The following is a 115343-nucleotide window of genomic DNA, read 5'->3' as shown; positions in this document are numbered from 1 at the left end:
AGATTGAGGAGTTTGAGGTGGCAGGTCGACCTGCTATTCATTATTTGATTCCCAGCGTCTATGAAAAAAAACGAGTCTGGCTGGACATCTATTATGTAGTAACAGATTCAAACCTTGTCAGTTTTCAGTATTACCGGCCAAAGGACAACAGTGCGAACAAACAGCAGGCAGTAATCCGCCAATCTGTTGAATCGCTGGAGCTGACCTATCTGGGAACTGCTTCAGCAAAAGACAAAACTGAAGAGGAAGCTGCTGTCCAGTTCACTGGTTATAAAATAGAAGAGGATCAGCTGATTATTCGTTATGTACTGACGAATAAGGGGACAGAGGTAATTATCCCCTCAGAAAAATGGGAGAGCCTAGTTACATTGGAACAAGGGGACCGTATGCTATTACAGGAAGAAAAAGCAGTTCGGGATAATCCGGATATTGCATTTTTGCAGCAGACGGGGAATCAGCCGTTGTCCAATAATCAGTCAGCAGAAAGCGCAGCAGTCTATCAGCTGATAGGAAAAGAGGCAGTCATGCTTACATTTGATTCAGCTGTTTTTAATGGAAAAGAACCGCTGATTATTCCAGTATCAGAGTAAGGAGCTGAACGTATGTATGTAAAAAAAATAATAAGAGCTTGTCTAACAGCCGCCGCAGGGTTGGTTATATCAGGTTGTTCACAGACTCCAGTATCAACAGCAGATAAATCATTGCCGGAGAATGAAACAGCTTTTACCTGGTGGGCAGACCGCTCCGAGCCATTTGGTAATTACGAATATGCAGTGACGAATGAGTCCGAAGCGCTGACAGCTCTTGCTGACAAGTTTGAACTGGAACTGCTCCCGTCTTTTGACAAGGCAAGAGAGATAATGATAGAAGATTTTCTAATCGAAGGTACAGAGCAGGAAGCAGAAGAATTTAGTTTTAATGCCTATAATTCAACACTGACTTTTTCCAGTAAAATTAAATTTAAAAATGAAGAAAAATATACTTCTTATGGAACTGTAGCAGCAAAATATCAGTATATTGAAACGCTGGGAAAAGTGAAGCTGGCCAGCCAGAAAATTGATATTTATAATGATTTGTCAGATGAAAAATTTTATGGAGCAGATTTGAATCATACACTGAGGCAACTGGGTGAGCTTATGGAGCTGAAAGAGTTAGATAGGCTGTTGGAAGAATTCGCAATTCAAACAGCAGATACAGGTACTTTAAAGGGAAAAGATATTGTTATTTACGAAGATTATCAGGAAGGGCAGAAGACCCGTTTGTTCGGAAAAAGCTTTGGTGTGAAATATGATATTGAAGGAACACTTGAAAAAATCTATGCATATACGATGGATTACAGGCTATAAATAGCGTGTAGTATAAGTAATTAAAAGTGACCAGCTCCGAGAATTAAGAAGGAATATCCGAAAATTGTCAAAGAACACTATTCATTCTATGAATAGCGTTCCTTGATACCTTCCTGGAGGTCCTCATATTTTCAGTATCGTTCGACTTAATTCCGAAGGAGCTGCTCCTTCGGTTACTCGTCGCAAAAAGAATTTTTGCTTTTGTACCGCCATGTATTCGAGTTTAGAGCATGAAGAGAGTTTGAAATTTTATTTCTGTCCCAAACTCTTTAGTTTTCTTTTTAGAGTCATGGATAATCAAAAAATTATTTTGAAGAGTAGGTGAATAATATGGAAGACTTTATTTAAAAAATTAAACGGTTCCCAGAATATATTCAAATTCCCCGAATGCTACTTCATCAATTCCGCCATTCATCTGCAGCAGTATTAGCTTCTCTTCATTTACAGCAGTCCAGGATTTATACTGAGGGTCCTCTGCTGACAGATTATCGTAGAAAGCTTTCACTTCCTGCAAATCAGCTAAATTAGTGTAAACAGTTACCCGTCCATTTAGGTACGAAGCAGTATATTCAGAATAATATACGCCAAAGATAGCACCAGAAGCGGCTTTCATAGGAGCCAATCCATAATCCTCCGGGGTCATATCTCTTTCTTCGTTAACCCCCAGTCCCGCTTCTTTAAACTTTTGAACAACCTCCATAGCAGTGATGGCTGCCTGAGGCTGGACTTCTGGAGCTTGAGCTTCCGGAGTTTCAATGGAAGCAGTTGTATTGTCAGTAAGAGCAGCTTCAGAGCTGGAGCTGTTTGCTGAGGTATCTTTTTGATCATCCGGCTTGCTGCAGGCACTCAGACTAAGAAAACCAATACTAAGCAATCCGAAAATAATTCTTTTATTCATACGATCTCTCCCTTTATCTAATATTCTTGTGATTTTTATTTTAATAGTGAGCCTAATTTCTTTAATTTTTATCAATGTAACAGGAGCAGGGTAAACTATTTATGCTGACCTGCCAGTTCTATTTTGTCAGTTTCACTTGTGTAGGAATATCTAGTGAAATTGCCAGTTTCGCTAAGAGAAATAAACTAGTGAGATGGTGTGCAAAGCTCTGATTAGGAATAAAGGGGTTAAAATTTATTTCCTTAATTAGGAGTTTGCAATGCAAAGCCTCGATAAGTATTCCTTCAGCAAAGGTTAGTTTATCTGAGGGTATTAACGACAATTCTATGAACTCGCAAAATTCATTCATTGTAACCATAGGCAGCATAGCGTCACGTTCCTACAGGCAAAAAGAATGTGCATCTACAGTTCTCGCTGCGTTGCGATCCTCGATGCATGAAAATAGCAGTGCATCTACGATTCTCACTGCGTTGCGATCCTCGATGCATAGCGTCACGTTCCTACATGCTATTCTACCATTTTTCATGAAACCAAATCCATAAGATTGTTTAAAAATCTCTCAGTGTTTTTTTGCGGGGCAAGATAGTTTGTCATATTTGATTTAAATGGTAAGGATAAGTAGAATTTACTTTAAGAAGAGTTCTTACTATTTTACTTTTTTAGTGCTTTTGCAGGAAAAAATTCGTGTGTTAAAATGAAAGTAGACTTTTTTACGTAGATTAGAATGAGAAGAGGAAAATTATGAAGGCAGAGATTATTGCTGTTGGCACAGAACTGCTGCTTGGTCAGGTAGTGAATACAAACGCTACATTTCTTTCAGAAGAGTTGGCGGACTTAGGGATTGAAGTTTATTTTCATACAGTTGTGGGAGACAATTTTCAACGGTTGACGGAGATTCTGGATCTGGCAGACAGTCGAAGTGATCTAGTCGTTTTGTGCGGCGGATTAGGACCTACTGACGATGATTTGACAAAAGATGCAGTTGCTGCTCATATTCAGCATCCGCTGATTCAGGATAAGGACGGAATGAAAAAGCTGCACTCATTTTTTGAATTTTCCCGTCGTCAGATGACTGAAAACAATTTGAAGCAAGCACTGATTATTGACGGAGGGACAGGAATTCCAAACCCAACTGGTCTTGCTGTCGGTTCCCTTGTGACAAAAAATGATACAAGCTATCTGCTGATGCCCGGACCTCCGGGTGAGTTAAAGCCGATGTTTGTTCAGTATGTTCGCCCGTTGCTGCAGAAATTGTTTCCAGCAAAAGAACAGCTGGTTTCGAGAGTTCTCCGTTTTTATGGTATTGGAGAATCTCAGCTGGTTACTGACCTGAAGGAGTTAATTGATAATCAAACCAATCCAACTTTGGCGCCTTATGCGAAACCAAATGAAGTAACTTTGCGACTGACTGCCAATGTATCCTTGGATGAAAACGGCGAAGCACTGCTTTCTGCAATGGAAAAGCAGATTATGGAAAAAGTTGGTGACTATTTTTATGGCTATGGAGATGAAAATACATTGGAAGAAACGACAGTCAAATTGCTGGCTGCTCACGGCAAAACAGTGGCGGCGGCAGAAAGTTTGACGGCAGGACTCTTTCAAAGCATGATAGGGAATGTTTCAGGAGCTTCCAATGTGCTTATAGGAGGATTTGTGACCTATTCTCCAACAATGAAAAGAGAGCTGCTGGGTATTCCTCAGGAGCTTCTTGACGAATATGGAGTGGTCAGCGAAGCATGTGCGAAGGCAATGGCTGAAAGTACTCTGAAACTGACAGATGCCGATTTGGCAGTTTCATTTACAGGAGTTGCAGGACCGGATGAGCTGGAGGGGCAGCCGGCCGGAACGGTCTGGATTGGGCTGGCAGGGAAGGACCGTGAGACAACTGCCGCTGTATATCATTTTAATCGGGATCGCCAATATATACGCTGCAGTGCGGCAATGAAGGGATTGGACCTGATTCGACGGGCAGTCTTAAATAAAAATTAGAAATACGAATGTTTGTTCGCTTTCTTCTTGATTTTTAAGAAAAAAGAAGTTAAGATAGTATTATCGAAAATAAATCATTTATTATATATAAGGAGGATTATCAATTGGCTGATGATCGCAAAGTGGCACTGGATGCTGCGTTAAAGAAAATAGAAAAGAACTTTGGTAAGGGTTCTATTATGAAGCTTGGGGAAAAAATTGATCAACAGATTTCAACAATCCCAAGCGGATCACTTGCATTGGATGTTGCTTTGGGAGTCGGCGGCTATCCCCGCGGACGAATTATTGAAGTTTATGGACCTGAAAGTTCAGGTAAAACAACAGTAGCATTGCATGCAATTGCTGAGGTACAGAAACAGGGTGGAACAGCTGCTTTTATCGATGCTGAGCATGCGCTGGATCCTCAATACGCACAAAAACTGGGTGTTAATATTGATGAACTGCTTCTTTCTCAACCAGATACGGGGGAGCAAGGTCTGGAGATTGCTGATGCTTTGGTTTCCAGCGGTGCTATTGATATTGTTGTTATTGACTCTGTGGCAGCATTGGTGCCTCGTGCAGAAATTGACGGCGAAATGGGTGCCAGCCACGTAGGTTTGCAGGCACGTTTGATGTCACAGGCGCTGCGTAAATTATCCGGTTCTATTAACAAAACAAAGACAATCGCTATTTTCATTAACCAGATTCGTGAAAAAGTTGGTGTCATGTTTGGTAATCCTGAAACAACTCCCGGCGGACGTGCCTTGAAGTTCTATGCAACAGTCCGTCTGGAAGTCCGTCGTGCAGAACAATTAAAACAGGGAACGGACATTATCGGAAACCGTACTAAAATCAAAGTTGTTAAAAATAAAGTTGCTCCTCCATTCAAAGTGGCAGAGGTAGATATCATGTATGGTCAGGGAATTTCTCAGGAAGGTGAACTTCTTGATATGGCTGTAGAAAAGGAGCTAGTCGAAAAAAGCGGTGCTTGGTATAGCTACAAGGGAGAGCGGATCGGACAAGGACGTGAAAACGTGAAAGTCTATATGATTGAACATCCTGGAATGATCGAAGAACTTTCCCCAATTGTCCGAACAGCATATGGAATTGGAGATGGCTCAATCGTAATAGAAGAGGTGGAAGGTCAGGAAAAGCTTCCCTTAGATGATGAATAGAAAGCTCCGGTTCATTAACAAAAGCAAATGATGCTAGTGAAGAGAATTCAATAAAGTAATGTCGGGTCTAGAGGGGAAAAATCCCTCTAGACTTTTTTTGTTCGGTTAAAATAACGGTGTACCGAAATAAAAGCTGATTCTTAGTTTGAAGTTATAGAAACTGTGATGGCTGCTGTATCATTTTCATGTCGTAGATTTTTTAAAGTTCTCTAATCCGGTATCGTTGTATTTCCGAATCTAACCCATCATAACCATTGTGAGAAAAAAAGTTCCTTTTGATGTTAATGCTTACACTATGACAGATGTCAATAACTTTTGAAATAATCATGTATTTTTTTCTGCAGAATAATTATATTTTTTAAACATACAAAACTCTCTGTAAAATAGATTTGGAATTTTTGTTTTTTCCTTGTCTGCTTTAATAGAAAGCGTATCAATATATGACAACGTGCTCTTTTTTTTTACAGAAATAATAGGTTTTTCTGATTGGTGCAAGCTGTAGAAGAATGGTTATTTTAAGTTGACACACTCAGAGACAAACATTAGAATAAACTTATGTGCATTTAGCAATTTATGCACGTGAAACAGAGTATTAAAAATGGCATTCATATGTCAATAAAGTTGTATGATATTTTGAAAAAATAACAGGATAGTATGGAGGTGGAAACAATGGGTTTAACAATTCCCCTCGCTATCGTCGGATTGATTGTCGGTCTTGGAATAGGCTTTTATATTGCAAAATCTCGTCATGAAAAGGCAGTAGATGGAGCAAAAAGCTCTGCTGCCGGAATTCTTGAAGAGGCACGTAAAGAAGCTGAGACTCTGAGAAAAGAAACTTTGTTGGAAGCAAAGGAAGAAAACCAAAAGTATCGATCAGAAATTGAAAGTGAGTTGAAAGAAAGCAAATTAGAGTTAAAAACACAGGAAAATCGTTTGTTACAAAGAGAACAAACATTAGACCGTAAAGATGATACTCTTGAAAAACGCGAAAGCTCACTGGAAGAAAAAGAAGATAAACTAGGTGCTAGACAGCAATTAATTGATGAGCGGGAAAAAGAAGTAGAACAACTGATAGAAAAACAACATCAAGAGATAGAACGTATTGCTTCCCTGTCTAAGGATGAAGCCAAGAGCATCATCATGAAATCAACAGAAGAGGAACTGAGTCATGAACTGGCTGTGCTGGTTAAAGAATCAGAACAGCGTGCGAAAGAAGAAGCAGATCGTAAAGCAAAGAATCTGCTGTCTCTGGCCATTCAGCGTTGTGCAGCAGATTCTATCTCAGAAACAACGGTTTCAGTGGTGAGCCTGCCTAACGATGAAATGAAGGGACGAATCATCGGTCGTGAAGGTCGAAATATTCGAACACTGGAAACATTAACCGGAATTGATTTAATCATTGATGATACTCCGGAAGCAGTGGTCCTTTCAGGTTTTGATCCTATCAGAAGAGAGATTGCTCGGATGACCCTTGAACGTCTGATTCAGGATGGACGAATTCACCCGGCAAGAATCGAAGAAACGGTTGAGAAATCCCGTAAAGAGATGGATGAACGTATTCGTGAGTATGGGGAACAAGCTGCTTTTGAAGTTGGGGCTCATACCTTGCATCCCGATTTGATTAAGATTTTAGGTCGTCTGCGTTTCCGTACCAGCTATGGTCAGAATGTATTGAATCATTCTATCGAAGTGGCGAAGTTGACAGGTGTACTGGCAGCTGAGCTTGGTGAAGATGTTCAACTGGCAAAACGGGCAGGACTGCTTCATGATATCGGTAAAGCACTGGATCATGAAATTGAAGGTTCGCACGTGGAAATCGGAGCAGAACTGGCAGCGAAGTATAAAGAAAATTCAGTGGTAATCAATGCAATCGCCTCTCACCATGGAGATATCGAAGCAACATCCGTTATTTCTGTCTTGGTGGCAGCTGCAGATGCTTTATCAGCAGCAAGACCGGGTGCCCGCAGCGAGTCACTGGAAAACTATATTCGCCGACTGGAAAATCTGGAAAATATCTCCAACGGATTTGCCGGAGTGGACTCAAGTTTTGCTGTACAGGCTGGACGGGAAGTTCGTGTAATGGTTAAACCGGAAGAAATTTCTGATTTGGAAGCCGTTCGATTAGTTCGAGACATTCGTAAGAAAATTGAAGATGATCTGGATTATCCGGGTCACATCAAAGTAACAGTTGTCCGTGAGACACGGGCAGTAGATTATGCAAAATAATTTTAAAATTTATGGAGAACAGACAGTGCCGGTTAAACCGCCTGTCTGTTTTTTTATTTATGTACACAGCAATTAAAAATGAATATTTTTAAAAATAAAAAAACTATTCTGAAGAAAATGAGAGGAGGAAAAGAGCGCAGGGTCTCTATTTTACAGGCTAGTTATTTTTCGAGGAATTTTTTTTGTATGTTTTGTTCTATAAAAATGAATTTTTCCTCATTTCTTTCTATTTAAAAATTTACTGATTGCTTACGGAAACACAGGGGTATTTCATTGCTAGGACAGCGTATATTTGATATATTCTGAGTAGCTTTGAATAATGAGGAGGTATTTTATGGGATTCAAGAAAAAAGCTGTTTTGGGTTTTGCTGCAGCAGCTTTAGTGTTTGCATTTGCAGCATGTACAACTACTGGAAATAATACAAGTGACAGCGATGCTGCCGGAAGCGGCAACAATGCTTCGACTGGAGAACAGGTTTACACTTATGTTGAAAGACAGGAAATACCAAGCGCAGATCCGTCACTTGCAACGGACGAAGTTAGTTTTGTAGCTTTGAATAATGTTTATGAGGGTATTTATCGTTTGGATAAAGACAATCATCCTCAACCTGCCGGCGCAACAGAAGAAGCAGAAGTCAGTGAAGATGGATTGATTTATAGAATTAAACTGCGTGAAGATGCAGTCTGGACAGACGGCGAACCTGTAACAGCAGAAAATTATGTTTATGGATGGCAAAGAACTGTTGATCCGGATACAGGATCAGAATATGCGCATATGTTTGCACCTGTGAAAAATGCAGAAAAAATTAGTGCAGGTGAAATGGATAAGAAAGAACTGGGAATCAAGGCAGTCAGCGATTATGAGCTGGAAATCACTTTGGAAAAAGCAACACCTTATTTTGATTATCTCTTGGCTTTCCCTTCATTCCTGCCTCAACGTCAGGATATTGTTGAAAAATATGGGAAAGACTACACAACAAATAGTGAAAATGCTGTTTATAACGGGCCGTTTACACTAACTGATTTTGATGGACCGGGAACAGATACAAACTGGTCTTATACTAAAAATGATATGTATTGGGATAAAGATACAGTGAAATTAGATAAAATCGTTGTAGATGTAATAAAAGAAGCACCGACATCTTTGAATCTATATCAAGATGGACAGGCTGATTCTGTTCCGCTGTCTGGAGAGCTGGCAATGCAGATGAAAGAAGATCCTGATTATCTAGTACTTGAAGGAGCATCTACTTTTTATCTGGAGCTGAATCAAATCGATACAGATTCACCATATAAAAATGCAAACTTGCGTAAAGCATTATCTTACGCAATTAATCGTGATGCACTCGTTACACAAATTTTGGCCAATGGCTCAACAGCTGCTGAAGGACTTGTACCTAAAGGTCTGACAACAAATCCAGATACAAACGAAGATTTTTCTAAAGAAGCTGGAAACAGTGTCGTTTATGATGAGAAGAAAGCAAAGGACTACTGGACAAAAGCTAAAAAAGAATTGAAGATTGATTCTTTGGATATCGACCTGCTGGTAGACGATTCAGATGGTGGTAAGAAAATGGCTGAATATCTGCAAGGTTCTCTTGGTGAGGTGCTGGAGGGAATTAACATTACAGTTAGTCCAGTACCATTTTCTGTTCGGCTGGATCGTATGAGCAAAAGTGATTTTGACGTTGCGGTCAGCGGCTGGGGAGCAGATTATGCAGATCCAAGCAGCTTCCTGGATCTGTTTGTAACAGACAATTCTTACAACCGCGGACAATATTCAAATAAAAAATATGATGAGCTGGTTGACAAAGCAGCAACAACAGATTTGAGTACTGCTGAAGCACGCTGGCAAGATTATCTGGATGCAGAAAAAATAATTATGGATGATATGGGCGTTATCCCTATTTATCAAAAAGCAGAAGTATTTTTACGTACACCTAAAATTAAAGATTTGTATTACCACTCTACCGGAGCGAAATACGACTTTAAATGGGCATACATGGAAGAATAGAGGACTGTGACATTAGTATGTTCCATCTCTCTGCCGAGTAAACAGTGTTTCAGGTATTTCCCAGAGCGGAATGCCTCCCTGCGATTAATCACTTCTCTTTCTAAAATGGATTGTCGCTAATTTATTTGATTATCGGACGTACATCATTCCGCTGAAAAGTCTGATAAAAGTATGACTGACAACTTGAGACAAGCAAAAACTGTCATAAGTTCATCGAATATAGAAGCAACTGTGAGACCGGGAAACCAAAATCCCGGTCTGTTTGGTTTGCAGCAAGGTTTGTAGAAGCAGTTTCTAAATGCTGACTTATAGAAAATATCAAATTTGTTTAGAAGCAACAGCTTTTCCCAGTCTGCATATAAAGGTTTCAAAGAGAGAAACTTTCCATTCTGAAAAAAAACCTCTATAATAAGACAGTAAGAATAAAAGAGAAGAGGTAAAGGGTTTGCGTATATTATTTATAGGAGATGTTGTAGGTTCTCTTGGGAGAGAGACGCTTACAGAAGTTCTTCCTAAATTAAAAAAGAAATATCAGCCTCAAGTAACGATCGCTAATGGAGAAAATGCTGCTGCAGGCAGAGGAATCACCGGCAAAATATATAAAAAATTTTTACAGGATGGCGTGGATGTTGTTACGTTAGGCAATCACAGCTGGGATAATCGTGACATCTTTGAATTTATCAATGATGCCAAGAAAATGATTCGCCCTGCAAATTTTCCAGAAGGAACCCCTGGTCAGGGGATTGTCTATGTGAAAGTAAACCAGATTGAACTTGCTGTTATTAATTTACAAGCCCGTTCGTTTATGGTTGATTTGGATGATCCATTTAGAAAAGCAGAACAGCTGATTGAGGAAGCTCAAAAACGAACGCCTCTGATTTTTGTGGATTTCCATGGTGAAACAACCAGTGAAAAGCAGGCAATGGGCTGGTTTTTAGACGGAAGAGTCAGTGCTGTAATCGGAACACATACTCATGTCCAGACGAATGATGCGCGCATTTTACCAAAAGGAACAGCTTATTTGAGTGATGTCGGCATGACAGGCCCATATGATGGAATTTTGGGAATGAAGCGGGACAATATACTTGAAAAATTTTTGACGGCATTGCCTCAACGGTTTGAGGTAATTGATAAAGGTCGGAGTATTTTATCCGCCTGCTTTATTGAGCTGGATGATCAGACAGGTTTGGCTAAGGACATACAGCTGATTCAGGTCAGCGAAGATCGTCCATTCAGAGAGTAGAAAACAAGGGCGGGGGAAGATATATTCCCGCTCTTTTTCTTTCAAATCTGCTTTAGAATAGAGCGAACGTCAATAGCAAAACTTTTTATAAGCAAACCATTTGATTTGAGATCAATAATTAGAGTACTGAAGTTTTTTTGCACAAAAAAACTGGATGAGTCATTATAATGAAACTAGAGAAAAATAGATAAGCTGTCCTTTTATATAGAAAACAGATTTTGGCAAAAGAACAGAATGTGTTAAAATAAACATACATATTTTGATAAAGTCAAATTGATAAAGGTGGATAATATGGACTACTCCATTGGAGACGAAAACATAGATGCAGAACTGGAAAAGTTACTGGAGCTGCTTGAACAGAATGAAACAATTCAACAATATAAACGGATTGAACAGAGAGTGAAAAACAATGAAAAACTGGCTCAGCTGGTGGAAGAAATTAAACGAGCACAGAAAGATGCAGTTCAGTTTGCCCATTATGGCAAGCCCGTTGCAGAGCAGGAAGCATTGAAGCGTGCGGATGAACTAACTGCTCAGTTCGATGAACATCCGCTGGTAGTTGCCTACAGAGAACAGCTGAAAGAAGCGAATGATCTTCTACAGCACATCACAGCAATGATTCAGCGTGGGATAAATGATCAATTAGAGAAAGAAGGATAAATACATTGCCGCAAAAAACAAAAAATACACCAATGATGGACCAATATCTGACGATTAAAGGGCAATATCCGGATGCCTTTCTTTTTTACCGTCTTGGAGATTTCTATGAGATGTTTTATGAAGATGCAGAAAAGGCTACTCAACTGCTGGAACTGACTCTGACAAGCAGAAACCGGAATGCAGATGATCCAATACCAATGTGCGGGGTCCCTCATCATGCGGCGCAAGGCTATATTGATACACTGGTGGAAATGGGTTATAAAGTAGCAATCTGTGAACAGGTAGAAGATCCTAAAACAACCAAGGGAATGGTGAAGCGAGAAGTCGTACAGCTGGTTACACCGGGAACTGTAATGGAAAGTAAAGGGCTGGAAGCAAAAGATAACAACTACTTGACTGCAATTGTTTCTGAAGGCGGGAAATATGGTCTGGCTTATGTGGACCTGTCAACAGGCGAATTAAAAAGTGCAACGCTAACCGATGAAGAACAGGTGATTAATGAAGCAGCGGCCTTGCAGACAAAAGAGATTGTGCTGGGAAGTGAAATTCCTGATTCACTTGCGCATGCTTTGAGGGAGCGTTTAACAATCATTTTTTCCGAACAGTTGGAAAGTCAGGAGAATGCAGAGTTCAGCTTTTTGACCAGTACGTTGTCTGAACCGTTGGAAATTAATGTTACATTAAAGCTGCTGACTTATCTGGCTATTACTCAGAAACGCAGTCTGTCGCATATTCAGCAGGCGGTTGAGTATCAGCCAAATCATTTCTTGAAAATGGATTATTACTCAAAATTCAATTTAGAGCTGACCCGCTCGATTCGGTCAGGGAAAAAACAGGGTACTCTTTTATGGCTGCTGGATGAGACGAAAACAGCGATGGGCGGTCGTTTGCTGAAGCAATGGCTGGATCGTCCGCTGATTCAGGAAAAGCAGATTGTTAAACGTCAGGAAATGGTTCAGGCCTTACTGACTGCTTATTTTGAACGGATAGATCTTCAGGCTGCATTGACAAAAGTCTATGATCTTGAGCGTTTAGCCGGACGAGTGGCGTTTGGGAGTATCAACGGACGGGATCTGATTCAGCTGAAAACATCATTGGAACAGGTACCGATGATTCGAGAGCTGATTGTCGGCATTAATCAGGGCGAGTGGAACGATCTTTTAGTGGAGCTGAATCCGGTGGAGGATCTTGTTGAACTGATTGATACATCAATCATGGAAGAAGCACCGTTGCAGATTACCGAAGGAAATGTGATCAAAGACGGTTACAATGAAAAACTAGATGAATATCGTGATGCAATGAAGCACGGTAAACAATGGCTGGCTGAACTGGAAGCCAAAGAGCGCAAAGAGACTGGAATTAAAACGCTGAAAGTCGGCTTTAACCGAGTATTTGGATATTACATTGAAGTAACCAGAGCCAATCTAGGCAATCTGGAAGAGGGAAAATATGAGCGGAAACAGACATTGGCAAATGCAGAACGCTTTATCACTCCGGAATTAAAGGAAATGGAAAAACTGATTTTGGAAGCAGAAGAGAAGTCAGTTGATTTAGAGTATCAGCTGTTTCTGGAAGTGCGGGAGAAGGTAAAAGGCAGTATTGATCGGCTGCAGCGTTTGGCAAAATCTCTCAGTACAGTAGATGTTCTTCAAGCTTTTGCTGCAGTCAGCGAGCGTTATCAGTATATCCGTCCGATATTGAAATCAGGAAATGGAAAACTGAATATTAAAGACGGCCGCCATCCCGTTGTTGAAAAGGTGTTGGGACATCAGGAATACATTCCAAACAGCATTCAGATGAATTCTGAAGACCTGATTCTGCTGATTACTGGTCCGAATATGTCCGGTAAAAGCACGTATATGCGTCAGCTTGCGTTAACTGTGGTTATGGCACAAATCGGCTGCTTTATTCCTGCTGAATCTGCGGAGCTGCCGATCTTTGATCAGATTTTCACTCGTATCGGTGCATCGGATGATTTGATTGCCGGACAAAGTACGTTTATGGTAGAAATGATGGAAGCAAATCAAGCGTTACGCCATGCAACACCAGACAGCCTGATTCTATTTGATGAATTGGGACGAGGAACAGCAACCTATGATGGAATGGCCCTGGCACAGGCGATTATTGAGTATATTCATAAAAAAGTAAAAGCTAAGACACTTTTTTCGACTCATTACCATGAGTTAACTGCGCTGGATGATTCTCTGGACAGTTTAAAAAATATTCATGTAGGAGCAGTGGAAAAAAATGGAGAAGTCGTTTTTCTCCATAAAATGATGGAGGGGCCGGCAGACAAAAGCTATGGAATTCACGTGGCAAAAATTGCCGGATTGCCAATTGACCTCTTGGAAAGAGCTGCAACAATTCTTTCTGCACTTGAATCTCAGGAAGCCGGTAGTCCTACGGAAGCCAAGATTTCTGCAGTAGATGAAGAAACAGAACAGCTCTCCTTGTTTAAGGAAGTGTCCACGGATGAATTGAGTGTTATTGATACCTTGAAGAGAATGAATTTGTTGGAAATGACACCAATGGATGCATTAAACATTCTCTATGATTTACAGAAAAGAATTTAAATCTCCACAAAAAGGAGGCAACACAACAAATGGGAAAAATCAAAGAGCTATCGGAACAACTGGCCAATCAAATTGCTGCTGGTGAAGTGGTGGAACGTCCTGCTTCGGTTGTGAAAGAGCTGGTTGAAAATGCTATAGATGCCGGCAGCACACAGATTGATATTTTTATTGAAGAAGCTGGACTGAAGACTATCCAGGTGATTGATAACGGTGATGGTATTGCAAAAGATGACGTGATAAATGCGTTTAAACGCCATGCAACAAGTAAGATTCACACAAGAGATGATCTGTTTAGGATTCGAAGCCTTGGGTTTCGAGGGGAAGCCCTGCCGAGTATTGCCTCTGTTTCCGAGCTGACAATTGAAACAGCAGTCAGTGAGGAAGAAGAGGGAAGCTTCGCCAAATTTGTTGGTGGTAAACTGGAAGAGCATCGTCCGGGAGCCTTACGCAAAGGGACAAAGATTACAGTGGAAAACCTCTTTTTCAATACACCTGCCCGATTGAAATATGTAAAAACTATCCAGACAGAATTAGCTACGGTCGGTGACATTGTCAATCGTCTGGCATTAAGCCATCCTGATATCGCATTTCGCGTGGTTCATGACGGCAACAAAATGATGAGTACTGCTGGAACAGGAGATCTAAAACAAACGATTGCCGGAATTTACGGAATCGGTACAGCTAAAAAAATGCTGAAAATTCAGGGGAAAGACTTGGACTTTGAAGTAAATGGCTATATTTCACTGCCGGAAGTTACAAGAGCCGGCAGGAATTACCTTTCAACGATTATTAATGGCCGCTATATCAAAAATTTTATGCTGAATAAGGCAATTATTAATGGCTATGGCTCAAAGCTGATGGTCGGCCGCTTTCCGATCGCTGTTTTGGAAGTAACCATGGACCCGCTTCTGGTAGATGTAAATGTTCATCCGACAAAGCAGGAAGTTCGATTGAGTAAAGAGAAAGAATTAATGGCATTGATTAGTGAAGCAATAGGAGAAGCACTGAGTCAGGAACAGCTGATTCCAAATGCTGCTGCAAATCTTAATTTTAAGAAAAAAGCAGAGCAGCAGGAGCGAGTCGAACAAATGGAAATCCCTTTGGTGGAAGAAACAGCTGATGTGAAGACAACACCTGAAGCTGTTCGCAAACCTGGAAGCCTGCAATATGATTCTGTAGAAGGTCGTTTTTTTGTAGAGGGCAAAAGCGAAGAGACGAGTCAGGCAGCACCGTCAGATTCAAATAATTCCTATCAAGAGCAAAAGCCTGTGCGCTGTGAACAGCCAGAATCAATCATTGAAGAAAAACAAGCTGATTATTCAACTAATCAACCTGCAGGAGGAGAATTTCTTGAACGTGAGCAGCATGAAACAGCACTGCCAGCCGAATCTTCAAATGGGCTGTCACAAGAGCCTGTAATAGATTTTTCTGCTCTTGAAGAGGAGGCTCGAAATCACCCTGATTTTGAGATGTCCAGCAAAGAGAATCTAAAAGAGCTGAATCGAACTGTTGAACGGCTTGAGCAGGAAAAGAAGACGGAGCGTTTTCCCGAGCTGGAGTATTTTGGACAGATGCATGGAACCTACCTCTTTGCGCAGAGCAAAGAAGGGCTGTATATCGTTGATCAGCACGCTGCTCAGGAACGAATTAAATACGAATACTTTCGGGAAAAAATCGGGGAAGTATCTGATGATCTTCAGGAACTTTTGGTGCCTATTGTGTTGGATTATCCCAACAGTGATGCAATTAAGATTAGTGAGCAAAAGGAAAAACTGGAGAGTGTCGGGATTTTTCTGGAAGAATTTGGACAAAACAGTTTTATTGTCAGAGCGCATCCTACCTGGTACCCAGGTGGAGAAGAGGAAGTGATTATTCGTGAAATGATCGATATGCTTCTGATTACCGGTCAGGTCAGTGTAAAAAAATTCCGTGAGGCTACTGCTATTATGATGAGCTGCAAACGTTCAATTAAAGCTAATCATTATCTAAACGATCAGCAGGCTCGGATTTTATTGGAGGATTTGGCGGAGTGTGCCAATCCCTTCAACTGCCCTCACGGACGTCCGGTGTTAATCCACTTTACTAATTCAGATATGGAAAAAATGTTTAAACGAATTCAAGATCCGCACTGATCTGGAAAGAAGGAAATACATGAAGATTATTTTAGCTTCCCAGTCTCCGCGCAGACAGGAACTGCTTAAGCGAATTGTAGATGAGTTCACTGTGCTGGCTGCTGATATCAATGAAGAAGTACCAAAAGGGATGACACCCGTTCAATATGTGGAAACAATGGCAGAAAAAAAAGCTCGGTATATTACTCAAGAGAATCCGGAAACGCTGGTTATCGGCTGCGATACAATTGTGACCATTGATGATGAAATTATTGGAAAACCAGTCTCTCGGGAGCATGGGTTCCAAGTATTGAGAAAGCTGAGCGGCAGAAAGCATCTTGTTTACACTTCTGTCTTTATCATGGCAGACAACCATGTTTCTTCACTTCTTGTACCTGCGGAAGTGGTGTTTTATGATTTATCAGATGAAGAAATTAATCGTTACCTAGATACAGATGAATATAAGGATAAAGCAGGAGCGTACGGAATTCAGGAGCAGGGAGCATTGTTTGTCAAAGAAATAAAAGGAGATTACTATTCAATCATGGGACTGCCGATTGCGGGTCTGGCTAGACTGCTGGAAACAGAGTTTAATTATCGTAAAGAGTGAAAGCTGGAATTGTCCAAGCTGATATCTATCCATGATTGAGCTTTTACAGAATGTTCATTAAGATGTAATGGCTTCTTACCATTATTTATTCAGTAAAAATTGAACAGGTCTCTGAGAAAGAATGGTTTATCTTGCAGCAGCTTTCAATAAAGTTTGGAAGTGAGTGTGTCAAAACAGTTAAGTGAAAAAGAAGTTGCACTTCCTGTGTTTATATATGACATTAGGAAATTCATTTTATAAGCCTTCTTATTTTTTCAATCAAGGCAGGAGTGATACTATAAAAACAAAGAGAGGAGCAATCTGTATGAAACCATCTAAAGACGAACTTAGAGAGAAACTGACTGATATGCAGTATGCAGTGACACAGGAAAATGCGACTGAACGTCCGTTCAGCGGTGAATATGATGATTTCTACAAAGAAGGAATTTATGTGGATGTAGTCAGCGGGGAACCTCTATTCAGCTCCAAAGATAAATACGATGCCGGGTGCGGGTGGCCTGCGTTTACTCAACCGATAAAAAAGAGAGGCGTAAAAGAGAATGCCGATTTTTCACATGAAATGCATCGGGTGGAAGTGAGGAGTACAGAGGCTGATTCTCATTTAGGTCATGTATTTACTGATGGACCATTGGACAAAGGCGGTTTGCGCTACTGTATTAATTCAGCAGCTATGAAATTTATCCCTGTAGAAGATCTGGAAAAAGAAGGATATGGGGAATATAAGGATTTGTTCGTTTGACCATTCATTTAGAAAGATATGTGTATTATGTGCATTCCAAATAGAAAAGACACGTTTGTTCATTTTAGGATGATCACGTGTCTTTTCTCAGTTTTCATCCATAAATTGGGCTAAAAAGATTGCTTTGGCTTCCCTTTTTTAGTATTATATGAATATTCTAAAAATTATAAATTGGTAATAAAAATATGGTGCATTGGGGAGAAAACGATGAAAAAAAGCGGCGCAAAGAAAATAACAAGCATTCTTCTTTTATCTACACTGGTTTTAGCGGCCTGTGGTTCAAATAGCGGGGGAACAGATACAAGCGGAGGAAGTTCCAGTTCAGGAACTGCTTCCGGAGAACAACTGTTTAGAGTCGTTGTACAGCAGGAAATGCCAAGCGCAGATTTATCTGCAGCAACGGATACGATTAGCTTTTCTGCATTGAACAATGTTTATGAAGGGCTATATCGCTTAGATGAAAACAGCAAACCACAGCCGGCAGGAGCAGTGGAATTTGCAGAAATTAGTGATGATAATTTAACTTATACGTTAAATTTGCGTGAAGATGCAAAATGGTCAGACGGTGAGCCAGTTGTTGCAGCAGATTATGTTTTTGCTTGGCAAAGAACAGTAAATCCTGAAACAGCTTCAGAATACGCATATCTGTTTGAAGTAGTAAAAAATGGAGCGGCGATCAGTGCCGGAGAAAAAGAGCTGGATGAGTTAGGAATTAAGGCAACCAGCGATTATGAATTGGAAATTACATTGGAAAAACCAACAGCTTATTTTGATTATCTGCTGGCCTTCCCATCATTTTTCCCGCAAAGGCAATCTGTGGTTGAAGAGTTTGGTAAAGAATATGCATCAGACAGTGATAAAGCAGTTTACAACGGACCGTTTACCTTGACTGATTTTGACGGACCGGGAACAGATACAAATTGGTCTTATACAAAAAATGAAGAATATTGGGATAAAGATACTGTTCAATTGGATAAAATCAATGTGGATGTTGTAAAAGAAGCACCGACTTCATTGAATCTGTTTCAGGACGGTCAGGCAGATGACGTTATTTTGAATGGCGAGCTTGCACAGCAAATGTCCAATGACCCAGAGTTTGTCAGTCAAAAGGACGGACGCACAACTTATATGGAGCTGAATCAGCGTGATGCAGACTCTCCTTATCATAATGAAAATCTGCGTAAAGCAATTTCTTATGCTATTGACAGAGATGCTTTAGTGAATAAAATTCTAGGTGATGGCTCAGTAATTTCTAAAGGTCTGGTACCGGCAGAATTGTCATTCTCACCATCTGACAATAAAGACTTTGCAGAGGAAAATGAAAATGTTCTTACTCATGATGCAGATAAAGCCAAAGAGTACTGGGAAAAAGCGAAAAAAGAATTAGGTATTGAAACACTTGATATGGATATTGTGCATGACGATACTGACTCTACGAAGAAATTAACTGAATACATTCAAGGTGCTTTAAATGATACATTGGACGGCTTGAATGTAACAGTTACGCCTGTACCCTTCTCTGTTCGTTTGGACAGAGGGAACAATGGCGAATTTGAAGCAATCATGGGCGGCTGGGGTGCTGACTATGCAGACCCAAGTAGTTTCTTGGATCTGTTCGTAACAGGTAATTCTTACAACAGAGGACATTACTCTAATAAAGAATATGACAAGCTGATTGAAGCTGCCAGTGTGACGCATGCAGCAGATACTGAAGCGCGTTGGGATGATATGGTTGATGCTGAAAAAGTTCTGATGGAACACATGGGTGTGATTCCACTTTATCAAAAGGCAGAAGCACATATGCGCAGTGCGAAAGTCAAAGGTGTGGTCGCTCACGCAGCCGGTGCACAATATGACTACAAGTGGACATATATCGAAGAATAAGAAATAACCAAAGAACGAACATTCTCAAAAGCCGCTGGGGTTTAATACCAAATCCCAACGGCTTTTTTGTTTAAAACAATGTATGTTTTGATCAGCAGGGTTCTCTTTTTAAGTAGGTCGGATGATCTGTTTTACAGTTTGCGTAATGAATGATTAAAATGCAATGGTCAACAGGAAAGTATTTTTTAAGAAGAAACCTTATTTTTTTGAGATATGGTATAGTCAAAGTACGTTCAGTTTAAGTAACTGACCAGCTTTGTTCCCTTAATTATTTAAAGATTTTTATTATGATATGATTATTATTAAATAAAAGAGTGAGATACATCAAAAGAAGAGTCAATATAAGTGTTTCCCTGCCTTTAGCATAAGAAAACTACTGATTTTGCTCACTTTATGATAAACTAAAGGCAATTCCAATCAATTAGAAAAGGTGAAAACATGTACGAATATATTAGCGGAACTGTTACATATGTCAGTCCCTACTACATTGTTGTGGAAATAAACGGGATCGGCTATCAGATTTCTGTGGGAAATCCTTATCGGTATTCTGGCAAGGAAGAACCAGTAAAAATTTATCTTCATCAAGTTATTCGAGAGGATGCACATACCCTTTATGGCTTTGCAGATTTAGAGGAAAAGCAGCTGTTTTTGAAGCTGATTAGTGTTTCGGGGATCGGACCAAAAAGCGGGCTTGCGATTATGGCATCGGAAGATCATGGCGGATTAATTAACGCGATCGAAAGTGATGATGCAGCGTACCTGACAAAATTTCCGGGGGTTGGGAAGAAGACTGCTCAACAAATGATACTGGATTTGAAAGGTAAGCTGGGGGACCTTGAACGGTCGGAGGCGGCAGTAGAAGCGATGGCAACATCAGCCTTTGCCGGAAGCGGTAATCAGCCGTTGGAAGAAGCATTGGAGGCTCTTGGTGCGCTTGGCTACAGTGAAAAAGAGATCAAACGTATCACTCCTAAACTGGAGGAGCTGGAACAGGGTCAGACAGATGAATATCTGAGAAATGCGTTGAAATTGATGATGAAGCGATAGAGGAGGACAGGCGAATGAATGAAGAGGAACGACTTCTTTCAGCGGAAAGCAGTGAAGAAGAGAATAATCTGGAAGTTTCTCTGCGTCCCAGATTGCTCCAGCAATTTATTGGTCAGCATAAAGTAAAACAGGAGCTGCAAATATATATCAATGCAGCTAAAAAAAGAGAAGAGTCTTTGGATCATACTCTTTTATATGGGCCTCCTGGACTTGGTAAAACGACGATGGCAATGGTTATTGCTAACGAAATGTCTGTGAATATTCGGACGACAAGCGGACCGGCGATCGAACGCCCGGGTGATCTGGTAGCTATTTTGAATGAGCTGGAACCAGGGGACGTTTTGTTTATTGATGAGATTCATCGGCTGCCTCGTGTTGTGGAAGAAATGCTGTATTCTGCAATGGAAGATTTTTTTGTGGATATTATGGTTGGACAGGGTACTACCGCACACCCTGTTCATTTTCCCCTACCTCCTTTCACACTCATTGGAGCGACAACAAGGGCTGGACTGCTTTCTGCACCTTTGAGAGATCGCTTTGGTATTGTTTCTCATATGGAATATTATGAAGAAAATGATTTAAAGGAAATTATTATTCGTTCGGCAGATATTTTTCTGACTGAAATTGTGGAAGAAGGAGCTTTTGAAATTGCACGACGTTCACGAGGTACGCCGAGAATTGCCAACCGTCTGCTAAAACGGGTGCGCGACTTTGCTCAGGTTCAGTCAGATGGAATCATTAACCAGTCAATCGCAGATCAAGCCTTGACGCTGCTTCAAGTAGATACTCAGGGATTGGACTATGTGGATCAGAAGCTGTTGCGTACGCTAATCGAGCTGTATGGCGGTGGTCCTGTTGGTTTAAGCACATTATCTGTCAACATCGGCGAGGAGACTGAGACGGTGGCGGATATGTATGAACCTTATCTTATTCAAAAGGGATTTATTAAGCGAACTCCCCGAGGAAGAATTGCTACTGCGCGGGCGTATGAACATTTCAATTATCCAGATTATACTCAGGAGTAAAAAAGCAGTACTGCAGTAAATAATAAGTTTTAGAAGTCAAATCAGCAAAGAAAAATCATCAAAAATAACTATCGTAATTTGATCTTTTTTATTACCATTCTGTTTGTTTTATGTGTCAAAAAAGCAATCAATAATGACGGGTTTGCGATTTAGTATTGATTATTATTTTTGATTCGATATACAATATAAGTGAGGTAAGGAGGGATTACCGTGGACGTAAAAATTGAACTGGGTAAGAAGATTCGATTACTTAGAGAAAAGAATGGGCTTACCAGAGAAGCATTCTGTGATGATGAATTGGAACTGACTGTTCGTCAGTTGACTAGAATTGAGGCTGGCCAATCACTTCCAACCTTACCCAAAATAACATTTATCGCTCAACGTCTATTAATCCCGATTCATCATTTGATTGATGAAGAACATATTGAACTACCTAAAAGATATTTACAATTGAAATTTGGATTATATAAGCTTCCTACTTACAGAGAAGATGATCGAGTTGCTAAAAAGGAAAATTACTTTGAAGAAATCTATGAAGAATATTATGAAAATCTTCCGGAAGAAGAGCAGCTGGCAATTGATGTACAGCAAGCTTCTATGGATGTTCATTTAACTGAGAATGCAGATTTTGGTGAAGGACTTCTCAGTGATTACTTTTCTCAGATTCTCCAAAAGAAAGAATACTCAATCAATGACTTACTAATTATTAAGTTGTATTTTCAATGTATTTATTACAAGCACTATGATGAAAAGACATTTTTCTTTTTATTAGACAGGGTAATGGAACAAGTAGACTATTCAGTAGATGTTGAATTGTCGTTACTAAACAGAATCTTGGTAACGGCAGCATCTATAATAATCAAGTATGAAAAATATTCTAAATTAATTGATGTAGTAAAAGTTTCTAAAATTATCATGCAGACCAGTCAAGATTTTCAGAAAAAACCTATTATTGATATGGTAGAAGGTAAGTACTATTTATATTTTTTAGGAGATCGTGAACTAGCTGAACAGAAATACAAAGATGGGGCTCAATGTGCCAGACTGTTTGATGATCCAATGCTGGGAGAGAAAATCCTTCAGGAGTTGGAAGATGATTTGGCAATTGTGAATATTAATAAAAATTGAATGTATAAAGATATCTAAGGCTGAATTTATTTTTAGTCTTTTTTTGTTCAACAGGACATGTGTGTCCTGTTGGGAAAGCCGACAATTACCTATACTAAACGCATAAGAAACGACAAAGAAAATTAGATAAGGAGGAACTGAACTGTGTTGAGATTTTTTATGTTATTAAGTAATTGGTGGGTAGACTAAAGATTAGGGGGATAAGATTTGAGCAAAGTGGGATATTCTATAGAAACTGAGCAAGTTACTGTTCAAAATCTTATCATCTTTAATGAGGAAGAAAATGAAAAGCTCTTGAAAGTCACTTTAAACGATGAGTTATTTAAAATTGTTGTTTTAAAACAATGGGAAAAGAAAAAAATTTCTTTAAATAGCAACATGATCGATAAAGTGGAGATTTCAGAAATTGTGTGATGTGGTACTTTGGAGATGATAGATTACAAGGGTGTTTCAGACACCTCTTTTCTTATCGGTGGATAGCCGTTCTGAACTAATCACCGATAAGAAAAGAGTTTAGGGCAGTGTAAACATTGTTCTTAATTGGGTCTGGTTAAATAATAGAGAAAGGAAGTCACTTCTAGCTAAAGTGTCTTTTTTTCTGCAGTCAATTTGAGTAAGATCATCGGAAATCAGTTCAGCAGTGTTTTCCAATAATCATTTTTCTATTAACGTATCTTTTTTAATTAAGAAATAATTTTTCAGCAGAAGGAGAAAATTTAGAAAATTTATGCATTAGGACATTTGTGTCCTGTTGGAAAATGAAATGATTTACTATACTTTATCCTATATTAAGAAACAAAAAATTCTGAGGTATTGAGCAGGTTGGATAAAACTGAATGCTTATGTGCTTTGGACCTTGAAATGATTGATTGTGGTGTGTGACACCACTTTTCTTATTGATGACTGGAAGTAATGGGTTGATCATCAATAAGAAAAGGTTTAGAGCAATGAATGAATTGTTCTTAATGGATCTGGTTAAATAATAGAGAAGAGAGGTCACTTCTAGCTAAAGTGACTTTTTTTCTGTCCAAAAAAGAAGAGTTAAGTTATTAATCAATAAGTTATGTGATAGTGAGCGACTTGCTATTTGAACGGTGTTTGCTAGAATAAAAATACATGGAGAATGGCAGAATCGGGAGGGAAAACAGATGAGCGAATCACTGGTCACAAAAAAGGCAATTGCTCGTAGCTTAATTGAGCTGTGCGAAACAAAATTATTCAGTAAAATAAGTGTTCAGGATATTACGAAGCAGGCAGGGCTGAATCGACAAACTTTTTACTATCATTTCACAGATAAATATGATTTGCTGCGTTGGATTTATCAGGAAGAAGCCTTTATTTACCTGGATACAAAAGATGTCAATATAGGTAACTGGGAAGAGCAGTCATTGAAAATGCTCAGAGCCATTCAGTCGAATAAGGATTTCTATTATAATACAGTCAGTTCATATTCAGAGGTGATGATGACGGATTTTTCAGAAATCACAAAGAAACTGTTTATTAGTCTGTTTGAACAAATGGATACAGAGGGAGAGCTTTCAAAAGAAGACAAGCAGTTCTATGCGCGCTTTTTATCCTATGGCTGCAGCGGAGTATTGTCAAACTGGATTCTGGAAGGTTATAAAGAACCCCCTTTAACTATTGCTACACAATTGTTTCGTCTGGCCAAAGATATTGAATTTTTCTCTTACCGTCTGTATCAGAAAGAAGTGAATGATTTTTCCTGACAAATGGGCAGGTCTGTCTAAAAAGCTGACAATTCTGAGCAGCTGGTATGAGACTTTTTTGCATAATCAGTGTATGTAAAATTCAGTAAAATGAATCTGAGTGATTTTTGTGAAAAAGAAGAATATCGGAATACTATCAGCCAGTACGTTCGGCGGATTCTATTTGGCAGGAAATTTGACAGAGGAAAAGAAGCAGGCTGAGTAATTAAGACTGAAGAAGAGCTGAGCAGCTGTTATTATGGGAAGCATCAAGTGTATCTGATTGCTGGAGAGATAGGTATGCTGACAGCTGCAGTCTGCTATTTGATTATCAACACTCAGAAAAAAAGTTGCATAATGCATGCAAACAGATAAATAATCTGGCATACTTAAATGAAAAACAGGAGACTACTTATGGAAAAAATACTTTTTGTCTGTCTGGGCAACATCTGCCGATCTCCAATGGCGGAGGCAGTAATGAGAAATAAAATACAAGAAATCGGACTTGAAAAAGAACTGCTGACAGCATCGGCTGCAACGAGCAGCTGGGAAGCAGGGAATCGACCTCATATAGGCACACAAAAACTGCTAAAACAGAATGGCATCACGTTTGACGGCATTCGTTCAACTAAGATACAGCCAGAAGATTTTTACAATTATGGCTATATTATCGGAATGGATGAGAATAATCTGGAAGATTTACGAAGAATGGCACCGACTAACTGGGATGGAGAACTGCATTTATTTATGTCTGTTGTTGAAGGGCAGGAAACAGAAGAAGTACCAGACCCTTACTATACTGGAGATTTCCAGATGACCTACAAAATGATTGATAGTGGAACCGATGCTTGGCTGAATCTGATTAAAAACAACCGCAATAAGTGAATTTCAGACTTTTCCCTTAGATAATTCAGACCTAAGAAGGATGGATTTCGAAAGAGGAGCCTGTATAATAGAAGAGTAGGTTCGCAGGAGAAACAGTTTTAGAAGATAAAATCGTAAGAAATGGAGGGATAGAATATGCAGTCATATCAATCAATTGTATTTGAACTGACACTTTACTATTTGATCGCAGTTATCAGTCTGCCGTTAGTGTATGCTGTAACCTATCACTTGCCGTTTACAGGGATTTTTTCAGCAGAATGGCTGGGTGTGAGTATCATGTTGTATCCGATTGTATTCCTGCTTTCAGGTCTTCGATACAGCCTTCAGCGAATTCGAAGCAGGCAGAAAAACAGTCATTAAGAAATATATTAAAAAGGGGAGAATCAACTGTCTATATCGGACTAATGAGTTCTCCCCTTTTTTATTCAGTTTATTTCAGGCTTTAAGCGGTGCGCTGTTCCATTTGGAAAGCATTCAGCATTTCATCTGATGCTTCATCAATCGGCGTTATTGATTCGAGATCTCCCTGCACAGCGATCCGAGTGATTGCCTGAATATCACCGCATGTGATCAGTGTAATCATTTTTCTGTCGTCTACATCATCAATTAGTTCGATCCGATTTGGAGCGACTTTTTCTTTGAAATTAATTTTATAAGTGTAAATATTTGTCAAATCCGTTGTATAGATTAGTTGGCCGATTTCCACAAACTCCAGTGGAGAAAAAAGCGATACACCATCCAAAGTTCTGTGACTGGCTAGAGCATAATTGTTTTTTCCGCCCATTACCTGATCCGGCTTCATTGTTCCTGCGCCGGTTAAAAGCTCCACATTACCCAATCCTTTAAAAATAGGCAAGTTAATCTCCACGCTGGGAATAGCAATCCCACCGATAACTGGCAGGTTTTTATTTTCAAACTGTGCTTTAATTACTGCTTCTGTACTAATAGATTCAACAGCATCAAAGTCAAAAGAAGTATTGGCCTGCATGTTTGAGGCTACATCATCTTTGGTAAAGCTTTCGACATTGTAGGCTTTTCCATTTAACTGAATGATGAAGTTTCTGATTTGTGTATTAAAAATTAAGGCCAGCCCCACTACAAGAAGCAGGAACAATAAAATATTGATTAGCCAGTTTGTTTTCTTCTTTTTTCGTTTTTGAGGTCTTGAACCCCGCCCTTTTTTTGAACTCATAAGTCACTCTCCTGTTTTTTCTGGTGAATATCTGAAAGTTATGCAGGGCTATCTGTCGGTTCCGCCAATACAAGTAAACTAGCTGAATGACAGATGCAGCATTGTTAAGTATAATTTGGATTGGAAATGGGAAATAATGTATTTGTTTATGTAATAATAATGAAACTATTTAAGGACAAACTCTTCAGACATGTCTTAGTATAGCATGCTTTATTTGGAAACTATAGATTTTTAATCAAAACTTTAATAAAAAAGGTGCTTAAAATGAAAATCAGCAGAAATTGGTATAATCGCAAATGAAGGCAAATATGTCTGATTATATTAATTTTGTCATTGAATTTTAAACAAAAAGAAATAAGCATTTTCATGCCAAATCATGTAAAATGAAATAAGTAGAAATCTGTGAAGGGGTGAGATTGGTAAATGCTGGATTTAATTTATGTACATGTGGATGTTACAAGTAATGCTGTTTTGTCAAAAGGGATTACACATCATGATTTTGTCAGTTCAGTCGTACATAAGCCGAAGAATCTCCTTTTGCTGAACCCTTATGAAGAAGACGGCGAGTATGAACGGCATAGCGGATTGAAAATTATCAGAGAAGAAGCGGGTGTGGAACAGTTTTTTTCCAGTGCCAACCGCAGAAGAAATAATGGTGAAGTCAAATGGATGGATTTCACAGATGTCGCTATGTTGAAAGAACTGACACCTTTGGAGATTTCAGAATTACTGTATTTTGGTCATACAAAAACGAGTTTACATTCTCCATTCTTTTATAAATTGCAGAATAATTTTGTTTTTTTTGAATATGCAGATCAAATGACTCGAGTGTATTATCGCTATATTGATGAATTTTATCGGATTCTGGCTAATAAAATCAGTGCTGCTGTGTTGGAAAAGGTGAATGATAAGAAAAGCTTTTTCCGCAGAGGAGTTTCCATAGACAAAATGAGCAGCGATCTGTTAAAAGAGATGAAGCCTATCCTTCAAGAAGGAATTGTTTTTTGTTTTGAAGATATTGAGCAAAAAGGGAAAGACTATCGAATTCCGATTTATATGATAGAAGATTCATTGTGGAAGACCAAAAATTTGGTATATAAGGAAGATCCGCTGATTGCCTCACTGATCTATAATTCAGGGAAGCGTACATGGCATTTTGAGAATAATGAAGAAAGCTTCAATATACAGCTGCCGAAGCATGCATAAAAAGATGAGAAGAGGCATATTATCAGCCTGTCTCATCTTTTTTTATTTGATCATCTTTTATGGCATCTTCTATTTCTTTATGCAGGAAATAGGAAATGACCGTACGGATGACAACAAGGGAAGCCAGTTTGAAAAGATCCTGGAATGTAGGCTTGATAATAGACTCAATAATATCTGCAGCAATTAAAATTTCCAGACTTAGCAGAATATAGCTGCCTAAAAAATTCTTGATTAAATTGTTGTTTGTTGTAATCATCAGACGATCCTGCTTTTGAAACTCACTCTTGAAAAAATCTGCTGCTGCTAGTGCCACGCCCCAGATCAATACAATAATGGACAGAATATTCAGGCAAAGCACAAAGACTTCAAAAAAAGGAATCAGTCCATCCATCATGTTTTCAGCTAAATGTGTCATAGTTTACTCCTTTTCAGCCGTTCACTCACCAAGCTTACATTTTTTTGATTATGGCAAAAATTTCATAGGGTAATATTTTTGCTGAATTGGCAAGGTAATGTGTAAAATGAATTTAGATAAAAAAATGCCCGGCTTGTTTTAATACAGTCAACGTGTTCTCTTTGTCTGCATTTTTAATTAACAGATAATCTGTATTGTATGTAGACAAGGTAAAGATAGAGATGCCATTTTCAGCCAGAGGATTTGCCAGCTGCGTCAGGATGCCGATCAAAGTAAAGTCAAGTTCACCGACAATCTGAATGATAAACCAGTTTGAGTCAGCAGCAATGGCTCGTCTGGTATCTATTGAATTGGTTGGAACAATGACTGAGCACTCATCGGCAGTATAGGTGATGCTTTTGAAGCCGGTCAGCTGACTGAATTCTTTTGGTATCAGGTGGTCAGCCGGAAATTTTATGACGGAGTAATCTACCGTATCATGAAGCTTTAAATCCATTGATTCTACTCCTTATTTATAGTGAACCATTCAATCATTGCGACTGCGCTGTTTATTGGAAGGGTTCGCTCTTTTCTTTCTATAGTTTAGTCTATCACAGATGAAATCGGGAGAACAGAAAACAGAGTTATTTACAACCTATTTTCTTTGTGCTAAACTAAGCCTGTCTTGTAAGGACATCAAAATTTAATAGAACACCATCACATAGGGGAGCTTCGTAGCTGAGAATGAGATTACTCTAAACCCTTGAACCTGTTGCGTTAGTACGTGCGTAGGAAGTTGTGATGGAGTAGATAGATAATTACTCCTCCTTTGTTGATTGGTTTGTTCTAAAACAAGGAGGATTTTTTATGTCAAAAAAAATGGATTTACGAGTTTGGATTGAAGGGACTGTGATTGCTGCTATGGCAATGGCTTTATCTTTTATTCCGCTGGAATCAGCCAATGCAGCATTTGATTTATCTCTGGGGATGATTCCTCTGGTACTTTATTCGTATCGTAGAGGGGCTTTGCCGGGGATTACAGCTGGGTTCATCTGGGGGCTGCTCAGTATTGTTCTGGGCTCTGCCATGAAAAACTTCATTTCGGTTCCGCAGATTATTTTTGAGTACCCATTTGCGTTTGCTTTTGGGGGAATGGGCGGCTTGTTTTCTTCCAAAATTCAAAAAGCAATATCTGACAGTCAGTCGAATAAGGCGGTCAGTTATATCTTAATTGGGAGCCTAACTGCAGTCGTCTCCCGCTGGTTTTGGCACTACTGGGCGGGGGTCTTTGTTTGGGGAGTCTATGCTCCGGAAGGGATGAGCCCCTACTGGTATTCATTGCTGTTTAATGGAGGCAGTGCCATTGCAAATACAGTACTGGTCAGTGTAGTTTTAGTTATTATAGTCAAAGTGGCACCGAAGCTGTTTATTCCAAAAATGGCTCATTATATCAACAATTCAGCCAAAAATAAATAAATCAAAAAAGCCGAATACCCTGCTGTAAAACAGCGAGGTATTCGGCTTTGATAGTCATAATAATTTATTTTATTTGGCGTTTATCGGATATTCCCAATCTGCTGATTCGTTTAATATGGTCAACAGGAATCATGCGGATTTGCTGAGTGTCCTCCTGAGAACGAAGCATAATGGAGTCAGTAATATTTTTAGAAACAATCCAACCGGAGGCAGCTTCAAATTTTTGATCTGTCGGGCTTTCTTTGATTTGCAAGACAACAAGACTCTTCTGTGCTGCGGCTAACTGCAATTCTTTTAAAATTTCTTCCCGCTCTTTTGATTTTTCATTTTTAACCTTACTGTCATCTAAAAAGGCAGAGAAGAAACTATGGGAAGATTGTGTGATCAGTCTGGAAATACTTTTCATCGTTGATTTATGATCGTTATCCATTTTTCTACCCCCTTCAATATTAAGACAATCCGAATAATCATTATTTATCGTAGTTATTATCATTCTACCTAATTTTTAGTCAAAATTCAAGAAGATATGTTCCCATTTTTAATCAAAATGAGGTTGCTTTTTTTATTTGTTTGAGTAAGATTAGAGTATATAATTAATTAGTATTGTTGCAAATGGAACTGGTATTGAAGAAAAGAAAGAGTGATAGTATTGGCACAAAAGCAGAGACTGAAACTGAAGAAATGGATTATTGGATTGTTGGCAGCCGCTGCTTTAGGAGGAGCACTATTAGGGAAAATAGCACCTATGGAAGCTGGTTTTTCCAATTTATTTAAAAAGGAAAAAGAGGCTGTATTAGGAGAAGATTCTACAAATAAAACGTCAGAGAATGTTGGGAAAATTGTAACTTCTGAAACAGAAGAAGTACAGTTGAGTTATGCAGAGCAGGTAACTCAGGAGATTCAGCAGGATAAATTTAATGGACGGATAAATGTTCCACTGTTATTGCAGACAGAGGATTACTGGAAGACAATTCCTTACGGTACGGGAGAAAATAATACACTGGAAAAAAATGGCTGTGCGATTGTTTCACTGGCAATGGTTGCGTCCTATCTGGACAATGCGGAAGTTCTGCCTCAGGAAATTCTTGACTGGTCTAAAAATGATTATTTTATTGAAGGACAGGGAACAGGCTGGGGAATTTTTGCAGAGTTTGCTGCAGTAAAAGGATATGTCTATGAGAACTTGCCGAGTCTGAGTGCAGTGGAAGAGCAGCTGATACAAGGCCATCCGGTTATTATTTCTGTAAAGCCAGGGGCATTTACTCAAACGGGTCATATCATGGTTTTAACTGGCTATTCAGATGGTAAATTCTGGCTGAATGATCCGAACGACAACGAAGAAAAAGGGCATTCGAGAATGGCCTATACTCCTGAACAGCTGGAAACAGATGCCATGAATTACTGGGCGATCTATAAATAGAAGAATTAACGGACTGACAGATTCGAGGGCTCTTTGCTGAAGCAGAGCTTCACTCGACTCTGTTTTTTTAGATGCAGATTTAGTTAAAGGATTTCAGGAAATAAGGCGGATTAGTTTATTGTCAGGACTATCATTTATTTATACAATGAAAAGATGGGCTTCCAGAAGAATTCGATGAAACAGACAGATGATTTAAGTTAAAAATATCAAGTAAAAGAAAAGGAGCAGTTGATAGGAGAAAAATACTTAGCCTATTGCTGCTGCAATTTGGAGCAGTTTCTGTAGGTACGAAATGGTTTTAGAAAATCTTTTAGGCAGAGGAGCTCCTCAATTTGTTGAGCAGGTTCAAGATAAACTGATAAAGGGAAATATTTAATTAGCAGATTTAAAGTATGATGAATTATGAGAAAAGAATCAGAAAGTCAATCACTTAAAACTGAAGTATCTGACACTCATAGCAATATGTGAAAATAAAGACATTTTTCTACGTAGCTGAAAGAGCGATAAATTAGTTATGCGGCAATTTATTTTGATTTAGATGTATTATTGCCAGAAAGCTTTCGATCTATTTATCCCGGAGAACCGCTTTTGAAAAGCTTTGATTCTGGCATAGGGGAGTTTTCTTTTAAGAGCATTGGTCAAATCTTTGGAGGTATTTCTGATGAGAAAGAGATTGTCGGACTCAGTATTACTGAACATCTGCCTTGGAATGCGACTAACTTGCGACAAAGCGCTCAATTTTTCATGTTTGACTCTAAAGATAAGAGGCTTCAGCAGTAATGGATTTAGGTCTAATATGCAGTTTACGAACATTCGTTCTTGTGGTATGCTGATTAAAATATATTATGAGGGGGAAAAAGATGGAACGAGTAAGATGTGACTGGGCTAACAGTAATGAACTGGATAAGGTTTACCATGATGAAGAGTGGGGACAGCCTGTTCATGACGATCAGAAGTTATTTGAATATTTGCTTTTGGAAAGTATGCAGGCAGGTCTCAGCTGGTCAACAATTCTAAAGAAAAGAGAAACATTAACTGAAGCTTATGATCAGTTTGACTATAAAAAAATTGCTGAGTATACAGAGGATAAAAAAGAGAAGCTTTTGCAGAATCCAGGTATTATCCGGAATAAACTGAAAGTTGCAGCAGCTGTTACCAATGCTGTACAATTTATGGAGATTCAAAAAGAATTTGGGAGCTTTGATCAGTATATTTGGGCGTTTGTTGACCACAAGCCGCTTGTAAATCACTGGTCGTCTGTGAAAGAGGTACCGGCTTCCACAGAACTGTCAGATCAAATCAGCAAGGATCTAAAAAGAAGAGGGTTTAAGTTTTTAGGCACAACAACTATCTACGCATTTATGCAGGCCATGGGGCTGGTAGATGACCATTTGGTTCATTGTTTTAGAAGAATAGAAAAATAGTTTTTATTTCTTTCGCAGTAAATCTGGTTATATATTAAGAAAGTGATGTTTGGACTGAAAGCAAACATGTTCTGTTGATCAGAGCGGAACAGTACGGTAGTGATGCAGCTTTGGATCAGACGATTTTAATCAAAGAAGACACTACGGGTATCTTTAATCTTTGGATATACTATTGTTATTGAAGTATTGTTATTATTTTGATTGCTTCCGGTATTAAACGGTTTCTTGAGGAGGCGAGATCTGGATAATGAGTAATGGCTGGAAGGATTTTTAGCAATAACTGTTTTGTCCGGAAACTTTTAAGTTATCGAATTTTTAGTGATAAATCTGTTGACTCTCTCCTCAACGTCATGGTTTATACTGAGCTTATGCAAGGAATTGATTGAGTAATTAAAGAAACAGGGACGGGGGAATTGGTAATGAAATACGAATGGCGAAAAGAGGAAAAGGAACAGTATTTGCCCAAGAAGCAACCAATGGAACTGAATATACCAGCGCAAAAGTTCTATACAATTTCAGGCAAAGGAGATCCGAACAAGGAGCAGTTTGCAGAAGATACAGCAGCACTTTATGCAATGTCCTATGGGATTCGGATGATGCATAAAAACGGACCTGTTCCTGATGGATTTTTTGAATATACTGTCTATCCTTTGGAAGGAATCTGGACTTTGGAGGTAGAGGATATTCGACCGGACGGCAGTTTTGAAAAAGCTGATTTGATCTATAAACTGATGATCCGACAGCCTGAATTTGTTACAAAAGAAATTGCTTTAGCAAATATTGACAAAGTAAGTCAAAAGAAACCCAACAGCAGTAACAGTAAAATATTGTTTGAAGAGCTGACTGACGGCAGGAGTCTCCAAATGCTCCATATAGGACCGTATGATGATGAGCATATAACATTTGATGTGATGAAGAAATACTGTGAAGAAAATGGATTAGTTCGACGAACAATGGCGCATAAGGAAATTTACTTATCAGATCCAAGAAAAAGTGATCCGGAAAAGATGAAGACAGTATTGAGGTATTTTTTGAAGTAAAAAAAGAAGAGGTTGGGACAAACACTCATGAGGGCTATCGCCCACACCCAACAGAATGAAAAGAAAAAAACGATCGACCCACACGCTATTTCCCTGTCATACTAAAGAGGACAGAAGAGCTTGTAGATCGATCGCTTATTGAGGTTCTTCTCCAAGTTGATCTTGAGGGGCAAACTAGATCGTTCTGCTTATCTGCTCCTGCGGTTACTCGTCGCATGAAGACCTCTGCTTCTGCGGTTACTCGTCGCATGAAGACATTTGCTTCTGCGAAATCATTAGGTCATAGAACCTGCGTATAAAAATAAATCGTTTTTATATTCATAGTAATAAACTGTTTGATCTCTATGACTGCTGCAATTGACTGCTCAGCTATTGCGGCAGGATAATTATAAACGTAGAGCCTTCGCTTATTTTGGATTTAACAATAATTTTTCCATTATGTAAAGTCACGATTCTTTTTGCGATGGGCAGTCCCAATCCGTTTCCCTGGGATTGATGAGAACTGTCTCCCTGGTAAAATTTATTGAAAATATGTCGACGTACCTTGTCTGACATACCAGCACCAGTATCTTTAATAGTCACTTTGACTTCTTTGCCCAACGTATAACAGTTTATTTCTATGGTATCTCCAATATCTGTAAAATTTATCGCATTTCCCAAAATATTCAGCCAGACCTGCATAAGCAAATCTGAATCAGCAGTAACAGTAACCGGCTGCAGGGTCAGATTAATTGCAAGGTCTTTTGTTTCCCAGTCCTTTTGCAGTAAGATCAGAGCCTGACGAAGCTGTTCGTCTAAGGAGTAGGGTGTCCTTTTTAACGTGATGCTTTCCTGATTCTCCACCTTTGAAAGTAAAAGAATATTTGAAGAAAGGGAACTGAGCCTCTCAGTTTCCTCTGTAATTATCTTTAAATATCGGACTCTGTCAGCTTCTGATATATCCGGATTCTGCAGCTGTTTGGCAAACCCGTTGATTGAAACCAGCGGTGTTTTCATTTCATGGGAAAAGTCATTAATAAAATCTTTATGGACCAGCTCTACATTTTTTAGTTCACGGGCCATCAAATTGAAGTTTTGTATCAGATCTTCCAGATCGTTATTCATTTTAGTTGACTCAATTTGTACATCAAAGTTGCCGCCTGCGATTTCCCGTGTCCCTTCAACCACCTGATTTAAAGGGCGTAAAATTCGTTTACTGAAACCTGCTGCGATAATCGTTCCAACGACTGTGCAGGAAAGCAGTGTAATAATCAGTCGAATCAGCGGATAACCGAATAAGGTACTGATCAGTCCCAGTTTTAAAAGAAAAAATAAAAGGATTCCTGATATGATCGATGAAACCAGTAAAATACAAGCGATAATTAGTGAAAAATGAACATAGATGGACCGTCTATCTTGTCTCATTGGCAACTCCTTTATATCCGAGACCTCGAATCGTCGTAATGGAAAAATCTTTAGAGCCGGAAAATTTTTCTCTTAGACGTTTAATATGTACATCTACAGTCCGTTCATCTGTGAGTGAATCAATACCCCAAATGTCATCCAACAGCTGATCACGTGTAAAAATTTTATTTTGAAAAGAAAGCAGTTTATACAAAAGTAAAAATTCTTTTTTGGGAAGCTCTGTACACTCTGCTCCCTGATAAACACAGAAACTGTTGAGATCCAGCAATGTATGTCCGACTGTCAGACGGCCTTCCAAATTAATCTGGGCTCTGCGAAGAATTGCTTTAATTCTAAGCAGGAATTCATCAAAGTCAATGGGCTTAACCAGATAGTCGTCAACACCGGTGAGAAAACCATATTTTTTATCCTCTGCAGCTTCTTTTGCAGTAACCATGATGATCGGCAGCCGAGTATTTTCTTTTCGAATGGCTGAAACGACCTGATAGCCATCCAGCTCAGGCATCATAATATCAATAACAAGCAGATCGATCAGCTGTTCTTCCAATAGAATCAGAGCTTCTTTTCCATTTCCTGCTTCCAACACCTGATAGCCATCCTGTTTTAATACTGCAGCCATTAATGCTCGAATATTTTTATCATCTTCTGCAACAAGAACCGTAATCATGTCTTTCCTCCATTCTTTTATTCACTATATTATAAACTAAAAACCTGTTGAAGAGAATGTGAATGGAGTTGTCAAAATTATAAAAACAGGTTCTCTTTACTAAATTGCAGCGACTCTCCGGCAGAAACTGTTGATCGGTTGAAAGCAGTGATAGCTGCCTTTTCATTTATCTGTTTGTATCAAGAAGCAGCCTGTTATCGCGACTACAAACAATTCTTGATAACCAGCTTGTTAATGAACTGTTTAGCGTGGCAGAAACGTTATAACTGCCAAAAATCCCGATTAATTCTTAAGAAATGTATAAGAAAAATAACTGAAATCGTTTTCTGTATTTTGTTATCATTTCGTTCATATTCAGTACATATTCGAGTGATAATCTGACAATGAATAATTAAATGAACCAAATTGATTTTATTTTTAATGATACTGTTTGGTTAAATGAAGAAGGGGAGAAAAAGATGCTTCAGGTAAAAGATATAAAAAAGAGTTATACAACAGGTGAGTTCACCCAAGTAGCGCTGAATGGTGTCAATATTAATTTCCGTGAAAATGAATTTGTTGCCATCCTTGGTCAGAGCGGATCAGGTAAAACAACTTTACTGAATATTATTGGCGGGCTGGATCAATATGACAGCGGAGATTTAATCATTAATGGGAAATCTACCAAAAACTTTAAGCAGGGGGAGTGGGATGCCTACCGTAATAACAGTGTCGGTTTCATTTTTCAAAGCTATAATCTGATTACACATTTAAGTATTTTGGATAATGTGGAAATGGGAATGACGTTGAGTGGGGTTTCTGCTTCTGAAAAGAAAAAGCGTGCCTTGGAAGTTCTGGAAAAGGTAGGATTGAAAGAGCATACGCATAAAAAACCGAATCAGTTATCCGGAGGTCAGATGCAGCGTGTGGCAATTGCCAGAGCATTAGCCAATGATCCTGATATTATTTTGGCGGACGAACCAACAGGGGCTCTGGATACAGAGACAAGTACTCAAATTATGGATTTGGTGAAAGAAATTGCGGATGATAAGCTGGTTATTATGGTGACTCATAATCCGGAATTGGCTGAGGAATATGCAGATCGGATTATTAATTTCCGTGACGGGCATGTGGTCAATGATTCTAATCCCTATGAGGAGTATGAAGAAGATCACAATTATCAGCTGAAAAAGACCAGTATGAGCTACTGGACCGCACTGAAGCTTTCCGGCAAGAATATCGCAACAAAAAAATGGCGGACAGGACTGACAGCATTTGCTGCAAGTATCGGGATTATTGGGATTGCTTTAATTTTGAGTCTGTCGAATGGATTCCAAAAGCAAATTGACTTATTCCAGAACGATGCATTGTCGGAATATCCTATCATTGTATCCAAACAAGCGATGAATATGGATGAAGAAGCGTTAAAGGAGATGCGGAGCAATTCTCCGACCAGCAGCAAAGAATATGCTGACACGGATGAAGTAGTGCTCTATAATCCAGAGGAATCAAATATTCGCCATACGAATAATATTACTCAGGACTATATTGATTATTTGAACAAAATTGATAAAGATCTGGCAAGCGGTATCGGCTATACCAGAGTTGTCGGAATGAACCTGTTAAGAGATGTTGACGGCAAAGTCCAGCTGGTTAACTTTAATGCAGATTCTTCCAGCAGCAGCGGAGCGATGGCAGGAGGGCTCTCAAGTATGAGCAATGCCGGGCTGTCTTCTTATCCTGTTTCAACAAGCGGGTCAATCAATGAATACTTGAAAAAGAATTATGATGTTTTATCTGGAAGTTATCCTGAAAGTACAGACGAACTTGTACTGGTAATCGATAATAAGAATCGTGTCGATCAAAGCATTTTGAAAAATCTTGGTTTTGATATTGCTGACAAAGATGGTATAGACTTTGATGAAATTGTCGGAACAGAATTAAAAATAATTGGCAATAATGATTACTATTCAGAAACAGAATTTGGGAATTTTGTTCCTAATAATGACTACGATGAAATGATCGGCAAAGCAGCGAGAACATTGAAAATCAGCGGAATTATTCGTCAAAAGGAAGACACTCAAGTGGCTACTCTAAGCAGCGGGATTGCATACAGTGACAAGCTGGTAGAGGAAATTATTGATCTGGAACAGGGTTCTGACATTGTCAAAGCACAAAAAGATTCTGATGTGAATGTGATGACGATGGAAAAACTGGATGATACTACAAAACAATCTGTTCTTTCTTATATTGGCGGAGACAGTATGCCTCAAATGATTTTTATCTATCCGACAAGCTTTGAATCGAAGGAGAAGATTGTTACGTATTTAGATGAATACAACGATGGAAAAGAAACAGCTGATAAAATTGTTTATACTGATCTAGCTCAAACTATGACAGATATGACAGGTGGGATTATGGACGGTATTACCATTGTTCTGGTTGCTTTTGCATCAATTTCGCTAGTGGTTTCTCTAATTATGGTAGGAATTATCACATATATTTCTGTGTTGGAAAGAACAAAAGAAATTGGTGTTCTGCGTGCATTGGGTGCCCGTAAGAAGGATATCACTCGCGTGTTTAATGCTGAAACACTGATTATTGGTATGTGTTCAGGACTTCTGGGAATTGGGATTGCCTACCTGTTGACACTTCCAACGAATATCATTTTGAAAGATATGACCGGCTTAAGCAATGTAGCACAGTTGAATCCGATTCACGCATTGGCTCTGATTACGATCAGTGTTGTACTGACGCTATTGGGCGGCGCACTGCCTGCGAAATGGGCGGCAAAGAAAGATCCGGTAGAAGCATTAAGAACTGAATAATAAAGTGAACCCCGCTCTTCTTACAAACAGGAAAAGAAGAGCGGGGTTTTTACGTAAAAAAGTATCGGCCGTTATGCAATTGCGGCTGATACTCTTTTATTTTCATTCTGTTTGGTGAGGGCGACAGCCCTCATGAGTGTTTGTCCCCACCTCAATGTATCTGTTTTCAAGAGAAAGAGTCCTCTGTTCTTCGTGTGTTTCCAAATGTTTTAGCTTTTTGACTGCGCCGGTAAAGGAATAGATCAAAACTACAGTTGAACCGATCCAAGCCAGCGGCGCAGCTGAAACAGCACCTATGAAGCCGAAGGAAGCAGTTAATACAATTGCGGCGAATGAGCGCATGACCAGTTCCATAATCCCGGCAATTGTTGGAATTACTGATTTCCCGAGGCCCTGTAATGTATAACGTACAATCAACAGGATAGCCAGTACCCAGTAAAGACTTCCGTTAATGTTAAAGTAAATTTGAGACAGGCGGATCACCTCTGTCTCGCCGGCGCTTACGAATAGAGTCACCAGCTGTCTGCCAAACAGAATAACGATTGCTCCTGCGGCAAGACTGAACCCCAAACTGAGCAGCAACGCACTTTTAGCGCCCTCTAAAATACGTCCATATTTTTTTGCTCCATAATTTTGAGCAGTGAAGGTAGCCATTGTAATACCAAATGACATCATCGGCTGAATAGCAAACTGATCAATTTTTCCGGCTGCTGCCTGAGCAGCCACGACATCTGTTCCCAGACTATTTATGGCACCCTGCAGAACAATCGCGCCGATCGCAATAATGGATGTTTGAAAGGCCATGGGCAACGCTGCATTTAAATGCTCGCGAATCTCTTTTTTTTCGAAAGAAAAATCTTTTTTGCGTACTTGAAGATTAGGTATTCTTTTTTGGATATAAATCAGGCAGAGAAGGCTGGCAACCATCTGTGCGATTACTGTTGCCACCCCGGCTCCCGCAACACCCATGTTAAAATTGATGATGAGAACCAGATCAAGAACAACATTGACAACACTGGCAACAACAAGAAAGATTAGAGGTGTACGGCTGTCACCTAATGCTCGAATGACATTGGATAATAAATTAAATGCCATTGCAGAAAAAATCCCAATTAAAATAATTGAAATAAAAGTTTGAGCATCAGCCATAATTTCTGCTGGCGTCTGCATTACCAACAATAAAGGTCGAATAAAGAGCAAACTTATAATGGTTAAAATAACGGTTACAACAAAACTGATGAAAATACTTGCAGCAAAGCTTTTTTTAACTCCCCGATAATCTCTGGCTCCGAAACGCTGAGCAGTAATAATGGATAGACCGGAAGTGAGTCCTTGAGCGAAACCGATAATTAAAAAGATAATACTGCCTGTAGCACCAACTGCGGCTAATGCATTTTTTCCAAGTGTCTGACCAACAATAATCATATCTGCCATACTATAAAACTGCTGGAAAATATTTCCTATCAGTAATGGGATAGTAAATAGAAAAATCAGTTTTAGTGGTTTGTCTTCTGTTAATTCTCTCATGGTTCTCCTTCTTTTCAGATCAATAGTTTTTACTTTAGACTATGATACTCATTTTTCTGAAAAAGTCTATCCTTTTTTTGAAAATAAATTAGTTTTTTTCCTTTTTTTAATGTAGTCTAGTTTTCTGACAACAGAATCAGACGAAATGTGTGATTCATCACTTTTTTAGAATGCTATAGTTAGAGTTGTTGAACAGATAAAAAGTTTCTTGAAGTTTTTATAAGCGAATTCTTAATGGCGTTTATTTTTGTTATAATAGATTAAATGCTTAGTGCAGACTAAACTGAAATGTTGAGAATCGGGAGGGAAAATTATGTATAAGACAACAATAACTGAAATAGGGGAGCTGGTTTCCGCGTTTGAAGAAGAACAACTGGTGATCTTGTTTGGACCACAAGCCACTTCAGAATTACGCTCTATTTGTATCATCCATGAAGCTTCTGAAGAAGAAAAAAATGTTCTTGAAATAGGTAAGAAAGTGCGCTTTGGCACACAGCAATACGAAATCATTGAGGTAGGATCGGCAGCTAATGACAATTTTAATGAATTGGGACATGTGTCTATCTACTTTAGAGAAGGCGTTAATGAAGTATTACCGGGGGCCATTATTGTCAGCCCGGGGAATTTTCCGAAGCTTGCAATCGGTGATACGATAGAAATAAAATGAGAGAATCGCTGAGCAGCAAAAGAGGGAGACCAAATTATGTCATATCCCCTAAAAACCGAATAAATATGTATTTCGAGGATTGGAGCTGTGCAGGAACTGTAGATGCAGAAAAACGGATATGGTGTAATATTTTGTCTTGAGAATCGTTAGAATCGTAGGGACAGCGCTATGTAAGTAATTTTATATAGGCTTTGCCTGTTTTTTTCAATTTTCTTTTATTACTACCTCTTTAAATTCGTACAGCATGATTAAATCAGCACAAAACAAAGTGAAACTGTTGTTATTCCATAAACTTTGTTAAAATAGGTGAAATAAGGCAATAAGAGATGGTGTGAAGCAGCAGGTTTGTTATGTGTTCAAGCCTGAGAAAATCGGCGGGATACGAATAAAAAATGAATAAGGAGTACACATATGATTGAGGAATTGGTCAAGCCTTCGAAAGAGGAATTGAAAGAGCTGTCAGCTATATGGTTATCAGTAAACTTGGAAGCGCATCCTTTTATTCCAGAAGCTTACTGGCAGTCTAATTTGGAAATGGTAAAGTCGCAACTGGAAGAAGCAGGAATCTATGTTTATAGAATACAAGATCAGATTGTTGCATTTGCAGGGCTGCAGGGTGACTATATTGCTGGTATTTTTGTATGCCCCGACTATCGAGGGCAGGGAATCGGCAAATCACTGCTGGAAGAAATCAAGCGCGAGTACCAGCAACTGGAATTAGCAGTCTATTCCAAAAATACAAAGGCTGTTGCATTTTATAAACGTGAAAATTTCTTTGTAGCTTCTGAGGAAGTGGATAAAGCTACAGGTGAATGGGAATATCATATGAAATGGCAAAAATAGACAGAAAATTCGAATAATGAGTGAGACAATCAAGCCTGTTGGGAAGAGAAGAATTACGAGCTCTTCTATAAATCAAAAATATAAATAGGAAAGAGTTGATGAGTGAATCAAGTTACACAGATGTTCACTCATCGGCTCTTTTTGCTATCAGTAAGGTATTTCAATGATGGTTTCCTGTCTTGATAAGTTAATTTCTTCATCACTGAGATATATTCATAACTGCAGCCCGAGAATTTCCTGCCAATCTGTCTATTTTCTTCAAATATTTTCAAAGAGGGTGTTGTCAGTCCATCACAGGTTCCTTCGTAAAGTGTGGATAAAGCTTTATAGGAAGGAAGAACACAGGAAGAAAATTATCTGTGTTCGGGAACCAGCCGATCAAGGGAAAGTCTGATCTCCATCTCAATGTGACCTTCATCAATCTGTCCGGTCTCATCTATATTTTCAATGGGTAACCTCATTCTCCATTTTCTTTATCATATAAAAGATCGAAGAAGATGAGAATAAAAGGTTGTTACTGGCTGATTTAGCTGCTGAAAGCTCATTGGAAATTATTAGCTGGTTGTTAGGACAAAGAATAAACTGGGAACAGTATAAGTGAGCGTGTCTGTGTATTCATGGAATTTTCTCTACTCATTTGATCGAAAGAAAAGATGCAGTTAGGAAGCATAAAAAAGGACTAGGCAGAACACTTCCAAGCTAGGAGGTGTTCTGCCTAGTCTAATTTGCTTTTCTATTTAATCCATTGACCGATTATGACTGCGAATGGCATAGGCATCCAGTAAAATTCGGGCAATGACAGACAAAGGCAGCCGGGAACGAACTTCATAATCAGGAAAGTAAGAACCCTCTGATTTAAAGCCGATGAATGCGAGCTCCGAAAGATCAACCAGTGTGCTGGTACGGTTGGCGGAAATGGTCAGAGTACTGATTTCTTTGTCATAGCAGTTTTGAGCAGCAACCACCAGCTCAGGGGTTTCGCCGTTTAGTGAAACAAAAATGGCAAAATCATCGTGAGTCAGAGTTTTGCTGATGCTTTTTATGATGTTTGGATCTGTGTGCATTTGTGAGTATTTTCCAGCCAATTGAAACTTCACCATCATCTCTTCTGCGATCAATTCAGAAAAGCCTCTGGCAAAAATCACAATGCGTTTGGCTGAATATATCTTCTGTACAGCATCCTCGATAACACCGCTGTCAATCATATTAATGGAGCGAATCACCTCTTGTTCATTTTTCAAAATTGCTTTTTTGATTTCATTGTCAACCTTTTCAACTACGGAAAAGTTGATGGTTGTATTGGTTTGATCCTTTAGAGAATGTTTGAAAGAGGTAAACCCTTCATAGCCTTTTTTCTTCATGGTTCTGACAATTGTTGCAGTTGAAACATTCGCTTCTTCGCTCAATTTAACAATGGAATAGTGCGGGATTTCTTCAATATTTTCCTGAATAAACTGCCAGAGATATTTCTCTGCTTCACTTAACTGACTGCTCATGGGATTCAGCTCCTTTAAATAAAAATAAATCTAGGACAACTTTGCTGCAGGTCATTTTATATCTGCGGTGAGTATTTATTTTCTTTTGTTCGCTATTCGGATCTTTATGCATCGTAAATCAAGGAGCAGCTGGTTTCTTTACACAGGTATTGTACCTTCTTTTTTTATTTTGTAAAAGTTTTCACCGTCAGGTCTTTCTTTAGAAAACATTTACAGGAATTTCTGTTGCATAATAAAGACAGAAAAAGAATAGGAGGTAGGTGATGGAATGGCAGCAATTTACACCTGCACAATGAATCTTGCAATTGATCTTTTTATTGAAACAGATGAATTAAAGCCGAATACTGTAAATCGCAGTATTGATGATGACATACAGGCAAATGGTAAGGGCGTAAATGTTTCTTTGATTTTGAAACAGTTAGGAGTAACGAGTACAGCACTTGGATTTAGCGGAGGCTTTACCGGCAGTTATATTGACGAATTTTTAGTGGATAAAAAGATTCAGACAGACTTTATTCATGTAAATGGAATGACACGTATCAATGTATTTACTCAAGTAAATCACCCGAAAAGCGAGTATAAACTGGTGAATAAAGGTCCGGTTATTTCTCAGGACCAAATCAGCCAATTACTGCAACAAATCAGCGATATCCCCGAGGGCAGTTATTTATGTATTTCCGGCAGCTTGCCTCAGGGAGTGACACCGCAGATTTTTGAACAAATCAGTGAAATTGCTGAACGGAATCAAGTTCATTTGATTCTTGACACAAGCTACAAGGAAGTGCTGGATTGTTTGAAATACAAACCATTTTTGTTGAAGCCGAATGAGGATGAGCTGGCAGAATGGTTTGATAAAGAGGCACTTTCTGTTCAGGAATGTATTGTGTACGGACAGGAGTTAGTCAGACAGGGCGCTGAGCATGTGCTGGTTTCGCTGGGAGGAGAAGGCGGCTTGTATATTACAGCTGATAGTGTACTATATGGAAATGCTCCAAAAGGAGAGGTTGTAAATACAGCTTGTGCCGGGGATACTTTGCTGGGCAGTTTTGTTGGCAATCAATTGCAGGGGAAACAATCGGAAGATAATTTGAAGTACAGTTTGGCTGCGGCAAGCTCTACTGCTTTTCGCAAAGGACTAACAGATTTTTCAGATGTAGAAGAACTAAGTCGGCAAATAGATATTCAACGATTATAAGGAGGAAACAACATGACGAAGTACCAAATTATTGCTGCAACAGGATGTCCGACGGGAATTGCGCACACGTATATGGCACAGGAGGCTTTGGAACAGGCGGCAAAAAATCACGGTGTTTCAATTAAAGTGGAAACACATGGACAGGTGGGTATTGAAAATGCACTGACAAATAAGGAAATAGCCGATGCAGATGCAGTAATTATTGCAGCAGATAAAGATGTACAGGCAGAGCGCTTTGCAGGAAAACGTGTCATCGAAGTCTCTGTAAGTAAAGGAATTAAAGATGCGGATCAGCTCATTGAAGATGTTTTGGCAGGAGAAGGCTCTATTCGAAAAGGTGAGAATGTTAAGGCGGAAGCAGGTAATGAGAAAACATCCAGCGGGATTGGGCACAATATTTACAAAAATCTGATGAACGGAGTCTCACATATGCTGCCGTTTGTTGTCAGCGGCGGTGTACTTGTAGCCATTTCTTTCTTGTTTGGGATTTACTCAGCTGATCCAAGTAGTGACCAGTACAATGAATTTGCTGCTCAGCTGATGAATGTCGGTGGCCTGGCAATGGGGATGATGGTTCCGATTTTGTCTGCCTTTATTGCTGAAGGGATTGCTAAGAGACCCGGACTGGTTGTTGGTTTTGTCGGCGGTTTAGTTGCATCAAATGGCGGAACCGGATTTCTGGGTGGAATCATCTCTGGATTTCTAGCAGGATATATTGTATTAGGACTGATGAAATTATTCAGCTCATTGCCAAAATCACTGGATGGACTAAAAGCAATTTTCTTATATCCGGTTTTGGGCGTATTTATCACCGGGATAATTATGACGCTGGTTTCTGAACCGATGTCGGCAGTCAATCAGGCAATGATGGATTTTCTGTCAGGCTTCCAAGATTCAAACCCGCTGATTCTAGGTATTATTGTCGGCTGTATGAGTGCCTTTGATATGGGTGGTCCAGTAAATAAAGCAGCTTATGTGACAGGAACAGCCCTGCTGGCAGAAGGAAATACCACATTTATGGCAGGGGTATCAGCTGCGTGTATTGCACCACCGCTGATTACGGGTGTTGCTGTGATTCTGTTTAGAAAGTACTTTGACAGCAGTGACCGCAATGCCGGACTGGTAAATATTATTCTGGGAAGCACACATATCACAGAAGGAGCGATTCCTTTTGCTGCAAAAGATCCTCTGCGTGTTTTACCTACAATGATGCTGGGTTCTTCGATTGCAGCGGTGCTGACCTATATGTTCAAAGTACAGGTTCCTGCCCCACATGGCGGATTTCTTGTTCTGCCGGTAGTTACTCATGGACTGCTATGGGTAGTGGCTATCTTGATTGGTTCGATTGTCGGCGGAGTCATTTTAGGAATGATTCAAAAACGCAGAGTTGAAAAAGCAGCAGCCTAGGGGGCGAAACAAGCAATGATTAGTAAAGATCATATATTCTTGGAAAGAACGTTTGCAGATCAAGAAGAAGTCTTTCAATTTTTAGCGGATAAAACAGAAGAATTGGCGATTACCGATTCTTCAGCCGCTGTTCTGGAAGCATTAAAGATAAGGGAGTCAGAGGGAACAACCGGAATGATGGACGGTTTTGCTATTCCTCATGCAAAAAGTGCAGCAATTACAAAGCCGAGTATCATAATTACAACCTTTACAGAAGGAATCTATTGGGATAGTTTGGATGGAGAGCTGATATTTTATGCGATTGCACTGTTTATTCCTGATGGAGAAGCGGGCACCACTCACTTGCAGTTATTATCAAAAATTGCACGGATGCTGATGAAGCAGGAGTTTAAAGAAGCCTTTAAAGCTGCAAAAACGCCGGAAGACTTAAACGAACTATTAACGAATTATTTGGATGGAGAGTAGAGCATGAGAACAATTAGTCAGGAAAAATATAAAAAATTAAAGAACACAGGAAATGGTCAAGGTGTTATTGGCGCGTTGGCAATTGATCAGCGCGGTGCATTGAAGAAAATGTTTCAGGCACTGGGAAAAGAAGCAGGCCGGCAGGATATTGAAGTGTTTAAAGAATTAGTCTCAAAAGAACTGACACCATTTGCAACATCTATACTTTTAGATCCTGAATACGGCTTGCCGGCAGCACAGGCTCGTGCTGAAAACAGCGGCTTGCTGCTGGCCTATGAGAAAACCGGCTATGATACGACTGTTCCGGGACGTTTACCTGACAGTCTGAATGTCTGGTCTGTGAAACGGATGAAGGAAGCCGGAGCGGATGCCTGCAAGTTCTTACTGTATTATGACATTGATGAACCAGAAGAAATTAATAAACAAAAGCATGCGTACATGGAGCGGATTGGCTCAGAATGTGTTGCGGAAGGGCTGCCGTTTTTCCTGGAGTTAGTTTCGTATGATTCGACAATTTCAGACAGCAGCAGTTTGACATACGCAAAGGTTAAGCCTAAGAAGGTTATTCAAATGATGAAAGAATTTTCTGATCCACGCTATAATGTGGATGTTTTGAAAGTGGAGGTCCCTGTGAATATGAATTTTGTGGAAGGTTATGGAACAGAAAGCTGTTACACAAAAGAAGAAGCAATGGGATACTTTAAAGAACAAAGCAAAGCAACAGACCTGCCGTTTATTTTTCTAAGTGCCGGGGTCAGCTCACAGCTATTCCAGGAAACTCTGCGCTTTGCAAAAGAAGCTGGTTCAATGTTTAATGGAGTTCTTTGCGGTCGGGCAACCTGGGCAAAAGGTGTGGAGCAGTTTGCAACAGCCGATGAAGCAGAGACAATTGCATGGTTGAAAAAGGAAGGTCGGCAAAATATTGAAGAGCTGAATGAAGTCTTGGCAGAAACAGCCTCTTCGTGGTTTGATAAATTGGCGTGCAAATAAGAAGAGTGCTTGAGAAGGACAGACAGGAAAGTGAGGGCAAGCTTTTTTCAGATACTCCACATTCATAGCAGGACCGCCTTTTCTTTTCACAGAAGAGTTATTTAGGCGGTATATAAAAGAAAAAGCCGAGAATTCAGCTTTTTCTTTTATGTACCGGTTATGGGGATAAGTCTGTTATTGCTTTTCGTTTTCCAGTGATTGTTTAATAATAAATTTTTTTCCACTACCCGGATTATTTTCTGCATCAGAAAAATCAAAGAGCAGCTGTTCACCGTTCTCAGGATCTTCAACAATAACAAGACGACCTTTCATTTTTCGATTATCATGTTCAATCTGTGCCGTTCTAATTAGTTCCTTTTCATCTTTGCTTGAAGCGATAGCATTTCCCAAATTAAAAAAGATTGTTTCTTCCATGATGAATCCCTCCTATGCATATCTTGTATCTTTATTTTACCACGTCAGCTCAAAAGTACCAGGAAATTGGCGGAGAAAGGTCGAAGATGTTAGAATGTGATTTTATTTTAAGCTTGATTCAAATAATAGAATGAATTGTTTGTAAAGTAACTGGAAAAATGAGCGTCATGGATAAACATTCGAGCAAGGTTCATTATTAGACTATTTCCCAATGCAGTGATTCCTCCCCAAAAAGTAAAAAAGGAAACAAATCAACGATGAATTTCCAAATCATCGTTATTATTTTGTTAAATGTGGGAAGCTTCTATCAGTTATTCGTTGAATATTGATAATAAACTCCTATTTCCTCAAGTGATTTATTAAAATATTAACTTCTGGGGAATGAATCATATCCGTTAAACTTGAGAGCTTCTTGAAATCATTTTTAAGATAGAAGGCTTGGCAGGGACTTTTTTTGTATTCAATATCAGACTACATATTCCAAGAAGCTTTTCACCAGCATTCAAAAAAGGTACTTCCTAAACCAGCTCCCTATCATTCTGTAGAAATACACTACTCATAAATGTAGTATTCAAATCTTTTGATCCAAGACTTTTTTATTCCAAAACAGAGGTCGATAACCCTGTCATTTTCAAGTGCGATAAAACTGGATAGGCAACGATCCTTCGAAGCAGATAGGAGTAAGATCTTACATAAGCATAAGACAGGGGCCGACCATGCGACGAGTATTCGAAGAAGCGTAGGAGCAAGCTTTTAACACAGGAATGAGTTGCTAACTAATCTGATCGTCGGACACATACCGTCTCATTAGAGATTCTTACACAAATAGGACTGGCAGATACGAAGCTGCTCGTTCTTATCATTGAAGCATACAAGTTAAAATTCTCTATCATTGACTATCATTTACAGGCTATCTTTTAATATAAATTATAATTTGGTCAGAGTGCTGGGAAGTAATGATACGTTAAAATAAACGGGAACTAAAATCACTCATGGGAATCTATTCATGGGTGATTTTTTTTATGGTGAAACAACAAATTTTAGGAGGAAATGCAATGAAGAAATCCAAAGGTAAATAGTTCAGTAGTAAACTTGTGAATGTCTTTATGTTGATAACGACTATGATGAATTCAGTGAGTATTCTAATTTCTGCGACGGTGGAATCGTTGATATTTTTTATTTCTGATTATTTACAAGTAGATTGTATATCTAATTTATAAAACGAGACGATCATAAATAACATGGTGCAATGCACTTTTTGAGCTTGAAGAATGTTTTTTTTTCATAGATTATTGTTATATAAGATAATAATAATTAGAAAGTAGGGAGTCTATTGACATTAGGTATTTCAATTTATCCAGAAAAAACAACCCAAGAAAAGGATCAGGCATATATTGATTTGGCGTACCAGTTAGGTTATCGCAGGATTTTTACTAGCTTGTTGGAATTAGCAGGAGATGAAGAGCAAGTAATTAATAACTTTAAGGAAACAGTTCAATATGCTAGTAATTTAGGTATGGAGGTTATGGTTGATATTAATCCTAAAATTTTTAGCCAAATTGGAGTAAGCTATGAAGATTTGTCCTTCTTCTCAGAGCTAGGGGCGTATGGTATTCGTTTAGATATGGGTTTTACTGGAAGAGAAGAAGCAGAAATGACTCGTAATGCATATAATTTAAAAATTGAAGTAAATATGAGTATTGGCACAAAATATATTGACAATATTATGTCATTTTCACCAAATAAGAAGAATTTAGTTGGTTCGCACAATTTTTATCCAATGGAATATTCAGGGTTGGATGAAGGATTCTATAAAGCCTGTTGTCAACAATTTAAAAACTATAGTCTTGAAACAGCTGCTTTTATCACAAGTAAGAATGCAATACTAGGACCATGGCCTTTACAAGACGGGTTATGTACATTGGAACAACACCGAAATCAGACGATCAGAAATCAAGCTCAATATTATGTATTAGATGAAGCGATTGATACAATCATCATTGGCGATGCATATGCGAGTGAACAAGAGCTTGCCGAGGTTTCGGAAGTATATTTTGCCACACATCCTCAATTGCAAGTAGTACTGGAAAATAATATTCAGCCAATTGAAAAGAAAATAGTGTTGGAGGAAAAACATAGTTATCGTGGGGATCGTTCAGCATTTTTATTGCGTTCAAGTTTGCCGCGTTTTAAATATAGGGAAGAATCAATTGCCGCAACAAATTGTCCGCCGTTAAAAAGAGGTGATATTGTGATTGGAAATAATAATTTTGGACAATACAAAGCGGAACTGCATATTGTTTTACAAGATATTCCTAATAATAAGCAAAGATGTAACCTAGTTGGTCATTTGACAGAGGAATCGTTAGACTTGCTGCCCAAATTAAAAGCCTGGTCAAAATTTAAATTAGTACAGTAAGGAGAACAGTCATGAATAATAAAGAATTAGCTCAAAAAATTTTAGAAGGAGTTGGAGGAAAAGAGAATATTAATGACGTCTTTCATTGTGCGACAAGACTACGCTTTCGTTTGAAAAATGAAGATGTGGCCTCTACTTCAGAATTAAAAAAAATATCTGAAATAATTCAAATTGTTCGAAGCGGCGGACAATATCAGGTTGTAATCGGGAACGAGGTAAGTACTGTTTATGAAAGTTTATTAGATGTGATGGGCGGGAATGTTGCAGGCGATGAGACAACTGGTGAGAAACATGGGCTGGTTGCCAAATTTATTGATATTGTTTCTTCTATTTTTACTCCCTTTTTAACAGTATTAGCTGGTACTGGGGTATTAAAAGGATTATTAAGTCTGGCGGTGTTTTTATCACCTGAATTTGCTGAAACAGGAACTTATACATTATTAAACGCTGCTGGGGATGCTTTCTTTCGTTTCCTACCTATTGCAATTGCTTTTACAGCCGCTAAAAAGTTTAAAACAAATCAGTATATAGCAATGGCGTTAGCTATGGCTATGGTTTACCCAATTGAAAATACTGCCGATCTTACTTTTATAAGCTTACCGGTTATTTATGGCGCAGGCTATACATCAACGGTTTTTCCAATTATTTTAGCAGTTCTTGTTCAGCGTTATGTAGAAGGGCTCTTTAAAAAAATAGTACCGAAATTTTTAATTTTTGGTGTTACGTTATTGACGCTAATAATCATGGTTCCGCTTACGTATCTATTAATTGGTCCTTTAGGCACAGTAATTGGTTCTATTTTAAGTAAGGGGGTAAATGGTCTTTATGAATTTAGTCCGTTAATTACTGGGGGAATATTGGGAGGCTTCTGGCAAATATTAGTTGTATTCGGTATGCATTGGGGCTTTGTTCCATTAACGCTGCTTAATTTTTCAACATTAGGCTATGATAGTTTATTGCCAATGTCAATTGCCGGAGTAATTGCCCAATCAGGTGCAGCGTTCGGTGTCTTCTTAAAATCAAAAGATAAAAACATGAGAAGTCTTGCTGCATCAAGCTCATTAACTGCTTTGTTTGGGATTACGGAGCCTGCGGTATATGGTGTCACATTACCGTTGAAAAAACCGTTCATTGCTGCTTCAATTGGTGGAGCAATTGGAGGGGGAGTCATTGCATTTTTTGGAGTTAAATCATTTGCATTCAATGCTAGTATTCTTGCTATACCAAATATGATTGGACGAGACGGTATTGAATCAAGTGCTATGATGGGCATCATTGGTTTATCAGCTGCCTTCGTAATAGCTGCTATATTAGCATTTATTTTAGGCTTCGATGAAGGTCAAGAGGATAAACGTATTAAGAAAGAGATAGCTGCCAATGAAGAAAAGCCGTCAGTGGTTAGCGAAAAAATTACTGTTTTTTCTCCAATGAGTGGTAAACTGCTTTCTTTAGAAAAGGTAGATGACCCTGTATTTTCTTCTGGTTCTATGGGACAAGGGGTAGCCATTTTGCCGAGTGAAGGAAGAGTAATAGCACCGGTAAGCGGTACAGTAACTCTTCTATTTCCTACAAATCATGCTATTGGTATTGTCTCAGAAGAAGGAGCCGAAATTTTAATTCATATTGGAATGGATACGGTTGAATTAAATGGTGAAGGGTTTACACCCTTGGTTAAACAGGGCGACAAGGTAGTGCTTGGACAAGAATTACTTTTATTTGATGAACAGTTTATCAAAGCACATAAAAAAAGTACAGTTACACCAATAGTGATAACTAATTCTACAGACTATCACAATATTGAAATTGTTGTTAACGGAGAGGTTCTAGCTGGTCAAAAATTACTTGAGAACTAAGAAAGTAGTTAATCCTGAAAAGGGTTTGGGGTATAAATAATTTCCAGACCAATACTATTTGGAAAATCCGAATAAATGGTGGAACAGAAGCAAAAAGCTCTTTTGTTTCCTGCTGTTATTGGTACGTAAGTGCTCTATGATAAATGGGACTTATGAAATTAGAAATAATTTCTCAGTCCCATTCTCATTTTATTATGAAATAACCTATCACTCTCTATTAAGATTAAGTCACTACTTGTTATTTTCGTGAATTCCTTCTTATTGTCAGAGTAGATGATGCATGATATCTATTTGGTGTTTGAAACTGAGCGCTTATGCCCCAGTCTCTTTTTCCATAGTGATTTTTCTTATCTGATTGTTTAAGTCGTACCAATTGCGATCACTAAAATAATCAGAAAAACAAATAACATTTTTTATAGTTTTTGGTGTAGCAGCTACAGAGGTAACTAAAATTGCTGTATCAGGGATGGTAATTGGCTCATCATCCATCATTAAATGGCATTTAATATTGTAGCGACAATGATTTTCTAATTCTTTTTTTATGAACAATGCATGTTCTAAGTCAGTATCAACAAAAATGTAAATATCGATACAGTGTTCAATTTTATGGAGACGATTGTAGAGCTCATACCAATGGGTAATTAGGATGTAGATTAATTCATTGACTTCAGATTGTGATGCATCAGGAGCCATAAGATTGACGACATAAGAAGAAAGATAATCTTTTATATGAGGGTACTTAGTTGATAAATGCTCTAGAAAAATCTCTCTGCGATTATAGAGAATGAAGGTTCGTGAGTTTCTAAATTGCAAGATATTCATGAAATCCAGTGTTAACATTTGTTTGGTAGAGTCTGGTAAATCAATTCTTAAATCAATTGATATATTATGTAAATTTGTTTTAATCGTTTGTACTTGGTGTTTTAATTCGCTTGATTGCGCTAACATTTTTTCTATCTGATTATAGGAATGGTAATAGTAATAATTATTTAGTTGATAAAACATGTCATTGATTATTTCTAAGGTTAGCGGAATACCAAATAGAGAGTGGAAGCTGTTTACAAATACTTCATCCGACAATAGTTTACTTGAGCTGAAGCGATAATTTTTAAGAGAAATTCGATGATTGTATTTAATACGTATGGAATTGAGATATATCCAGCGAATATATTTGTTCACTTGATTTTTATAAATTTTTATCCCTCTTTGATGAAATAAGTCATGAACTAATATATGTAAGTAGTGTTCTTGTTCCTTAGTCAAAAATTCCAGATTAAAATATTTTTCATCATAAAAATAATTTAAAAATTGTCTAATCTTCTCTTCGTCTCCTGTAATTGAGAGATTAGATCCGGAAATGATAATACCTTCCTTCTTTAAAACAGGTTTGATTCTTGAAATAGCTCGTTTAACTGTCGAAGTGCTGACAAAATTCTTTTCAGCTAATTCATCCAGAGACATGTTTTCAGCTAAAAATATTTGTTGAAGTACAGATAGTTCTAAACTATTTTTAAAAATTACGCTGTAGATATATCGAAAAGAATGTTCTTTTGGAATTATTAGGCGTACTCCTCGGTTATCAGAAGAAATGTATATGGGGAGATTATACCCATTAAATTCTTGAATATATGTTGAGATAGTACGGATAGGAATTGTTAGAGAGCTGCTGAGTTTCTTCAACGAATTCTTACCGCGATTTTTATTCAATTTTTCTAATAAGGTTAATAATTTTAAATCATGGTTAGACAGTAGCTGTCTCAAGGTCATCACTTCTTTTTTTACTTTATTGTTAGTACTCTAATTGAGTAAATTCAAATAGATAGGGAGATTATATCACACTATCTGATAACAAAAAAATATTGTTAATTGGAGGTAAACTTTTTGTGCTCTTACCAGCTGCATAATATTTTATTTGTCAAATTAAGTTGAGCAAACATCTTTATATACGTAATTCAAAAATACTCTTATTGGAATTTTTGAGTTCAATGATTTTTTCAGAGTATGTTTTTTTAAGACAACAGAATGAGTAAAGGATTCAACCTCAGTAATAAAATTTATGGATTTTGCAAGTTCACCTTGTAATAATATTTAGTTGGAGATAACGAAGTTATTAATCAAATAAAAGAAGATGTTTTACAGCAATTACCAACTCCGAATCCGAGAGCTAGACTTTCATGCAGAACTGTTATGATAGCTGTTGGGGTAATACATTCAGGTTCGTATTCTGTAGTTGCGTGGCTATCGGGAGTCACGGGCACTGCTGCTTTTGTTGTTTCATTATTAGTTTCTATAGCACACTACTTAGCATCACTATTGTCCTGGAAAAATGAATAGTTTGGGATTACTTAAGAACAATAATTATTTTCTTATCAACTTAAGTGTTAGTTTTTTGTTTGTACTCACTGTTTTTAAAGGCCAAAGTAATATATTGTTAACGGTTTTGTTTTATATTATTGTTAATTTGACCGGCTGGATTAATAGCTACCTTTCTTGTAAGTATTGTGAGAATACGCATAAACAGTTTAAACAAAAAATTTATGCTTTACTTCCAATTATTAGTTGTCTATACATTATTACTATTTTCTATATTTGAAGTTTGTATAGCTAATGTTTGAAAAAGGTCACCTTAATTGAATGACCTTTTTAGTATATGAAATTTATTAGAATTATAATAGTAGCTGTTAATAAAGCTATTAATAGACTGACAATTTTTTGATGTGATTATTTTTTATTTTGTAATTTGTTAATCACTTCATCAGTAGAATAGATCTTCAGTAATCGCTTTATTTCATTTTCAATATTAAGAGAGACTGTGACAAAAGTATGTCTGAGATCCCTAAAACCGAATAAACGGTGTTCCAGAAGTTGTCTCTTCGGAAATAAGTCGAACTATACTGAAAATATGAGTAGCTATTTTCGTATATTCCGACTTATTTCTTGAGACAGAACACTTCTGTCACAACCTCACTTCCTAAGTTTTTTAAAGCAAGTGTTAAATAATTAAAAAAATCTTGTTCTGACATAAAAATCTCTCCTGTCATTATTTTCATTTTTTGTAGTTAATTATTTTTATCAATAATTCATATGTTTCTATATCTAAAGTGTAAGCAATTTTTTTTATGTTGTCGATTGAAATGTTTCTTTTTCTCGTTCAATATCTGAAATGCATATACGATGTAAACTGCAAGCGAAAGTCAATTCTTCTTGTTCTTATGGTTTTTAGAAAAAAAAGTTGACAAATATTGAAAAAACGACAACTGAATGGCTACAAAATAGTCCTCGAAACTTGTTTAAATCCATTACCTTTGACTGTGGAAAGGAATTTTCAAACTGGAAAAGCATAAGTAATTCCAACGATATTTCTATTTATTTTGCAGACTCTGGGACACTGTCACAACGTAGGCTAAACGAGCATTCTAATGGACTACTATGTAAAGATGGGTTACCTAAAACGATGGATTTTAATCAAGTTGACCAAGCTTTTGTTGCGGCTGTTGTTTCCAAATGAAATCACATACCAAGAAAATCCTTAAATTACCGAACACCATTAGAAGTATTTTTGAGTTACGTAAATGAGAAACAATTATCCAGCTTAATTTAACAAATTAAATAAAAATTCAAAGCCGTTTAGAATTATGACTGGAAATAAGCTAGAAATACAAAACTTATGTCAACCTCTAGATGCGTTAGAGGCAAGATTATGTGATGAGAGGAGGTATTAATTTTACCTTGTCCCATGAATTATTTATCGGTATACTAAAATCTCAAAGATGGTAGAAAAGGAATGCTAACATGCAAATGAAACGGGTTATACAAAATGCGGTCATAGAACTGGTAAAAGAAAAGCAGATTGATAAGATCAGTACGACAGAGATTGCTAAGCGAGCTTTTATTAGTCGGATTACATTCTATAATTATTACGCAAACAAATATGAAGTGATTGAATCGTTATTAGAAGAAATTATCGAAGGATTTAAACAAATTCAAAAGAAGAATGCTACTTTTTTACTGACGATAGATATGGAATCAAAGTCAGAAATAACTGAGCGCTTATTGCCTAATGTATTAGAAATCACTGGTTATTTTTATGAACGGAAAGAGGTAATAGAAATGTTGATGAATAAAAATAGCGATGTGGAGTTAATGGATGAACTGTATGCTGTGTATTTTGATCATTTTATCCGAGTGTTACCGACTATTTTTTATGTAAAATTTTCTAAGCGAGATTTGGATTACTACGCTTCATATATGACAAAAGGAGTAGCCATAATTATAGAGAAGTGGTTTCAAGAAGGATTCCAACAATCTGTAACATTCATTTCGGAGAGCATCCTAAAAATGTTGAGTGATTCTTTAAATAGCTTGTACAAAAATTCAAAACAGATTTAGGATACTCACTAATTTGTGAGAATTAATCATAGTGTTTCTTGATAACAATAGACAAATGAGTGTTAAGTGTAAATGAATTTCACCTGCCAATAAAGTATCATTAATCTATAAAATAGTTGTTATTTATCAAGGTTAATCCAGCCTGTGAATAGCATCTTCATAATAGATAATGAATTAATCTGATGAAAAAGGGGAAATTAAAGTGAAGAAAAAATTATTTGTAGGATTTTTGTTAACACTGTTGACTATCGGAATGGTAGGTTGCGGAGCAAGTAATGATGTGAGTAAAGATGAAAGCAGCATGGCAGGTAGTGGTGAAACAAAAAAAGCATCAGCAGAAGATTTTGTTGCACTTACTGAGGTATATTTCGAGAAGCAACAGGCATTGATGATGAAGCAGTCAGAAGGGCAATCGGATGATTTTGAAGTGGTAAGTCAGCATGCCAAGGATGTTATTAATTCTGACGAGTACAAAGCTTGGGAAGCGGAAGCTAAAAAAATGGATGAGCTTCAATTGGACGCAGATGAAGAAAAAGTAAAAGAGCTTACTGAACTACAGGATGCGTTGAAAGAATATAATGAAATTCAAGCAGATTATTTTAACAAGTTAGCAGAGGCTGCGGATAAAGAGGCCTATAATCAAGTGAATACGGATTTAGCAGATAAATTAGATGCCTCACAAAATAAATTAATTGATTTGATGAATACGATTGATTTATAAGGGTTTTGCACCATTGAATTATTTCGGAAGAATACATTTACACAAATTTGGTTCTTTGCGTAACCACGTTTATAAGCATGAGGGCAGTTGCCTTTTTGAGTAATCTCGTACTTCAAATATAGAGGTGCTTGCCTGCAAGTTCTTTCTCTTTTGCCGTATTAGTGATGACCATTCTAGACAATGTTACTTTAAAATCAGAAGCGGTACTTTCGTAATTGTAAATCCTGATTATATACTCCTGTTCATCAAACCATGGCTCTGGATCGATTTTGGGGTTTGAACTATCATAAGGGCGAGGTAAAAAATAGAACTTTTTTTGATCCAGAGTACTAAATGGTAAGATATCCAAGAGCTTGCCTAATCACACAATATATAATGCTGATACTAGATAATGGGCAAAATGGGATTCCGGTGTATAAAAATGTATCAGGAATTATAAAGTAGGAGCTATACATTCTATAGTCAATTAAATTCTTGCCGTTTATCAACTAATTATGACCCTCCTTGAAATGTTGACATCTCAAGAGTTACAGGCAATATTAATAGTATGTTTTCAAAAAGTTACCTTGGCATTTGCCAGGCTTCCCGGACGTGAAGTCACGTTATAGGAGACTCACTATCTAATAAATTCACCACTAGTTAAACTTCTTGTTCGATAGTCTAACTGATATTAGCATAAAATTAGGACAAGGTGAGCTGCCTCATCTTTTTCAGTTCATAGAATTGTTTCATTACGCGATAAACTGAAGAAACCGAGACATTTTTCTGTCGCGCAATCTCTGTCATTGCCGTTTCTTCTGTTCGAATTGTTCACGTACGTTTGAAACTCGGATACTTTATTCATTAGAATGAGTGCAGGTTTTGATGTAAATCTCCAGCGGATAATCACAGAAGCCATAGAACATAAGCAATGCGGACAATTGCGAGGGGCGTCATCGAGGACACCAGAAAAAAACATACACACCTGTTCCTTGATTAGTTCTTTAGAAAAACAATTTTCTTCGAAATGAAGAGTTAAGTCTAGAGTATCGAGCATATCTTTGATAGAATCTGAATAGGACATCGTGCATTTTCCTTTAAAGTGGTTTTTGACGACTTTATTTTAAAGGATTGTAGGGTGCCTTTTCCATATATTTTTACTAAAAAAGATGCCAGTGATTTCTCACCAACATCATAAAGTATAGAGCCGTTTTATTATTCAGCAGTTTTATTTTTTCTCATTACTTTCATCACATCACTAGGAACTGAATCATCTATTATAAATGTTATTTTGTATACATAGCTTCCTTTATAATGAACCTTAACATAATTATGATCTTCTGGAGCTTGCCCACCTTTAAATGTTAATTTTTCAATTTTCATAGTAGTTAAATTTATTACTTCAATATTCTTATAATCATCTGGTATTTGACGCTTTCCATCATCAGCGTATTCTTTTCCACCATTGTATGTCACCTTTTCAGGTACAATTGCGTATCCAATTTGCATTTTTACTAGAGGATTAAATCTATTTAGCGAATCAAATCGTGATGTTACATAAAAAAAGGAAGAAATAACACCAACTACCAAAAGAATCAAAATCAATAGTTTCTTAAGTGTTTTTATTTCGTAATTTTATTTATAATCCTTTATTTTTAGATACCCAGTCTAATAATACGATGACAACTTTCAGCCACTTTATTATCATGTGTAACCATGATAATAGTTTTCCCATTCTTGTTTAACTGGTTCAATATTGCTAAAATTTCATCTCTATTTTTAGGGTCTAGTGATCCAGTTGGTTCATCCGCAAGAATTAATTTACTTGGTTTTAAGATGCTTCTAGCAACAGCTACTCTTTGTTGTTCACCACCAGAAATTTCAAATACTTTAAGATCTTGATATCCTTCAAGATTGACTTGCTGTAATGTATCGTGAATTAATTTCTCTTTCTCCGATTTTGATAACTTCACATATTTCAACGCCATTAGTAAATTATCACGAACAGTAAAACTATCTACTAAAGCAAAATTTTGAAATAAATACGAAATATTCTCTCTAATCAATTTATTCGCTTTTTTTGAGTTAATTTTAGGTGCGGATTCATTAAAAATTTGATAGGTTCCCTGTTCAATAGACTCAATTAATCCAATAGTATTGAGCAAAGTTGTTTTTCCACAACCACTAGGTCCGGTAATTGCAACCATATCTCCTTCGTCAACTTGCAAGCTAAAGTCATCAAAAATAATTTTAGGACCGAATTTTTTATGAAAGTTTTTCATCTCCACCATACTCATCCTGCTTCTCCACCTTTCAGAGCTGTGTTGAGAGCTCCTTTTTCATGTTTTTTGACCATTAAGAAAATAATTAAACTATCTGCAACGACAAGTAACAAGTACCCTGTTAATGATAGTATTTGTCTATTCAAAACGAGGATTTCGGCAAAACCAAATAGATAAATTGCAACGAAATAAAAAATTTCATTACGATAACGTTCGTAGAAGGTGTACCCTAAGAGTCGCTCGACAATCATTTCTTTTTTCTTAGAAGTTAAGATAATCAATATAATATAATAGGAAGCTAATATACTAACAGCAATTGATAAGCATAAAATGGTTACCCAAACAATCACGCTAGATTGCGAAATAAGTAGTTCTTGTGCGAATCCAGTTGAAAGGACGTTAGCAAATTGTAGATCATTTTTTTCAAGTTCATTATTTCTAATAGCTTTAGTAATAGCTTCTCTATTTTCTTTGGTGTCCTTAATTCGAAGTGGATTAGATATTGGAGAATTTTTTAAGAATGGACCAAAACTATCTTCTATATTTTTATTGTTTATGCAGAATATAATAGGATTTTTTATAAATATTTTGTCTTCACCAATCATGTCTATATTTTCAGAAAAAATCTCGGTATCATTGTTAGGATAAAAAATAAATTTGATAGGAATATTCTCTATTTGATTAAATGATTTGTCAGGGAAATATGCTGACGCCATAAATCGCATAATATATTCTGATTTGTCAAAATTATCTTTCAAGTATTCAGGTACCAAATAGGTGGGCTCTTTCCCAGAAAAAATTTCATTTAAAGAACTGGGTAAATTAATATTGATATTTTCTAGATAATTTTGATTGGCATACATTATGAAATAATGATCATTACTCTCATATCTGGTATTTTTGAATTTGATTGTGTTTAGTTTATCATCATTAAAGTCAACACCTTTATAACTGCTTACAGAAATATATTGTGCTTTTGCGGTCTTGTCTAATTCGTTAAATAAATTAGCTAATTTAGGTCCGACTATATCATTACCATTAAGTTCTGATTGAAACTCGTCTCCTATATAGGAAAATTTTGATAATGTTAGATACTCTTTTTGTTGTTCGTACATTTCTTTTGCTTGTAAATCTCTTTGTAGCGTATTCAATTCTTTCGTTAACAATGGAAGGACTGAAATAACTGATACAAAAACTAAAGACTTTAACAGGTAACTGAAGTAAAGAGAGAATTTAAAATTGAAAAAATTTTTTAACATATCTGAAAATTTATATCGTTGAATCACAACGAGCATTATCAGAGAAAACAGAAAAGCAAGAACTAGAATAACAAATTGAAATAGTGTAAGTTCTATAAAATAAGGAACTGTGCTATCTTTTATAAGAAAAAATTGAATTGGAAGTGTTAAAAAATAAAAAATGGTAGGGAGCAATAATACCTGATTATTCAGTGATTTCCATATATCAAAATTTTTAAATCCTAATAATTTCATCACACCAATTTCTTTTAATTTTGATATAGGATAGAAAGCGCTCATCAAACAAAAGATGGCCATTACAATGAGTGAAACGATTAAAGCTAACAAATAGATTGTACCTTGACCATAACCTTTTCCGTAGTTAGCGGTTAGCATATCTTCTTTAGAACTATTAAAGAATGATGCTAATTGGCTCATAATATCTTCAGTATCTTTTGTATCTGAGATAAGTGTATAGTTTCCATTAACACTCATCTCATTTTTTTTGTAAAAGTCCTCTAATGAGCCGAAAATTAATGATTTATCAGCAAATAAATTTAAAATACGCCCACTTTGTTTTTTATCCCCTGTATTAAAACTTGCTAGAAACTCGCTAGCTTTGGTTGGAACCTGTCCGTTAGCTAGCTTTAGGTCTAATTGTTTGAAATAATTCGTAGCGTATATACCAGACTTATAGAGAACTATGTTTCCATCCTCAGATATGCTATCAGAACGGATAAAAGTTGCTTCATATTTTTTAGACAACTCTGTAAATTTTGCTAATTCATCTTCATTAGATACATCAGAATCCTTAATAAAAAAATGTGTTGCATTACTACTCATTTCAATATTATCAAAATATTTGTCTTGCTCTGATTTTTTGTTTAAAGCAAAAGCGACACTAATTAAAATTGATATAACACATAAAAATGAAATCATCGTTTTTTTCAAAATTAATCCTCCTTATGATAAAAATATAAAAAACGTAACGTAAGTAGGTTACGTTACGTTTTAAACTATATCTCAGGTATAAGCTAGTTAAGATTACCAATAATTGTAATAGAAATTACATCCTGAATATATTGTAAGTCTTGCTTTAGCCCATTCACGAGGACCTTTTTGACTATGTGATTTTTCATTTCCTTTAGAAACTGTAGCGGTGTGGGTTTTGGTGTTGTGCAGATAATCGGAATAAGAACCTGTAGCCCCAACGCCATAATTCCATGTACCACCATCGGGGTATTCTGTTGCTGCTTGAACAACACTCGCTCCTCCTGAAGCTAAAACAATTAAAGACAATGCGCAAACAACTATTTTTTTCATAAATATCCTCCTCCTCATATTTAATATTGTCAAAAATATATTTAATAATAATTTTAAAATCGATGTAGTGTCCGAATGTTTATCCTCCTTCTGATTTTAAAATTAATAGTTCACTAGTATAATTACATAGAAAGTTTATCAAACAGAAATTCAGCAATAACAACAATTTTGAAACTAACTAAAATTGTCTAATTCGCATCAAGTGTATATTAGTAAACCTTTTGAACAGTTAAGGTTTGTGTCATTGGACTCATTTCAAGTAAGATTACTATCAACTTTAATTTCATTTTAAATGTCATTCAGCATGATTTAAATAGGTATTCTGTGCAAAGTCACTATTAATTATTAGAATATAAATAGTGACGGAAAAATGTGCCTAATTTACATTTTCCATCACTTTTTTTATGAAAGCCGATAGTAAAATTAAGCTAGACAACTAAATAAGTCATTTGTGCTACACTCAAAATAGTTCCGTCGAAAGAATTATAAGGAGTGAAGACAAATGACCTATACTCATCTTACTACAGACGAACTAGTTTTAATAGAATCTTATTTCAATACCCAGCAACCTGTTGCACAAGTTGCTAAACGCTTAGGACATGCTCGTCAAACCATCTATAAGGTGTATCATTTTCTAGCAGCTGGACATACTGCGCTCGAATACTACCAACAATACAAGGCGCACAAATCCCGTTGTGGTCGTCGGTCCATTGTTTTACCTGATGAACAAAAAGACTATATTCAGACAAAAGTAACTCAAGGGGACGCCAGATGTTCTGATTGGTCGTGGTGAGTTTCCGATTGACTGCTCGATTCGAACCCTCTATCGGATGTTTAGAAAAGGTCTCTTTGATTGTTCCTTCCTACCGTTGAAAGGAAAACGAAAGCCTAATGGTCAGAAGGAAAAACGTGGAAAACAAGCCTTTAGACGGACGATTGACGAAAGAGAACAGGAATAGCCTCATTTTTGTGAAGAATTTGGCCATTTAGAAGGCGATACGATTGTGGGTGCTCATCATAAAAGTGCTGTCATTACGCTAGTTGAACGCCAATCAAAAGCCATCGTCACACTCAAACCTAATGGACATAAAGCCAAAGATATCGAAACAACTTTGAACGAATAGTTTAGCACATTTCCTAAAAATCTCTTCAAATCAATTACGTTTGATTGTGGAAAAGAGTTTTCGAATTGGAAGAGTATTTCTAATAAGCAAGACATCAATATCTATTTTGCGGATCCAGGAACTCCTCTCAACGCGGCCTGAATGAGCACTCAAATGGGCTGCTTCGAAAGGATGGACTTCCTAAGCAAATGGATTTCAATGAAGTTGATGAGGCATTTGTCCAATCGGTTGCCTCAAAAAGGAATCATATTCCAAGGAAATCACTGAACTATCGAACCCCCATGGAAGTATTTTTGAGTTATATGGATGATGAGATGGTGTCTAGCTTAATTTGACAAATGAAAGAATTAAAAATTTTAGTTAATTATAGAGATAATGCCTAATTTTACTCCTTTGATTATGGCTTCTGAAGTTGAAGACACGTTAAATTTATCATGAATCGATTGAACATGTGTGTTTACTGTCCTTCTGCTAATTAGTAACTCCTTGGCTATTGTTGATTGTGTCCTCCCTTCACTCAAATAATTTAATATTTTTTTTTCCTTTTTAGTCAAAATTGATTCTTCTTGTTCAATAAAATTGGCGCCTTTTTCAACAATTTGATATAGATTACTCACTAACTCTTCGGGAGATATATTTTTACTGAAAAAGCCGCTAGCATTTAGTAATTCTGCTTGAAATCGATATTCCTCAAAATCAAAACCTGTCAAAAAAACTAGTGGAATAGTGGGGAATTGCTTTTTTATTTCTTTTCCAATAAGTAATCCATTATCTTTACCAAGATTTATATCCAACAAAATTAAATCAACCATATCTTTCAGTAGATAATCATTAATTAAGTGAGGCTTATCTAATGTAATGACATTCTCCACCACATCAAATTTTTCCATCACCAATTTTAAGCTTGAGGAAAATAATTGATGATCATCAATCAATAAAAGCTTCATATCTTCATTCCTCTCATTACTGGTATCTTAACTTCAATGTCTGTGCCAATTTCTTTCCCACTATAAATAACAAATTTTCCATTCTTGTAATCGACTTCTTGCTTGATTGAGAGTAACCCCAAATGATCATAATAAAATTCATTATCATTTAGTTGATTCCTGTTTATTCCCGTCCCATTATCAATTACGCGTAATATATTTTCGCTATCTCGCTGGGTTAACTCAACGTCTATTTTGTTTGCTTTCGAGTGTTTGTATGCATTTATTAATAGTTCTTTAAAAATTCGATAAAAAAATACTTTTTCTGTTTCAGTTAATAGCAAATTATTTTTAAAATGCCAGTCTATATCGATGCTTAATTGATAAATCATTTCTAAATTCTCAGCTACTTTTTTAAAGCTATTTTCTAATGGTAGCACACTCAAAAATGACGGATAAATCTGAGTCATGTGGTCCCTCATTGAGAGTGAAAGAGATTTTAGAGTTTGATCAATTAACTCAATTGTCTTTCGGTCGTTGGATTCAATTGATAAATTCAAATTTTTAACAGCTAAAATAGTTTGAAGAACATCATCATGTAAATAATTGGCTAATTTCTTTTTGTCTTCCTGTGCTAAATCGTGCTTTTTAATATACGCAGCACGCTCAAATTCTGAATAGTGTTGAGTAATTAGTATTTTTTCAAGTTTTAAACGTTGCTCCGTTGTATGCAAAAACAAGGTAATTTCTTCAGCAGATTTTGAAAGTTCATTCAATTCGTTTTTTGAGAAACGCTCACTTTTTTCTTTAGAAACCAAAATCAGACCTCTAACTTGATTCATTTTCAACATAGGAATTACTAACATTTGCTCGTTCTTGTAACTAACTAATTGTTTCTCTTCATCAGAAAACAGATGGTGATCATCAATAAATTTACGATCAATGTTTACCAAGTTCTTGTTCTTAAATAAAAAATATGGAGAGTTATCGTTTTCAGACCATACAAATGCCACACCAGAAAATTCATAAGCGCGTAATAATACCTCGCTAATAATTTTCGCTATTGACTCAAATTGTTCATTAGATAACAGTTGATACGATACATTTGTTTTTTGTTCATGAAATAAAGATATATCCTTTGCTAGCCTGTGTTCCCTTGTTTCAAATTTCCATTTAATAATATGATAAGTTAAATACACTAAAATTAAAGTGCAGTTGTTCAACCGTAACAAGTCAGTAAGTTTTTGGGAGACAATGATATATATTACAGTATCCATTACAACAAAAAAAGATAAGAAAATACCAATGTTAGAGAAGATGGTGTATACTAAATAATTTCTTGATGTTACCTCTAACTTTCTTAATAATACTAATACTGCGATAGGAAAAATTAATAAAAAGTATATAGTCCAGTAAAAATGATCAAAAATTTTTAAACCTAGAAGATTCAATGGAATTATATGAAATAACAGAAATGGACCAAAACCGCCAATAAAGCTTAATAGTAACAATCTTCCTGTCTTTCTGAATTTTAAATCTTTAAAGTTTTGATGATAAATAGTAGAACAAATAAGAAAACAGCAAATATAACATGAAAGAAAAGAGAGTGTATAATACTCAGTAATGGGAAGAAAAAAATAAATAAAAATATTATTTATGCTCATACAGATTTGTAGAAGAAAGAAAATTCGATATTTTGATAGATATTTTTGCTCAAATAGGCTAAGAAAGAAAAATATGATGAATAGTGGAAATATTGACATCAATATCGTGGAAACAACGAGTCCAATTTGTTCTTTGGCTAATAACAGCATCAGAATCCATGCAATAATATAAATACTAATTGAAAAATACAATAATGAAATATTTCCATTAGCAACAATACTGCCATATGTCGCTATCGCCTGCAATGCAAAAACAAAAAACAGCATAACTAAAATTTCATTAGAAATATCCATCATTTGACTGAAAAAAAAATTCATATAAAAGGTGTAGCATAATAAATTTAGTAGCACAGAAAAGCTAGTTATATATTGTGTCATATGTCCCTCCTTAACCTGAGATATTGGAACAAGGCATTTATTTCTTTATGTGAATTAGGAAAACAATTAAACAAGCTATCATATGCCTTTTGGTAATGTTTTCTTACTAAGAAATTAGAGTATTCTAAACTGCCAGACTCAATTATTAGTAGTCTGATTTCTTCATACAGATTATCATTTTTTTCAAAAAAATAGGCATTTATTTTATTGTTGTTTTCTTTGTTTTTATACTTTGTATAAGCCTCAATACCTTTTATAATTGGCAGAGTTGCCTTTCGATTAATTAAGTCATAGGAATCATCTTTCATTACATCTTTGATATCATTGCTTATTTGACTAGCTATAGCAAAATATTTTGAGAAAGTTTTGATTGATAATTCCTCTTCTTGAAAAGCCAATTGTTCCACAGCATTCACCAAATAAATTGATTTTTTTACACTTAAATTGAAGTAAGCCTCTTCATTTTGTCCGAAGCAAACGGTATTGCTCATATCAGAATACTGATGAAACAAACTTTCTTTTATATTGTTAATAAATGTTTTCTTTACATCTTCTCCTTTTATCTCGTGAGTTAGAGTAAAAAGTGTTTCAAAGATCATTGTTATTCCAAAATGAACTGGTTCATTCAGTCTATTAAAATTGAAATTATCCTTATCCATTAAATCATCAATTATATCGGAAGCTATCATAAATAGTTCTAAATTAGATGCAAGTACATGTTCTTGTTCTATGTTTCTTTGTTTTGAGGAAATCTGAGATAAAAATAGATACAGCTTACCCCAAAGAAATTCCGATTTCGCTTTTTCATTTAAACTACTAATCAAGTAGTCTGAATGACTATTGGAAATATCTAGCTCTTTTATGCTTCTCAATGTACCCTCAAGTACTTCCATCACGAATTCCAAACAATAGGGTTGTCATCAAGGATAAAACTTTTTTCAAGTCCATTGTATGCTTCTCTAGGTAATTGCTTTTTCAATTCCTCAAAAGAAATCTCGTCATTTTTTAAAGCCAAAATATACTCCCATACTTGCTTTTCTGATAATGCAGTATCCATTAATACGACTTCCTTTCTAGTTTACCCTCTAAATATCATTAATTTTTGATTTTAATCTAATAGATTATGTCTTATTTTATTATACTTTGAGTATAGATTTGTTACTAACGTAAATAAAGAAAATATATACTGCTCATTCAAGAATATACATGATAAATTTTATCTATTTATATCATGTACATTGATAAAATCTATATCTAATACCCTTAGTGCCAGTTAAAATAGTTTAAACATGCAAAAAAAGAAAGTTCTTGCTACACTAGCCTCAAATCGGCTAAGAAACGAGGTAAGAAAGCATGCAAGAACCTTCCAACTTCATTTTACTATAACTTTCGAAAATTTACTGCTTCGAGTATCACGGTTGTATGAAGAATATACTCCTGATACAGTCAAAAACCGAAAAAACAAACAGTTAGCGAAACAATCGGATGTCGTTATTCTAACTTGTTATCTTTTTGGCATTCTTCATTCATGTACAACGCTCATTGGCATTTATCGTTTAGCTTGCTCTATTTATGGAAATGATTTTCCTAGCAGAACTCATTTTATTCGAACCCGCAATAATCTTCAACCGACTCTCGCATTAATCAATCAAGCATTTATGAAAGGGAATTCAAGTGAAGTGGATGCAGTTGGGCTAGTATAGTCTCCCAATGCCTTTGTGTCAGCCAATTCGTAATAGAAGAGCCCATTCTGCTCAACCACTTGCCAATATTGGTTATAATGCAACGAAGAAACGCTGGTTTTACGGGCTAAAATTTCATGCGATTGTCAGTAGAAACGATCTGATTTTAAACTTTTTACTGAGTTCTGCTACGTTACATGATGCGAAAGTAGTAGAAGATTTAACAGAATCCTTTTTCATTCCAACTATTCTAGGTGATGCAGGGTATGTTGGAAAGGAACGAGCAAATCGTCTATCTAAACAAGGGATTACCTTGCTTGCGATTCCTAGAAAATCTATGAAAGAAGCGAATAAAATAGATTATTCTCCCTTCAAAAAACAAAGAAAAGCAATTGAAACCGTCTTTTCTTCTTTAGAAATCCTTGGAATAGAGGGGATTCACGCACATTGTATTCAACGTATTATGACAAGAGTACAACTAACGGTTCTGCTTTATAATCTTTTGTTGGCTGAAGCACATAAAGAAGATAGTGAAACATTAAAATTTTCAATTGGACTTGAGAAATTAAGTGCTTAATTAACCAGCACTGTGGGTATCTAATATAAAAATCTTGTTTTTGATATGGTGAATTTAATCCCCTCTAAAAATAACAGATATTAACTATATTTAAAATACGTACATTGTGCACTATACGTTTTGAATTATCATTTAACTAATAAAATAAGATAATTTAAATAAATGAACATTTTGAAAATAGAAAACTTTATTCAAAAGAATTGGACGATGTCAAAATTGAAAATTGTCTAGACAAAAGATTACCTAATATCAAATCTAACATGAATGATTCTTTGTAATAATCATAACGCTTTGAGTATGGTTAGGATAGTTGATATACTAATAAAAGGATAGAATATTTATGGTGACTATATAAATTAGTGTTTAATTAGAGGGGGACGTTAAAATGGGGAAAAAGATTTTTATAAAAAAATACATCCCAATGCATTCTCGGATTCAAAAGTTGTAAAAAAAGGTAAACTATCAAAAGACTATTTTTCTTATTTTCTTGAATCGCTAACAAGTCAAAGTAAAGAAAAAGAATTTGTAGACTATTGCTGGGAAATAATTGGAGTAACTATTTGCCCTAATTTATTGCCACAAACTGGTCCGACTGGTGGTGGAGACAGCAAGGTTGATTCAGAGATCTTCTCTGTTTCTGAAAGCTTTGCAGAATCATTGCTGAGCGGCTACGGAGATTTAGCTCATAGTGAAAGATGGGCGTTTGTATTAGTGCAAAAAAGATTGGAAACCAAGATTTAAGTCTGGTGTAAAGAAAATAGTTGGAACGAATACAGATCATGATCGGAACTATACAAATTTTTTTTTATCACCAACCAATTTGTATCCGATAAAAAATAGTTTAGGAGAATATATGGATTATCCTGATGAGGTTATTCGAGCGATTGCAGAGCATCAAGGCGAGAATCCAATCATTTATGAGTTGTATGAGGGCTTAACGGACGAGGAAAAACTAGGCTATTTGCTAGTTGACGAAGGGTTGATAATGGTTCCAGAACACTTGCGTAATTATGTTGACTATGAAGCTATTGGTCGAGATCATGTACTTAACAAGAATGGTGATTTTGCTGAAGAATATTTTATTGAGTTTTTATAAGAGATATAGGGCTGACTTAAGAGTCGGCTCTTTTTTATGTATTTCCCTGCTATTTTGTTCTCACTAAATGTCTTATAATATGATTAAGAGTATTAAAGAGTAAAGGTGGTGACAGAATGCTAAATTACAATGCTTATTTGAAAAAAAGCGACTCTATGGCTTTTGAAGAAGCGGTCGATATTTACAATTCGATTTTTAAAATGTTGGAATGCAAGGATGACTATTTACATGAATTATGGAAAGAAGTTATAGATTCTGCTTTAGTTTATGCGAATATGAGAATTAACTGGAATTACTTTTCTCACGAAGAAAAACATGAAAAAGATAATTTAAGAACTAGCTATCATAATACCTTTATGATTAATTTAAAGGCATTTCATAAGTTAGGCGAACAACTAGAATTAGACACTAATTGGATAGAAAAGCTCGGTTCATCAGAAGATAGAAAACGTTGGGGCGATTTTGCTGGATATCTCTTGTGTCTTGAAAATATTAGAGCGAGATAAAGTGTAAAAAGTAGATATAGCAACAACTCTGATGGTTAAGACAGTTTTAGATGAAATATAAAATGAAAAGATTTTTTGTTGATGATATATTAAATAGTATTAAAGTATCTAAAAAATATTGAGTAACTGGTTTGGAGGGAATGAAACAAAAATGAAAGATTATAGTAGCTTTTCTGAGAATATAGAAGTTGATATAGATGATGAAATGCTTGCGTCTCTTTTTGAAAAACTATCATCTAATCCTTTAGAGGAAATTAAAGCCGCAGACAATATTAAAATTCAAGGAATAGTCGAGGACATAAGTAAGTATGATAAAAGAGAATTGTTACAAAGACTTGCTGCACTGAGACTTTCATTTGAAAATAGAGATAAAGCTGTATTGTTAGATGCGATAACCACTGCAACTCTGAATTGGTTATCAGAGAATAATTGGAATTTTGAAGGTTTTTCAATGAGTTATGGTAAGTTCAAAAAAGTTATACAACAAATTAATCAATTAGACTCTAAAAGTGCTATCGATCCATTGGATAATCCGTACATAGATGATATTCAATTCTATGGGAATCATAAAGTAATGCCTGGTATAAATTTAACAAGCTCGTATAATTTGAATATGGTAATTCGTTCCATATTTTTATCAAGCCGGATGGAACTATCTGAAGAAGAAAAAAGTTATATTTCTATTTTATTGGATGATAATCTTACCATATCTACTAATATTTGTGAAAAATGTCAGACTCCAAAAGAGTTGTCATCAATTACTAGAGAAATATTTATTCCTAATAAAATACAACTTGATAAATATATGGAGGAAATTTGTCTAGATAAAGCTCTTATTGGTGTAAGTGAAATATCAATAAAGAAAGAAGATGCTGATTTAGTAAAACAAAAACCGTTTTCTCAGAATCAACATCTTTTTTTAACACATCCTTATTTAGATACAGGAAAAGGAGTACTCATACTAGATGTCACATCTATTGCAAACGCATTATATACTAAAGTAATGAGCTTAATACCAGAAGAATATGTGTTTGAAGAAATTTGGAATGATGTCAGAAAGTCATTTAAAGCTCTGAAACATGAGAAAATTGCTGATGCTAGTTTTGATTTAGATTTATTGAATGAGAAAAGTTATAAGGAGAGGATTTTCAATGTTACAAATGATAAATTGCTTATAGCTTTTGGTGTTTTTAGTGGCGTAAATGAAAACGTAGATCATTCAGAAAAAATAACAAGTAGGTTAGAATCAATAGTAAAAAAATTAAATGAACATGATATTAAGAATGATCAATTATTTATAGTTATGGTGGTTCATACTTTAGGTGGGAGTCTATCTGCTTCGATAAAATCTAATAATCTATATAAAAATATTCCAGTTGCTCAATTTAGAGCGATGGAGCTTAAAGCAATCTCAAAAGTGGAAACAGATGATATATTTTTACCTAGATTTATGCGAGCTAAGATGCAATTGCTTGAACCGCAATTGATAGGAGCATTTGGGGAAGGAGATTTTATACCTGCCATCATGTTTTCCGAAAACAATTTATCATTTTATGTAAGTGATGATATAGATTACAAAAAAATGAGTATTCACATGGGGATAGAAGAAACCTCAGACTACTATTTAAAGGCTCAACAAAAATCTAAGGAACGATTGTTTTATTCTATGTTTGACGGAAATTGTTATACTGCTATAAAAGAAGAATTTAGTAATAGGTATTTATATAATAGTTCAGTAGAACAAGGTTTTGGATGTTTTATTGAAACAAAAAATAGAAAAGTTATTGAAATTGTTACTGAGAAATTCGATTCTGGTGAAGAAGTAGATATATTATTTAATAGTTTTGATTCGGTTTCATATTGGTTAGAGCAATACTATTCAATAAATGAACTTCCAGAAAATCATGTGATATATTTGCGCATAGAAGAAGATTTAGAAAAATATTATTTAGCGGATGAAGTTAATAATGAAGAACAAGAACCTGTAATAAATGTAAGAAAGACAGAAAATGTTATTATATGGAATATTACTTCACAAATTTATCAAAAAATGGGAATGGCAAAAACAAGTAGCTATGAACGAAAGCTCATTAGTGAACTCATTGATACTCTCGAAACTTCTGATTTGGATGTTTTAGATCGAATATTTTATCCTGAATATAAGAAAAAAATGACTGGGTTGCTTCTTGATGATAATGGAAAACTTAGAGTTCCTACTCATGGATTTCAACTTTTAAAAATTAGTGAGTACGAGACGAATCAGTTGTTGGATGAATTGGGAGAATACTTGAAGGAACAAGGCTATTCTTATGGTGCGATTCCTAAAAAGGACAATCCACAATTTTGTAATAAAATAGTTGGTTTTTTGTATTCTATTTTAGAAAAAGAAGCAAATATATTCAATAAAAATCAATTGTTAAAATTTTTGATAGCTCAAATTGAAACACTTCTTCCTGTACAATTAAGAGGAGAATCCTCCTACAATAACGATATAGCTCTTTCAGTTCAAGAAAAAGATCGTTTTTTTGAGCAATTAAATGAAAATAATAGAAATTCAATAGCAACAAAATTTTTGTTAGAATATGTAGTTGCATCACCAATTACTGGAAAGAAAAATATAGGAATGTGGGAGATTGAGCGACTTTTAGCAATATGCTCATTAATAATCGAATGGGCACATCGGAGCGACTATTTTAAATATAACTTTGTAGATACAACAATAAATTTTCTACAATCAAATAGGATCGGTATTAAGAAGAAAGACTTTAAAAATGTAAATTCAGCAATGTTAGCTTCTAGAAATCTTCAGTTGGAAAACTCTAATCTATCTATTTCGGAGAACAGAAGATATGTTGAAAGAGTGGAGCAGCTTTTTGAGTCTAAGCTAGATGGTGCATTTATTGAAGCATTTGGATATTCTTATGAAGAGTTCAATTTGGTGATAGGAGGTTTAATAGATACACATAATAATCTAGAGAAAATAGTATGGATTGAAGAGGAAGATGAGTTAGTTCACAAAATATTTAACGATTTAGACAAAAAAATTAGTGAGATTAAAATAGTGTCAGTATTAGATTCTATTACTCTTTTAGAAAGAGAAAAATATTTAACTCCACCAAAAGGATTTGAAAAACTGGATATTTTTCCTTGGAGATTTAATCGACGACTATCATTTATTAGGCGACCTTTGATAAAATATAGTAATAGGTATATATTCGGGGTTAGGAATGTCATATATGCTCAAAAATATTTAATGCGGCTAATTTGGGGCGGGCGTTTAAAAACCAATAGTCAAAAAATGAAAGATGTTATGTCTAAGTTACGAAATATACTAGGAGATGAATTTAATGATCAAGTAAAAAATATACTCGGAACTTACTCTGATTTACAAGTAATAAAAGGTGTATCTAAGATTGGGAAGCAACGTATTTCTGATGAAAAGAACAATACTTTGGGTGATATAGATGTTCTTGCTATTAATCAAAATCATAAAAAACTATTTGTTATTGAAACAAAAGACTTCAGTTTTTCAAGAAATCCATATGAACTAGCAATGGAACAAGAAAAAGTTTTTACAGGAGATAAGGCATTCTTAACTAAGCATTTAAAAAGAAGCGACTGGATTCGTAAAAATTTAGGATGTGTGATTGATAGCTATGGATTAGAAGCTGGGGATTGGAAAGTTGTTACTATATTTGTTGTTTCCGAGCAATTGATGACAAAAGATTTGCTAGATACCAAAGGAGTCAAATTCATTTCATTAAAAGAATTAAATTGTAACTTGTTTAAATAAATACTGATTTTGGTTCATATATTTTTTAGTATTTTAGCTTTAAAAGTTTCAAACACTTTCAAAATGACTGTTTTGAAATGAAGTCAAGAAAAATAAGAACAAAAAAATTCCCTGCCAAGTATTATCTTAGCAGGGTTTTATTTTGGTAGGGAAAATGGTAGGGAACCATATCATTTTTAATGAAAATCAAGCATTTCATAAGTTGAAAAACGTTGATTTATCGGCATTCCCCATCCTTATTATGTTGGCTCTTTATTCCCACTCAAAAATAAACAAGTTTCGCATAGTAGGAAATAGCTGATTTAACAGCATTTCAAACAGTTTGAAGCATTTTAAAGTGAGTACGTTTTTCTAGGACTGTTATCAAAGTGTTATCACAGATTTAAAGTTTTTTTCGTTTGTTAACTATGAGTGAGATTATCGTTAATAATAATAGACTGGCGATAGAAAAATAGAGAACGGCATTACTCCATAATATATGTTCTGATTGCCAACGATTACTTTCTAGTAGTACATCTTGAATATTAAAATACCCGACTGGCAAGTATTGAATTATACTGTCTGGAATAGCAGACCCTAACATATTGTAGTCTGAAAAGGCTAACAAGACACCAAAAATGAGAATGATAAAGATAAAATTTGTTGAAAATAGATTAACTAAGTATATTGTTAATGAGATAAAGAAGGTTAGCAATAACATTAAGATAAAGAATTTCATTAAAAATTCTATTGCTGGCATATGGGTATAAATATTTTGAAAGCTAGTATAAAAAATAGGATATTCTAGATTTCCTAACGTATTAATTGTAGTTACCACACCTATTGATATTGCTAAAGATACTATTAGCGAAACAATTACGTAACTTGAATTTGCGAAAATAGAGTTGAAACTAACTTTCCAAACTTTTATGGGTAGGATATTCAGTATATCAATAGAACCTTTCTTTTTATTGCTTGTATAGATATATGCAAAGATTATCACAATAAAAATTAGGAATATTGTTGATGGAATAATTTCTATTAATCTCAAAAATCGATTAACAGCTGGGATAGTCGATTGGAAACTATCAATTCTGGTAATATTTTGAGTCTGAAAAGTTTCTAGCTGATATATCCGTTTTGTTTGTTCACCGATATCAAGACCGGATAGCGTTCCACTCAAAATGCGATCTTTCATCAATTGTTCATATTCTAATTCGGATTCTATTAATAAAGAATACGAGTTCTTATCGTAGGCATTCAGAATATTTTCTAAAGCTTTGTTACTTCTTAGTACAGCTTCATAAGTATGGTTTGCTTCGGGGATATCTTTCAAATCTAATGCTGAATTTTCCCCAGCAATCAACTGATTTTTCAATTCTTGATACATATGTTCCTTACTAAAAGAGTTGCTAGGAGAAATCATGGTAGGAAAGATAAATAATATGAAGAACCCGATAAGTACTATTAATAATCGAGGATTATTAAATAAACGCTTAAATTCAAATTTCATAAGAGCCTCCGTTGAATAGAGTATGGTATGTTTCTGAAATGTCTGAGTCAGCTGTTGAGATACATAGTTCTTTTTTTTCGTGGAGAAACACCACTTTATTACATATAGCTTCAATGTTAAACAGGTTATGAGAAGAAAAAAATATGATCTTTCCTTTTTTACTTTGCTCAATGAAAAAAGTATTTATGATAGAAATACTTGTAGGGTCTAGCCCGTTTAAAGGTTCATCTAAAAGAAGAATGTCACAATTACTAATCAAGTACATTGAAAGAATGACATGTTGCTTCATACCCAAGGAAAGTTCATTTATCTTTTTGTCTAAATAATTTTCTGTTTCGAATAATTTGACTGCTTCGTTCAAAGTGATGGGAGATTTCCAGTACTCTTTTATTAAGAGTAAATGATCTTTTACAGTTAAGTCATCAAATAAATTTGAGGTACTTTCTACATAGAAAATTTTTTTTAGAAACTGCTCTCTATTATCCAAAATAGAGTTTTTTTCTATTTCTATAGTTCCACTACGTAAAGGTTTAAGTCCTGCTATAGCCCTCAAAAGAGTAGTTTTTCCAGAACCATTAGGAGCAACAAAACCAACAATATCTCCAGCAAATAATTGAAGATTAAAGTTGTTAATAACAATTTTTTTTGAGTAATTTATCGATACATTATTTAGATTTATCATATTTTATCTTCTTTCTGTTTACATAATAAGTTTTATAATATAATATTATATACTAGGAAGTTAAAAAAATGAATAAGGAGTTGGTTTTTTTGAAGAAAATTTTAGCAATGAGTTTCATTTTGGTATCTTTATTTATAGGTAATTCAAGTGTTGAAGCTTCAGAAACTGAAGGTTTTGGTTCTGAACAAAAAGCTATTGAGTCTAGTGTAGTTGATAATCCATATCTAAATCAATATGATAAGGAGATGTTATCTCAAGGAGCGATTCTAAATAGAGCGAGAGCTATTAGCGTTAGAGTGGAGGACTTCTTTTTTCAGGACAATGCAATTTTTGGTGGATGGAGTCCACTATACGGGTTCACTTATAGAAGTTTGATTTGTAGAAATGGATATAGCTATAGTCATTGGTATGTATACAATTCATGGTGGACTTGGTCTGGTGGCGGAAAAGATGTGTATCAATTCAAAAAAGTATATAACGTTTGGTAATAAATTATCTCTTTAAGACTTCCTAAACAGAAAAGTGGCCTTTACTAATAAAGTAGGGTGACTTTTCTATTTTTATAGAATTTTATTGCTTTTTCTCAATATATTTCAAGTCTTGAACAAGTTTGTGGATTTCACTAATCTTTTCACTAGAAGGAAGAATACTCTCAATTTTTGGTGCATAAGTAATATAAGGTAATTTATCCTCATAAATGTCTTCTTGGTCTATATATCCCTTACTATAATCTTCCTCGAATTTCTTTTGATCCAATACCTTTGTTTCAGTAAAAATAGTTTCCAAGTATTTAAGAGAAGAGGCTAGAGTATTGAGTTCATCCCTCATTTGAGGGGGAGGTAGTACAGACGAAAGATTCGAATATACTTCATTTTCATCAAGTTCAAATACCCACTCTAATCTTTTTACACTATTTGACAGGGGAATGATTTCTTCAAATGACTCATTAGGATTTCCGTACGAATCGTGCAAGTCAGTAAAGAAGATAAAAAGCTTGCATATGAACTATTGATAAATAAAAACTATTATTATCAGTATGATTATGTAATTATTTCTAATATGATCCATCATTTCTCTTTAAAGGAGGCTGATTTGATTATATTGAAATCATTCCCATTAAAAGATGAGATAAATAGAGATGAAAAAAACTAAAAAGTTTGCTTACAATGTAATGATAAACATCATTACAAAACGAATTTATGACAATAATTTAGATTATGCGGAAAAATATTTAGAATTAGCGAAAAAACAGGATGGCTTTTCTAACAACTATAGTTATAGGCTAGATATTGAATAGTTGACGAACTTATTAAAACTCGTTGTAACTGGCGAACCTGAATATTATAATAGTGTACTGAAATTTATAGAGATTTTTAAATTGATTGGCGATCATAAATATGCAGAACGATTGAACAAAGAATTGAAATCATTAACTTATGATAAGGGAAGTTTGAATGAAGGTTTTCCTGTAGGTTTGATAAAAGAGAGATAGAGAGGAGGAAATATTATTCAGTTATTAGAAATTAAGCCGTTACTATCTGACATGAGAAAAAATGGAGAAACACTTGATAAATTCCGATTTGTCTATAACAAAGTAACTTTTGAGGTTATTTTCTTTATTGATAGTACCCCGTTTGAATTATTGTTTGGAGTAATTGACGAAAACTATAGTTTTATTTTGGAGTTGAAACCTGGCTTTCAATTAGAATCACTTCCTGATGACGTATTTTACAAATTATGTGATATTTTGAAATTAAGACCAAGTAAGGAAGGATTAACTTCTTACAAATTTTTGCAATATTTTGCGAAAAAAATACCATCTAGTTATAGTGGAGCAAGAGTACAACCTCATGAAGTAGCCCAATATAAAAAAAGTGATGTGCCAGAAGCGGACAAAAAATATTTTTGTGGATGGAAAATATTTAGAAGTAGTAGTCCAAAGAATGCTAGAAATTTTGAGAAAACTAGAGAGCATTTAGGAGAATCAATTTATAAGTTTTGTAAAGAACATAGTATAAGTTCTTGTTGGACTAATCTTCCAGAAAAAAGAAAAGATTACTATTCTCCCCAAAGTTATTTAGCGAAAAAAGTGAATCACTAGTAATCGTTTTGTAGACCATTTGGTAGCACGGTAGTTTGTAGTTATTAATATAAAAAAGTTACTTAAATAAATCTTTTCTCAAAACATCTATCATTAAACTGAAGGATGTTTCATCTTTTTGTTCAATAAAGATCATCGTTTGTTTGATAACTTTGGGATTATTAGTAATGAGCTGTAATTTTGGAATAGACATCTTTAAGTCGTTCACTGCGTTCTTAATACGTTCTTGTTCTGAAAGTTCTGCTATATTGTATCTTGCTACACCTAAAGAAAATTTAGCTTCTTTTGGATAAAGTGCAATCTGAGCGAAAGTAATAATTGATTCATAAACCCTCTGTTTTTCTTCAAATATATATTTTTTTCTATCTTTGAAGGGGTCAAAAAATAAAGTTGATAAAATAAGGGTAAATATAGATGAACTCAAAATGCTAATTAATATAGTGAATATGCTAGTACTGTCCAAATTGAGTACCTCCTTTTTGAGTTTATAAAATATGTTTTAAAAGTACACGATTACATTATACCAGAATAGTGAACAATAAATTGTATAAATTCGGCAAGCTAATTATTCATAAGTACCCTCTGGAAAATCCTTTTATCATTATAGTATAATGGTATTTAATTTATATTTTTTAATGGGAGTTAAAATAATGGATGAGAGAACAAATAATGAAAAAATAGCAACGCAGGAAACTGTAAATATTAAGTTGAGTTTTTCAAAGGATACAAAAATAATCAATCAAAGATGGTATAAAAAAATGGATATTAGAAAATTTTTAAAATCAATTTTCTCACGATTACTTACAATTATTTTGACTTTAGTATTTGCAGTACCTGCTACATATCATATTCAAGAGTTGTTAAAAATAAACAAAGAAGAGATTACTTATAAAGTAGACTTTGATGCAAAACATATATCTGAGAATGAAATTGAACTTGAAAGAGGGTATGGAGAAGAGTATAAATATTCGTTTGGTACGACATTAAATTTAAATATTAGTTCTGGATCATTACAATATGCGTATTTAGTTTATACAAAACACGATAATGAAGAAATATCTAGGACAGATTTCCATAAACTAGATTTTGATCTTCAATCAAATTTGAATGCATGTTCTCTTCTGGATATAACGATTAGGGGAGTTAGTGACGAAAAGATATTAGCAAATGCTGAAATATCTACAGAGCTTTCCTATGGTTCAATGGAACAAAATAAAGTAAAAGATATCTATTTACTTACTATAGACAATCAAAATAATTCTAGTGTTGTATTATTTACTGTGCAAGGTACCCATGTTTCACAGCAGCTATCAGGAAATGGACATAGCATTTTAAGCACAATTAATCCAACTCCTTGTCAATCTCCTGTAAAATTTGAACAAATAAACTCTTTTGATTTCTTAGATGTGGAAGTTCCAAATAATATTTCAGAATCTTTTGTTAAAAATAAAAAACAGATAGTATCTATTTGTTCTGATTTTACATCTTTTAAGTAATTGATATTTAGTTTTGAGTATTATGAAGTCCGATAAGAATAATATAAACTGTTATCAAAGTGTTATCACAAGAAAAGAAAAAGCCCTGAGAATCCCTATAAATAAGGACTTTCAAGGCTTTTTGTCTCACTCCCACTCCACCGTTGCCGGCGGTTTGCTCGTAATATCATACACGATTCGGTTTACGTGGTCGACTTCGTTTACGATACGTACAGAGATCTTTTGCAGTACATCCCATGGAATACGGGCAAAGTCTGCGGTCATTCCATCGATTGAGGTTACTGCACGAATACCGACTGTGTAATCGTAGGTTCTTCCGTCACCCATTACACCGACGCTGCGGATGCCCGGCAGAACAGTAAAGTATTGCCAAATGTCTCGGTCTAAGCCGGCACTGGCGATTTCTTCACGAAGGATTGCATCCGATTCGCGAATAATTTCCAGTTTTTCTTCAGTAATTTCCCCCAGCACACGGATACCAAGTCCTGGTCCTGGGAATGGCTGCCGCCAAACGATATTGTCAGGCATTCCAAGCTCTGTTCCAAGTGCGCGTACTTCATCTTTAAATAATGTATTTAATGGTTCAATTAATTCAAATTGCATGTCTTCTGGCAGACCGCCCACATTGTGGTGGGATTTAATGGTTTGAGCTGTTTCAGTGCCGCTTTCAATCACATCTGTATAAAGTGTTCCTTGTGCAAGGAAGTCAATGCCTTTCAGTTTGGTTGCTTCATCATCAAAGACATAGACAAATTCGTTTCCGATAATTTTACGTTTTTCTTCCGGATCGGCAACGCCTGCCAGCTTATCCAGAAAGCGTTTCTGTGCGTTAACACGGATGATGTTTAAGCCGAATTTTCCTCCCAGCATATCCATGACCTGATCACCTTCGCCTTTACGAAGCAGTCCGTGATCTACAAAGATACAAGTTAGCTGATCACCGATTGCTTTTTGCAGAAGCACGCCGACAACGCTTGAATCCACGCCTCCGGAAAGTGCTAGCAATACTTTGCGGTTACCGACTTTTTCACGAACCTTTGCAATCTCCATTTCAATGAAGTTTTCCATTGACCAGTCGCCCGAACAGTGACATACATCAAATGCAAAGCGGCGAAGCAGATCATTTCCATATTCAGAATGACGGACTTCCGGGTGAAACTGTACACCGTAAAAATTCCGGCTTGTATCCTGAATGGAAGCAATTGGACAGTCTTTACTTGTGGCAACCAGTTCAAAACCAGTTGGCAGCTCAGTCACTAAATCGCCATGACTCATCCAAACCGTCTGTGGTGAAGGCAGGCCGTTAAATAATACAGCGTCTTTTGCAGTCACTTCTAATTCAGCTTTTCCGTACTCACGATTTTTTGCTGATTCAACTTTTCCGTCCAGACAATAAGTCATCAGCTGCATGCCGTAACAAATTCCTAAAACGGGAATGCCCAGTTCAAGAATTTCCGGATCAATGCGGAATGCATCCTCATCATACACACTGTTGGGACCGCCTGATAGAATAATTCCTTTTGGTGCAATTTCTTTAACCTCTGCAGCAGTTACACGATGGCTCAATAATTCTGAAAACACACCGAATTCACGGATTCGGCGGGTGATTAACTGATTATACTGGCTGCCATAGTCCAATACAATAATTTTTTCAACGTCTGTCATTTCGGCAACGTTTGTCACATTTATTACCCCTATCTATTAGAATTTTATATAAAGAGAAGTGATATAGAGGAAGCCGGCAATTCTGCTGCTAAACTGCCAGCGAAGAGCCTGCACCAGTAAATCAGGAAGTCTGAGGCCTATAGTTGCCGCAGTTGCTTCATTCTCTCTAAATGCAAAGTGTTGTTCATTGTTCTAGAAGAAAACTGGAGTGTTACATCCTCAGTATTTTCTCAAATAGATCTCATCAATGATATGCTTCTCTTTTTTATGGAGTATGATATCAGCTCTTCCTCTGGTAGGCAAGATGTATTCTTCAAGGTTTTTCAAGTTGACACTTTTCCAGACACCTCGAGCCATCTCAAAAGCATCTTTTCGATCGCCGATTGCATACTGATAGTAATAGTTGTTCGGATCTAGAAAAGCTGTATCCAGCAAGGCGCCAAAGCGTTCCAGATACCATTGCTCAATCAGTCTGGGTTCTGCATCCACAAAAACAGAAAAGTCAAAAAAGTCACTGACATAGATCTGTTGGTTCGCGGGAAGCTGCAAGGTATTGATTCCTTCCACAATCAAAATATCCGGCTGACAGATGATTTCATATTCCCCTTCGATAATATCATAAACACTGTGAGAATAGATAGGAACATGAATATCGTCTTCGCCATTTTTTATTTGATTTAGAAATGTAATTAGTTTTTCCATGTCATAGCTCTCAGGAAATCCTTTTCGATCCATGATTCCGCGTTCTTCCAATACCCTGTTTGGATAAAGAAAACCGTCAGTTGTAATCAGCTGAACATTTCGCCGCTTAAAAATACGTGTTAAAATCGTCTGCAGCAGCCGGGCAGTTGTGCTTTTTCCAACAGCGACACTTCCTGCAATTCCAATAATAAAAGGAGGCACAGGAACATATCTATGCAAAAATAATCCCTTACTCAGCGTCAGAGATTCAAATTCTTTCATGTGAAGGTGGATCAGATGGGTTAGAGGGACGTAAATATCTTCAACATCTTTTAATGAAATCTGATCATTAAACCCTTTAATGTTATCCAATTCTTCTTCAGTCAGCGGGGCTTCTCCATTTCGGTAGAATCCCTGCCATTCCTCGCGGGGAATACGATAGTAATTCATTTTTTCATCCATTAGATCCTCCAACGATAGTGACATGCTTTACTTTGCCTATTTTAACATAATTCTATAGCTGCTACACAGTAATTACGGAAAAGAAATGTTTGTTGGGCAAAAGTTTTTTCAAATGGTATGATTAAGGAACGGACAGGAAAAAGCAAAGAAATGAAAGAGCTTTTGAAAGCTACTTTTTCGCAATGCCTAAATAAGGAAATCAGCAAGAAAACCATCGAGTTTCAATCCTCGAAAACGATTGAAAAAAATCCGACAGATACAGAAGAGGTGGACATTTTATGGCAAAACTTGTATTGTTTGGTGACAGTATCACAGCTGGCTTCTTTGATGAACCCGCTTCGCCGATCTTGACTAATTTGGTGAAAGAAGGACTGGAGGCCCAGAAGATTACGGATATAGCAATTATTAACGCCGGGATTCCGGGAGATACGACAAGCGGCGGCTTGAAACGCATGGAAAAAGATGTGCTCAGTAAAGAGCCGGATATGGTTACTATTTTCTTCGGAGCAAATGATTGTTCTGATAGTCGTCCGATTGATGTACAGGAGTATGGCGAAAATTTGTCTCAGATGATCAACAGTATTGGAAAGGAAAAAGTGGTTTTATTTACACCGCCATTTGTTGATTCAGCAAGACAGCCGGACAGACAGGCTGAGGAAATTCGCCGGTTTGTGGCGAAAGCAAAGGAAATTGGTGAGCAGCAGGAAGTACCTGTAGTTGATATATACCATGCGATGACGGTTTATCCCGGAACAGATGAATTTTTACAACCGGATGGATTGCACTTTTCAGAGGTGGGCTATGAATTTCTGGCTGCTTTAATTGTTCGTGAAATAAAAGGAAAACGGGTAAAATAATTTAGAGAAATCAGCGCCATTTTCTATCTTACTTATGCAGATTGCATTTTAAGGGAGAAGATTGCTTCAGATTAAATAATATCAGGCGGGACGGTAGTTGTTGTCTCGACTTTTCAGTAAAGGAACGAAGTGAAATGACAAATCATTATTATACAGAAAATCCAGATAGTGCACATGAATTAGACGAATGGTCTTTTGAGCTGGCAGGACGAAATTTTCATTTTATCACTGACAGCGGTGTATTTTCCCGCAAAGGTGTGGATTATGGTTCACGAGTACTGATTGACTCTTTTAACTGGCAGGAACTCCCGGAAGGGAAAATCTTGGATGTTGGCTGCGGCTATGGTCCGATTGGTCTGGCTTTAGCTTATGCCTCGGGGCGATTTGTTGAAATGGTTGATATCAATCAGCGTGCGGTTTCGCTGGCTGTTGAAAATGCAGCAAAGAATCAGATTGAGACAGTTGATATTCATCCTTCAAATATTTATGAAACGCTTCATGACAAGCAGTATGCAGCGATTGTCAGCAATCCCCCCATCCGAGCCGGAAAGCAGGTGGTTCATACAATCTTAAGTGAAGCAGAGCCATTATTGACTCCAGGCGGTACATTAACTGTGGTGATTCAAAAGAAACAAGGAGCACCGAGTGCTCAGAAGAAAATGAATGAAATTTTTGGTAATGTAGAGATCGTTTCGAAGGATAAAGGGTATTACATTTTAAAGAGTGTGAAGGAACAGTAAAACTGGGGCAGCAGGGGGTGTGACATATTTATTTTACACTCCCTAAAATTGAATAAACGGAGCTTCAGTCTTTATATGCTCTGAGATTAGCTATCTCCTGCTAGGTTCTGAATACTTCCACATTCATCCAGCAACCTCTTAGCGATGAACACAATTGTTTGCCCCTGTATTTCCCTCAGAGCGTTGCATATCATCCTGTCAGCTTGTTTTCTACTATAGAAAAGTCTTGTATCTACGAGTCTCACTACACAACACCACACTACACAACACTACACTTCGTTTCGATCTCATCAATTTCTAAATAGCAAAGCCATTAAGAATTGAAGGACTTCGTTTCGATCGCATCAATTTCTAAATGGCAGAGCCACTAAGAATTGAAGGACCTTGTTTGATTCTCGATACAAACACGTCTATTTGAAAAAGCATTGCCAACCTGAGACAAGTAATAACCTTCTATTTCCTCCGATTAGTCAAGGAGAAAATAATAAATACTTGAAAAAACTTGGCAGTTCCATTATGTCACTCGTCTATCAAATAAAGGACACCTCAAATAAGCCAGATATAAGACTCATTTTTTTATCTGGTCTGTGGTATAATCTAGCTATAAGGATTCGTCCTTATTGGTCGTTGGAGGCCGTATACGCATAAGCGTATCTTGTATGATTCCTAGTCATGGAATGCATACATTTCAGAAGCTTGTTCATGCAGGCAACTGTGGCAACCTTTTCCTTTTTAGGAATAGGTTGCTTTTTTAGTTTGTAATAATAATCAACGAAGTGGTTGAAGGCAGCGTGTTGTTGGCGAATTATATTTCAAATGGTAAAATAGAGGATTTTCCACCCCTTTGGATTCCCTCTTTTACTTATGTGATCTATATATGCTGAAAACCATTGGAAATAAATGCTAAGTTAAAATTTATTATTCTTTTCTCACAAAAGTATTCATTTAGAAAAAAATTCGAGATATTCCTATATTTCAACTATGCTATACTTTTTAAAGGAAGAAGGTGTAAAAAGACGATCAAATTTTTTTATTGTTGGTGGAATATTTGAGGGTTTACCTTTTTTCAAAAAAATAAAAAAGGAAAGATGTAGAATGAAAAAAATTATTTTGGCACTCTTGTTGTCTGCTGTTGTTTTAGGGGCATGCGACAATGGGAAAAAAGAAACGAAAGAGTCGTCCTCGCAGGCGTCAACTGAAGAGGTGTCCAATTCAAGTTCAATTGAAGAATCAACGACAGAATCAAGCAGCATTAAAAAGAATAGTTCAAGTACATCTAAATTGTCAGAACGGGCAGAAATGATGGAGGAATATTTGGGAGCAGATACTGCCGAGTTATTGTATTCTCAGACCAAGCCTGTGACAGTTGAGATAGAAGACTTGACTCTTTCCATTGATGAATATGATTTGGTTGAATTTACTGATTTTGATTCGGACTTTGAAATTCCATTTGGAGGTCAGACAGTAAGAGGAGCAGTTATGCTGGCGACGATATCTATTACAAATAACAGTGATAAAACATTATATTATCCAACTGTACCAGATCTGACATTTACAGGTGCAACAAAAGCTTATACTAATAATCGGACAGTTGTCGAAGATTCTGATGATAACTATGGCGCAATGTCTGTGAAAAGTAAAGGAGAGGTTGGTGCCGGCGAAACAGTGACCGCCACATTAAACTACATTTTTGATGAAAACGCTTTGGACACTATTAGTGATTTAGGTATAGTCACAATGAATGTGCCAAGAGGTTTTACAAAGGCCGAGTCATTCTCTGCTGAGGATAGTGTCGGAACGAATCAGAAAATTCAATTAACAGTAACTGCAGATGGAGAAGATACAGCTAGTGCGAATGCATCTTTCTTGCAGGATAAAGCAAGTACAGATGACATGGGAACAAAAACTTTGGATAAAGAGAAGAAAGCTATCGGTAAAACTGAAAGTGTTGACGGGATTGATGCAACGCTGTCAGAATACCAGTTTACATTCTTTGAGCCAAATGAAATGGAAGCGGCTCGTTTCAGTAATTTTGAAAATGGAGTTGTACTGCTGACAGTGAAATTTGATGTAGACAATCAGGGAGAGAAGCCTATTTCTATGAGCAGCACTTCAGCTGTACTGACAGTGAATAACGGTTCTCAGAGAATTCTCAGTGAAGGCATGCTGCTAAGCTATACTACTCAAACAATAGAACCAGGAAAGCAAAAAGAACTTTTACAGGTGTTTGCCATGGACCAGGAGCAGTATGAAAAGATTTGGCGTGAGAAGGATTTTGGTCTTAAACTAAATCTGGTGAACAGTGAAGATTTCAAACGATCCTCTGTTGAGTTTGATCTTCCAAAATAAGCAATAAATTTTTAAAAATCAAATACAAAAAGAAATGACTGAGTTTTAGTAAAAGTTAGGATGAGTAAGTGATCATCTGCTTTTCAGAAATTCAGTTGTTTTTTTGTTTAAATCTCCAACTTTCCTTTGGTAAAAGCAGAAGCAATCCCTCTAACATAAATATCATAAATCTGTCCGCTATTCTGAGTAATCAATGTTCTAATTTCAGAAGACATTCTCATTGAGCAGCCCTGCTCAAAAATTATATTTTTCGATGAATGGCTGTTCAGGGAGTCAAATAGTATTACAAATAACAAACTAATGCAACATTTCCAGTAACACTCTTCCCGGGAATATTGAACAGTGGCACACAGTTTCGACAATGAACGGTAGAAGATTATAGGGAAAACACATGATAACTCGTAGCCTGATACTTTCTACTTATCTCAGCAACTTTATCACAATCTGGATTAAACGGGTCTAAATCCACCAATGTTTTGACAGGAAGACCAACGTCCCTCGAGTTTGTAGACTGGAAGATACGGCGAGAAAATGTTGGAAGATGCATTTTTTGCAATTCAGAGTGTCTAAAAAAGCTGAGAAGGAAAAGGAATAAAAAAAGCAGTTAGAGGAGTGTATATTCTTTTATCGAATAGTAAATATACTTAGATCTTGAATGTCTGGATTCTGTTTTCAGAACTTGATGAAATAACTGGTTAACGTTCTACTATATAATAGAAGGAAAAAATACGAACCTTAGCTAGTGAATTAGGCATAAATTTTTTCAGTAATACTGGCAGCAGCAGGAACTTAAAGAAGAAAAAATAGTTTAGAAGAAAAAATATAAAGAATGGTCTTATATTTATATCGTTTATTTGTTATATTTATATAATAAATGAATGAAAAACATGAAGTGAGTAGAAAAAGGAAAAGAATATTCGAGATAATTTATCTTTACTATTTCAAAAACATGTGAAAAAGAGACATCGATTGATGTCTTGGTAGGCTTGCTTATTGTTGATATAAATAACTGTTAGAAAGGAACCGGATTTTTCGTCATTTTATAGAAATGAGGAATTTTATCTTAAAAATCTAAAAATTATTTCGTTTTTTTTGCTTCTTTACATATTCTAGCGGAGTGAATCGTTAGAGTCAATATTTTATCTATCGTTTTTTTATCATTTTTTTCTGTTTTTTTAACAAAAGACGTAGAGATAAAAAAAGAACGGAATTTAATTTCAGGAATGAACCAAATGATGGTGTAAAAAAGTATGGAAATAACAAAATACATACGTTTAAGACGTTCATTCTTTAGCCGTCAAAAAATCCGTCAAAAAAGGAATAGCGAAGGAGAAATTTAGATGCCTAAAAAAGGTGAAAATATTTATAAAAGAAAAGATGGTCGTTGGGAGGGACGTTATATTAAGGCTCGTGTTGATAATAAGGCTAAGTATGGCTATGTTTACGGAAGAAAATACTCTGATGTTAAGGAAAAGTTAACCATACTAAAGGCAAATCACTTGCATGTTAGAAAAAGTTTCAACCTTTATTATGTGACTTTTGGTGATTGGATCTGCCAGTGGATGAATGAGGAAGTAAAGAAGAGCGTAAAACCGACGACCTATTCCAAATATCTTCATTTAGTTCATCGCTTTATCTTGCCTGAATTAGGTGATTTACGACTACACAAAATAGATAAAAATACGCTGCAAAATTTTATTTATGTTCTCCAAAGCAAACCACTTGCGGCGAGTTCTATCAAAAATATTTTTATTCTTGTCAAAAAAGCACTAATACAAGCAGAAGCAGCAGGAAATATTTCTAAAAATCCTGCAACTGCAGTTGTCTTGCCAAAGGGTCAAGCTAAGCGTGTACGGTCTTTATCTGTAAAAGAGCAACGGGCATTGGAAATGCAGGCTTTTCAAGAGAAAGGGTGTTCAGCAGTAATACTGGCTCTTTATACAGGAATGCGGATTGGTGAAATCAGTGGATTGACATGGTCAGACATTGATTTTGAAGAAAATTTAGTTTACGTGAATCGAACAATTTCTCGAATTACGGATATGGATTCAAGTGAGAAAAGAACTAAATTATTTGTCGGAACCCCCAAGACAAGCCAGTCTTCAAGAATAATTCCTCTTCCAGCGAATTTAAGAAGATATCTTTTAGAAAAAAGAATGGAAGAGCAGGGTGAGTATTTAATTTCTTGTCGAGGAAAACTGGCAGAACCGAGAGTCATTGGTTATCGCTTCAGTAAGCTTTTGAAAGAAGCGAAATTACCTGCCATTCCGTTTCATGCACTTAGGCATACCTTTGCAACAAGGTGTTTGGAGCAGGGAGTTGATATTGCTAGTTTAAGTCGTCTTTTAGGGCATGCCTCAATAAAAATGACCCTGGATACTTACACAGATTCTATGATGGAAAAGCGCATTTCAGCTATGGATGAACTGGATCGTACCTTACACTATCAATGTAAATAAATGCTTATAAAAAAGAGGGGATAACAAAAGTGTTTATCGCTGAGAACCAAGTAGATAACATGAATCATCTGCTCCTGCGGTTACTCGTCGCAATTAAGTTCGTACAAGTGCTCCTGCGGTTACTCGTCGCAATTAAGTTCGTACAAGTGCTCCTGCGGTTACTCGTCGCATATCTTAGGTGGGCATAAAAGACATGTCAACCCTTTTTCAAATAGACGCATTTGTATTGAGAATCGAACAAAGTTCTTCAATTCTTAGTGGCTTTGCCATTTAGAAATTGATGAGATCAAAACGAAGTCCTTCAATTCTTAATGGCTTTGCCGTTTAGAAATTGATGAGATCGAAACGAAGTGTAGTGTTGTGTTGTGAGACTCGTAGATACAAGACTTTTCTGTATTAGAAAATAATCTTAAAGAATGTTATACAATGCTCTGAAGGGAATAAGTTTGTCAGAATTTATTTCATGTACAAAGAGATAGCCATATATGAAATGATGTTCTCATGAATACTTTTAAATAGGAGAGAGCTAACCACAGAAGTATACAAGGACTGGGACACCGTTTATCCGGTTTTAGGAGGCTGCGACATACTAATGTCACGCCCTCTTTTTTTATTCTTTATACGCCGTCAGTGCTTTAGTACAGGTTCTGCCGAAAGAGAGACACAGCAATAAAAAAAGACCTTCTTTCGTCATTTCTATAAAATGACGAAAACAAATGGACACTCTATCAGATGTTTCATTGAATTATTTTTTAATACTATGCAAAAAGAAGAATCTATAAAAAATTAGAAAGGAGTACGAATTGATACTATGACTACAATCGGAATAATGAGCGAGACATATGAGACAAACAGCAAATACATAGAAAAACTGGAAGAGCAGAATTTTCAAATCATTTACCTGAATGAGAGCAATTATAAAAAATACATGAATTCTTTGGGGATCGTTCTTATGGAAGAAAAGGGGTACGATACGATCGGCAAAGTCTGCGAATGGATCGTGACCTTTCGTGATTTTTCTACAGCTATGATTTATGTCATGTCGAATCAGGAGTCGGATATTGGAAAAATGATTTATATGCAATTAGGTATCAATGCATATGTTGACAAAAACTGCTCTGTAGAAGAATTTTCGTTAATGATTAAAAATGCACTTCAAAGACGAGACTGCTGTATAAAAAGCTTACAAAACAATCATGAAAAGCAAGCTAAAATGATTGAACTTTACCCACAAAATTTTAGCATATCTATAGAAAATGGAGAAGAAATAACCCTTACCAGACTGGAATTTGCAGCAGTGAATTTGCTGAAATCGAAATCTGGAACGACGTTGACTTATGATGAGATTTATAGACAGATTTGGGGAGAAGAAGATGGAAATAAAAAATACAAGGTAACGAACTTGTTTTTCCATCTGAGAAAAAAAATTGAGAGGGATGTTAAAAATCCTCAGTACATTAAAACAGTGCGTTCAAAGGGGTACCGCCTTGATGAGTGGGCACTGGCTAAATAATGGTTTCACTTTCTATTTCCTTTAATAGATGAGCTGAACTATTTCAGTTCATTTTAGTTTAGGGGAAATAGGAGTTGAAATAAACGTGTCATAAGCGACATACCAATTTTGTGGAAAGGAGGAAACTAATGCATAGCAAAAAACTAAAGGTTTTGTTACTCGTTGCAGGCTTACTTGGTCTGGGAGGGATTGTCGGGAGTATAAATGGAGCAACATCCATCTCTGCAAAAGAGCAGTCAAAAACAGCTCTTGAGGTCACACTTCCTGAAAATAACAAATATGAAGTAAATAGTATCTTTGAAATAACTATTTATGATTTAGATACACACTCATTATCTGTAGAAACGTATAAAAAAGTGCAGAACGAAGCGGAGATAACTGAAAACAGTGTTTCCTATCTATTGGTTCATATTCCCAAAGGACTGCATCTGGTTGGAGAAGAGATTGGGATAAGAAATAAACGCGGGGTGTTTTCTGTCAGCAATACAATGTCAGAAAATATCTATCGTATCCAGTGGAACGGTAAAGCATCAAAAGAAGAGAAGCTGGTTTTGCCGATTATGGCAGAAAAAGCCGGAGAGTATAAGATTACTGCTTCAAAAAATGTGAACAACTTTTCGGTTACTGAGTTGACGCAAAACATCACTGTTCTACAAGGTACGGTATCTGCTGCAGTAGAGGCAAATGCTGAAATTCAGCTAATGGCTGCGCCAATTGGTGAACCAATCAATAACATTGATGATTGGAATGCTGCTATGACCAATACGACAGATATTGAGTACTATTTGGCTGCTGATCTTACGTTGACAACAACAGCTACTGTATCGACAAACAAGAATCTTGATTTGAATGGTCACACGCTGACGTTTTCTGGAAATGCAGGAAAGCTTCTATTGAAAGGTTATGAGGACTTTACAGATTTTACTATCTATAACTCAATAATCGGTCAAGGCGGAATTGCTTCAACCGGGCATACAACGGGCAACTATAGAGGTCCGATCTATGACGGTCGTGCAGATAATAGGATAGCATCAAATGTCGGACCAAGTAACCAGAATGCTGAATTGACAGTGACATTTAAAGATATAGACGTTAATTCAGCCGATGAATTTGCCTATCTATATTATGCAAAACAAGTGATGCTTAAAGGGAATGTAACAATCCGCACTGAAGGAAAAGGGATCGTTGCAACAAACATTACCGTTTACGGTAATGAGACAAATCCTGATGATCCTGAAAATGCCTATGTTATTTCGACAACCGGAACTGCAAATAGCAATCCGACATACTATGGTGATTTGTATGGCCCATTAAACTTCGTTTTGGGAACAAATTATGGAGCAACTGGTGGCTGGAATAATCGACCGACCGAGTTAAAGTTCTGGGTACAGAGAAATGCTGCTGTATATGGGCAAAATAATGGAACATCAGGACAAGCTTATCAGAATGTCATTGCCAATTATCAGGTGGTTCAAAATGACGGAACATTGCGTGCGATCGCTCAAAATAATGGATCTGCATTGAGAACAATAACCAGTAATGGAAGTGATGCTCAGTCACCTCATGCTCAGATTATTATCAATTCAGGTTCAGTGACTGAAATATCAACACTGGGAACAGGGGCAACTAACGGTGCTATTTATAGTTACAAGATGAATTTAATTGTAGATACCCCGGAAATCTTCGATATTCGCTATTTCGGAAGAAATCAGTTCTTCTATGCCTATAATTCAGGTTCTAGAAGTAGTATCAGCGTGAAGAATATGAATCATGCAGTTTGGTCAACAACACAAGCAGGTATAGGAAACCCGATTGAGATTTGGCCGAATGTCGCAACCTTTGATATTACGGGACTTTATACAAATGTTAGAGGAACCATTACTTCATCAGAACCAGCTATGGCTGAAATCTTTAATTTCAATAATTACAGTCGCTGGTCAAATGATATCCTGCTGCCAAGCATTAATCTGGAAGAGGAACAAGCGACGTTAGTTGATGATATATATGAAATTCCCAATAATCAAGTTGGATTATCGGGATCAACTGATTACGTTGTGCCTGACGGATCAAATGTTGCTAAGTCGGCGGATGCTGCAACTCTGACAATGACATTGGGAGCTAAGACCTTTACAACTACAACTGATGTGGATGGAAACTGGAGTTTTGATGATGCTGATTTCGCCCAGTTTGCTGGAGGAACAACGGGAACAATTAAGCTAGTTGATAAGGATCAGAGAACGCATGAAATTTCCATTAAAATACTTGATAAACAAGCACCAAAAGTAACAACAAAACTGATTTCTGTACAACAGAATCAGGCGGCTGCAATTCCTACAGATCCGAAACAGGCACTTTCTTCTTATACAGATGAAACTACACCAACTGCTAATTTGACAGTTGGTTGGGTGACAACACAAGAAGAAAGGGATGCTTTGGTTGAAACTGTAGGGCTGAAAATTGCTAAAGTCAATGTGAAAGATGCAGCTGGAAACGAAACAATTGCTGAAGTACAAATTTATGTCAGTGATGACGAAACTGTGACAACCAGTGACGGTTCTGTACGGGGAATTGATAGTTCTATAAGTCTGACTTCCTGGAAAAATGCTTCTGATGAAGAAAAGCGTGTAATTATCACAACAGCTGGAAAAGCAAAAGGATATACAATATCTGGAACAATCATGACTGATGTGACAGAAGATCCCGACTTATTCTTAATTGATTACAGTAGTGTCGGTGAAGATACAGCACAATCTTATCCAGTCATACTATCTGTAGGAACGGCGAAAAAGACAATTTACGTTACCTTTGAAGATGACGGTACACTGTTTATTTATTCAGCGCCGTCAACAATTGGCTTTGGTGTACAAAATGCTGGAGTATTCGGTGTTCGGGTAGAACAGCCTGAATATGATAAAGAGCTGGTTATTTGGGATAGTCGTACAATGATGACTGAGTGGACATTAAAAGCCAGACTGGAAACGTCTCTGACGAGCAGTGGAGGCAGCGGCAGCAATGTTCTTCCGGATGCCATCCGCTATCGTACGGGTGACGGGAAAGATTCAGAGATTGTTCTGAATAATTCTGACCAGCCAATTGTGGTAGATACGCACTCAGAAAATGGTCAGTATAATGTCAGTGACAGGTGGGCGAATGGGGAAAGAGGATTTAAGCTGGATATTCCTGCCGGAAAAGTCCGTGAACTTGGAAAATACAGTGCAACGATTGTCTGGACCGTAGGAGAAACACCATAAAGCAATGGAGGAAAAATAAATGAAACAGATTAGAAATATTTCATCGCTCTGTGTTTCTGCTTTATTTGTAGTACTCTTTCTTTTCTATTTACCAATTAGTGGAAACGCAGTTGAAAATGGTGGGGCGGTACAAACAAAAGGCGTTATTTCTTTTTATGATGAAGTAACAAGTCCCAGCAGTTCAACTGTTCCATCTGGGTCAGAACCAATAAGCAGCTCAGAGCCAGCTAGTTCTGAATCCGGTACGGTCAAGCCAACGGGAAAATATCCGTCTACAGGCGAAATGGTGAAAGTAAGTTTGGGAATCAGTGGAGCTGTAATGGTTTTAATTGCTCTTATCCTTTTCTACTTCAAACGAAAAAAAGATCAGGAATCAAATGGAGGAAAGGGTGCGTAACAGAGTGAAAAGAAGCAAAAGCTTTCTTTCTGGTAATGTTGCCTGCAACCTCAATTTTGTTCCTGAATGCTGAATCAGTTCAGGCGGAAAGTATTGTAACTGGTGAAGAGCATATTCAGTTTGAAGGGAAATATGAGCAGCAGATAAAAGATCCTGAAAATTCGGGAATTCAGCTGATCCTGATGACAGCCCTCAATAAGCGGGAATTTGGGTATCAATTTTGTACCGCAATTTAATTTTGGGTCAAATGTACGTATGTCCGATAAGACAAGAAATGCGTTTTAAAAATGACTCAACTGAAAACAAAGAACTAGATGGAGCAGTGATCTCTTTGGGCAATTTCTGGGTGAATTCACCCAGAAATTTTCAAAAGCACCCGTTATTCAAAAAGATGTGATTTGGATTGAAAATATTAGACATATCTATTAATAAATCCAGATTCTAACGGTAGGCCCATCTATCAAAATGAAGCACTTAGCTTAACAATACCGGCAGCTGCACAAAAAGATCCGGTAGCATATGAAACGGTGATAACTCGGATAGTATCTGAGTTGCCATAAATAAAAACATGTAATATATAGGAGGAAATACACACATGAAAACTTCACACAAATTAGTAGGCGCTGCTTTATTGGCAGCAGTAGGAGCAGGGCTTGCGATCCCTTCAGCAACAAAAGCAGATTTTGACGGAACAGATGCATCTGGGAAAGGTACAGTTGAATTTACAACTGATACATCGACTAACCCAACAAACCTGCCTCCAGGTGAATCAACTGGTGACCCATTGACGGCACCTTCTCAAAACCCAAATCCAGGGACTTTGAAAGTTGTTTCTGTAACTGACATTGATTTTGATTCACATGCGATTGTTGCAAATGATTCAGAAAAGACTTACGATGCATTGCCATTTACTGACGGTAACCAGACAACTGCACACTTTGTACGGTTCCAGGATGTTCGATCTGATGTAGCCAGCAACTACTATACAGTTAAAGCAGCGTTGACTTCTCAATTCACTAATACGGCAATGAGTTCTACATTAGATGGAGCTACACTGACTTACAAAAATATTTCATTGGTAACAGGTACAAACGCTGCAACACTTCCAACAGATGCTGTACAAGAGGTAACTTCATTAGAGTTTGCAGATGACGGATCAAAAGCACAAGTATTTGTTGAAAGCAATGAAGATGGAAAAGGCTTTGGTGTATTTGAAATTATGTTCGATACAACTGCGAATGCACAAGCCGATACGTACGATGGTGTTACATTGACTGTACCTGGGGATAACGTATTGAAAGCAGGTCAGTACCAAGCTGAAATCACTTGGACAATTGCTGATGCAAACTAATTAAACCTATTGTTCGAAAAGATCACCGATTCTTCGGAATCGGTGTCTTATTTTCAGGATAAGAAAGGACCAGGACCCTAACATGAAAAAAAATATTTTTAGAATACTTACTTTTTTATACATAACAACTGTTGCATTTCTATTTTCTATACCTGTAGAAGCAGAGGAAGCGGGTGGAACTCAGGAAGAGCTGAAAGGCTTTTTTTATAAGGTGATTCTGCCAGAAAACCAACATAATCCAGAAGTCGGCTATTTTGATCTTAGAATGACTCCCGGACAGCAGCAAACAATCCAAATTCAATTAAATAATTCATCAGACAAGGAAATAACTATTGTAGTTGAATTGAATGGCGCGAAAACCAACAGTAATGGTGTAATCGAGTATGGACCCAATCAGATTGAGAAGGATGCATCTTTAAAATATGATTTCGCTGATATTGTAAAAGGTCCGGAAGAAGTTGTTCTGCCTCCGAACAGTCAGGAAATATTGAATCTGGATATTGCTATGCCGGAAGCCTCTTTTGAAGGCTATATTTCTGGAGCTGTCGGATTGAGAGAAAAAGATACAGAAGGTCTGGATACTGAAACAGACGGAGGAATGATCAAAAATAAATTTGTCTATCAAACAGGGATTCTACTGAGTGAGGCAGATACAGAGGCTATAGAGCCGGAATTAAAACTGAATAAAGTCTATCCTGAATTGAATAATTTTCGAAATTCTGTGTATATTAATTTTTCCAACATTCAACCGGTTTATGTTAATGATATGACTGTAAATGTCCAGATTATGAAAAAGAATTCAGATGAAGTACTTTATGATATGGAAAAAATGAATATGCGAATGGCCCCTAACTCTTTAATTAATTTCCCTGTCTCAATGAATGGGGAAAGGATGGTTGGAGGAGATTATCTTGCAAAAATACTGGTTACTACTCAAGCCGGAGGACGTTGGCAGTGGGAACAGGAGTTTACTATTTCTAACGAAGAAGCGAAAAAATTTAACGAACAGGACTTGACACTGGTTCAGGAGGCAGGTATCAACTGGATGCTGATTCTGATTGTTGCGGGAATTCTGCTGGTTGTCATCATTCTTATTTTTTTGATTGTACGGAAAATAAATAAGAAACCTAAGAGAAATCAGAAACCTAGGAAAAAGCAGCCTCCAAAAAGAAATAGAGAAATGGAGAAACCAAGGTACAGGAACAGATAACTGCTGATTCTATAAATTGAACGATTCTGCCAAACGTATGAATATACTTCAGTGTTTTTTCTCCCCTCTGTTAATCTGCACGATCTCTTTATTTACATTTACTCTGTCGAAAGTTAGCAGGGGGGATGTCACTGGAGCTGGAAGAGGGGGATTGGGTCTTTGTCAGTAAAGTAAGTAAAATCAATCGCTTCCCACTGATATATTTTAAGGTACCGAATCATAAGGAAGCAATTTCTATAAGCAGTGTAATTGGTCTTCCAGAAGAAAGAAACAGTTTCGTTCAGAGTGAACTGCTGGGGAATAGTAAATTAAAACCAGAATGATTTTTGACTGAATCATTGGTGGAAGCAAGAGATGGGAACTGTCATCTGACTGAAAACATTTCAATGAAAGGTATTCCGGGCAGCAGCTCAAATAGAATACCAGAAGAAAAATATTTTGTTTTAGGGAATAATTGATTTTTTGGGGCAGACAGCTGTTACTGCAGATTGGTAGATGCGAAAGATATTATTGGAGTGGGGAAGATGAAGCTATTTCTTCTTCATGAGATGAGAGGACTATAAATTAAGGAGTTTTTTATGGAGACATCACAAAGAAAAAAAGCTGGGGCTTCTGATCGATTTCATAGAAAACGGGTAAAAAAAGAGATATCTGTAAAAAATCAGCTGATTAGAAAAAAACGTAAAATGAGGACTCAAAAAGAAACTGCAAAGCAAAAAGAATATCGAATATGGAGACAGTGGTTAAGTAAGGGGTATGGCATACTTGAAAATATTCTTTTTATTTTGTTTGTATGTCTGTGTCTCTATTCTCTGATGAATTTTCGTTCTCATTTTGTCAGCGGACAATCTATGGAGCCGACGCTTCAAAATGGCGACAGGCTTCTGACACATAAAGGGAAAGCAATACACCGTTATGATATTGTCACTTTTGATCAGGAGACAGAAGACAGCTCTTATGTGAAACGAGTAATCGGTATGCCGGGAGATAAAGTCTGCTTGAATAAGGGCCGTTTATATCTGGTCGAAAACCTGTTTTCTGCTGTAGATCTGGAAGAATTAATACATAGCGGTCAATTGCCGGACAGCACAATTGTACTGCAGATAGATTCAGAAGCACTGTGCGAGCAACTGAAGGAAATAAAAGAAATTCCTCAGGATCATTATTTTGTTTTAGGGGATAATCGGAACCGTTCAACAGATAGCCGGACGCTTGGTTTTATAAAAGCAGAGCAGATTGAGGGAGTAGTGGATATTCGCTACTTTCCATTTAATAAGGCTGGCTTTATTCATTAATAAAAGAAATGAGGCTGAAGATGAAAAAAAATATACATACATTTTTTAAAAATGAAGGGTGCTTTTTTTCGTTAAGTATTGTGCTCCCAATTCTTGTTATGATCATTGTCTACGCGAAAATCGGTGTTTATCCCGGCAGTGAGCATCGAACCATTCTTGCCAGTGATTCATTTTCGCAATATGCCAATTTTTTTGCCAGCTTAAATAATACGTTAAGAGGCGAGCAAAGTATCTTTTACACGTGGAACAGCTCGTTGGGTCTGAATTACTGGTCTTTTATCTCCTATTATCTGGGAGGGATATTTAGTCCGCTGGTCATCTTTTTTAATAATTTACAGATGCCGGATTTTTTGTATTATCTAACTCTGTTAAAAATCGGCTGTATCGGCGGTGCTTTCTGGCTTTATGCTTATCGTACATTTAAGATTCCTCGCTGGGGACAACTGATAATGAGTTTTTCCTATGCACTGATGTCTTTTACTGTTGCATATTCGGAAATAGTTATGTGGCAGGATTCCCTGATGTATCTTCCGCTGATTATTTTAGGCATTAATCGACTGATGGATCGAAAACAACCGATTCTTTTATTTATCAGTTATTTTCTACTGTTTGTTTCTAATTTTTACATGGCTTTTATTGTAGGCGTTTTTTCTTTCCTCTATTATTGGGTACGTCTTTTTACAGAAAAAAAACAATATTTATCAAGTATTCCAATGTATTTGATTACCTCATTGCTGGCTGGCGGAGCTTCAATGATTATCATTTTGCCTACCATTGCAGATTTAAGCAATAATGGAGAATCATTTAGTGAAATCGCTCAATTAAAAACAAAATATACTGGATTATTTGATGTGGTTATTAAGAATATGGTAGGGGTTTATGACAGTACGAAACTAGTTTCCACTCCCTATATTTACGTCGGCTTGATTGCATTGGTGTTCAGTTTGTTCTTCTTTCTGACAAAAAAAATAAACTGGCAAAAGAAGCTGAGCTATGGTCTGCTTCTACTGTTTATTTTCACTAGTTTCTATCTTGAACCACTTAATTTGATGTGGCAGGGAATGCATACGCCGAATATGTTTAATTTCCGATTCAGCTTTGTTTTCTCTTTTTTATTGCTGACATTGGCAGGCTATGGCTGGGAAAAGTTTGAAAAGGAAGAGTTTGATCTGCTGGCAACTATTGTTGTCGGGCTGATTACTGCGTATATAATAACAAAGCTTGTAACAGATCGAGGGGACTACGATTATATCAATCCTTGGAGTCTCCTTTTTACTTTAGGATTATTGCTGATTTATTTATTCTTGTTCTTCTTTATGAAAAAGCAAAGCAAAGTAAAAAAGTGGTTAAGTATTTTATTTGTCCTTTTTGCTTGCAGTGAAGCCATGTTTAACAGCTATGTGCTGATCAGCGGTATTCTTTACGAATGGCATTACCCCAGCAGAAAATATTATGCGGAACCTTACGAAGATATTAAAACACTGGTAGATAAGACAAAAGAAGAAGCAGAAGGCTTTTATCGTATGGAAAACCTTAATCCTGTTTCTGCGAATGATGCCTTTAACTATGGATACAGTGGTGTGAATATGTTTTCTTCTATTAGAAACAGACATTCTTCTTATTTTCTGAATGCATTGGGCTACCGGTCAACTGGTACCAATTTGAACATAAGGTATGCAAATAACACGCTGATTATGGATGCACTGGTTGGCATTAAGTATAATTTAGCTCAAGAAGATAATTTGAAGTTTGGTTACTCAAAGATTGCGGAACAAGGTGAATTTAGTTTATATGAAAATAATTATGCATTGCCTTTGGGGATGTTGACGGATGCAGGGATTTACGAAAAAGGAGCTGTTGAAACCCAGGTATCCTTATTGAATCATTTGGCAGCTTTAGATGAAGTCTATTTTTCCTTTGATGAAATAAACTTGACAGATTCAGAAAATGTTACGATTGAAACAAACAAAATCAACAAAACGGATATAGTGACCTATACTCCGAACGATATTGAAGAGCCTGTAGTATTGGAATGGGAAGTGGACGTACCGGCGGGAAAACAGGGCTACGTAAGTATTTATCCAGTAGATTATAAGACGTTTGCCGCACCGGTTATTGAGTTTGATGTTGAGGGAACAGCTTATCAAAGTTCTGTAGTTGAAACCGGACAATACTATTCTCTGGGCTATTATGAAGAAGCAAAAACGGTTAAAGTAAAAATGACTATTACAAATTTGGAAAAAAATGAAGTCTATGTAAATGACAGCAAATTTACTATTGTTAAGCCAGAGGCGGCGTTTTTAGATGTAAATAAGTTTGTAAGTGCTGTTGAAAATATTCAGAAAAAAGCTGTCGATTTTGAAGTTTCCGGCAGAAAAGCAACAGCTGAAGTTGACTTATCGGAAAATCAGGTGATTTTTACTACTATTCCCTATGATAAAGGCTGGAAAGCATATATCGATGGTGAGGAGGCTGAAATTCCAATTTTCAAACAGGCATTGCTGACTTTACCGGTAGAGGCAGGAAAGCATACAATTGAATTTGTCTTCCTTCCGCAGGGATTTGTAGCAGGTACTGTGTTGTTTATTCTGTGTACGGGGAGCTTCATTTTTTATATCTGGCTGCTTCGAAAAAATTCTAATGATCCTTTTTACACTATGACAAAATAATGAAGCAGAAAAAACAGGGTGTATCTGAAAATTATGGAGGAAACCGAATTTTTCAGATACGCCCTAGTAGTTGGTAAACGGTTAAGGTTTGATAGTTACCAGTTAGAAAAAATGAGGTTGTGATAGAAGTGTTCTGTCTCAAGAACCAAGTAGGTAACATCGTCAACTTAAGAGAAACTCCGAAAAAAAGTTGGAGTTTCTCTTTTCTTTTCTCCCAAAATCTTTTACAGTAAAAGAAAAGGGGTGATTTGCATGGCTGTTCCCTATCACAAGCGATTTGATCTGACTGCCCGCTTACTCGGTTTTTCTCAGTTCCATTCCATTGTACTATTCCCTGATTCGCCGAACAGTTTTACCGGAATCGAAAATTCCCTTTAAAAGAGGTCATTTATTCATTTCTTTTCAAACGTGACCTTACCGCAACGATGGAAGTTTACCACTATTTAAAACGAAAGGGGGCCTCTGACATGACACTATCTAAACAAGCCTTTCTTTCACAACGAAAGAAAGTGAATCCCGAAGCATTTCCATTCCAGATAAACCAGACCATTCTTGTGGAGAATCTTCAGTAGCTAGAACCGTCCCCCTGGTAACAAAGCTGCTAAAATTGTTGTTAAACTCACCAACCCAATTGTCTTCCTAAAAAACTTGTTCATAATAACACCCTACCTTTCAAATTATTGAATTTACAATACTACATAACTGTTGTTTCGCAAACGTTTTCTTTTGTTTTTTTACTTAAGTCTGTAAAGTCCTTTTTTTAGTCTTGAATATACATGTTAAGTGCAACAGTTGATCATAAAAAAAGCCCCATAGCTAAAATCCAGTTAAAATAGGCTTGTCTAGAACACTTTCAGAATCAGTTTTAAGTATGTTGGGACTTCGAGTCCGTGTAAAGGGAAGTAGAATCGAACTGTTTTAGTGAAGGTCTTTCAATAAAAATAGAATATTCGTCTTTTGACTTAAATATGTTTCCAGGATTCTGAAAATTTTCAGTAAATTTCACAAATGTTGAGAGGTATCTAACGGTCGATTACTAAGGTGTTGTTTGCTTTTTTTCAGAAAATGAAATGAAAAAATGCTGTTATTTTTATTATGATAAATTTTTTATTTTTCTGTATTTATCCGAACATTTTTGGTAAAATGACTTTGTTCAATTCAGTATTTTTGAAAATGTATGGGATTTTATAGGGAGCTAATCGAGGATGAAATTAACCATTAGGGAAGTAGCTGAACTGGCAGGTGTTTCAGTCACCACAGTTTCTCAGATACTTAATAATAAAGGCAGCCGATTTAGCAAAGAAACAAGAGAAAAAGTCCTGGAAATTGTTGAAAAGCATCAATACAAACCAGATTTTTTTGCATCGAACATCATTACACGCCATTCCAAAACAATCGGAATGATTGTACCTGATGTGACTGATTTTTTCTTTTCGAAAATTATTGAAGGAGTTGAAACCTATCTCAACTCACTTGGTTATATGATTCTTCTTTGTAACTCCAAGCACAGTGAGGAAGAGGAAACGAAATATGTAAGCGAACTGCTTCATCGGTCGGTAGATGGTATTATTTTGGCAACACCAAATATTTTACCGGAAGACCATGTTCTGCATCGTCACCTGCAGTCTTCATTTCCGGTGGTGCTTATAGATAGGGGAATCAACACACGGGATCAGGGGCAGCTTCTGATTGAGGAGTACGAAGGTGCCTGCCAGGCAATGGAATCATTAATAGCAAAAGGGCACCGTCATATTGGGATGCTGAAGGAAAGCCAGGGCTACTACAAGCTGACAGAACGAGTGACAGCATATAGAGACACCTTGGAAAAGCATGAGATTGCAATCACGGAGGCCTACATTCAAAGCGGGGAACTCACCTTGAAGGGCGGCTATCAGGCAGCTAAAGAAGTGTTAAAAAACAAAGAGATTACAGCAATTTTTTGTGGTAACGATGAGATGGCTATCGGTGCGTATCAGGCTGTATTTGAAAAGGGACTGCGAATTCCGGAAGATATTTCGATCATTGGATTTGACGGACTGGAAATATCCAAATATCTGACACCGACTTTGACAACTGTCTATCAGCCCGCATTTGATATTGGTTATTTTGCTGCGAAATTTTTGGTTGATGCCATCCATGGCGAAGGGGAAAAGATGCCCAATAAGATATTTGAAGCCACCTTTATTGAAAGAAACAGTACAAAAGAAATTGACAATGCGTAGAAAAAAAGGTAAAGTTCGTTTTAGAAGCGCTTTCTTTTTCTGCTGATTGGATTTAGTAAACTGGTTTACCAAACATCCATCAGCAGAGTTTTTTAGTGCATAATACAACATTGGGGATTCGGAGGAAATAATCATGAGAATGGTCGATTTGATCGAAAAGAAGCGTGATGGAGGAAAGCTGAATAAAGAAGAAATTCAGTTTATTATTGACGGATATACAAAAGGAGATATTCCCGATTATCAGATCAGTGCATTTTTGATGACGGTTTTTTATCAGGACATGACAGATGAAGAAATAACAGAGATGACTCTGGCAATGGCGCATTCAGGTGAAACCATTGATCTGTCCGGCATAAAGGGAATTAAAGTGGATAAGCATTCAACAGGCGGTGTGGGAGATACCACCACACTGATTTTAGCTCCTTTAGTAGCAAGTGTCGGTGTCAGTGTAGCTAAAATGTCCGGCAGAGGACTGGGCTATACCGGCGGAACGATCGATAAGCTGGAAGCTATACCGGGGTTTCAGGTGGAATTACCGGATGAACGTTTTATTCAGCTGGTGAATGAAAGTCATGTAGCAGTAATTGGTCAATCAGGAGAATTGGCTCCGGCGGATAAAAAGCTCTATGCTTTACGTGATGTGACTGCCACAGTCAGCTCCATTCCATTGATTGCCAGCTCCATTATGAGCAAGAAAATTGCTGCGGGGGCAGATGCTATTGTGCTGGATGTCACGACTGGTGAGGGCGCATTCATGAAAAATCTGGATGAAGCGCGTCGTCTTGCTGAAACAATGGTTCGCATTGGCAAACTGGCCAACAGAAATACGATGGCAGTGATTTCAGATATGTCTCAGCCATTAGGCGAAGCGATTGGAAACAGTCTGGAAATTGTTGAAGCGATTGAAACACTGCAAGGGAACGGTCCGGAAGATTTAGTGGAAATGTGCTATGCATTAGGCAGTCAAATGGTCGTACTTGCTGAAAAAGCAGCGACATTGGAAGAAGCACGCGGGCTTTTGGAAGAAGCCTTGAAATCTGGTGCTGCGTTGGCTAAATTCAAAGAAATGATTCGCAATCAGGGCGGCGACGAGACAATCGTTGATGATCCTGAATGCTTGCTTACAGCAAAATACCAGATTGATTTACCTGCAAAAAAAACAGGCGTTGTCCAGCGAATTGTTGCAAATGAGATCGGGATTGCGGCCATGCTTTTGGGTGCAGGAAGGGCAACAAAGGAAGATGCGATTGATTATGCAGTAGGAATTAAGCTGCATAAGAAAGTTGGTATGCCGGTTTCTGAAGGAGAATCCTTACTGACGATTTATTCAAATAAAGAAGAAATCGGGAATATCAAAGAAATGCTTTATAAAAATATTGAAATCGGGGATTCAGGCGAGGAACCTGTTCTGATTCATGATATAATTACTCTGTAAAATATTAAAGAAAAGGGAAGTGTCAAATGTGGGAATAAATCGAATGATCGATCACACAATCTTGAAAGCCAATGCTTCAGAAGAAGATGTGTTGAGAATAATTGAAGAAGCAAAAAAATATGAGTTTTTCTCTGTCTGTGTGAATCCTTTCTGGGCAGCTTTGGCGAATGAAAAGCTGGCAGGGACAAACGTTTCTACTTGTACAGTGATCGGATTTCCTTTAGGAGCTAATACTTCGGAAGTGAAAGCATATGAAACAAGAGATGCGATTGCCAATGGTGCAGATGAAGTGGATATGGTGATAAATGTTGGTGCACTGAAATCGAAGCATTATAAAAAAGTGTTGAAGGATATTCAGGCAGTTGTTCAGGCGGCAGCCGATAAAGCACTGGTAAAAGTAATTATCGAAACAGCACTGCTTACAGATGAAGAAAAAGTAAAGGCCTGTGAGCTGGCAAAAGAAGCAGGTGCAGATTTTGTTAAAACATCTACAGGATTTTCAACAGGCGGAGCAACAGTAGAAGATGTGAAGCTGATGCGGGAAACTGTGGGACCGGACATGGGAGTGAAAGCGTCAGGCGGTATCCACAATAAAGAAGAAGCTCAGGCAATGATTGATGCAGGTGCAACAAGAATCGGAACGAGTGCCGGCGTATCTATTATGGAAGGTGCTACAGGGACTGGTTACTGATATATTGACTGATTTTAAAACAAATGAAATGAACAGGAAAGTGGGAAACTCATGACTGTGAAACCAGAATGGCTTGCTGTTGCAGAAGATGCATTGGATAAGGCTTATGTTCCTTATTCACATTTTCCGGTCGGCGCCTGTCTTGTAACTGAAGACGACGAGATCTATCAAGGTGTTAATATTGAGAACGCATCTTATGGCTTGACGAATTGTGCAGAACGTACAGCTATATTTAAAGCTGTTTCAGAAGGAAAGCGCAAATTTAAACATTTGGTTGTGGCAGGACATACGCCAAGACCTATTTCTCCCTGCGGTGCTTGTCGTCAAGTTATTGCAGAGTTTTGTGATCCTGATATGCCGGTAACTCTGGTCGGTGATAAGGGTGTATCAAAAGAAACAACGGTAGCTGAACTGCTGCCATATGCATTTACAGAAGACGACATGTAGAATTTCTAGCGTTATTACATCAGTTTCATTCAGTCATCCTGGCTGTTGGAAATATAAAACTATTTTATTTAGGGGGCTTTACAGAAATGAAAAAAGCAAAATTATTTGGTCTAGGTGTAGTTGCGGCTGCTTTAACAGTTGCGTTAGCGGCATGCGGCGGAAACGGCGGAACTACGGATTCAACAGACGGCGGCTCAGCAGGCGGTTCGACAGATGCTGAACACAGTGTAGTCATTGTAACAGATATCGGCGGCGTGGATGACAGATCCTTTAACCAATCTGCGTGGGAAGGATTGCAGGAATGGGGTAAAGAAAATGGCTTGTCAAAAGGCGCAGGTGGTTATGATTACATCCAGTCAAATGATGCTTCTGAGTATGTAACAAATATTGATACAGCTGTATCCAATGGTTTCAATACAATATTTGGTATTGGTTATCTGCTTGCTGATTCTATCAGTGCTGCTGCAGATCAAAATCCTGATACTCAATTCGGTATTATTGACAGTGTAATTGAAGGAAAAGACAATGTTGTTTCTGCAACATTTAAAGATCACGAAGCCTCTTATCTAGCAGGTGTTGCTGCAGCGAATACAACATTAACAGATAAAGTTGGATTTATCGGCGGTGAAGAAGGGGTTGTAATTGATCGCTTTGAAGCTGGTTTCCGTCAGGGCGTTGCAGATGCGGCAGAGGAATTAGGCAAAGACATCACAGTAGATGTTAAATATGCTGCTTCATTTGGCGACCCTGCAAAAGGTAAATCACTTGCAGCTGCAATGTACCAAAGTGGTGTCGACATCATCTTCCACGCTTCAGGCGGTACAGGTGCCGGAGTCTTCCAGGAAGCAAAAGATTTAAACGAAACGGGCGACCAGGACAAAGTATGGGTTATCGGTGTTGATAGTGATCAGGAAGCTGAAGGGAAATTCACAACTAAAGATGGAAAAGAAGACAACTTTACATTGACTTCTACTCTTAAAGGAGTGGGTACGGCAGTGAAAGATATTTCTAATCTTGCTTTAGAAGACAAATTCCCTGGCGGCGAACATAAAGTATATGGTTTGAAAGACGGCGGAGTTGATTTGACAGAGGGCTTCTTAAGTGAAGATGCTCTAAAAGCTGTTGATACTGCGAAAGAAAAAATCATTGCTGAAGAAGTCACTGTTCCGGAAGTTCCAGAAGATGTAAAAGACTAAACAACTAGTTGAACTGGAAGGCTGAGATATTAATTACAAACAGCAGTATCTCAGTCTCTGCTTTTGAAACAAAGAAGAAGCGGGAGAACTTCCTGTTTTGGACAGAAAGAATCTTTCGCTTTGACTTTGTTCAATAAATGTTCCGGTTTCTAAGAAAGCAGGATAGATAAACTAGTTTACCTGGGAAGCTTCGAGAGCTTCTTTACTGGTACTATAAGGCATAAACTAACCTGTTTTCTTAAAAGTCACACAACAGATTTTGTCTCTCGGCTTTTAAGCATGATTCCCCGGGCTTTGCGTTACATGACTGTTATGAATTGGCAGTTAATTTGAAATTTAGTATATTACTGCTTGGTACAAGTGAAAAAAATATTAGGATGTGAAAAACGTGGCTGAAAACTATGTCATTGAGATGCGCAACATTACAAAACAATTCGGCACATTCAAAGCGAATGACAACATCAATCTGCAGGTGAAACCCGGAGAAATCCACGCATTACTGGGAGAAAACGGAGCAGGTAAATCGACACTGATGAATGTTTTATCAGGACTTTTGGAACCGACATCAGGTGAAATCTACATAGACGGGAAAAAAGTAGATATTAATGGTCCTACAGCAGCAAACCGGTTGGGAATAGGAATGGTCCATCAGCATTTTATGCTGGTTGACGCCTTTACAGTTACCGAGAATATCATACTCGGTAATGAACCGGCTAAAGGCGGCGTTCTTGATCGTAAAAAAGCGGTTGAAGAGATCAAAAAAGTATCAGAAAGATATGGTCTGGATGTGAATCCCAATGCCTATATCAGAGATGTTTCTGTTGGTATGCAGCAAAGAGTGGAAATTCTGAAAACTCTTTACCGCGGAGCGAATATTTTAATTTTTGATGAACCGACAGCTGTACTGACACCTCAGGAAATTGATGAGCTGATTGATATTATGCACGGATTGGTAAAAGAAGGTAAATCAATCATTTTGATTACGCATAAACTGGATGAAATCAAAAAGGTAGCCGATCGCTGTACCGTTATTCGCAGAGGGAAAAGTATTGATACTGTAGATATTAAAGATGTTTCCTCTCAACAGCTGGCTGACATGATGGTAGGTCGTTCTGTGTCATTTAAGACAGAAAAAGAACCGGCAAAGCCTTCGGAAACAGTACTTTTAATTAATAATCTGGTAGTAAAAGAAAGTCGCGGACTTGAAGCTGTGAAGGGATTGAGTCTGGATGTTCGTGCCGGTGAAGTGGTCGGGATTGCTGGAATTGACGGAAACGGACAGTCTGAATTGATTCAGGCTCTGACAGGACTGAGAAAGATTGAAAGCGGCACGATTGAATTAAATGGAAAATCCATTGTAAATCAAAAGCCTCGCCAGATCACAGAAGCGGGTGTTGGGCATGTGCCTGAAGACCGTCATAAATATGGATTGGTTCTGGAAATGACACTGGCAGAGAATATTGCACTGCAGACGTACTATCAAAAACCTTTAAGTAAAAATGGCGTGCTGAATTACAATAAGATTGATGAGTATGCGCGTAAGCTGATTGAAGAATATGACGTACGGACAACGAACGAACTGGTTCCGGCAAAAGCTTTATCTGGTGGAAATCAGCAAAAAGCAATTATTGCCAGAGAAGTGGATCGCAATCCGGATCTGCTGATTGTTTCACAGCCGACACGGGGTCTGGATGTCGGAGCAATTGAGTACATTCATAAACGTTTGATTGAACAACGCAACCAGAATAAGGCTGTTTTAGTTGTCAGCTTTGAGCTGGATGAAATTCTTAATGTTTCAGACCGTATTGCTGTTATTCATGCCGGCAAGATTGTGGGAATTGTTGATCCGAAAGAGACTTCGGAAAATGAACTGGGACTTTTGATGGCAGGCTATTCACTGGAAGAAGCCCGTCGAGAGCTAAACACTGTGGAAGCAGGTGATTCTGTTGAATGATAAATCAGAAAAATTAAGAAATATTATGGTTCCCATCCTCTCAGTTGTTATGGGGTTTGTACTTGGAGCAATTATTATGTTGATTTTCGGCTATTCTCCTGTTAAAGGATATGCTGCAATGTTTACAACTGTTTTTGGACAGGGACCTAAAAATATCGGGGAAATCTTTGTAACAGCCGGTCCGCTTATCTTTACGGCGTTAGGATTTTCTGTTGCCAATTCAGCCGGTTTCTTTAATATCGGACTTTCCGGACAGGCACTTTGCGGCTGGGTTGCAAGTATTTGGGTGGCTTTGTCTATGCCGGATACATCAAGAATCATCGTATTGCCGCTGGCTATTTTAGCCGGAGCACTGGCGGGAGCTGCAGCTGCAGCTATTCCTGGGATTCTCCGGGCCTATTTTGGAACGAGTGAGGTCATCGTAACAATTATGATGAACTATGTCTTGCTTTACGCAAGTACGCATATTGTGAACAATGTGATGTCATCGGACGTGATGAGTAATAAAGGCGTAACGAAGATGGTTGGAGCGAATGCAACTCTTAGAAATTCGTTTTTGACTGAAATGAGTAATGGCTCACGGTTGAATTTAGGGATTCTTCTGGCTCTGATTTTCCTTGTCCTTGTTTGGTTCTTAATGAAGAAAACAACGGCTGGCTTTGAAATCCGTTCAGTTGGGTTGAATCCATTTGCTTCTGAATATGCTGGGATGAGCAGTAAACGGACGATTATTCTTTCCATGATTATTTCCGGGACACTGGCTGGTCTTGGTGGTGTGGTTCAGGGGCTGGGGACATTCCAAAATTTCTTTGTCCAAGGCTCTTCTCTGAGTATTGGATTTGATGGGATGGCGGTGTCTCTGCTGGGAGCCGGCAGTTCGATCGGAATTCTGTTGTCTGCCTTGCTGTTTAGTATTCTGAAGCTCGGCGGACAGGGAATGCCGCTTAGAGCCGGAGTACCTACTGAATTAGTAGATGTAGTTATTGCGTCAATTATATTCTTTGTGGGAATCAATTATCTGATTCGTTTCTTTATGGCGAAAACAACCGGAGGGAAAAAAGAACTGGCTGTTGTTCAGGAGATAGAAACAACAGGGAATAATGAGAGTCAAGAAGGAGGAGAAATCTAATGGATGCAGCGTTAATGTCAACAATTCAAACGATTATCAATCAGACATTATTTTATTCCACTCCTTTGATTTTAACTGCATTGGGCGGAACTTTCTCAGAACGAAGCGGGATTGTAAATGTGGGTTTGGAAGGTATTATGGTTATGGGGGCATTTAGTTCAGTGGTGTTCAACTTAACTTTTGCTGAAACATTTGGAAGCCTTACGCCTTGGCTGGCCTGTCTGGTCGGCGGAGCTGTGGGTCTGCTGTTCTCGCTGCTTCATGCTGTGGCGACTGTCAATTTGCGTGCGGATCACATTATTAGCGGAACGGTTATTAATTTGATGGCACCTGCACTGGCGATTTTCCTTGTTAAAGTTATTTATGGAAAAGGTCAGACAGACACAATTGCTAAATCATTTGGTTATTTTGCATTTCCAATTTTAAAAGATATTCCGATTATCGGAGATCTATTCTTTAAACGAACATTTCTACCTGCCTACTTTGCGGTCGGCATTGCAGTGATTGCCTGGTTTGTTATCTTTAAAACACGCTTCGGTCTGCGACTGCGTTCTGTTGGTGAAAATCCTCAGGCAGCAGATACACTGGGAATTAATGTATATATGATGCGCTATTCCGGTGTAATGCTTTCCGGCTTTTTAGGCGGTATGGGCGGAGCAATTTTTGCACAGTCTATCGCCGGACGTTTTGCGGCAACAACGATTGCCGGTCAGGGCTTCATCGCCATGGCTGCCATGATTTTCGGTAAATGGAATCCGCTTGGTGCGATGGGAGCAGCTTTATTCTTTGGCTTTGCTCAGAATCTGAGTATCGCCGGAGCCAGCATTCCTTTGATTTCCAAAATACCGGATGTTTATTTGCAGTCAGCGCCATACGTACTGACAGTGATTGTACTGGTACTTTTCTTAGGAAAAGCATCAGGACCGAAAGCGAACGGACAGAATTATATTAAATCAAAATAACAGAGACGATTGTACAACAGGGCGGGACTATGGGAACATTTCTTTAGTCTTGCCTTTTTTTGTAGAAATGAGTACTGTAAAAGAAAGATCGGAAGCAGGAAAAACAGCAGCTTCTTAACAGAGTATCAGTTTAAGTGCTTCTGCCGCTGAGGTCTGGACAAAAGCGATCAGCTCCAAGAATTAAGAAGGACTATCCGAAAATTGTCAAGGAACACGATTCATAAAATGAAGAGCTGTGAATGGATACACTACTCTACGCTGTGCTTCGATCACGTCAACTTCTAGATATAAAACATACGAGAGTTGGCAGGCTTCACTAGGATTGCTTCAGCAGAGTAGATGAAGTCCTGTTACCTGCTCGGTGAAGGACCTGAAGCTCTTCATATTTTCAGGATCGTTCGGTTTAATTCTAAAGGAGTTGCTCCTGCGGTTACTCGTCGCAAAAAGAATTTTTGCTTTTATACCGCTGTTTATTCGGGGTTAGATACGAAGAGAGTTTGGAACTTTGTTCTGTCCCACTCTCCTTGTTAAATGAGTGAAACCAAGAGTCAGTTATTTTTTTATTGGGACAAAGGGCATGGCGAAAGCAGGCGATATATTTCGTCATCCTTTTATATATCTAAACAAAACTGGAAGAAAGAAGGATGGTTATGTTTAAACGTGTACATTTAGTAGTAATGGATTCTGTAGGCATCGGAGAAGCACCTGATGCGGATAAATTTGGTGATGTCGGCAGCAACACCCTAGGTCATATTGCAAAAGAAGCTGGGCTGACAATTCCTAATCTGGAGAAGCTGGGCTTGGGGACTATTGCCCCGCTTCATAATGTAGCTGCTGAGAAAAATCATCTTGGCTATGCAACAAAACTGGAAGAAGTCTCTGTCGGCAAAGACACGATGACCGGTCACTGGGAAATTATGGGACTGAACATACAAAAGCCGTTTCGTGTTTTTCCGGAAGGCTTTCCGGAGGAATTACTGAAGCAGATTGAAGAATTTTCCGGCAGAAAAATTGTCTGTAACAAACCTTACAGCGGGACTGCTGTTATTGATGATTACGGTGAGCATCAAATGAAAACAGGTGATTTGATCGTTTATACATCTGCTGACCCTGTTCTCCAGATTGCAGCCCATGAAGAAATTATTCCGCTGGATGAACTGTATCGAATTTGTCAGTATGTTCGGGATATTACGAAAGATGAACCGTATATGATTGGTCGTATTATCGCTCGTCCTTATCTCGGAAGGCCCGGTAACTTTACACGTACAAGCAATCGCCATGATTATGCACTGGATTCATTTGGGCATACAGTGCTGGATTCGCTGAAGGAAGCTGGCAAAGATGTGATTGCAGTTGGGAAAATTAATGATATTTTTAACGGACAGGGGATCACAGAAGCTGTTCGTACGAAGAGCAACATGGATGGTGTGGATCAGCTGTTGAACGTTATGAAAAAGGAGTTTACCGGGTTAAGCTTTACGAATCTTGTCGATTTTGATGCACTGTTTGGTCATCGCAGAGATGTTGTGGGCTATGCACATGCTATTGAAGAGTTCGATCTGCGTATTCCAGAGATTATCGATACTATGCAGGAGGATGATTTACTGATGATTACAGCGGATCATGGAAACGACCCGACATTCCCGGGAACAGATCATACAAGAGAGTATGTACCGTTATTGGTCTACAGTAAAAATATGCAGGGACAGGGAAGTTTGGCTCAAGGACACTATGCAGATATTTCAGCAACTATTGCAGAAAATTTTGATGTTGCACCAACAGAAAACGGCATAAGCTTTTTAAAGGACCTAAAATAGGAGGGAAACTATGACAAAGTTGAACGAGCAATTACAGGAAACAACAGCATTTTTAAAAGAAAAAGGAATTGAGCAAGTTGATTTCGGACTGATTCTTGGTTCCGGCTTGGGAGAACTGGCTGAGGAAATTGAAGAAGCGATTGCAATCCCTTTTTCAGAAGTCCCTCATTTTTCTGTTTCAACAGTAGTCGGTCATGCTGGAAAGCTGGTCTATGGCACACTTTCGGGTAAAAAAGTCTTGGCAATGCAGGGGCGGTTCCACTACTACGAAGGACATTCAATGCAGACTGTCACCTATCCTGTTCGAATGATGGCAGCACTGGGTATCCATTCAATGGTTGTGACGAATGCGGCTGGCGGAGTCAACACAAGCTTTGAACCGGGCAACTTAATGCTGATTACGGATCACATTAACTTCACCGGGGATAATCCGTTAATTGGAGAAAATGAAGAGGAAATGGGACCTCGCTTCCCGGATATGAGTCAGGCGTATACAAAAGAGTATCAGGAAAAAGCGGAGAAAGTTGCTGTTGATCAAGGCTTGGCGCTTAAGAAAGGTGTTTACATGGGTTTCTCTGGACCTACGTATGAAACACCGGCTGAAATTTGCATGGCTCGGACAATTGGAGCAGATGCGGTTGGAATGTCAACAGTTGCTGAAGTGATTGTCGCAGTACACAGTGGTATGAAAGTTTTAGGTATTTCTTGTATTACAAATCTGGCGGCAGGAATGCAAAGTAGTCTGAACCATGCAGAAGTAGTTGAAACAACGGAAAGAGTAAAAGAGCAATTTAAGCAGCTGATTAAAGCAACATTGGAAGAACTGTAAAAAATCTTGGATCACCTGTACTTTATCAAAAGCAGTACAGAGGTGATAGGATTGAAAGAAAGTTAATATGAGGAGGAAACAAATGAGCATCCATATTGAAGCAAAACAGGGAGAAATTGCTGATAAAATTTTACTGCCGGGAGATCCTTTAAGAGCAAAGTATATTGCTGAAACATTTTTGGACAATCCGGTTTGTTACAATCAGGTTCGGGGAATGCTGGGCTATACAGGAACTTATAAGGGAGAGCGTATTTCTGTTCAGGGAACTGGCATGGGGATGCCTTCTGCAACAATCTATGCCCATGAACTGATCAACTCTTATGATGTGAAGAAACTGATTCGTGTTGGAACCTGCGGGGCTCTTTCAACAGATGTTCACGTTCGTGACCTGATTATTGCGCAGGGAGCAGCTACAAGTTCATCCATGATTGCCAAACATTTTCAGCAGTTTCACTTTCCGCCAATCGGCGACTTCGATTTACTGTTGAAAGCCTATAATTTCGCAACTGAAAAAGGCTATAGAACACATGTCGGCAACGTACTTTCTGAGGATTCTTTCTATAAGGATGATACAGCAGAAACGATGAAGCTGGCTGAACTTGGGGTTCTGGGAGTTGAGATGGAAGCAGCTGCACTGTATTATCTGGGTGTGAAATACAAGGTACAGACACTGGCGATCTGTACGGTCAGCGACCATATCATTACTGGTGAAGAAACAACTGCAGAAGAACGTCAGACAACCTTCAATGAGATGATGGAAGTAGGTCTGGAAACGGCGATTGCAGAATAGATTTTTCGAAGCATACAATAAAAGAGCTGAAACAGAATTGCCCGTTTTCTGAGCATTTGTTTCAGCTTTTTCTTTATTCGCCTAATAGTGATGTTTTTACGTCTTCAATGATTTTGGTGTTGGCAATTGGTCCATTATACAACCAGCTGGAATCGCCGCCAAAAGAGAATACTTTATCATTTTTCACTGCATCTAGATTTTTCCAGACACTTTCCTCAAAAAAAGGATCAGATTCGTCACTGTTTATAAGGAAAATATTATCTGCATCCAGTTCTGCCATTTTTTCCAGAGAAACAGCACTCCAGTCTGCTGTTGCATCCTTGGATATTTCTGTTACCAGCTCAGGAACTTTCAAACCAAGATCGCCATAAAGAACAGTACCGCTTGATTTTGTCTCAGCAACCATGAATACCTGATTGTTTGTTACCCATAAAACCGCAGCTGACTGATTATTTGCATTGGCTTGAGTCAATTCTTCTTTTGTATCTGCAGCCAGTGTGTCGTACGTCTCTAAAACTTCTTCCGCCTGCTTTTCTTTATTCAGCACATTGGCAACATCTGTTAACTGGTCCCGCCATGTAACACCCTCACCGTTTTTCACAACATAGGTAGGAGCTGCTTTGTTGTATTCGTCATACTTTCCGCCTTCAACCAGTGGTGAAGAGCTGACCAAGATCAGATCTGGTTCGTATTTTAATATTTCTTCATAAGGCAAATCATAGGAAATTGTCGGAATGCCGTCTAATTCCTCCTGCAGGTAATCCTGAATACTGGCGTTGTTCACTGTCCATTGGGCTACAGGCGTCTCGTCTAAAGCGATAAGATAGTCTTCCAGATAGCTGGCGATAATTCTTTTTGGATTGGCTGGAATCGTTACTTCATTTCCCAAGGTATCCGTCAGAACCCGTTCTTTCGCAGTATTCTCGATTGTCGAGTTGCTTGTTCCGGCATTCTGTGTACCGCATGCGGCTAATAAACCTCCGCTTATCAGTAACGTTAAGCCAAATAGAGCAGATTTATTCAATAAGTTCATTTATTACTCTCCTTAAACATTGTCAATGATGATAACGATTCTCATTATCATTTATATTAAGAAGTTTGCCAATCATTATATTGAAACTTGTCTGAAAATTCTAGTGGCGAATACTTTCGTGGCAGTCATTGTCATAAAGCCTCGCTTATGCACCATACTGTTAACGCTTTTCCAAGTAAACGCGTTTGTATGGAGAATCGAACAAGGTTCTTCAATTCTTAATGGCTCTGACATTTAGAAATTGATGAGATCGAAACGAAGTGTAGTGTAGTGTTGTGTAGTAAGACTCGTAGATACAAGGGTTTTCTACTGATGCAGGAATAGCTAGTAGAATGGCATGCGAACCGACAATCTGATGGATTAGCAATAATTCATTCCAGTATTAAAAGCTTGCTTCTACGCTTCTACGAATGCTCGTCGCATGTCTTTTGATCATATAAGACGGGCTATATGCGGAGTCCTTGAATGGAGGCTAGCTTATCTAGGGGCACTAGCAGGGTGGCATGCAATACTCTGATTGAAATAAATAGCCAAATACTTATGGTTATCACTAAGAGATCGCTAGTATGCGGATGAGAATAGGTCCTATTTTTCCAACCATTGTTTATAGAAAAATGAATATGCCAAAATGAGCTGGCTTTTTTATTTGGTAAATTTAGACCTTCACTAAAATTCTTAAAAAAACCATTTCCCCAATAGTTTTCAGACATGGTCTGGATGTAAAAAAGAAAGAGTCTGGGACAATAGTCCGTCCTCAAAAAGAAAACACGCTCGATTTTGGCAATAATCATCAAAATCGAGCGTGTTCTTTCTTTTTTACGTATCTTCCTCTCCATATATTTTCCCAATTTCCTCAAATTTAGTGCCATTAGTGCCAAGCCAATGTCAATCTTCGCCCCTTGTTTCCCTCGTAAGTGGAAACGATGGAACGCCAATTGAGCCTTTA

The 115343-nt window shown here is 37.1% G+C and carries 94 protein-coding genes, 5 pseudogenes and 1 riboswitch (1 of these 100 running past the window's edge); of the genes and pseudogenes, 72 read left to right on the top strand and 27 right to left on the bottom strand.

The genetic code is table 11. The annotated features are described in order from the left end of the window. Both LI951_RS04985 and LI951_RS04980 read left to right on the top strand, forming a co-directional pair. Positions 1-590, top strand: partial view of a hypothetical protein gene (locus tag LI951_RS04985; protein ID WP_229441459.1) — the 3' portion only. The gene continues 319 nt to the left of window position 1, outside the view; 590 of the gene's 909 nt are visible here — the last part of the coding sequence; the start codon falls outside the window, past its left edge; the stop codon is at positions 588-590. A 12-nt stretch (positions 591-602) separates the two neighbouring features. Then, the gene (locus tag LI951_RS04980) at positions 603-1346 is read left to right on the top strand and encodes a hypothetical protein (RefSeq protein WP_229441458.1); all 744 of its coding nucleotides are present in this window, start codon (positions 603-605) and stop codon (positions 1344-1346) included. Positions 1347-1698: 352 nt separating this feature from the next. Here the strand turns inward: LI951_RS04980 and LI951_RS04975 are convergent, their stop codons facing one another. Next, positions 1699-2244, bottom strand: a complete 546-nt coding sequence (locus LI951_RS04975; RefSeq protein ID WP_229441457.1) for a hypothetical protein — start codon at positions 2242-2244, stop codon at positions 1699-1701. Positions 2245-2985: 741 nt separating this feature from the next. On the opposite strand from LI951_RS04975, the gene LI951_RS04970 reads away from it, so the two are divergent. The 18 genes from LI951_RS04970 (at position 2986) to LI951_RS04885 (ending at position 25598) form a co-directional block, all read left to right on the top strand. After that, positions 2986-4233, top strand: a complete 1248-nt coding sequence (locus tag LI951_RS04970) for a competence/damage-inducible protein A (protein WP_229441456.1) — start codon at positions 2986-2988, stop codon at positions 4231-4233. A gap of 104 nt (positions 4234-4337) precedes the next feature. After that, the gene (recA, locus tag LI951_RS04965) at positions 4338-5387 is read left to right on the top strand and encodes a recombinase RecA (RefSeq protein WP_229441455.1); all 1050 of its coding nucleotides are present in this window, start codon (positions 4338-4340) and stop codon (positions 5385-5387) included. Positions 5388-6056: 669 nt separating this feature from the next. After that, positions 6057-7613, top strand: a complete 1557-nt coding sequence (gene rny / locus LI951_RS04960) for a ribonuclease Y (RefSeq protein WP_202067813.1) — start codon at positions 6057-6059, stop codon at positions 7611-7613. Positions 7614-7947: 334 nt separating this feature from the next. Continuing rightward, the gene (locus tag LI951_RS04955; protein WP_229441454.1) at positions 7948-9627 is read left to right on the top strand and encodes a peptide ABC transporter substrate-binding protein; all 1680 of its coding nucleotides are present in this window, start codon (positions 7948-7950) and stop codon (positions 9625-9627) included. A 445-nt stretch (positions 9628-10072) separates the two neighbouring features. Beyond that, positions 10073-10870: a TIGR00282 family metallophosphoesterase gene (locus LI951_RS04950; protein ID WP_202067811.1), complete on the top strand. Its 798-nt coding sequence runs from the start codon at positions 10073-10075 to the stop codon at positions 10868-10870. A gap of 291 nt (positions 10871-11161) precedes the next feature. Beyond that, positions 11162-11530 (top strand): YlbF family regulator, encoded by a 369-nt coding sequence (locus tag LI951_RS04945; protein WP_202067810.1) that lies wholly within the window; start codon positions 11162-11164, stop codon positions 11528-11530. 5 nt (positions 11531-11535) lie between these two features. Further along, positions 11536-14103, top strand: a complete 2568-nt coding sequence (mutS, locus tag LI951_RS04940) for a DNA mismatch repair protein MutS (protein ID WP_202067809.1) — start codon at positions 11536-11538, stop codon at positions 14101-14103. A gap of 29 nt (positions 14104-14132) precedes the next feature. Further along, entirely contained in the window at positions 14133-16235 is a 2103-nt protein-coding gene (gene mutL, locus LI951_RS04935) for a DNA mismatch repair endonuclease MutL (protein WP_229441453.1), read from the top strand. 19 nt (positions 16236-16254) lie between these two features. After that, on the top strand, positions 16255-16824 hold the full coding sequence (locus LI951_RS04930; RefSeq protein WP_229441452.1) for a Maf family protein: 570 nt from the start codon (positions 16255-16257) through the stop codon (positions 16822-16824). A 304-nt stretch (positions 16825-17128) separates the two neighbouring features. Further along, positions 17129-17563, top strand: coding sequence for a peptide-methionine (R)-S-oxide reductase MsrB (msrB, locus tag LI951_RS04925; protein WP_202067806.1), 435 nt, complete (start codon positions 17129-17131; stop codon positions 17561-17563). 207 nt (positions 17564-17770) lie between these two features. Further along, complete coding sequence (locus tag LI951_RS04920; RefSeq protein WP_229441451.1) at positions 17771-19447, top strand: peptide ABC transporter substrate-binding protein; 1677 nt, start codon at positions 17771-17773, stop codon at positions 19445-19447. 438 nt (positions 19448-19885) lie between these two features. Further along, positions 19886-20494, top strand: coding sequence for a Holliday junction branch migration protein RuvA (gene ruvA / locus LI951_RS04915; RefSeq protein WP_229441450.1), 609 nt, complete (start codon positions 19886-19888; stop codon positions 20492-20494). Between the two features lie 14 nt (positions 20495-20508). Next, positions 20509-21519, top strand: coding sequence for a Holliday junction branch migration DNA helicase RuvB (gene ruvB / locus LI951_RS04910; protein ID WP_202067803.1), 1011 nt, complete (start codon positions 20509-20511; stop codon positions 21517-21519). Positions 21520-21729: 210 nt separating this feature from the next. After that, the gene (locus LI951_RS04905; RefSeq protein ID WP_202067802.1) at positions 21730-22647 is read left to right on the top strand and encodes a helix-turn-helix domain-containing protein; all 918 of its coding nucleotides are present in this window, start codon (positions 21730-21732) and stop codon (positions 22645-22647) included. A 207-nt stretch (positions 22648-22854) separates the two neighbouring features. Further along, on the top strand, positions 22855-23061 hold the full coding sequence (locus tag LI951_RS04900; protein WP_202067801.1) for a hypothetical protein: 207 nt from the start codon (positions 22855-22857) through the stop codon (positions 23059-23061). Between the two features lie 734 nt (positions 23062-23795). Further along, positions 23796-24374 (top strand): TetR/AcrR family transcriptional regulator, encoded by a 579-nt coding sequence (locus LI951_RS04895; RefSeq protein WP_229441449.1) that lies wholly within the window; start codon positions 23796-23798, stop codon positions 24372-24374. 393 nt (positions 24375-24767) lie between these two features. Then, complete coding sequence (locus LI951_RS04890; RefSeq protein ID WP_202067799.1) at positions 24768-25238, top strand: low molecular weight protein-tyrosine-phosphatase; 471 nt, start codon at positions 24768-24770, stop codon at positions 25236-25238. 135 nt (positions 25239-25373) lie between these two features. Then, positions 25374-25598, top strand: coding sequence for a hypothetical protein (locus tag LI951_RS04885; RefSeq protein ID WP_202067798.1), 225 nt, complete (start codon positions 25374-25376; stop codon positions 25596-25598). 82 nt (positions 25599-25680) lie between these two features. Here the strand turns inward: LI951_RS04885 and LI951_RS04880 are convergent, their stop codons facing one another. Continuing rightward, a complete protein-coding gene (locus LI951_RS04880) occupies positions 25681-26430 on the bottom strand; it encodes a class A sortase (RefSeq protein ID WP_202067797.1) in 750 nt (249 codons plus the stop codon). A gap of 423 nt (positions 26431-26853) precedes the next feature. Between LI951_RS04880 and LI951_RS04875 the strand changes: the two genes are divergently transcribed. Next, on the top strand, positions 26854-27636 hold the full coding sequence (locus LI951_RS04875; RefSeq protein ID WP_229441448.1) for a hypothetical protein: 783 nt from the start codon (positions 26854-26856) through the stop codon (positions 27634-27636). Between the two features lie 22 nt (positions 27637-27658). On the opposite strand, the gene LI951_RS04870 is transcribed toward LI951_RS04875, so the two are convergent. Together LI951_RS04870 and LI951_RS04865 are read right to left on the bottom strand one after the other, a co-directional pair. Next, on the bottom strand, positions 27659-28051 hold the full coding sequence (locus LI951_RS04870; RefSeq protein WP_229441447.1) for a DUF1622 domain-containing protein: 393 nt from the start codon (positions 28049-28051) through the stop codon (positions 27659-27661). Positions 28052-28163: 112 nt separating this feature from the next. Beyond that, complete coding sequence (locus LI951_RS04865; protein WP_202067795.1) at positions 28164-28547, bottom strand: ACT domain-containing protein; 384 nt, start codon at positions 28545-28547, stop codon at positions 28164-28166. 196 nt (positions 28548-28743) lie between these two features. Beyond that, positions 28744-28843: riboswitch (TPP riboswitch) on the top strand. Positions 28844-28897: 54 nt separating this feature from the next. On the opposite strand from LI951_RS04865, the gene thiT reads away from it, so the two are divergent. Continuing rightward, positions 28898-29506, top strand: coding sequence for an energy-coupled thiamine transporter ThiT (thiT, locus tag LI951_RS04860; protein ID WP_202067794.1), 609 nt, complete (start codon positions 28898-28900; stop codon positions 29504-29506). A 64-nt stretch (positions 29507-29570) separates the two neighbouring features. Here the strand turns inward: thiT and LI951_RS04855 are convergent, their stop codons facing one another. Beyond that, the gene (locus LI951_RS04855; RefSeq protein ID WP_229441446.1) at positions 29571-29936 is read right to left on the bottom strand and encodes a hypothetical protein; all 366 of its coding nucleotides are present in this window, start codon (positions 29934-29936) and stop codon (positions 29571-29573) included. Positions 29937-30155: 219 nt separating this feature from the next. Between LI951_RS04855 and LI951_RS04850 the strand changes: the two genes are divergently transcribed. The 4 genes from LI951_RS04850 to LI951_RS04835 all read left to right on the top strand — a co-directional run bounded on the left by LI951_RS04850 (position 30156) and on the right by LI951_RS04835 (position 33390). Continuing rightward, complete coding sequence (locus LI951_RS04850; RefSeq protein ID WP_229441445.1) at positions 30156-30926, top strand: peptidase C39 family protein; 771 nt, start codon at positions 30156-30158, stop codon at positions 30924-30926. Positions 30927-31514: 588 nt separating this feature from the next. Then, on the top strand, positions 31515-31706 hold the full coding sequence (locus LI951_RS04845; protein WP_202067792.1) for a hypothetical protein: 192 nt from the start codon (positions 31515-31517) through the stop codon (positions 31704-31706). Positions 31707-31786: 80 nt separating this feature from the next. Next, positions 31787-32350, top strand: coding sequence for a DNA-3-methyladenine glycosylase I (locus LI951_RS04840; RefSeq protein WP_229441444.1), 564 nt, complete (start codon positions 31787-31789; stop codon positions 32348-32350). A 419-nt stretch (positions 32351-32769) separates the two neighbouring features. Continuing rightward, positions 32770-33390, top strand: coding sequence for a GyrI-like domain-containing protein (locus LI951_RS04835; RefSeq protein WP_229441443.1), 621 nt, complete (start codon positions 32770-32772; stop codon positions 33388-33390). Between the two features lie 369 nt (positions 33391-33759). On the opposite strand, the gene LI951_RS04830 is transcribed toward LI951_RS04835, so the two are convergent. Both LI951_RS04830 and LI951_RS04825 read right to left on the bottom strand, forming a co-directional pair. Continuing rightward, positions 33760-34794 (bottom strand): HAMP domain-containing sensor histidine kinase, encoded by a 1035-nt coding sequence (locus LI951_RS04830; RefSeq protein WP_229441442.1) that lies wholly within the window; start codon positions 34792-34794, stop codon positions 33760-33762. After that, positions 34781-35461: a response regulator transcription factor gene (locus LI951_RS04825; RefSeq protein ID WP_229441441.1), complete on the bottom strand. Its 681-nt coding sequence runs from the start codon at positions 35459-35461 to the stop codon at positions 34781-34783. The genes LI951_RS04830 and LI951_RS04825 overlap by 14 nt, the downstream gene beginning before the upstream one ends. 458 nt (positions 35462-35919) lie before the next feature. Here LI951_RS04825 and LI951_RS04820 point away from each other — a divergent pair, with 458 nt between their 5' ends. Next, entirely contained in the window at positions 35920-38268 is a 2349-nt protein-coding gene (locus tag LI951_RS04820) for an ATP-binding cassette domain-containing protein (RefSeq protein WP_229441516.1), read from the top strand. A 102-nt stretch (positions 38269-38370) separates the two neighbouring features. On the opposite strand, the gene LI951_RS04815 is transcribed toward LI951_RS04820, so the two are convergent. Then, on the bottom strand, positions 38371-39795 hold the full coding sequence (locus LI951_RS04815; protein WP_229441440.1) for an MATE family efflux transporter: 1425 nt from the start codon (positions 39793-39795) through the stop codon (positions 38371-38373). A gap of 313 nt (positions 39796-40108) precedes the next feature. Here LI951_RS04815 and LI951_RS04810 point away from each other — a divergent pair, with 313 nt between their 5' ends. Continuing rightward, positions 40109-40462 carry a PTS glucitol/sorbitol transporter subunit IIA gene (locus LI951_RS04810; protein WP_202067786.1) on the top strand — a complete coding sequence of 118 codons (354 nt, stop codon included), beginning with the start codon at positions 40109-40111 and terminating at the stop codon, positions 40460-40462. A 411-nt stretch (positions 40463-40873) separates the two neighbouring features. Further along, positions 40874-41305, top strand: coding sequence for a GNAT family N-acetyltransferase (locus LI951_RS04805; RefSeq protein ID WP_202067785.1), 432 nt, complete (start codon positions 40874-40876; stop codon positions 41303-41305). A gap of 737 nt (positions 41306-42042) precedes the next feature. Here the strand turns inward: LI951_RS04805 and LI951_RS04800 are convergent. Further along, the gene (locus LI951_RS04800; protein ID WP_267491700.1) at positions 42043-42810 is read right to left on the bottom strand and encodes a MurR/RpiR family transcriptional regulator; all 768 of its coding nucleotides are present in this window, start codon (positions 42808-42810) and stop codon (positions 42043-42045) included. 259 nt (positions 42811-43069) lie between these two features. On the opposite strand from LI951_RS04800, the gene pfkB reads away from it, so the two are divergent. From pfkB to lacD, 4 genes are read left to right on the top strand one after another with little or no spacing between them, the layout of a single operon-like run. After that, entirely contained in the window at positions 43070-43996 is a 927-nt protein-coding gene (gene pfkB / locus LI951_RS04795; protein ID WP_229441438.1) for a 1-phosphofructokinase, read from the top strand. Positions 43997-44008: 12 nt separating this feature from the next. Further along, a complete protein-coding gene (locus LI951_RS04790; protein WP_229441437.1) occupies positions 44009-45403 on the top strand; it encodes a PTS fructose transporter subunit IIC in 1395 nt (464 codons plus the stop codon). A gap of 15 nt (positions 45404-45418) precedes the next feature. Further along, entirely contained in the window at positions 45419-45868 is a 450-nt protein-coding gene (locus tag LI951_RS04785; protein ID WP_229441436.1) for a fructose PTS transporter subunit IIA, read from the top strand. Positions 45869-45871: 3 nt separating this feature from the next. Next, on the top strand, positions 45872-46858 hold the full coding sequence (lacD, locus tag LI951_RS04780) for a tagatose-bisphosphate aldolase (RefSeq protein WP_229441435.1): 987 nt from the start codon (positions 45872-45874) through the stop codon (positions 46856-46858). A gap of 174 nt (positions 46859-47032) precedes the next feature. Here the strand turns inward: lacD and LI951_RS04775 are convergent, their stop codons facing one another. Continuing rightward, positions 47033-47272, bottom strand: coding sequence for a hypothetical protein (locus tag LI951_RS04775; RefSeq protein WP_229441434.1), 240 nt, complete (start codon positions 47270-47272; stop codon positions 47033-47035). A 1333-nt stretch (positions 47273-48605) separates the two neighbouring features. On the opposite strand from LI951_RS04775, the gene LI951_RS04770 reads away from it, so the two are divergent. Further along, on the top strand, positions 48606-49691 hold the full coding sequence (locus LI951_RS04770; protein WP_202067778.1) for a DUF871 domain-containing protein: 1086 nt from the start codon (positions 48606-48608) through the stop codon (positions 49689-49691). 11 nt (positions 49692-49702) lie between these two features. Beyond that, on the top strand, positions 49703-51544 hold the full coding sequence (locus LI951_RS04765) for a beta-glucoside-specific PTS transporter subunit IIABC (protein ID WP_229441433.1): 1842 nt from the start codon (positions 49703-49705) through the stop codon (positions 51542-51544). Between the two features lie 312 nt (positions 51545-51856). Here the strand turns inward: LI951_RS04765 and LI951_RS04760 are convergent, their stop codons facing one another. Continuing rightward, positions 51857-53305: a helix-turn-helix domain-containing protein gene (locus LI951_RS04760; protein ID WP_202067776.1), complete on the bottom strand. Its 1449-nt coding sequence runs from the start codon at positions 53303-53305 to the stop codon at positions 51857-51859. 1465 nt (positions 53306-54770) lie between these two features. Here LI951_RS04760 and LI951_RS04755 point away from each other — a divergent pair. The 3 genes and pseudogenes from LI951_RS04755 to LI951_RS04745 form a co-directional block, all read left to right on the top strand. Next, positions 54771-55145 (top strand): annotated as a pseudogene (locus tag LI951_RS04755) (IS30 family transposase); the annotation flags it as partial. Positions 55146-55336: 191 nt separating this feature from the next. After that, the gene (locus LI951_RS04750; RefSeq protein WP_229441432.1) at positions 55337-55933 is read left to right on the top strand and encodes a TetR/AcrR family transcriptional regulator; all 597 of its coding nucleotides are present in this window, start codon (positions 55337-55339) and stop codon (positions 55931-55933) included. Between the two features lie 202 nt (positions 55934-56135). Further along, positions 56136-56654, top strand: coding sequence for a hypothetical protein (locus LI951_RS04745; protein WP_229441431.1), 519 nt, complete (start codon positions 56136-56138; stop codon positions 56652-56654). 1194 nt (positions 56655-57848) lie between these two features. Here LI951_RS04745 and LI951_RS04740 read toward each other — a convergent pair. The 4 genes from LI951_RS04740 to LI951_RS04725 form a co-directional block, all read right to left on the bottom strand. Beyond that, a complete protein-coding gene (locus LI951_RS04740; protein WP_229441430.1) occupies positions 57849-58232 on the bottom strand; it encodes a hypothetical protein in 384 nt (127 codons plus the stop codon). Positions 58233-58288: 56 nt separating this feature from the next. Beyond that, on the bottom strand, positions 58289-58924 hold the full coding sequence (locus LI951_RS04735; RefSeq protein WP_229441515.1) for an ABC transporter ATP-binding protein: 636 nt from the start codon (positions 58922-58924) through the stop codon (positions 58289-58291). 2 nt (positions 58925-58926) lie between these two features. Further along, entirely contained in the window at positions 58927-61104 is a 2178-nt protein-coding gene (locus tag LI951_RS04730) for a DUF1430 domain-containing protein (protein WP_229441429.1), read from the bottom strand. A gap of 93 nt (positions 61105-61197) precedes the next feature. Continuing rightward, positions 61198-61476, bottom strand: a complete 279-nt coding sequence (locus LI951_RS04725) for a lactococcin 972 family bacteriocin (RefSeq protein WP_229441428.1) — start codon at positions 61474-61476, stop codon at positions 61198-61200. Between the two features lie 502 nt (positions 61477-61978). Here LI951_RS04725 and LI951_RS04720 point away from each other — a divergent pair. Then, positions 61979-62935 (top strand): annotated as a pseudogene (locus LI951_RS04720) (IS30 family transposase). Positions 62936-62956: 21 nt separating this feature from the next. On the opposite strand, the gene LI951_RS04715 reads toward LI951_RS04720, so the two are convergent. The 4 genes from LI951_RS04715 to LI951_RS04700 are packed head-to-tail and all read right to left on the bottom strand — an operon-like array spanning position 62957 to position 66625. Continuing rightward, positions 62957-63547, bottom strand: a complete 591-nt coding sequence (locus LI951_RS04715; protein ID WP_202069409.1) for a response regulator — start codon at positions 63545-63547, stop codon at positions 62957-62959. Next, positions 63544-65568, bottom strand: coding sequence for a sensor histidine kinase (locus LI951_RS04710; RefSeq protein ID WP_229441427.1), 2025 nt, complete (start codon positions 65566-65568; stop codon positions 63544-63546). The genes LI951_RS04715 and LI951_RS04710 overlap by 4 nt, the downstream gene beginning before the upstream one ends. After that, on the bottom strand, positions 65565-66461 hold the full coding sequence (locus LI951_RS04705; RefSeq protein ID WP_229441426.1) for a class 1 isoprenoid biosynthesis enzyme: 897 nt from the start codon (positions 66459-66461) through the stop codon (positions 65565-65567). Before LI951_RS04705 ends, LI951_RS04710 begins: the two co-directional genes overlap by 4 nt. Then, on the bottom strand, positions 66461-66625 hold the full coding sequence (locus LI951_RS04700) for a hypothetical protein (RefSeq protein ID WP_202069412.1): 165 nt from the start codon (positions 66623-66625) through the stop codon (positions 66461-66463). The genes LI951_RS04705 and LI951_RS04700 overlap by 1 nt, the downstream gene beginning before the upstream one ends. A gap of 325 nt (positions 66626-66950) precedes the next feature. Here LI951_RS04700 and LI951_RS04695 point away from each other — a divergent pair. The 4 genes and pseudogenes from LI951_RS04695 to LI951_RS04680 all read left to right on the top strand — a co-directional run bounded on the left by LI951_RS04695 (position 66951) and on the right by LI951_RS04680 (position 73222). Next, positions 66951-67827 (top strand): annotated as a pseudogene (locus LI951_RS04695) (IS982 family transposase). A gap of 853 nt (positions 67828-68680) precedes the next feature. Further along, entirely contained in the window at positions 68681-68923 is a 243-nt protein-coding gene (locus LI951_RS04690; protein WP_202069424.1) for an antirestriction protein ArdA, read from the top strand. 116 nt (positions 68924-69039) lie between these two features. Then, positions 69040-69429: a hypothetical protein gene (locus LI951_RS04685; protein ID WP_229441425.1), complete on the top strand. Its 390-nt coding sequence runs from the start codon at positions 69040-69042 to the stop codon at positions 69427-69429. Positions 69430-69580: 151 nt separating this feature from the next. Further along, positions 69581-73222 (top strand): hypothetical protein, encoded by a 3642-nt coding sequence (locus LI951_RS04680; protein WP_229441424.1) that lies wholly within the window; start codon positions 69581-69583, stop codon positions 73220-73222. A 382-nt stretch (positions 73223-73604) separates the two neighbouring features. On the opposite strand, the gene LI951_RS04675 is transcribed toward LI951_RS04680, so the two are convergent. Next, a complete protein-coding gene (locus tag LI951_RS04675; protein WP_202068288.1) occupies positions 73605-74714 on the bottom strand; it encodes a hypothetical protein in 1110 nt (369 codons plus the stop codon). Then, the gene (locus LI951_RS04670; protein WP_202068286.1) at positions 74704-75396 is read right to left on the bottom strand and encodes an ATP-binding cassette domain-containing protein; all 693 of its coding nucleotides are present in this window, start codon (positions 75394-75396) and stop codon (positions 74704-74706) included. The genes LI951_RS04675 and LI951_RS04670 overlap by 11 nt, the downstream gene beginning before the upstream one ends. A gap of 68 nt (positions 75397-75464) precedes the next feature. Here LI951_RS04670 and LI951_RS04665 point away from each other — a divergent pair, with 68 nt between their 5' ends. The 3 genes from LI951_RS04665 to LI951_RS04655 all read left to right on the top strand — a co-directional run bounded on the left by LI951_RS04665 (position 75465) and on the right by LI951_RS04655 (position 77497). Next, positions 75465-75884 carry a hypothetical protein gene (locus LI951_RS04665; RefSeq protein ID WP_202068284.1) on the top strand — a complete coding sequence of 140 codons (420 nt, stop codon included), beginning with the start codon at positions 75465-75467 and terminating at the stop codon, positions 75882-75884. Positions 75885-76534: 650 nt separating this feature from the next. Continuing rightward, positions 76535-76693 (top strand): hypothetical protein, encoded by a 159-nt coding sequence (locus LI951_RS04660; protein ID WP_202068280.1) that lies wholly within the window; start codon positions 76535-76537, stop codon positions 76691-76693. A gap of 207 nt (positions 76694-76900) precedes the next feature. Further along, on the top strand, positions 76901-77497 hold the full coding sequence (locus LI951_RS04655) for a DUF6037 family protein (RefSeq protein ID WP_324254778.1): 597 nt from the start codon (positions 76901-76903) through the stop codon (positions 77495-77497). 58 nt (positions 77498-77555) lie between these two features. On the opposite strand, the gene LI951_RS04650 is transcribed toward LI951_RS04655, so the two are convergent. Beyond that, complete coding sequence (locus LI951_RS04650) at positions 77556-77960, bottom strand: hypothetical protein (protein ID WP_202068276.1); 405 nt, start codon at positions 77958-77960, stop codon at positions 77556-77558. Positions 77961-78147: 187 nt separating this feature from the next. Between LI951_RS04650 and LI951_RS04645 the strand changes: the two genes are divergently transcribed. Then, positions 78148-78993, top strand: coding sequence for a hypothetical protein (locus LI951_RS04645; RefSeq protein ID WP_229441423.1), 846 nt, complete (start codon positions 78148-78150; stop codon positions 78991-78993). Positions 78994-79119: 126 nt separating this feature from the next. Here LI951_RS04645 and guaA read toward each other — a convergent pair whose 3' ends face one another. Both guaA and coaA read right to left on the bottom strand, forming a co-directional pair. Then, positions 79120-80676 (bottom strand): glutamine-hydrolyzing GMP synthase, encoded by a 1557-nt coding sequence (gene guaA / locus LI951_RS04640; protein WP_229441422.1) that lies wholly within the window; start codon positions 80674-80676, stop codon positions 79120-79122. Positions 80677-80877: 201 nt separating this feature from the next. Next, entirely contained in the window at positions 80878-81801 is a 924-nt protein-coding gene (gene coaA / locus LI951_RS04635; RefSeq protein ID WP_202068247.1) for a type I pantothenate kinase, read from the bottom strand. Between the two features lie 278 nt (positions 81802-82079). Between coaA and LI951_RS04630 the strand changes: the two genes are divergently transcribed. Both LI951_RS04630 and LI951_RS04625 read left to right on the top strand, forming a co-directional pair. Continuing rightward, the gene (locus LI951_RS04630) at positions 82080-82658 is read left to right on the top strand and encodes a GDSL-type esterase/lipase family protein (protein WP_229441421.1); all 579 of its coding nucleotides are present in this window, start codon (positions 82080-82082) and stop codon (positions 82656-82658) included. Between the two features lie 134 nt (positions 82659-82792). Further along, the gene (locus LI951_RS04625) at positions 82793-83398 is read left to right on the top strand and encodes a class I SAM-dependent methyltransferase (RefSeq protein ID WP_229441420.1); all 606 of its coding nucleotides are present in this window, start codon (positions 82793-82795) and stop codon (positions 83396-83398) included. Positions 83399-84015: 617 nt separating this feature from the next. On the opposite strand, the pseudogene LI951_RS04620 reads toward LI951_RS04625, so the two are convergent. Further along, positions 84016-84270 (bottom strand): annotated as a pseudogene (locus tag LI951_RS04620) (IS110 family transposase); the annotation flags it as partial. Positions 84271-84493: 223 nt separating this feature from the next. Here LI951_RS04620 and LI951_RS04615 point away from each other — a divergent pair. The 23 genes from LI951_RS04615 (at position 84494) to deoD (ending at position 113364) form a co-directional block, all read left to right on the top strand. Beyond that, positions 84494-85747, top strand: coding sequence for a DUF5068 domain-containing protein (locus LI951_RS04615; RefSeq protein ID WP_229441419.1), 1254 nt, complete (start codon positions 84494-84496; stop codon positions 85745-85747). A gap of 1340 nt (positions 85748-87087) precedes the next feature. Next, on the top strand, positions 87088-88206 hold the full coding sequence (locus LI951_RS04610) for a tyrosine-type recombinase/integrase (RefSeq protein WP_202068242.1): 1119 nt from the start codon (positions 87088-87090) through the stop codon (positions 88204-88206). 811 nt (positions 88207-89017) lie between these two features. Next, the gene (locus LI951_RS04605) at positions 89018-89719 is read left to right on the top strand and encodes a winged helix-turn-helix domain-containing protein (RefSeq protein ID WP_202068241.1); all 702 of its coding nucleotides are present in this window, start codon (positions 89018-89020) and stop codon (positions 89717-89719) included. A 128-nt stretch (positions 89720-89847) separates the two neighbouring features. Beyond that, positions 89848-92970: a hypothetical protein gene (locus LI951_RS04600; RefSeq protein WP_229441418.1), complete on the top strand. Its 3123-nt coding sequence runs from the start codon at positions 89848-89850 to the stop codon at positions 92968-92970. 19 nt (positions 92971-92989) lie between these two features. Further along, entirely contained in the window at positions 92990-93367 is a 378-nt protein-coding gene (locus LI951_RS04595; protein ID WP_229441417.1) for an LPXTG cell wall anchor domain-containing protein, read from the top strand. A 35-nt stretch (positions 93368-93402) separates the two neighbouring features. Next, positions 93403-93603: a hypothetical protein gene (locus LI951_RS04590; RefSeq protein WP_229441416.1), complete on the top strand. Its 201-nt coding sequence runs from the start codon at positions 93403-93405 to the stop codon at positions 93601-93603. 359 nt (positions 93604-93962) lie between these two features. Next, positions 93963-94718 carry a WxL domain-containing protein gene (locus LI951_RS04585; protein ID WP_202068235.1) on the top strand — a complete coding sequence of 252 codons (756 nt, stop codon included), beginning with the start codon at positions 93963-93965 and terminating at the stop codon, positions 94716-94718. Between the two features lie 82 nt (positions 94719-94800). Beyond that, positions 94801-95928 (top strand): DUF916 and DUF3324 domain-containing protein, encoded by a 1128-nt coding sequence (locus LI951_RS04580; protein WP_202068233.1) that lies wholly within the window; start codon positions 94801-94803, stop codon positions 95926-95928. Positions 95929-96053: 125 nt separating this feature from the next. Further along, positions 96054-96251: a S26 family signal peptidase gene (locus LI951_RS04575; protein ID WP_229441415.1), complete on the top strand. Its 198-nt coding sequence runs from the start codon at positions 96054-96056 to the stop codon at positions 96249-96251. 255 nt (positions 96252-96506) lie between these two features. Beyond that, on the top strand, positions 96507-97223 hold the full coding sequence (lepB, locus tag LI951_RS04570; protein WP_229441414.1) for a signal peptidase I: 717 nt from the start codon (positions 96507-96509) through the stop codon (positions 97221-97223). Positions 97224-97243: 20 nt separating this feature from the next. Continuing rightward, positions 97244-99892: a YfhO family protein gene (locus tag LI951_RS04565; RefSeq protein ID WP_229441413.1), complete on the top strand. Its 2649-nt coding sequence runs from the start codon at positions 97244-97246 to the stop codon at positions 99890-99892. Positions 99893-100144: 252 nt separating this feature from the next. After that, positions 100145-100270: a hypothetical protein gene (locus LI951_RS15075; protein ID WP_267491699.1), complete on the top strand. Its 126-nt coding sequence runs from the start codon at positions 100145-100147 to the stop codon at positions 100268-100270. Between the two features lie 827 nt (positions 100271-101097). Next, positions 101098-102114, top strand: coding sequence for a LacI family DNA-binding transcriptional regulator (locus LI951_RS04560; protein ID WP_229441412.1), 1017 nt, complete (start codon positions 101098-101100; stop codon positions 102112-102114). Positions 102115-102247: 133 nt separating this feature from the next. Continuing rightward, complete coding sequence (locus tag LI951_RS04555) at positions 102248-103549, top strand: pyrimidine-nucleoside phosphorylase (RefSeq protein WP_229441411.1); 1302 nt, start codon at positions 102248-102250, stop codon at positions 103547-103549. 28 nt (positions 103550-103577) lie between these two features. After that, positions 103578-104240: a deoxyribose-phosphate aldolase gene (gene deoC / locus LI951_RS04550; protein ID WP_202068224.1), complete on the top strand. Its 663-nt coding sequence runs from the start codon at positions 103578-103580 to the stop codon at positions 104238-104240. A gap of 51 nt (positions 104241-104291) precedes the next feature. Further along, entirely contained in the window at positions 104292-104687 is a 396-nt protein-coding gene (locus LI951_RS04545; protein WP_202068223.1) for a cytidine deaminase, read from the top strand. An 86-nt stretch (positions 104688-104773) separates the two neighbouring features. After that, positions 104774-105883 carry a BMP family lipoprotein gene (locus LI951_RS04540; protein ID WP_202068222.1) on the top strand — a complete coding sequence of 370 codons (1110 nt, stop codon included), beginning with the start codon at positions 104774-104776 and terminating at the stop codon, positions 105881-105883. A 412-nt stretch (positions 105884-106295) separates the two neighbouring features. Further along, positions 106296-107837 (top strand): ABC transporter ATP-binding protein, encoded by a 1542-nt coding sequence (locus LI951_RS04535; protein WP_229441514.1) that lies wholly within the window; start codon positions 106296-106298, stop codon positions 107835-107837. Then, positions 107830-108966 (top strand): ABC transporter permease, encoded by a 1137-nt coding sequence (locus LI951_RS04530; RefSeq protein ID WP_236671922.1) that lies wholly within the window; start codon positions 107830-107832, stop codon positions 108964-108966. The genes LI951_RS04535 and LI951_RS04530 overlap by 8 nt, the downstream gene beginning before the upstream one ends. Continuing rightward, the gene (locus LI951_RS04525; RefSeq protein WP_229441410.1) at positions 108966-109928 is read left to right on the top strand and encodes an ABC transporter permease; all 963 of its coding nucleotides are present in this window, start codon (positions 108966-108968) and stop codon (positions 109926-109928) included. Before LI951_RS04530 ends, LI951_RS04525 begins: the two co-directional genes overlap by 1 nt. A gap of 650 nt (positions 109929-110578) precedes the next feature. Further along, positions 110579-111745, top strand: coding sequence for a phosphopentomutase (gene deoB, locus LI951_RS04520; RefSeq protein ID WP_229441409.1), 1167 nt, complete (start codon positions 110579-110581; stop codon positions 111743-111745). 10 nt (positions 111746-111755) lie between these two features. After that, positions 111756-112574, top strand: a complete 819-nt coding sequence (locus LI951_RS04515) for a purine-nucleoside phosphorylase (protein WP_202068215.1) — start codon at positions 111756-111758, stop codon at positions 112572-112574. 82 nt (positions 112575-112656) lie between these two features. After that, positions 112657-113364: a purine-nucleoside phosphorylase gene (deoD, locus tag LI951_RS04510; protein ID WP_229441408.1), complete on the top strand. Its 708-nt coding sequence runs from the start codon at positions 112657-112659 to the stop codon at positions 113362-113364. Positions 113365-113437: 73 nt separating this feature from the next. Here the strand turns inward: deoD and LI951_RS04505 are convergent, their stop codons facing one another. Both LI951_RS04505 and LI951_RS15365 read right to left on the bottom strand, forming a co-directional pair. Next, positions 113438-114397, bottom strand: coding sequence for an iron-hydroxamate ABC transporter substrate-binding protein (locus LI951_RS04505; protein WP_229441407.1), 960 nt, complete (start codon positions 114395-114397; stop codon positions 113438-113440). A 728-nt stretch (positions 114398-115125) separates the two neighbouring features. Next, positions 115126-115343: pseudogene (locus LI951_RS15365) on the bottom strand (IS5/IS1182 family transposase); the annotation flags it as partial.

Source organism: Enterococcus sp. BWT-B8, from assembly GCF_020567625.1.
In the GTDB taxonomy this organism is placed as follows: domain Bacteria; phylum Bacillota; class Bacilli; order Lactobacillales; family Enterococcaceae; genus Enterococcus_L.
The sequence above is the reverse complement of the archived record's forward strand: the minus strand, read 5'-3'. Positions and strand labels throughout refer to the sequence as shown.

Bases quoted from the DNA above. Each gene is read 5' to 3' on its own strand.
- LI951_RS04980 (WP_229441458.1), top strand. From the start codon at position 603: ATGTATGTAAAAAAAATAATAAGAGCTTGTCTAACAGCCGCCGCAGGG.
- LI951_RS04975 (WP_229441457.1), bottom strand. From the start codon at position 2,244: ATGAATAAAAGAATTATTTTCGGATTGCTTAGTATTGGTTTTCTTAGT.
- LI951_RS04970 (WP_229441456.1), top strand. From the start codon at position 2,986: ATGAAGGCAGAGATTATTGCTGTTGGCACAGAACTGCTGCTTGGTCAG.
- rny (WP_202067813.1), top strand. From the start codon at position 6,057: ATGGGTTTAACAATTCCCCTCGCTATCGTCGGATTGATTGTCGGTCTT.
- LI951_RS04955 (WP_229441454.1), top strand. From the start codon at position 7,948: ATGGGATTCAAGAAAAAAGCTGTTTTGGGTTTTGCTGCAGCAGCTTTA.
- LI951_RS04945 (WP_202067810.1), top strand. From the start codon at position 11,162: ATGGACTACTCCATTGGAGACGAAAACATAGATGCAGAACTGGAAAAG.
- mutL (WP_229441453.1), top strand. From the start codon at position 14,133: ATGGGAAAAATCAAAGAGCTATCGGAACAACTGGCCAATCAAATTGCT.
- LI951_RS04930 (WP_229441452.1), top strand. From the start codon at position 16,255: ATGAAGATTATTTTAGCTTCCCAGTCTCCGCGCAGACAGGAACTGCTT.
- msrB (WP_202067806.1), top strand. From the start codon at position 17,129: ATGAAACCATCTAAAGACGAACTTAGAGAGAAACTGACTGATATGCAG.
- LI951_RS04920 (WP_229441451.1), top strand. From the start codon at position 17,771: ATGAAAAAAAGCGGCGCAAAGAAAATAACAAGCATTCTTCTTTTATCT.
- ruvA (WP_229441450.1), top strand. From the start codon at position 19,886: ATGTACGAATATATTAGCGGAACTGTTACATATGTCAGTCCCTACTAC.
- ruvB (WP_202067803.1), top strand. From the start codon at position 20,509: ATGAATGAAGAGGAACGACTTCTTTCAGCGGAAAGCAGTGAAGAAGAG.
- LI951_RS04895 (WP_229441449.1), top strand. From the start codon at position 23,796: ATGAGCGAATCACTGGTCACAAAAAAGGCAATTGCTCGTAGCTTAATT.
- LI951_RS04890 (WP_202067799.1), top strand. From the start codon at position 24,768: ATGGAAAAAATACTTTTTGTCTGTCTGGGCAACATCTGCCGATCTCCA.
- LI951_RS04885 (WP_202067798.1), top strand. From the start codon at position 25,374: ATGCAGTCATATCAATCAATTGTATTTGAACTGACACTTTACTATTTG.
- LI951_RS04880 (WP_202067797.1), bottom strand. From the start codon at position 26,430: ATGAGTTCAAAAAAAGGGCGGGGTTCAAGACCTCAAAAACGAAAAAAG.
- LI951_RS04875 (WP_229441448.1), top strand. From the start codon at position 26,854: ATGCTGGATTTAATTTATGTACATGTGGATGTTACAAGTAATGCTGTT.
- LI951_RS04870 (WP_229441447.1), bottom strand. From the start codon at position 28,051: ATGACACATTTAGCTGAAAACATGATGGATGGACTGATTCCTTTTTTT.
- LI951_RS04865 (WP_202067795.1), bottom strand. From the start codon at position 28,547: ATGGATTTAAAGCTTCATGATACGGTAGATTACTCCGTCATAAAATTT.
- thiT (WP_202067794.1), top strand. From the start codon at position 28,898: ATGTCAAAAAAAATGGATTTACGAGTTTGGATTGAAGGGACTGTGATT.
- LI951_RS04855 (WP_229441446.1), bottom strand. From the start codon at position 29,936: ATGGATAACGATCATAAATCAACGATGAAAAGTATTTCCAGACTGATC.
- LI951_RS04840 (WP_229441444.1), top strand. From the start codon at position 31,787: ATGGAACGAGTAAGATGTGACTGGGCTAACAGTAATGAACTGGATAAG.
- LI951_RS04835 (WP_229441443.1), top strand. From the start codon at position 32,770: ATGAAATACGAATGGCGAAAAGAGGAAAAGGAACAGTATTTGCCCAAG.
- LI951_RS04830 (WP_229441442.1), bottom strand. From the start codon at position 34,794: ATGAGACAAGATAGACGGTCCATCTATGTTCATTTTTCACTAATTATC.
- LI951_RS04825 (WP_229441441.1), bottom strand. From the start codon at position 35,461: ATGATTACGGTTCTTGTTGCAGAAGATGATAAAAATATTCGAGCATTA.
- LI951_RS04820 (WP_229441516.1), top strand. From the start codon at position 35,920: ATGCTTCAGGTAAAAGATATAAAAAAGAGTTATACAACAGGTGAGTTC.
- LI951_RS04815 (WP_229441440.1), bottom strand. From the start codon at position 39,795: ATGAGAGAATTAACAGAAGACAAACCACTAAAACTGATTTTTCTATTT.
- LI951_RS04810 (WP_202067786.1), top strand. From the start codon at position 40,109: ATGTATAAGACAACAATAACTGAAATAGGGGAGCTGGTTTCCGCGTTT.
- LI951_RS04805 (WP_202067785.1), top strand. From the start codon at position 40,874: ATGATTGAGGAATTGGTCAAGCCTTCGAAAGAGGAATTGAAAGAGCTG.
- pfkB (WP_229441438.1), top strand. From the start codon at position 43,070: ATGGCAGCAATTTACACCTGCACAATGAATCTTGCAATTGATCTTTTT.
- LI951_RS04790 (WP_229441437.1), top strand. From the start codon at position 44,009: ATGACGAAGTACCAAATTATTGCTGCAACAGGATGTCCGACGGGAATT.
- LI951_RS04785 (WP_229441436.1), top strand. From the start codon at position 45,419: ATGATTAGTAAAGATCATATATTCTTGGAAAGAACGTTTGCAGATCAA.
- lacD (WP_229441435.1), top strand. From the start codon at position 45,872: ATGAGAACAATTAGTCAGGAAAAATATAAAAAATTAAAGAACACAGGA.
- LI951_RS04775 (WP_229441434.1), bottom strand. From the start codon at position 47,272: ATGGAAGAAACAATCTTTTTTAATTTGGGAAATGCTATCGCTTCAAGC.
- LI951_RS04765 (WP_229441433.1), top strand. From the start codon at position 49,703: ATGAATAATAAAGAATTAGCTCAAAAAATTTTAGAAGGAGTTGGAGGA.
- LI951_RS04750 (WP_229441432.1), top strand. From the start codon at position 55,337: ATGCAAATGAAACGGGTTATACAAAATGCGGTCATAGAACTGGTAAAA.
- LI951_RS04735 (WP_229441515.1), bottom strand. From the start codon at position 58,924: ATGGTGGAGATGAAAAACTTTCATAAAAAATTCGGTCCTAAAATTATT.
- LI951_RS04725 (WP_229441428.1), bottom strand. From the start codon at position 61,476: ATGAAAAAAATAGTTGTTTGCGCATTGTCTTTAATTGTTTTAGCTTCA.
- LI951_RS04715 (WP_202069409.1), bottom strand. From the start codon at position 63,547: ATGAAGCTTTTATTGATTGATGATCATCAATTATTTTCCTCAAGCTTA.
- LI951_RS04710 (WP_229441427.1), bottom strand. From the start codon at position 65,568: ATGACACAATATATAACTAGCTTTTCTGTGCTACTAAATTTATTATGC.
- LI951_RS04705 (WP_229441426.1), bottom strand. From the start codon at position 66,461: ATGGAAGTACTTGAGGGTACATTGAGAAGCATAAAAGAGCTAGATATT.
- LI951_RS04700 (WP_202069412.1), bottom strand. From the start codon at position 66,625: ATGGATACTGCATTATCAGAAAAGCAAGTATGGGAGTATATTTTGGCT.
- LI951_RS04690 (WP_202069424.1), top strand. From the start codon at position 68,681: ATGGATTATCCTGATGAGGTTATTCGAGCGATTGCAGAGCATCAAGGC.
- LI951_RS04685 (WP_229441425.1), top strand. From the start codon at position 69,040: ATGCTAAATTACAATGCTTATTTGAAAAAAAGCGACTCTATGGCTTTT.
- LI951_RS04680 (WP_229441424.1), top strand. From the start codon at position 69,581: ATGAAAGATTATAGTAGCTTTTCTGAGAATATAGAAGTTGATATAGAT.
- LI951_RS04675 (WP_202068288.1), bottom strand. From the start codon at position 74,714: ATGAAATTTGAATTTAAGCGTTTATTTAATAATCCTCGATTATTAATA.
- LI951_RS04670 (WP_202068286.1), bottom strand. From the start codon at position 75,396: ATGATAAATCTAAATAATGTATCGATAAATTACTCAAAAAAAATTGTT.
- LI951_RS04665 (WP_202068284.1), top strand. From the start codon at position 75,465: ATGAATAAGGAGTTGGTTTTTTTGAAGAAAATTTTAGCAATGAGTTTC.
- LI951_RS04660 (WP_202068280.1), top strand. From the start codon at position 76,535: ATGAAAAAAACTAAAAAGTTTGCTTACAATGTAATGATAAACATCATT.
- LI951_RS04645 (WP_229441423.1), top strand. From the start codon at position 78,148: ATGGATGAGAGAACAAATAATGAAAAAATAGCAACGCAGGAAACTGTA.
- coaA (WP_202068247.1), bottom strand. From the start codon at position 81,801: ATGGATGAAAAAATGAATTACTATCGTATTCCCCGCGAGGAATGGCAG.
- LI951_RS04630 (WP_229441421.1), top strand. From the start codon at position 82,080: ATGGCAAAACTTGTATTGTTTGGTGACAGTATCACAGCTGGCTTCTTT.
- LI951_RS04625 (WP_229441420.1), top strand. From the start codon at position 82,793: ATGACAAATCATTATTATACAGAAAATCCAGATAGTGCACATGAATTA.
- LI951_RS04615 (WP_229441419.1), top strand. From the start codon at position 84,494: ATGAAAAAAATTATTTTGGCACTCTTGTTGTCTGCTGTTGTTTTAGGG.
- LI951_RS04610 (WP_202068242.1), top strand. From the start codon at position 87,088: ATGCCTAAAAAAGGTGAAAATATTTATAAAAGAAAAGATGGTCGTTGG.
- LI951_RS04605 (WP_202068241.1), top strand. From the start codon at position 89,018: ATGACTACAATCGGAATAATGAGCGAGACATATGAGACAAACAGCAAA.
- LI951_RS04600 (WP_229441418.1), top strand. From the start codon at position 89,848: ATGCATAGCAAAAAACTAAAGGTTTTGTTACTCGTTGCAGGCTTACTT.
- LI951_RS04595 (WP_229441417.1), top strand. From the start codon at position 92,990: ATGAAACAGATTAGAAATATTTCATCGCTCTGTGTTTCTGCTTTATTT.
- LI951_RS04590 (WP_229441416.1), top strand. From the start codon at position 93,403: ATGTTGCCTGCAACCTCAATTTTGTTCCTGAATGCTGAATCAGTTCAG.
- LI951_RS04585 (WP_202068235.1), top strand. From the start codon at position 93,963: ATGAAAACTTCACACAAATTAGTAGGCGCTGCTTTATTGGCAGCAGTA.
- LI951_RS04580 (WP_202068233.1), top strand. From the start codon at position 94,801: ATGAAAAAAAATATTTTTAGAATACTTACTTTTTTATACATAACAACT.
- LI951_RS04575 (WP_229441415.1), top strand. From the start codon at position 96,054: ATGTCACTGGAGCTGGAAGAGGGGGATTGGGTCTTTGTCAGTAAAGTA.
- lepB (WP_229441414.1), top strand. From the start codon at position 96,507: ATGGAGACATCACAAAGAAAAAAAGCTGGGGCTTCTGATCGATTTCAT.
- LI951_RS04565 (WP_229441413.1), top strand. From the start codon at position 97,244: ATGAAAAAAAATATACATACATTTTTTAAAAATGAAGGGTGCTTTTTT.
- LI951_RS15075 (WP_267491699.1), top strand. From the start codon at position 100,145: ATGGCTGTTCCCTATCACAAGCGATTTGATCTGACTGCCCGCTTACTC.
- LI951_RS04560 (WP_229441412.1), top strand. From the start codon at position 101,098: ATGAAATTAACCATTAGGGAAGTAGCTGAACTGGCAGGTGTTTCAGTC.
- LI951_RS04555 (WP_229441411.1), top strand. From the start codon at position 102,248: ATGAGAATGGTCGATTTGATCGAAAAGAAGCGTGATGGAGGAAAGCTG.
- LI951_RS04545 (WP_202068223.1), top strand. From the start codon at position 104,292: ATGACTGTGAAACCAGAATGGCTTGCTGTTGCAGAAGATGCATTGGAT.
- LI951_RS04540 (WP_202068222.1), top strand. From the start codon at position 104,774: ATGAAAAAAGCAAAATTATTTGGTCTAGGTGTAGTTGCGGCTGCTTTA.
- LI951_RS04535 (WP_229441514.1), top strand. From the start codon at position 106,296: ATGCGCAACATTACAAAACAATTCGGCACATTCAAAGCGAATGACAAC.
- LI951_RS04525 (WP_229441410.1), top strand. From the start codon at position 108,966: ATGGATGCAGCGTTAATGTCAACAATTCAAACGATTATCAATCAGACA.
- deoB (WP_229441409.1), top strand. From the start codon at position 110,579: ATGTTTAAACGTGTACATTTAGTAGTAATGGATTCTGTAGGCATCGGA.
- LI951_RS04515 (WP_202068215.1), top strand. From the start codon at position 111,756: ATGACAAAGTTGAACGAGCAATTACAGGAAACAACAGCATTTTTAAAA.
- deoD (WP_229441408.1), top strand. From the start codon at position 112,657: ATGAGCATCCATATTGAAGCAAAACAGGGAGAAATTGCTGATAAAATT.
- LI951_RS04505 (WP_229441407.1), bottom strand. From the start codon at position 114,397: ATGAACTTATTGAATAAATCTGCTCTATTTGGCTTAACGTTACTGATA.